The 115,343-nt window shown below is 68.4% G+C and carries 59 protein-coding genes and 5 tRNA genes (2 of these 64 running past the window's edge); 25 read left to right on the plus strand and 39 right to left on the minus strand.

Annotated features, from left to right (window positions below; all coding sequences use genetic code 11):
- The 11 genes from AB0H76_RS33060 to AB0H76_RS33110 form a co-directional block, all read right to left on the minus strand.
- Positions 1–333: the 5' end (the start) of a siderophore-interacting protein gene (locus AB0H76_RS33060; protein ID WP_357330999.1), read on the minus strand. 429 nt of this gene lie to the left of the window's left edge; only the first 333 of its 762 coding nucleotides appear in the window; it begins with the start codon at positions 331–333; its stop codon lies off the left edge, out of view.
- Positions 334–426: 93 nt separating this feature from the next.
- A complete protein-coding gene (locus AB0H76_RS33065; protein WP_357331000.1) occupies positions 427–1,701 on the minus strand; it encodes a GAF domain-containing protein in 1,275 nt (424 codons plus the stop codon).
- Between the two features lie 126 nt (positions 1,702–1,827).
- Positions 1,828–1,980 (minus strand): rubredoxin, encoded by a 153-nt coding sequence (locus tag AB0H76_RS33070; protein WP_357331458.1) that lies wholly within the window; start codon positions 1,978–1,980, stop codon positions 1,828–1,830.
- Between the two features lie 31 nt (positions 1,981–2,011).
- A complete protein-coding gene (locus tag AB0H76_RS33075; protein ID WP_357331001.1) occupies positions 2,012–2,812 on the minus strand; it encodes an alpha/beta hydrolase in 801 nt (266 codons plus the stop codon).
- Complete coding sequence (locus AB0H76_RS33080) at positions 2,809–3,894, minus strand: fatty acid desaturase (RefSeq protein ID WP_357331002.1); 1,086 nt, start codon at positions 3,892–3,894, stop codon at positions 2,809–2,811. Before AB0H76_RS33080 ends, AB0H76_RS33075 begins: the two co-directional genes overlap by 4 nt.
- A gap of 13 nt (positions 3,895–3,907) precedes the next feature.
- On the minus strand, positions 3,908–4,192 hold the full coding sequence (locus AB0H76_RS33085) for an acyl carrier protein (RefSeq protein WP_357331003.1): 285 nt from the start codon (positions 4,190–4,192) through the stop codon (positions 3,908–3,910).
- Positions 4,193–4,213: 21 nt separating this feature from the next.
- Positions 4,214–5,200, minus strand: a complete 987-nt coding sequence (locus AB0H76_RS33090; RefSeq protein WP_357331004.1) for a fatty acid desaturase — start codon at positions 5,198–5,200, stop codon at positions 4,214–4,216.
- A gap of 9 nt (positions 5,201–5,209) precedes the next feature.
- Entirely contained in the window at positions 5,210–6,103 is an 894-nt protein-coding gene (locus AB0H76_RS33095) for an acyl-CoA desaturase (RefSeq protein WP_357331005.1), read from the minus strand.
- On the minus strand, positions 6,100–7,773 hold the full coding sequence (locus AB0H76_RS33100) for a fatty acyl-AMP ligase (protein ID WP_357331006.1): 1,674 nt from the start codon (positions 7,771–7,773) through the stop codon (positions 6,100–6,102). The genes AB0H76_RS33095 and AB0H76_RS33100 overlap by 4 nt, the downstream gene beginning before the upstream one ends.
- A gap of 40 nt (positions 7,774–7,813) precedes the next feature.
- Positions 7,814–8,596 (minus strand): thioesterase family protein, encoded by a 783-nt coding sequence (locus tag AB0H76_RS33105; RefSeq protein ID WP_357331007.1) that lies wholly within the window; start codon positions 8,594–8,596, stop codon positions 7,814–7,816.
- The gene (locus tag AB0H76_RS33110; RefSeq protein WP_357331008.1) at positions 8,593–9,828 is read right to left on the minus strand and encodes a cytochrome P450; all 1,236 of its coding nucleotides are present in this window, start codon (positions 9,826–9,828) and stop codon (positions 8,593–8,595) included. Before AB0H76_RS33110 ends, AB0H76_RS33105 begins: the two co-directional genes overlap by 4 nt.
- Before the next feature lie 56 nt (positions 9,829–9,884).
- On the opposite strand from AB0H76_RS33110, the gene AB0H76_RS33115 reads away from it, so the two are divergent.
- A complete protein-coding gene (locus AB0H76_RS33115) occupies positions 9,885–10,427 on the plus strand; it encodes a helix-turn-helix domain-containing protein (protein ID WP_357331009.1) in 543 nt (180 codons plus the stop codon).
- Positions 10,428–10,442: 15 nt separating this feature from the next.
- Here the strand turns inward: AB0H76_RS33115 and AB0H76_RS33120 are convergent, their stop codons facing one another.
- Both AB0H76_RS33120 and AB0H76_RS33125 read right to left on the minus strand, forming a co-directional pair.
- A complete protein-coding gene (locus AB0H76_RS33120; RefSeq protein ID WP_357331010.1) occupies positions 10,443–11,453 on the minus strand; it encodes a methyltransferase in 1,011 nt (336 codons plus the stop codon).
- A gap of 30 nt (positions 11,454–11,483) precedes the next feature.
- The gene (locus AB0H76_RS33125) at positions 11,484–12,635 is read right to left on the minus strand and encodes a steroid 3-ketoacyl-CoA thiolase (RefSeq protein WP_357331011.1); all 1,152 of its coding nucleotides are present in this window, start codon (positions 12,633–12,635) and stop codon (positions 11,484–11,486) included.
- Between the two features lie 247 nt (positions 12,636–12,882).
- Between AB0H76_RS33125 and AB0H76_RS33130 the strand changes: the two genes are divergently transcribed.
- Complete coding sequence (locus AB0H76_RS33130; protein ID WP_357331012.1) at positions 12,883–14,040, plus strand: acetyl-CoA C-acetyltransferase; 1,158 nt, start codon at positions 12,883–12,885, stop codon at positions 14,038–14,040.
- Here the strand turns inward: AB0H76_RS33130 and AB0H76_RS33135 are convergent.
- Together AB0H76_RS33135 and AB0H76_RS33140 are read right to left on the minus strand one after the other, a co-directional pair.
- Positions 14,037–14,927 (minus strand): hypothetical protein, encoded by an 891-nt coding sequence (locus AB0H76_RS33135; protein ID WP_357331013.1) that lies wholly within the window; start codon positions 14,925–14,927, stop codon positions 14,037–14,039. The two genes, AB0H76_RS33130 and AB0H76_RS33135, sit on opposite strands and share 4 nt — an antisense overlap.
- Before the next feature lies 1 nt (position 14,928).
- Entirely contained in the window at positions 14,929–15,801 is an 873-nt protein-coding gene (locus AB0H76_RS33140; RefSeq protein ID WP_357331014.1) for a 3-hydroxyacyl-CoA dehydrogenase family protein, read from the minus strand.
- 329 nt (positions 15,802–16,130) lie between these two features.
- On the opposite strand from AB0H76_RS33140, the gene AB0H76_RS33145 reads away from it, so the two are divergent.
- Positions 16,131–16,412 (plus strand): hypothetical protein, encoded by a 282-nt coding sequence (locus AB0H76_RS33145; protein WP_357331015.1) that lies wholly within the window; start codon positions 16,131–16,133, stop codon positions 16,410–16,412.
- 142 nt (positions 16,413–16,554) lie between these two features.
- Here the strand turns inward: AB0H76_RS33145 and AB0H76_RS33150 are convergent.
- From AB0H76_RS33150 to AB0H76_RS33160, 3 genes are all read right to left on the minus strand, one after another.
- A tRNA-Lys gene (locus AB0H76_RS33150) sits at positions 16,555–16,627 on the minus strand.
- Positions 16,628–16,713: 86 nt separating this feature from the next.
- Positions 16,714–17,541 (minus strand): DUF4344 domain-containing metallopeptidase, encoded by an 828-nt coding sequence (locus tag AB0H76_RS33155; protein WP_357331016.1) that lies wholly within the window; start codon positions 17,539–17,541, stop codon positions 16,714–16,716.
- A 373-nt stretch (positions 17,542–17,914) separates the two neighbouring features.
- Positions 17,915–18,553: a TetR/AcrR family transcriptional regulator gene (locus tag AB0H76_RS33160; protein WP_357331017.1), complete on the minus strand. Its 639-nt coding sequence runs from the start codon at positions 18,551–18,553 to the stop codon at positions 17,915–17,917.
- 118 nt (positions 18,554–18,671) lie between these two features.
- On the opposite strand from AB0H76_RS33160, the gene AB0H76_RS33165 reads away from it, so the two are divergent.
- Positions 18,672–19,031 carry a hypothetical protein gene (locus tag AB0H76_RS33165; RefSeq protein ID WP_357331018.1) on the plus strand — a complete coding sequence of 120 codons (360 nt, stop codon included), beginning with the start codon at positions 18,672–18,674 and terminating at the stop codon, positions 19,029–19,031.
- Positions 19,032–19,045: 14 nt separating this feature from the next.
- On the opposite strand, the gene AB0H76_RS33170 is transcribed toward AB0H76_RS33165, so the two are convergent.
- Positions 19,046–19,324 carry a hypothetical protein gene (locus tag AB0H76_RS33170; RefSeq protein WP_357331459.1) on the minus strand — a complete coding sequence of 93 codons (279 nt, stop codon included), beginning with the start codon at positions 19,322–19,324 and terminating at the stop codon, positions 19,046–19,048.
- Positions 19,325–19,539: 215 nt separating this feature from the next.
- Here AB0H76_RS33170 and AB0H76_RS33175 point away from each other — a divergent pair, with 215 nt between their 5' ends.
- From AB0H76_RS33175 to AB0H76_RS33190, 4 genes are all read left to right on the plus strand, one after another.
- Positions 19,540–20,940 (plus strand): NAD-dependent succinate-semialdehyde dehydrogenase, encoded by a 1,401-nt coding sequence (locus AB0H76_RS33175; protein WP_357331019.1) that lies wholly within the window; start codon positions 19,540–19,542, stop codon positions 20,938–20,940.
- Positions 20,941–20,977: 37 nt separating this feature from the next.
- Entirely contained in the window at positions 20,978–21,922 is a 945-nt protein-coding gene (locus tag AB0H76_RS33180) for a zinc-binding dehydrogenase (protein WP_357331020.1), read from the plus strand.
- A gap of 207 nt (positions 21,923–22,129) precedes the next feature.
- On the plus strand, positions 22,130–22,693 hold the full coding sequence (locus AB0H76_RS33185; protein ID WP_357331021.1) for a maleylpyruvate isomerase family mycothiol-dependent enzyme: 564 nt from the start codon (positions 22,130–22,132) through the stop codon (positions 22,691–22,693).
- A gap of 80 nt (positions 22,694–22,773) precedes the next feature.
- Positions 22,774–23,001, plus strand: coding sequence for a hypothetical protein (locus AB0H76_RS33190; RefSeq protein ID WP_357331022.1), 228 nt, complete (start codon positions 22,774–22,776; stop codon positions 22,999–23,001).
- 150 nt (positions 23,002–23,151) lie between these two features.
- Here the strand turns inward: AB0H76_RS33190 and AB0H76_RS33195 are convergent, their stop codons facing one another.
- Positions 23,152–23,970, minus strand: a complete 819-nt coding sequence (locus AB0H76_RS33195; RefSeq protein WP_357331023.1) for an MBL fold metallo-hydrolase — start codon at positions 23,968–23,970, stop codon at positions 23,152–23,154.
- 111 nt (positions 23,971–24,081) lie between these two features.
- Here AB0H76_RS33195 and AB0H76_RS33200 point away from each other — a divergent pair, with 111 nt between their 5' ends.
- A complete protein-coding gene (locus AB0H76_RS33200; RefSeq protein ID WP_357331024.1) occupies positions 24,082–24,690 on the plus strand; it encodes an XRE family transcriptional regulator in 609 nt (202 codons plus the stop codon).
- Between the two features lie 181 nt (positions 24,691–24,871).
- On the opposite strand, the gene AB0H76_RS33205 is transcribed toward AB0H76_RS33200, so the two are convergent.
- Both AB0H76_RS33205 and AB0H76_RS33210 read right to left on the minus strand, forming a co-directional pair.
- The gene (locus AB0H76_RS33205) at positions 24,872–25,837 is read right to left on the minus strand and encodes a DUF1152 domain-containing protein (RefSeq protein WP_357331025.1); all 966 of its coding nucleotides are present in this window, start codon (positions 25,835–25,837) and stop codon (positions 24,872–24,874) included.
- 42 nt (positions 25,838–25,879) lie between these two features.
- The gene (locus AB0H76_RS33210; RefSeq protein ID WP_357331026.1) at positions 25,880–26,374 is read right to left on the minus strand and encodes a phosphoribosyltransferase; all 495 of its coding nucleotides are present in this window, start codon (positions 26,372–26,374) and stop codon (positions 25,880–25,882) included.
- 104 nt (positions 26,375–26,478) lie between these two features.
- Here AB0H76_RS33210 and AB0H76_RS33215 point away from each other — a divergent pair, with 104 nt between their 5' ends.
- Positions 26,479–26,862, plus strand: a complete 384-nt coding sequence (locus AB0H76_RS33215) for a hypothetical protein (RefSeq protein ID WP_357331027.1) — start codon at positions 26,479–26,481, stop codon at positions 26,860–26,862.
- A 2-nt stretch (positions 26,863–26,864) separates the two neighbouring features.
- A complete protein-coding gene (locus tag AB0H76_RS33220) occupies positions 26,865–27,200 on the plus strand; it encodes a helix-turn-helix domain-containing protein (protein ID WP_357331028.1) in 336 nt (111 codons plus the stop codon).
- Position 27,201: 1 nt separating this feature from the next.
- Here the strand turns inward: AB0H76_RS33220 and AB0H76_RS33225 are convergent, their stop codons facing one another.
- The gene (locus AB0H76_RS33225; RefSeq protein ID WP_357331029.1) at positions 27,202–28,110 is read right to left on the minus strand and encodes a LysR family transcriptional regulator; all 909 of its coding nucleotides are present in this window, start codon (positions 28,108–28,110) and stop codon (positions 27,202–27,204) included.
- Positions 28,111–28,181: 71 nt separating this feature from the next.
- On the opposite strand from AB0H76_RS33225, the gene AB0H76_RS33230 reads away from it, so the two are divergent.
- On the plus strand, positions 28,182–28,589 hold the full coding sequence (locus tag AB0H76_RS33230; RefSeq protein WP_357331030.1) for a nuclear transport factor 2 family protein: 408 nt from the start codon (positions 28,182–28,184) through the stop codon (positions 28,587–28,589).
- A 14-nt stretch (positions 28,590–28,603) separates the two neighbouring features.
- On the opposite strand, the gene AB0H76_RS33235 is transcribed toward AB0H76_RS33230, so the two are convergent.
- The 5 genes from AB0H76_RS33235 to AB0H76_RS33255 all read right to left on the minus strand — a co-directional run bounded on the left by AB0H76_RS33235 (position 28,604) and on the right by AB0H76_RS33255 (position 60,213).
- Positions 28,604–54,202 (minus strand): non-ribosomal peptide synthase/polyketide synthase, encoded by a 25,599-nt coding sequence (locus AB0H76_RS33235; RefSeq protein ID WP_357331031.1) that lies wholly within the window; start codon positions 54,200–54,202, stop codon positions 28,604–28,606.
- A gap of 23 nt (positions 54,203–54,225) precedes the next feature.
- The gene (locus AB0H76_RS33240) at positions 54,226–55,512 is read right to left on the minus strand and encodes a MupA/Atu3671 family FMN-dependent luciferase-like monooxygenase (RefSeq protein WP_357331032.1); all 1,287 of its coding nucleotides are present in this window, start codon (positions 55,510–55,512) and stop codon (positions 54,226–54,228) included.
- Complete coding sequence (locus AB0H76_RS33245; RefSeq protein ID WP_357331033.1) at positions 55,509–57,311, minus strand: fatty acyl-AMP ligase; 1,803 nt, start codon at positions 57,309–57,311, stop codon at positions 55,509–55,511. Before AB0H76_RS33245 ends, AB0H76_RS33240 begins: the two co-directional genes overlap by 4 nt.
- 301 nt (positions 57,312–57,612) lie before the next feature.
- Positions 57,613–59,586, minus strand: a complete 1,974-nt coding sequence (locus AB0H76_RS33250) for a S9 family peptidase (RefSeq protein WP_357331034.1) — start codon at positions 59,584–59,586, stop codon at positions 57,613–57,615.
- Between the two features lie 42 nt (positions 59,587–59,628).
- On the minus strand, positions 59,629–60,213 hold the full coding sequence (locus AB0H76_RS33255; RefSeq protein ID WP_357331035.1) for a PadR family transcriptional regulator: 585 nt from the start codon (positions 60,211–60,213) through the stop codon (positions 59,629–59,631).
- A 126-nt stretch (positions 60,214–60,339) separates the two neighbouring features.
- Here AB0H76_RS33255 and AB0H76_RS33260 point away from each other — a divergent pair, with 126 nt between their 5' ends.
- Positions 60,340–62,175, plus strand: a complete 1,836-nt coding sequence (locus AB0H76_RS33260; protein WP_357331036.1) for an acyl-CoA dehydrogenase — start codon at positions 60,340–60,342, stop codon at positions 62,173–62,175.
- 158 nt (positions 62,176–62,333) lie between these two features.
- Positions 62,334–62,549 (plus strand): hypothetical protein, encoded by a 216-nt coding sequence (locus AB0H76_RS33265; RefSeq protein WP_357331037.1) that lies wholly within the window; start codon positions 62,334–62,336, stop codon positions 62,547–62,549.
- Between the two features lie 19 nt (positions 62,550–62,568).
- Here the strand turns inward: AB0H76_RS33265 and AB0H76_RS33270 are convergent, their stop codons facing one another.
- Complete coding sequence (locus AB0H76_RS33270; RefSeq protein ID WP_357331038.1) at positions 62,569–62,871, minus strand: hypothetical protein; 303 nt, start codon at positions 62,869–62,871, stop codon at positions 62,569–62,571.
- A gap of 64 nt (positions 62,872–62,935) precedes the next feature.
- Between AB0H76_RS33270 and AB0H76_RS33275 the strand changes: the two genes are divergently transcribed.
- Entirely contained in the window at positions 62,936–63,607 is a 672-nt protein-coding gene (locus AB0H76_RS33275) for a helix-turn-helix domain-containing protein (RefSeq protein WP_357331039.1), read from the plus strand.
- 9 nt (positions 63,608–63,616) lie between these two features.
- On the opposite strand, the gene AB0H76_RS33280 is transcribed toward AB0H76_RS33275, so the two are convergent.
- Positions 63,617–64,234, minus strand: coding sequence for a helix-turn-helix domain-containing protein (locus tag AB0H76_RS33280; RefSeq protein WP_357331040.1), 618 nt, complete (start codon positions 64,232–64,234; stop codon positions 63,617–63,619).
- A gap of 48 nt (positions 64,235–64,282) precedes the next feature.
- Here AB0H76_RS33280 and AB0H76_RS33285 point away from each other — a divergent pair, with 48 nt between their 5' ends.
- The gene (locus AB0H76_RS33285) at positions 64,283–65,050 is read left to right on the plus strand and encodes an SDR family NAD(P)-dependent oxidoreductase (protein WP_357331041.1); all 768 of its coding nucleotides are present in this window, start codon (positions 64,283–64,285) and stop codon (positions 65,048–65,050) included.
- Positions 65,051–65,094: 44 nt separating this feature from the next.
- Here the strand turns inward: AB0H76_RS33285 and AB0H76_RS33290 are convergent, their stop codons facing one another.
- Positions 65,095–65,529, minus strand: a complete 435-nt coding sequence (locus AB0H76_RS33290; RefSeq protein ID WP_357331042.1) for a MarR family transcriptional regulator — start codon at positions 65,527–65,529, stop codon at positions 65,095–65,097.
- 92 nt (positions 65,530–65,621) lie between these two features.
- Between AB0H76_RS33290 and AB0H76_RS33295 the strand changes: the two genes are divergently transcribed.
- Together AB0H76_RS33295 and mug are read left to right on the plus strand one after the other, a co-directional pair.
- Positions 65,622–65,972 (plus strand): DoxX family protein, encoded by a 351-nt coding sequence (locus AB0H76_RS33295; RefSeq protein ID WP_357331043.1) that lies wholly within the window; start codon positions 65,622–65,624, stop codon positions 65,970–65,972.
- A gap of 42 nt (positions 65,973–66,014) precedes the next feature.
- A complete protein-coding gene (gene mug, locus AB0H76_RS33300) occupies positions 66,015–66,578 on the plus strand; it encodes a G/U mismatch-specific DNA glycosylase (RefSeq protein WP_357331044.1) in 564 nt (187 codons plus the stop codon).
- A 12-nt stretch (positions 66,579–66,590) separates the two neighbouring features.
- Here mug and AB0H76_RS33305 read toward each other — a convergent pair.
- From AB0H76_RS33305 to AB0H76_RS33335, 7 genes are all read right to left on the minus strand, one after another.
- Positions 66,591–66,663 (minus strand) — tRNA-Lys (locus AB0H76_RS33305).
- Between the two features lie 4 nt (positions 66,664–66,667).
- Positions 66,668–66,738: transfer RNA gene (locus AB0H76_RS33310), tRNA-Val, on the minus strand.
- Between the two features lies 1 nt (position 66,739).
- Positions 66,740–66,814: transfer RNA gene (locus AB0H76_RS33315), tRNA-Glu, on the minus strand.
- 25 nt (positions 66,815–66,839) lie between these two features.
- A tRNA-Tyr gene (locus AB0H76_RS33320) sits at positions 66,840–66,918 on the minus strand.
- A 1,696-nt stretch (positions 66,919–68,614) separates the two neighbouring features.
- Positions 68,615–69,079, minus strand: a complete 465-nt coding sequence (locus tag AB0H76_RS33325) for a hypothetical protein (RefSeq protein ID WP_357331045.1) — start codon at positions 69,077–69,079, stop codon at positions 68,615–68,617.
- 485 nt (positions 69,080–69,564) lie between these two features.
- The gene (locus AB0H76_RS33330) at positions 69,565–70,104 is read right to left on the minus strand and encodes a hypothetical protein (protein WP_357331046.1); all 540 of its coding nucleotides are present in this window, start codon (positions 70,102–70,104) and stop codon (positions 69,565–69,567) included.
- 47 nt (positions 70,105–70,151) lie between these two features.
- Positions 70,152–70,694: a hypothetical protein gene (locus tag AB0H76_RS33335; RefSeq protein WP_357331047.1), complete on the minus strand. Its 543-nt coding sequence runs from the start codon at positions 70,692–70,694 to the stop codon at positions 70,152–70,154.
- Positions 70,695–71,404: 710 nt separating this feature from the next.
- On the opposite strand from AB0H76_RS33335, the gene AB0H76_RS33340 reads away from it, so the two are divergent.
- Positions 71,405–71,599: a hypothetical protein gene (locus AB0H76_RS33340; RefSeq protein WP_357331048.1), complete on the plus strand. Its 195-nt coding sequence runs from the start codon at positions 71,405–71,407 to the stop codon at positions 71,597–71,599.
- Positions 71,596–72,132 carry a hypothetical protein gene (locus AB0H76_RS33345; protein ID WP_357331049.1) on the plus strand — a complete coding sequence of 179 codons (537 nt, stop codon included), beginning with the start codon at positions 71,596–71,598 and terminating at the stop codon, positions 72,130–72,132. The genes AB0H76_RS33340 and AB0H76_RS33345 overlap by 4 nt, the downstream gene beginning before the upstream one ends.
- Positions 72,133–72,165: 33 nt before the next feature.
- Here AB0H76_RS33345 and AB0H76_RS33350 read toward each other — a convergent pair whose 3' ends face one another.
- Entirely contained in the window at positions 72,166–73,755 is a 1,590-nt protein-coding gene (locus AB0H76_RS33350) for a phospholipid carrier-dependent glycosyltransferase (RefSeq protein ID WP_357331460.1), read from the minus strand.
- 505 nt (positions 73,756–74,260) lie between these two features.
- On the opposite strand from AB0H76_RS33350, the gene AB0H76_RS33355 reads away from it, so the two are divergent.
- From AB0H76_RS33355 to AB0H76_RS33375, 5 genes are all read left to right on the plus strand, one after another.
- Positions 74,261–74,929, plus strand: coding sequence for an alpha/beta fold hydrolase (locus AB0H76_RS33355; RefSeq protein ID WP_357331461.1), 669 nt, complete (start codon positions 74,261–74,263; stop codon positions 74,927–74,929).
- Positions 74,926–75,750, plus strand: a complete 825-nt coding sequence (locus AB0H76_RS33360) for an SDR family oxidoreductase (protein ID WP_357331050.1) — start codon at positions 74,926–74,928, stop codon at positions 75,748–75,750. Before AB0H76_RS33355 ends, AB0H76_RS33360 begins: the two co-directional genes overlap by 4 nt.
- Before the next feature lie 989 nt (positions 75,751–76,739).
- The gene (locus AB0H76_RS33365; protein WP_357331462.1) at positions 76,740–78,575 is read left to right on the plus strand and encodes a non-ribosomal peptide synthetase; all 1,836 of its coding nucleotides are present in this window, start codon (positions 76,740–76,742) and stop codon (positions 78,573–78,575) included.
- Positions 78,576–78,583: 8 nt separating this feature from the next.
- The gene (locus AB0H76_RS33370) at positions 78,584–91,000 is read left to right on the plus strand and encodes an amino acid adenylation domain-containing protein (RefSeq protein WP_357331051.1); all 12,417 of its coding nucleotides are present in this window, start codon (positions 78,584–78,586) and stop codon (positions 90,998–91,000) included.
- A protein-coding gene (locus AB0H76_RS33375; RefSeq protein ID WP_357331052.1) for a non-ribosomal peptide synthase/polyketide synthase crosses the window boundary here: on the plus strand, positions 90,997–115,343 show its 5' portion. 637 nt of this gene lie beyond the right edge of the window; only the first 24,347 of its 24,984 coding nucleotides appear in the window; its start codon is at positions 90,997–90,999; its stop codon lies off the right edge, out of view. The genes AB0H76_RS33370 and AB0H76_RS33375 overlap by 4 nt, the downstream gene beginning before the upstream one ends.

Raw genomic sequence — 115,343 nt, forward strand, 5'->3', positions numbered from 1 at the left:
GGCGTCGGGGCGGGGGGAGTAGGCGCCGCCGGGACCCATGAGTTCGATGGCGTCGCCGGGCTGCGCGGCGGCGGCCCACGGCCCCGCGACACCTTCGTCACCGTGGTAGACGAAGTCGATAGCGATCTCCTGCGCGGCCTGGTCGATCGATCGCACGGTGTAGGTGCGCACGGTTTCACCGTCGGGGCCGGGGAAGGCCAGCTTGACGTAGGCGTCGGTGAACCCGTTGGGCTGGAACGACGCGAAGCCCGGGCCGCCCAGATGCACCCGGATCAGGTGATCGGTCAGGCGAATCGTGCTCTGGACGATGAGGGTGGTGCGAGGGCGAGCCAACAGAATGCCTCCATTATTAGGGTTACCTAACAGAGAGTACTGAATCCTCGATAGCTCGTCGACATACCCATGATATGGCGGGGGTCACTCAGGTCAGCGGTTGACGTAGGCGGCCAACCCGCCGAGTTCCTCACTGGCGATGAACACCGACCGCACGTTGAGCAGCGCCTCCTCGACGTGGTTGGCACAGCCCCAGGCCGCGTCGCCCCACGAGTCGGCGATCTTGATCTCGGCCGGCGCGGTGCAGCCCTCGGGCCCGCCGAGCTGGCAGCGCTCCGGGTGCGGGGCGTCGGCCTGCGCGGCGGCGGCGCTGCGCATCCGGGTGGCGAGTTCGGCGGCGGCTTCGGCCCGCTGCTCGGCTTCGGCCCGCAACTTGTGCTCGGCGCGCAAGGCCTCGGCCAGTTCCGTGCGGGCGGCCTCGGCCCGCGCCTCGGCGGCCGCCTTCGCCTGTTCGATGTGGTGGCGTTCGATGGCCAGCGACGCGGTGCCCGCGAAGATCCGGGCGAGCGCCAGATCGCTGTCCTGCGGGACGCGCGGGGTGGGGTGGTACATCGCGAAGGTGCCCAGCAGGCTCCCGTCGCGGGCCAGGATCGGCGTCGACCAACAGGCAGCGAGCTCCGCCCGCTGCGCGAGGTCGCGGAAGTCGTCCCAGAACGGGTCGGTGCCGATATCGGTGACGATGACGGGTTCGCGCCGATGCGCGGCGGTCCCGCAGGAACCGATTCCTTCACCGGTGGCGATGCCGTCGATGGCCGCGTTGTAGAAGTCGGGCAGGCTCGGCGCGGCGCCGTGCCGCAGGTGCAGGCCGTCGAGGTCGGCGAGCAGCACCGAGACCAGAACCTGCTGGGGCGTGAGGTTTTCGATGCAGCGCGCCATCCCGTCCAGCACCTCGGCCAGCGGCGCCTGCCGCGCGATCTGCTCGACCAGTACCCGCTGCTCGGCCATCAGCCGCTGCGCGTGCTTGACCTGGGTGGTCTCCACCCCGATCATCCGGACCCCGGTGATCGCGTCGCCGTCGGCGCGGCGCGGTTCGAAGGTGAAGTCGAAGAAGGCTTCTCGCACGTGCGCCCCGGTCCCGAGCTGCACCGGGACATCCCGGGCGGTGTGCGGCTCGCCCGTGCGATAAACCTGATCCAGCACCCCGATGACACTGTGCTCGGGCAGCAGTTCCGCGAGTGTGACTCCGAGGCGGGCCGGTTCGTCACCGAGCGCGGCGAAGAACGCCGGGTTGGCCGACTCCACCCGGTGCTCCGGACCCGTGAGCGCCGCGATGACGGCGACGGATTCCCCGATCAGCGCCCGCAGATCCTGCTCGGCCGTGTCACCGATTCGGTCTCGGGCCGCCCGTGCACCTGGTGTCGCCGTCATCTCGCGCCTCGTCTCGTCCTCGTGGATACGTGGAATGTTCACCCGGGACATCGACGAGGCACCACGGAGGCAAACGCTACCGCGTCGAGGACCCGCGTGGGTGCACGGGGCCCAGCGCCGCGGGACTTACAGCTCGGTCATCACGAAGTCTTCCTTCGTCGCACCGCAGTCCGGGCACACCCAGGTGTCGGGAATGTCGTGCCACCGGGTGCCGGGGGCGATGCCTTCCTCGGGGCAGCCCAGCGATTCGTAGTAGATCCAGCCGCAGACCAGGCACATCCACGCCTTGGTGGCGGTCTCGGTTCCCCGTTCACGCACCGGTGGCCTCCTGATCCGCCGGTGCCCGCACACACCTCGACAATGCCTCCCGGGCCGGGGGACACCCGAGGATGCCGTGGTGCCCGACACCCGCGACCTCCCGCAGGCTCGCCCGGGGTGCCGCCGCGGCGATGGCGCGGGATTCGGCGATGGGTGTCCAGTCGTCGGCCGGATCGTGCAGCATCCGCACCTCGACCGAATCCGGCAGTCCCAGGGTCCGGATGTCCCAGTGCGACACCGGAACTCCGTTGCGGCGGTGCAACTCCCGGTACATGGCCGCGATCGGGCGGCGGGAGAGCCCGCGTTCGGTGGCCCACCGCTCCAGCACGCCGCCCAGGGTGCAGGCCGGGGCGAGCATGAGGATCGTGCGGACCGCCGGCGGATCGACGGCCGCGACCGCGGCCACCGCCGCGATGGCGCCCAGCGAATGCGTCACCACGGTGTGCACGCCCGGATTGCGGCGCAGCACCGCCGCGGCCGCCGTCGAGTACTCCATCAGGGTCGCCTGCGAACCGGGGGAGACGCCGTGCCCGGGCGCGTCGAAACACACGGTGGCCGCGCCATCGGCGCGCGCCTGCGCGGCGAGCCCGTGCATCGCCGAGCTATCGCTGCCCCAGCCGTGCAGCGCCAGCACCCCGGGCTCGCCGTCGCCCCAGACGTAGGCGGCGTTGACCCGCGCGACGTCGGTGAGCGCGATCCGGCGGGCGCCGAGCGGGCAGACGTCCTGCGGGATCCGGCCCAGCCGGCGGGTGGTGCTGAATCGCGAGGTGTGGAAATGGCCGACGATGTTCATGTTCGCGCTCGTTCGTCGGCGGCCACCCGCTCCATCGGCGTCGTCGCGTACAGCCCCGAAATCGGGTCGTAGAAGCGGCATTTGCGCACGATCTCCACCACTTTGCCGACCGTCGCCCGTTCCTCGCGGACCATGCCGGGGTAGGCGGTCTTGAGCGCCTCCTGCGCCTTGGGCAGGTTGTAGAAGGGCACCACGGGCGCCACGTGGTGCGCGGTGTGCACGGAGATATTGTGGGTCAGGAACAGCAGCCACTTCGGATACATGTAGTCGGTGGTGACCAGCAGCCGGCTGGCGTTGCGGGTCCAATGCTCCTGCGGCAGATAGGGCACGTCGGCCGCGCTGTGATGCATCAGGGTGGTGAGGCTGAACCAGGCGTGCGTGGCCAGCCACGGCGCCACGAAGTAGAGCAGCACGCCCTGCCAGCCGGTGAACCAGGTCAGCACCGCCAGATAGGGGATCAGCACCCCGGCCACCACCCAGATGGAGCGCCGCACATCGCGGCGCATGTCCTTCTTCGGGAAATAGCCGGGCCGGAACCCGGAATCGACCCAGTAGCTGATCGTCCCGGCCCAGGCCGCCCAGGTTCGAGTGCTCAGGTAGACCAGTCGATCCCGGATCGACATCCGCCGGTAGACGGCTTCGGGAATCGGCCGCCAGTCGGTGTCGAGTTCCAGACTGTTGGTGTGACCGTGGTGCAGATTGTGCACGTGCCACCAGGCGTGGAACGGATAGGCCAGCGGCAGCAGCGCGATATGGCCGATGACGAAGTTCAGGCGCCGGTTGCGCGAGAACGAGCCGTGCCCGCAGTCGTGGGCGATGCAGTGCAGGCCCCAGCCGCCCAGGCCGGCGATCACCAGCAGCAGCGGGGTCAGATACCAGTTGCCGAACAACGCGATGGCGACGACGGACCCCGCGTACAGCGCCCAGCTCATCGCGAAACCCGCTACCCCGCGCCATAATTGCGGCTCCAGGTAGTCCCGGGGGATCGCGGCGGCCAGCCGCTCGCCTTCGATGGCTTTGCTCTTCGCCATGAAATCGACGAACCGCGGGTCCGGATTGGTGGGAATCGATGGTGTTGTCATGGCCCGGCTCCCGTCACACGGTGATTCTCAGCTCGCCGACCAGATAGTCGGTGAGATCGTCGATGGTGCTGTGCTCGAACAGGATTCCGGGCGAGAGCCGGCGTTCCACGACCTTCTCCAGGGCCCCGGAGACCTGCACCGCGGACCGCGAGTCCAGGCCGTAGGACTCAAAGGATTTCGCGGTGTCGATCTCCGATGCCGCGATCGCGGTGCGGCGCGCCAGCTCGGTGATCAGCCAGCCGCGCAACGAATCCCGGGTCAGTTCCGCCTGCGGAACCGCGCGTTTGCGTTTGAACATGGGTCGTCCCTTCATGGTGATTCAGTGCACCGGCGCTTCGGCGTTCTTGCGCAGCCGGTTGTCGATGGTGCTGCGATCGGGCATGCGCAGCTCGCGCACGACGCCGAGGCGTCCCAGCGCGGTCAGCACCCACCCGCTTAGATCCGGTTCCCACCAGCGCATTCCGTGCTTGTAGGCGCCGGGGAAGGCGTGGTGGTTGTTCTGCAATCCCTCACCGAAGGTGACGATCGCGACGGGCCAGTTGTTGACGCTGTCGTCGTCGTTGACGAAGGGCCGCGAGCCGATCATGTGACTGATCGAACCCACGCACCAGGCCGCCTGATTCGCGATGAACACGCGGGCCAGGCCGCCGAAGATCAAGCCGGACAAGGCCGCTTCGGCCGTGCCGTAGTAGGCGAACTCGATCAGTGCGGGCAGTCCCAGGCTCAGCAGCGCCCAGATCGGGTAGCTGCGGCTGTAGTTGAACAGGGTGCGGTCGCGCAGGATGTCCGGCGCGAAGACCTCGACCCGGGATTCCTGGTCGCTGAACATCCATGGGATGTGGGCGTACCAGAGTCCGCGCAGCCGCCCGCGCCAGCCGGATCCGCTGAGGTTGGGGGAGTGCGGATCGCCGAGGTCGTCGGCGAATCGGTGATGGCGCCGGTGGGTGATCACCCAGAACAGCAGCGGCCCTTCCAACGCCATCGATCCGGAGACCATGAGTACACCCTCGAACCAGCGCGAGGTCTTGAACGACTTGTGCGCGGCGTACCGGTGGAATCCCACCGTGATGCCGAACATCTGAATCGCGTAGAACACCGCGAACAGCACGTAGTCCAGGGGCCGGGTCGCGCCGGTCAGGATCAGATACAGCGCGGCGACCGTGCCCAGCCCGGGGATGCCGATGGTGACCAGGGCGACGATCCGTTTGACGCGGGCGCTCTTGGGGTTGAGCTGGACGATCGCCCGCGCCACCGATTCCTTCTTCTCCGCCGGCGGGACCGTTCTTCGGCCGGTGCGTGTGGACATCGGATTCTCCTACCGTGCGGGTTCGGATTCGGCGTCGACGTAGCGGACGTTGCTGGCCAGGCCGAGCTGTTCCAGGATTCGGATGAAGCGGCCCGCGATATCGAATTGCCACCAGTGCCTGCGGGTTTGGGCCAGTGACGGGCGGGCGTGGTGATTGTTGTGCCAGGAGCCGCCGACCGTGGCCGGCGCCAGCAAGCCGATATTGCGGCTCTCGTCGCGGGTCCGGAATTCGCGGAAGCCGATGGTGTGGCCCAGCGAGTTGACCGCCCAGGTCGCGTGATCCAGCGCGAAGATGCGGGCGAAACCACCCCAGAGGATGCCGCCGATCACCCCGTGCCAGGTCCAGCTCACCAGTCCGCCGATCAGGCCCGGCGCCACGATGCCCGCCAGCACCACCCAGAAGTAGTGCTGGTTGACCCGCATTACCGCGCGATCGGACAGCCAGTCCCGGCAGTGCCGGTTCCATTCGGTTTTACGAACCTCGAACAGCCAGCCCAGGTGCCCGTGCCAGAGCCCGGCCAGCCGGCCCCGCAGCCCCGGGCCGCGCGGCTGCGGCGAGTGCGGGTCGCGGTCGGTGTCGGCGTAGGCGTGGTGCAACCGGTGATTGGCCACCCAGAACACGATCGGCCCCTGCGCCGCCATCGAGCCGGCGACGGCGAGCCCGACCTTGACCGGCGCCGCCGCGGCGAACGAGCGGTGGGTGAAGTAGCGGTGCATGCCCGCCTCGACACCGAGGGCGGTGAGCAGATACATCACCGCGAAGAGCGTGAGGTCGAGCGCGGTCAGGCCGTCGGCGTAGGCGTAGGCGATGGCCGCGGCGGTGCCCAGGGTGGGCAGGCCGACGGTGAGATAGGCGAGCCGGCCGGCGAGGACATCCCGCTCCGGCGCTGCGGTGTCACTCATACCGCGATTCCTTCACTTGTCGGATCGAAGGCCGGGAGCCGGCCGGTCAGCAGCAGGCCTCGGGTCGCGGCCCGGCGCACCTTGCCGCTGGTGGTGGTGGGAACGGTGCGGCGTGGGCCGATGTGGATCACCGCGGGCGCGACCCCGAATTCCGCGATGATTTCGGCCCGCAGGCGTTCGGTCAGCTCGGTGTGATCGCGCGGTGTGAGCGCCGCCCGCTGGGACTCGATCACCACCGCCAGCCCCTCGGTGCCGGCCCCGGGGACGGCGAACGCGGCGGCCTTGCGGAACGACGGATCGCTTTGCAGTGCGCGGAATTCCACGTCCTGCGGGTAGATATTGCGGGCGTTGACGATGATCAGATCCTTGATCCGGCCGGTGACGAACAGTTCGTCTCCCCGCAGGAACCCCAGATCGCCGGTGCGCAGGTAGCGCCCGTCCGCGCCCGCGATCCGCGCGCCGAAGACCGCTCCGGTGCGTGGTTCGTCGCGGAAGTAGCCCGCCGCGACGCTGGGCCCGGCGACCCAGATCTCCCCGATCTGCCCGTCGGGCAGCGGGTTCGCCGTGTCCGGGTCGACAATGCGCACGCTGTGCCCGGCGTCGACGACACCGCAGCTGACGATCGCGGCCGTGTCGTCCGCCGAGGTCCCGGTGCGCCAGGTGTCGCCCGCCGCCTTGCCCGCGATGAACAGCGTCGCCTCGGCCATGCCGTAGCAGGGGATCAGGGCTCGGACGTCGAATCCGCACGGCGCGAATCGGCGCGCGAACGCGGTGATGGTGTCGGCGCGGATAGGCTCCGCGCCGCAATAGAATTCGGTGAGCGTGGACAGATCCAGCGGGGCGACCTCGGCGTCGGTGAGCTCGGTGGTGCACAGCTCCAGCGCGAAGTTGGGCCCCACGGTGATGGTGACGCCGAAGTCGGTCACGGCCTCGAGCCAGCGGGCGGGCTGCTGGATGAAATGCACCGGCGACATCAGCACCAGGGGCCAGCCGTGGTAGAGCGCGAGCACGATCGTGCCCATCAGGCCCATATCGTGGTAGGGCGGTAGCCAGGACAGCCCGATCCGGCCGGGATCGTGCCCCATGCTGCGGTCCAGCGCCGCGCAGTTGCTCACCAGATTCCCGTGCGTGATGCACACGCCTTTGGGGTGCCCGGTGGAGCCGGAGGTGTACTGGATGAGCGCGAGATCGCTTGCGACACAGGGCGTCGGCTGCTCGAACCGTCCGCCGGTCTCGGCGGGCCCGCCCGGGTGCAGCGGCTCGCGGCAGGCGTCCAGGCCGCGGGCGGCCAGCTCGTCGAGGCGGGGCCGGTACATCTCGTCGATGAGTACCAGCACCGGTTCGGCGTCGCGGAGCACGGCCGCGAAACGGTCGAGCTCCTTGGCTCGCAGCGGCGGGAAACACGGCACGGCGACCGCACCCAGCCACAGGATTCCGTACAGTGCCGCCACATAGTCGAGTCCGGGATTGATCGCGAGCACGACGCGATCACCCCGTCCGACGCCGCGGGCGGCCAGCCGGGCCGCCCACCTGCCCGCCTCGGCGAAGACGGTGAAGAAACTCCATTCCTGTGCGCTGCCGCTGGTGCCGTCGGCCAGGAAGATCAGGGCGCGGTCATCGGACCCGGAGCGTTGCCAGAGCATGTCGGTGACGCTGATGATTTCGGGCATGGCAAATACAACTCCCCACAACTGAACTGAAAGGTCCTGGTCAGCGGACCAGGCGCAACTGCCTGGCGCTCGCCAGATGCACACCGCTCTCGGACCAGAGATCGATCGTCTCGTCGACCCAGCCGGCCTCGTCGGCGGCCTCGGTGCGTGCGCGAATCAGCACCCAGTCGAACTCGGTCGCCGCGGCCTGATCGGAAATCCGGATCGACAGTTCCACCGTCGGCACGATGGTCAGGGTCGTCAGGATCGCGGTGTAGGAGGGCGCGAGCGCGTCGGCGAGGATGACCAGCCGTTCGGCGGGGTCGGGCACCTCGTCGGTGAGCCGCACCCAGGCGCACAACTCCGGGCGGCGCGAGCCGGAGTAGGGCAGTTCCGGGGTCGCCGGGCGGATCTGCATCTTCTGCGCGATCGGCACGAACTCCGGCGGGATCAGGAAGGGCTGGGCCTGCTCCAGTGCGGTCAACTCCGACGGCATCCGTGGCGCGAAGGTTTGCAGGCCCCGCGGCGTGCGCTTCCCGAAGAGGGCCTCCGCCAGCACATTCGGTACCCCGTCGGCCGACAGCGCGGCCGCGACCAGCGTGGTCGCGGACCCGGAGCGCACGGTATCGGCCTTGACGGCCACCGGTCCGCCGACCGGTTTGACGAAGCGCGCCCCGAGCGAGAGCAGTTCCTGATCCGGCGGCACGCCCGCGCGCATGCGCCGTACCATCAGCGCCGCCGCGAGCCCGCCGTGTAATCCCTTGAACCCGTGGAACGGTCGCAGTTCCGTGGCTTCGAGGCCGTCGTCGGCCGCGAGCAGATCGGCGATCTGTGTCTGGCTCATCCCAGCACCACCGGAAGCTCGGCGTGGCCACGCTGCACGATCTGATCGCGGAAGGTCCCCGGCCCGGCGAGCGTCATGCCGGGAAACCGCCGCAGCAGTTCCGGCAGCACCGCGGTCACCGACATACGCGCCAGCGCGGCGCCGAGGCAGTAGTGACTGCCCGCGCTCATGGTCAGCGGCTGGTTCTCCGCGCGGGCCGGATCGAAGACCAGGGGATCGGGAAAGCGCGCCGGATCCCGATTGGCGGCCGCGATCAGCAGGGTCAACGGCGTGCCCGCGGTGACCGCGCGGCCGAAGAACTCGAAATCCGTGGCGGCCACCCGATTCAGGACCTGCACGGCGGGATCGAATCGGTAGGACTCCTCGAGGAACCCGGCGACGAATTCCGGGTCCGCGCGCAGTCGATCGTGCAGGTGCGGATGCTCCAGCGCGAGCCGCACGGTGTTGCTGAGCAGGTCTTGCGGCGCCTCGGTCGCCGCGACCAGCAGCAGCATCAGGTTGGCGACGAGATCCTCGTCGGTCACGTCCCCGGATTCGTCGGCGGCCTTGATCCAGGCACTGGTCATATCCGGACCGGGCTCGGCGCGCAGCCGCGCCAGCAGGGCGTGGAAGTACTCGGCCAGGCGCGACATCGCGGCGTCGCCCGGCGCCAGCACCGCCGGATCGCCGATCGGTTCCAGTGCCAGGGTGATGTCGCCGATCGCGGACCGCATGCCCGGCTGGTCCGCCGCCGGCACCCCGAGCAGCCCGCCGATGATCCCGATCGCGTAGCGATAGGAGAACTCGGCCACCAGGTCCACCGGCGCGCCGTCCGCGCCGGCCGCCGCCAGATGGTCGAGTACCGCTTCGGCCTGGTGTTCGACCAGCCCGCGCATGGCCTGGACCCGCTGCGCCGAGAACGCGTTGCCGAAGAACCGGCGCAACCGGGCGTGCTGAGGGTCGTTGCTGAACAACATGTTCCGGGTGAGCCAGACCCAGGACGCGTGCTCGCGCCAGCCGGGCAGGCGCAGGTCCTGCACGCCGGCGTCGGTGGAGAGTAGAACGTCGGAAGCTCTTAGGGCCCAAGCGCATTCGGCATATCCGGTGACGAAGAAGTGCGCGCCGGCCACATCGGCCACGGGCCCGTGCACGCGCATCTGCTCATACAGCGGGTAGGGATCCTGTTTGCCTTCGAAGGACAGGAGGTGACCGATGATATCGAGCGGTTCACGCAGGACGGATACCTGACTCATGTGTTCTCCAGGGGTGTAGCAACCGTCAGTTTGAAATCCAAACTGACGCAATTTTAATGTTAGTGAGTTGGATATGGCAACCTAGAGGGATGGCTGCAAAATCGTCGACAACGTTGTCTCCCGCACGCCGTTCCGCCGCCGAGGTGCCGGGGCGTCCGTGCTCGATCGCCACGTCGCTGTCCATCATCGGAGAGCGGTGGACGCTGCTGGTGGTGCGCGAAATCGGTCTCGGTAATACGCGTTTCAGTCAGATCGCGTCCGCCACCGGCGCCCCCCGCGACATCCTCACCGCGCGGCTGCGCGGCATGGAGGCGAACAACATCGTTTTCCGGAAGCGCTACTCCGAGCATCCGCCGCGGTACGAATATCGCCTCACCGACGCCGGCGAGGACCTGTTCCCGCTGCTCGCCATGATGCGAGCCTGGGGTGACCGGTGGCTCGTCGACGAACCACCGGTGGCTTTCACCCACACCTGTGGGCATGAGATCGCGGTTGTCCCCCGGTGCCCCCATTGCGAAACCGATGTCGACCTCACCGACCGCGCGGCGGTGGCGGCGACGACCGAGAATGCCGAGTGGCTCAGTCACAATCGCAGCTGAGCGCCTCGGCCTCGGTCAGGCCGGCGTGGCGACCAGCCGGGTGAAACCGAGGTGGCCCAGCGGGCCGGTGGCCGATTCCAGCTCGAACCCGGTGGCGGCGAACAGTTCCCGGTACTCGGGGACGGTGCGTTCCCGGCCGCCGGTGAGTACCAGCATCAGCAGGTCCGACAGCAGTGCGCGATGGTGGTCGGGCACGATCAGCTCCGGGATCGCGCGCTCGAAGACGATCAGCTTGCCGGTCGGCTCGATCACCTTGCGGATATTGCGCAGGATCAGCAGCGACTTCTCGTCGTTCCAGTCGTGCAGGATGTACTTCATCACGTAGGCGTCCCCGCCCGCGGGCACCGATTCGAAGAAGTCGCCCCCGATCGTGACCACCCGGTCGGCGACGCCGGCCGCCTCCAGCTTCGCCTGCGCGGCCGATACCCCGCTGGGCGTATCGAAGACGATGCCCTTCGAATCCGGTGCGGTGCCGAGGATCTCGGCCATCAGGGTCCCGTTGCCGCCGCCCACGTCGACCACCGTCGGGAACGCCGAGAAGTCGTAGTCGGCGACGATTCCGGTGCCCGTCTCGCGGGTCATCTGACTCATCGCGGCATTGAATTTCGCCGCCTCGGCCGGATGCTTCGCCAGGTAGTCGAAGCCCGGCATTCCGTGGATGTGATCGAAGGCCGGATCGCCGGTGCGCAGGCTGTGCAGGATCCCGCCGAAGGACGCCCACACCCACGGCGAGCACAGGTACCGCACCACGTCGCGGATGGTGTCGGGCGCGTCCTTGCGCAGGTGGTTGCCCAGCTCGGTGAGCTCGAAGCGATCCGGCTCGGACTGGGCCAGCACGCCCAGCGCGACCAGCGCGCGCAGCAGTCGTAACAGCGAGGACGAATGGGTCGAGGTGGCGGCGGCCAGCTCGGCGCTGGAGCGCGGGCCGTCCGCGAGCAGGTCGGCGATCTCCAATTCCGCTGCGGCATGGATGATCTGGGAGGACATGTAACCGTTGGCCACATCGGCCAGGGGGGATCTCGTCATCGACGGTCCTTTCACGAGAGACAGCGAGCGTCAGATCCGCTCGATGATGGTTCCGGTGGCGAGCGCGCCACCGCAGCACATGGCGACCAGGGCGGTGGTCGCGTCGCGGCGCTCCAATTCGTGCAGCGCCGTGGTGATCAGCCGGGCGCCGGAGCTGCCCACCGGATGCCCGAGGGAGATGCCGCCGCCGTTGACGTTGACCCGGTCCCAGTCCGCGCCGGAGACCTGCTGCCAGGACAGGACCACCGAGGCGAACGCCTCGTTGATCTCGAACAGGTCGATGTCGCCGAGTGCCATCGAGGCCCGGGCCAGGACTCGCTCCGTCGCCGCGGGCGGGCCGTCCAAGTGGTAGTAGGGCTCGGCCCCGACCAGCGCCTGCGCCACGATTCGTGCACGCGGGGTCAGGCCGAGGGCGGTCGCGCGGTCGGAGTCCATCAGCAGGATCGCGGCCGCGCCGTCGGAGATCTGCGCGGAGCTGCCGGCGGTGTGCAGGCCGCCGTCGAGGACGGGGGTGAGGCGCGCGAGGCCTTCCGGAGTGCTCTCGCGCGGCCCTTGGTCGCGGGTGACCAGTTCCGCCACGCCGGTGGCCACCACCGGAGCCTTGAGCGGCACTACTTCTCGGTCGAAGCGGCCCTCGGCCCAGGCCTGCAGCGCCCGCTGCTGGGAGCGCAGCCCGAAGGCGTCGGTGTCCGCGCGAGTCAGGTTGCGGCGCTGTGCGATTCGCTCCGCAGCCTCGAATTGACTCGGCATGTCGATGGTCCAGGCGTCGGGCCGGGCGGTGCCGAATTCCGGGTTGGCCCGGTTGGCGCCCAACGGAACTCGGCTCATCGCCTCCACGCCGCACGCCACACCGACCTCGATCGCGCCGGCCGTGATCAGGCTCGACACCAGCCCGGTGGCCTGCTGCGCGGACCCGCATTGCGAGTCGATGGTGGTGGCCCCGGTCGTCTGCGCGAGGCCCGCGTGCAACCAGGCGGTGCGCGTGATGTTGCCGGCCTGCTCGCCCGCCTGGGTGACATTCCCGCCGATCACCTGCTCGACCAGCGCCGGCTCGAGCCCGGCGCGATCGAGCAGCGCCGTCACGGTCATGCCCAGGGTTTCGGCCGGATGCAGGCCGGACAGCACGCCGCCGCGCTTACCGATCGGGCTGCGCACGGCTTCCACGATGACAGGGGTGCCCATACTCATCTCCTAAGCGATAGAGGTGGCCGAATCGGCCGTGAACTGACCCTTCTTTGGAAGCTATAACAGGTTCTAGTCAATCGCAATATAAGTCTCGAAAGATGCTGTCTTGCTTGTAAATTCACTTGTGAGACAAGCTAGAACTGGTTGCAGTACTGTGGGTAGACGGTTTGCACTTCCAACCGTCACTTCCTAGTATTCGTCACAACAGTTTGAAGTTCAAACCGTGGGGAAGTTGGAGGGCGACATGACATCTCGGGCCTACGTGCTGGATGCCGTGCGCACGCCGGTGGGGCGGCGCGGCGGCGGGCTCGCCGGTGTGCACGCGGCCGATCTGGGCGCGCACATCCTGGGTGCGCTGGTCACCCGGTCCGGCGTCGACCCCGCCCTGGTCGAGGACGTGATCATGGGATGCTGCGACACCATCGGCTCGCAGTCGGGCAATATCGGCCGCACCAGCTGGCTGGCCGCGGGCCTGCCCGACCACGTGCCCGGGGTCACCGTGGATCGCCAGTGCGGATCCAGCCAGCAGGCCATCCATTTCGCGGCGCAGGCGGTGCTGTCGGACACGGCGGACCTCGTCGTCGCCGCCGGCCTGCAGACCATGAGCGACATCCCGATGAGCGCCGCCATGCTCGCCGGGCGGCAGTACGGTTTCGACGACCCGTTCTCCGGCTCGGCGGGCTGGCGTGCGCGCTACGGCGAGACCGAGATCTCGCAGTTCCGCAGCGCGGACATGATCGCCCGCAAATGGGACCTGTCCCGCGCCGCGATGGAGGAGTTCGCCCTCGGCAGCAACGAAAAAGCCTGCGAGGCTATCGATTCCGGCCGCTTCGCCACGGAGATAGTCCCGCTGGCCGACGTCGCCACCGACGAATGCCCCCGTCGCGGCACGACATCGGCGAAAATGGCCGCACTGCCTGCCCTGCAACCGGATTCACGCATCACCGCGGCGCTGGCCAGCCAGAACGGCGACGGCGCGGCGGCCACCCTGATCGCCTCCGAACGTTTCGTCGCCGAGCACGGCCTGCGCCCGCGCGCCCTGATCCGCCACCTCTCGGTCTACGCCGACGACCCGGTATGGATGCTCACCGGTCCCATCGAAGCCACCCGCCGCGCCCTGCACCGCTCCGGCCTGACCCTGTCCGACATCGATCTCTTCGAGGTCAACGAGGCCTTCGCCAGCGTCGCCATGGCCTGGCTGATCGAAACCGGCGCCGACCCCGCCCGCGTCAACGTCAACGGCGGCGGCATCGCCCTGGGCCACCCTCTCGGCGCCACCGGCGCCAAACTCTTCACCACCCTGCTGCACGAACTCGAACGCCGCGACGCCCGCTACGGCCTGCAAACCATGTGCGAAGGTGGCGGCACCGCCAACGTCCTCATCCTGGAACGCCTCGACTAGGTAAGCTCGGCCAGCGCCAAACCGGTCAGCGGGCCGCCGGGCCGTGCGATGACCCGGTCGATGCCGGCGGACAGGTCGACCAGGCGGATCGATCCGCCCAGATCGCTGACGTAGAAACGGGATTCGCCGGCGGCGGCCAGGCCGATCGCCTCGCGGTAGCCGCTCGACAGGATCTCCACCAGGCCCGGCTCGGGTTCGAGGGTGGCCCGGTTGAGGGTGTTGCCCTCGGGCGGCTCGCCGCGGTCGGTCCAGACCAGCGTGCCGTCGTCGAGCAGTTCCAGATCGATGGGTTCGGGCAGGTCGCGCCAGAGCAGTTCGATGTCGTCGCGATCGCGCGGCGAGGAGCCCGCGGGCAGGTCCAGCGGTGCGCGGAAGATCCTGCCGTCACCGGCTTTCGGTGCGCCCTTCTGCGTCCAGTAGAGGAACCCGCGTCGCGGGTCGACGCAGATGCCGACCGGCCAGTTGCGTACCACCTGGGCGTCTTCGCCGGTGCTCACCAGCGCGCGCAGATCGTTCCCGTCGAGATCGCAGGTCAGTACCTGCATCCCCTCCCGGTCGCACCAGTAGAGCCGGCCCGCCGTGAAGTCCGCGGCGATCTGCTTACCGGTGGTGAACGCGCCCGCGGCGACGATCGTGGTGCGATTCCGGCCGTCGAAGTCCACCCGCTCGAGCTTGCCGTTGCGCTGGAAGAACGGCGGCTCGCTGCCCCGCTCGGGGCGCACGTCGGGCGCTCCCATACTGGTCCAGTAGATGTGGCCGCGTTGCTGATCGACGACGATCCCGTCGGGCATCGCGTCGAGACCGTCCACCAGGGTCCGCACCTCGCTGCCGTCCAGGGCGACCGCGTGTATCGCGCCCTTCAGATCCAGTGCGAGCAACTCGGTCATGTCAGCTCGGCTTCGGGTAGTCGTCGTAGAACCCTGCGCCCGACTTCACGCCGAGTTTGCCGTCGGCGATGTATTCGCGCAGCAGGATCCGCGGCCCCTCGGGCAGTTGCGGGTTCTCCTGGGCGTAGTGCTCCTCGATGTCGAGCACCACGTCGAGGCCGACCTGGTCCATCATCCGGAACGGCCCGGCCTTGGTGCCGAAGTTCATCGAGAACATCGCGTCGACGTCCTCCGGAACGGAAACACCCGCGTAGACCACCTCGAGCGATTCCCGTTTCAGCGCCGCCCAGATTCGGTTGAAGATGAAACCCGTGCTCTCCTTGCGGCAGTGGAAGGGCCGCAGCCCGTACTCGGGAAAGGTCCGCAGCACGAAGTCGATGACCTCGGGCGCGGTGTGCCCGTCGGACATGACGTCGAGCGTGATCGCCGCGGGCGGCATGTAGAAGTGCGTATTGAGCATCCGGTCGTTGGTCCGCAGATCCTCGGTGAACAGCCGGCTCGCATAGGAGGAGGAGTTGGAGGAGATGATCGCATCGGCCGGGCAGTCCTGCTCCAGCTGCGCGAAGATCTGCTTCTTCAGCTCCAGCTTCTCCGGCACGGCTTCGACCACCAGCCAGGCGTCCTGCACGGCTTCGGCCTGATCCCGCACATAACCCACCGTGCCCGCCGTGCCCCCGTCTACCCGCGCGGCGACCGCAGGCAGCTCACCCATCGCGTAGACAACCCCCTGTTCGCCCTGCTCCGCGTTCGGATCGGTGATATTGACCTGCCCACCCCGGGTGGCGAACATCAGCGCGATCCGCCGTCCGAGCGTGCCCGCGCCCACCACGGCGACCGGGCGATTGCGGTAATCCTGGGGGATCGCGGTCACCATCGACTCCTTCGGTTCGGAAGAACAGCGGGCCGGAATGATCTCCGCGAGTCTATTTCGCTCCGCACACCCCTGAACCAACAGTTACCGAACCGCAAACTCTGTAGCCTCGACGCAACCCGTCACGCCACACCGACCGGTCTCCCCGGTATCGCCTGAGACCTTTGGTTGCGGAAGCCTTCTGGCATCGTAAATGCCCACTTCCCAACATGTTTCAGCCACCGCCGCGGCAACCATGCCAAGCGTGCTCGGGGTCCGCTCGACCGTGGATTATGCGGCCGATTGCCCCGACTTCCGCACGATTCCAAGAATTGGGACTACCGTGGCCGGGTATGGCGACCAGGGAAATCACGGTGACCGTGTCCATGGACGACGACCAATGGCACAGCATCGCCGAAGCGGCCGAATGCGCGGGCATGACCTTGGAGGCCTACCTGTCCTGGGGCGTCCGACTCCTGTCCGCCCAATCCCGCCCCGGCAAAAACCTCGCCGGCGCCCCCCGCACCCACCCCACCCGCAAACGCGCCAAAGTCGCCGAAGAGCCGGAATCCGCCTGGACCGAAACCTTCGCCGAACGCCTCTCCCACCGCGCGGAGCAATACCGCGAGGTGTGACCCGCGGGATCTCGAGGAAGGCCGACCTTCCAGATTTCTTGCGCGGAAAGACGAGGGCACGATCCCCTGGGTGCGGACACCCCGATTCGCTTAGCAAGCGATCCCAGACCCCGTCTGGTTGACTTTCCCGGTCGCCGATTTGTGCCCCCAGTAGGACTCGAACCCACAACCCGCTGATTAAAAGTCAGCTGCTCTACCCGTTGAGCTATAGAGGCGAATCGGTCATCGACACGCTGTTTCGAGTACTGATACTAGGGAAGCGCCGATGACCGGCGCGACCTATTTAATGCGTCGCTCGCCGTCAGTCGGCCGGTCCACCGATCTCACCCTTGACGTGCGGCGCGAGCAGCGTGTTCCACGCCTCTTTCATCTTCTGGTATTCGAGCGGGCAGCCGCTGGCGCGTTCGCTGGGCAGCGGTCCGGCCGGTGCGACGATCGCCGGATAAGCGCTGGGGTCGGATCCGTACACCCAGCACAGCAGGTTGAAACCGCGCACCTCATCGAGGGAGTGGCTGTCGCCGAAACGACGGGAATCGAGGTCGGCCGGGTCGCCCGCGGAAGACCGCCAGAATTCCGCCGCGGCAACGGCATCGGCCCCGCCCGAGTGGTCCGGCGTGCTCAGCAGAACGAGGGTCGCGAGCTGGTCGGCGGAGTCCTCCTCCCGCCCCGTGGCCGGCAGCGAATACAGACTGATCGCCATGTGACCGGTCTCGTGATAGAAGATCATGCTCGACACGGCAGTGAACAGCCGCGTCCGTTCCGCCTCGGAACCACCGGAATGCGCCGCCGCGAATTCATCGATGTGGTCCAGCATTTCGTAGCAGAACTGGATCTGCCCGGCCTGCGGATCCCAATACGCGTTGGCCTCGTCGCATTGCCGGCCGACGATCGGGACGTCCTGCGGCAGGAGGAAGAAGTTGTCCGCCTCCTGGGCGAATCCCTCCAGCGTGTGATGCCGGACCGCGAGCTGTTTTCCGCGTTCGGCGGCGGGGGAGGCCGCCGGACCGAATTCGGTCAGGAATCGCCCGGTGCTCGCCTGGCTGGTTCCGGCTGCGCAGCCGCTCAGCGCCGCCGCGAGCAGCGCGGTGCTCAGTACCGTGGTGCACAACCGCATGGACAGCCCGCGCATAGGTCGACCCTTTCGGTGAATCGGAAAGATCACTGCACCGCAGCTGTTATATCCCGAATACCGGAACACATCGCGGATGTCCGCTCGGCGGGGCCCGGCGTCGGCCGGACCGATGGCGTCCGATGTGCGCCGTCACCCCTGGCCCGTCACCAGAGTGTGACAAGTCCAGTCGGCACCGGAAATCCGCTGGTAGGGCGGTAACTTCCCGTCATAGTTCTGATCGACGGAAAGCGGGACGACATGCTGATTACCGAGTTGGTCGTGATAGCGATCGTCGTGGCATTACTGACCAGCGCCGCCGTCGCCATGAATTGGGACCCCCACAAGAACCGGCGCGCTCGACGTCGGCAGCACTGGCATTGAACCCGCCGGCTCACGAAGCTCCGGCAGCCTGACCGGCTTCGCTCTCGATCCAGGTGCCGATCATCCGCCCGGTCATCTCGACTGTTTCCGCCCGGAAGTCCTCGTCGATCTCGGTGGCGGAGGCGCGCACCACCGCCGCGAAGATCGTATTGATGATCACGAAAGTCATAGTGTCGTAGTCGAATTCGCGGGTCGCGCCGGGCCCGAGAACCTTGACCAAGACCGCCCTGGTCGACAGATGCAACCGGGGTTCGAACTGCGGAATGGCGGTGTTGTAAAAGTGCACGCCGCCCACCAGCGCACGCACCAGCCCCGCGTTCGCCGCCATCTCCTCGAAGATCACATCGACGATGGTGCTGTAGCGCTCCCGGATGGACATGTCGTCCGTATCGTCCGCCAACTCGGTAACCCGCTGTTCGATCCCTTCGAGCAACCGCGTCAGCAACTCCTCGACGATGACCGCGCGATCGGTGAAGTATCGATAGAGCGTGCCGATGCTGACCTGCGCTTCGGCGGCGATCCGATTGGTCGAGGTCCCCGAAACCCCGCGCTCGCCGAACAGCCGTGCGGCCGTGTCCAGGATGTGTTCCCGAGTGGCCTTCGCCCGCCGCTGAGTCGGACTGCGACGGCGATCGGCAGCTTTCGGCATACACACTCCTGCGGAGACCGGATACGGTCGGTTAACTCATCCTTAGCTCACTCTAGAGGGCGGCCATGAAAAACCTACCGGCACCGCGAATACGTTTGCGCCACAGCGGATCCATCCGATGGCTGTGATCGAGGATGTCAGCCCACTGGGCGCGGAGTTGGACCGCTCATACCGCGTCTACGTGCGCGGCAGACTGAAGTTCCGCGTCAACCAGATCGTCTACGTCGCATTTTCCCTCGACGAAACCGTCATGGGCTTCGCATTCCCCAAGGAGGAGCGCGCAGCCCTCGTCGCAAGCCGGCCCCGCGCATTCCACCTCCCCGCCCAATCGGACCTCCGCTTCAACTGGATCAACGCCGACCTCGCGGCCCTGGACCGGACCGAGGCCCGCGAACTCGTCGTCGACGCCTGGCGCATGGTCGTCCCCAAGAAACTCTCCCGCGCCTACGACCTCACCCACCCCCACGGGCCGGTGTGAGGGCACGCTCGGCGCTAGACCACCGCGTTCATGATGCTGCCCGCGCTGGTGGCGACCGCACCGCCGGTCATCGCGCCCGCGATCATCTTCGGGGACTGCAGGCCGCCGCCATTCCACTTCTCCCAGGCAAAGCGGCCGCCGCCGTAGGTGATAGCCGTGATGCCGGACAGTTGGACCAGCCAGGTGAAGTAGCGGCCCATCTGCATCAGCTTGTCGGCCAGCGGCGGCGCCTCGGGGGCCGGATTGCCGACGACCTGGGTGAGAACGCTGTCCTGTAGCGCGCAGAGAATCATGCTCACTGTCATGCTCCTTAATGGATGCCGAAGTGATGAATGACGCCGAGGTGAATCCAGCGGCAGCAGCGCTGCGCCTATTACCCAGTGTGCAACCTGGATCGGTGGAAAGCGCTGCCCTCATCGGGGTACACCCTGGACAGCGTCTGCGTGTTTGCCATGGGTCGCACGGGCTATAGCGGTCGGAGCCGCCAACCCGTCGAAAGGAATGATTCATGGCAATAGCGACGATCAACCCGGCCGACAACACCACGGTCGAGGAGTTCGACGAGTTCAGCGACCAGCAGGTCGACCAAGCCGTCGATGCCGCCGACACGGCGTTCTCGTCCTGGCGCGCCAAGACGAAATCCGAGCGCGCTGCCGTCCTCGCTCGGGCCGCGCAGCTCATGGCCGATCGCGCCGACGAGCTTGCGCCGCTACTGACCCTGGAGATGGGCAAGCTGATCGGCGAGAGCAAAGGCGAGGTCGCGCTGGCCTCGGCGATTCTGCAGTACTACGCGGACAACAGCGAGGCCATGACCGCGGATGAGACCATCGAGGTCGAAGACGGCACGGCGATCGTGCGCACCGTGCCGATCGGCACGCTGCTCGGCGTGATGCCGTGGAATTTCCCGCTGTATCAGGTGGTCCGTTTCGCCGCCCCGAATCTCGCACTCGGCAATACGGTGCTGATCAAACACGCCAGCAATTGCCCGCAATCGGCGCTGGCGCTGGAAAAGCTGTTTGCCGATGCCGGCGCCCCGAAGGGCGTGTACACGAATCTGTTCGTCTCCGGCTCGAAGATCGCGCGCATCATCGGCAATCCCACAATCAAGGGTGTCTCGCTCACCGGCAGCGAGGCCGCCGGCGCGAGTGTGGGCGAACACGCGGGCAAGAACCTCAAGAAATCGGTGCTCGAACTCGGCGGCAGCGACCCGTTCATCGTCCTCGACGACGGCGGTGACTTCGATCGGCTGATCGAAGGCGCGGTCACCGGGCGCATGGCCAACACCGGCCAGAGCTGCGTGGCCTCGAAGCGATTCTTCGTCGCGCGCAGCCTCCACGACCGTTTCGTCGAAGGGATGGTCCAGGCCTTCGGGATCCTGAAGGCGGGGGACCCGCAGGACGCGGCGACCACGCTGGGCCCGCTGTCCTCCGAGCAGGCCGTCGCGGATCTCGCGGAGATCGTGCAGGACGCACTCGATCGAGGCGCGACGGCCGCGGTCGGCGGGCATCGAGTCGATCGGCCGGGCGCCTACTTCGAGGCCACGGTGCTCACCGGAGTCACCGCGGACATGCGCGCGTTCAGCGAGGAACTGTTCGGCCCGGTCGCCGTCGTGCACGCGGTCGACGATGCCGACGACGCGGTCGAGCAGGCCAACGCGTCGAGCTTCGGACTGGGAGCCACCATCTTCTCGGGCGATGCCGAGGCCGCCCAATCGGTCGCGGACCGGCTCGACAGCGGCATGGTGTGGATCAACCATCCCACCGGAACCGCCCCCGAGCTCCCGTTCGGTGGCGTCAAGCGCTCGGGTTTCGGCCGCGAACTCTCGCACTACGGAATGGGAGAGTTCGCCAACCACAAGCTGATTCGTACCGTTCCACAGGAGTCGGACATCGCCGGTGCGGGCGGCTGATACCCATCACGATCTTGCCGAGAGAGGTGGTGCAGTTATGCGTGCAGCGATGATCGAGAAATTCGGTGGACCCGACGCGCTCGCGGTCCAGGAGGTGGACACGCCGCGCCCCGGACCGGGCGAAGTACTGGTGCGGGTGCACGCCTCGAGTGCGAACCCGGTGGACGCACTCGTGCGCGAAGGCGCGGTGAACCCCGAGTTGCCGTTGCCGGCGGTACTGGGCAGTGACGTCGCCGGCGTCGTAACCGAAATCGGCCCGGGCGTCAGCAATTTCGCGGTCGGGGACGAGGTGTACTACACCTCGGAACTCGCCGACGGCGGCGGCGCCTACGCCGAATACCACGTCGCCTCCGCAACGATCGTCGCCCCGAAACCCTCGGCGCTGTCGTTCACCGAGGCGGCGGCGATCCCGTTGGCCGGCGGGACCGCGTGGGAGGCGATCGTCCGGCGGCTCGCGGTCCGACCGGGACAGGTCGTGCTGGTGCACGGCGGGTCGGGCGGCGTGGGATCGTTCGCCATCCAATTCGCCCGTGCGACAGGGGCTTCGGTGCTGGCCACCGCCGGCCCCGACAACCTGGAGCTGGTGCGCGAACTGGGCGCGACGCCGATCGACTACAAGTCGCAGGACTTCGTCGAAGTGGCTCGCGACCACACCGGCGGCCGCGGCGTCGATGCCGTTCTGGACACCGTCGGCGGCGAAAACGTCGCACGCAGCCTCACCGCCGCCCGTGACGGCGGCCGGGTAGCGACAATCCTCGCCCCGGATACCGCGCTCGACTCGCTGTACCAGCGCAACCAGACCCTCTACGGCATCTTCCTCACCCGAGAGCGGGCACGACTCTCCGAAATGACCCCGGTCTTCGAACGCGGACTGGCACACCCACGCATCAGGAAGGTGCTCGGTCTCGACGAGATAGTCCAAGCCCATCGCCTTCTCGACGCCGGGCACAACGGCGGCAAGATCGTCATCGAAGTCGGCTGACGCCGCGGCGGAGCAAACGGCCACTCCGGCGCGAGCGCCGATGAGTCTGCGCGGCTGCCGTCGTCTGCACTACAGAACGACGAAGCGGCCCCGTGCGGCCATGTTCTTTTGGAGGTCCCTGGTGTCGGATGCCTTGACTCTCTGGGCGATGGCCCACGCCGAACGCGCCGCCCTGGCCGACGATCTCGCCGACCTGGACGACCAGCAGTGGGCCGGCCGTCGCTGTGCGGGGCGTGGGTGGTCGAGGAGGTCGTCGCGCACCTCACCGCGGCGGCGAGCGTCGGACGGCTGCGCTGGCTGTCCAGCGTTCTGGGCGCCCGCTTCGACTTCGACGAGCACAACAACCGGCGGCTCGCCGAGCACCGCGGGAAAACTCCGGCCGAAACCCTCGAACGGTTCCGGGCAATCGTCACCAGCACCACGGCGGCCCCGGGCCCCACGGTCGCCTGGCTCGGTGAGGTCGTCGTCCACGCACAAGACATCCGGCAGCCTCTCGGGCTGCTCCGCACGCCGTCGACGGAGGCCGCCACCGCGGTCGCGCGTTTCTACGCCGGACGCGACTTCACCGTCACCAGCCGCAGCAATGCCGAGGGCCTGCGCTTGGCGGCGACCGACGGATCGTTTGCCGTCGGCACCGGCCCGTTGGTCAGCGGAACCACGATCGCGCTGACCATGGCGATGGCCGGCAGGCCCGCATACTGCGATGATCTCACCGGACCCGGCGTCCCGACGCTGCGCGACCGCGTGACCGCTCGATCCGGCACCAGCTGATGCGAACGCCCAAGAGCCACTGCCGCTCAGAACGCCCTGCCCGCTGAGCTTTACGTGAATTGCGCCAGTACGCTTCCGAGGTGATCGCCAGCTCCACCTATACCTGCTCTCGCTGCACCCAACCGCACGACGGCCCGCCGGTCAGCTACGCCGCGCCCGCCCCCGCGTACTGGAACGCCGAGTGCGCGGATCAGCTCGACAGCGTGCTCGCCGACGAACAGTGTGTCCCGGCCCGGGTTCAGTGGATCGCCGAGCAGATCTCGCACCCGAACCCGCCAGCCGAAATGCCGGACGGGCAACACCGATGACCGACCTGTGGGCAGGCGGTGCGCTGACCGCAGTGCTGTGCAACCCGGCCTTTTGGATGAGCATGCTCGCCACCGCGGCGATCATGGTGATCCTGCTGTTCCGAGATTAGGGCGAGGGCTTTTCACCTGCGGGGCGAGCCTGGTACGGGATCACCCGATCGGTGGTGCGAGATATTCCAGCGCGTAACCATCGCCGGCGGGGGTTACGCGGGCGATACCGGGTGAGTCCAGATGAGCACCGGCTACGAAATGGCCTGGCCGGGTAAGTTGTTCGAGGAGAGCCGTGCGTGCGGCCCGGGCCTGGGACTGATTGCCGTCGAGCTCCCAGGACACGTTCGGCCGATCGAATTGGAGCGTCGGAACGTGCACGGTGTCGCCCCAGGCGAGAAGATGGCCGGCGCTGCTCCTGACGTCGTAGACGGTGTGTCCAGGTGTGTGGCCCGGTGTCGGGATCGCGCTGATCCAGTCGTGGATCGCGACCTGCTCCGAGACGGGCACGACCCGGTCGCGGATCGGTTCGAGCCGCCCCGCGAACACCGAGATGTCTCCCGCGCCGATCCACACGCGCTCGAGTTCGGTGAACGCCTCGGAACCGTCGGGCGCGATGAGCCCGCTGACATGGTCTTCGTGCCTGTGAGTGATGGCCACATCGGTGATATCCGCGCGGTCGATTCCTGCTTCTTCGAGCGCCTCGTAGATCAATCCCATGGTGGGGTCGTGCCAGGCGTTGGACGCGCCGGTGTCGATGAGGACCGACTGCGTGCCGTCGGTGACGTAGAAAGCGTTGACCGACAGCCGCAAGTTGTCGCCGGCCAGCGGCACGGCAGCCGGCAACTCGGCGAGCGCGCACCCGTCCTCATCGCGGAGTCGTGTCGGCGGCATGTCGATGTACCCGTCTCGCAACGAGATCACCCGCAGATCGCCGAATTCGAACGTGGCGTGGTGCCGGCCACTCGAGATCAAACGCATGAAACCTCCCTCAGGTCGGCGCGCTCATCGCGCGTCTCCGATAGAAGACTATATCTTCTTTAGAAGATCTCTACACTGTGACGGCGAGGTACTCATCGATCGAGGAGCAGGGTGGTCGAGCAAGACTCAAACGCGGTCGAACCAGCGCACGGTGACGACCTGGCCGGGGCATTCGGCGGCAACGTGCGGCGACGTCGCGAGGACGCCGGCCTGACGCTGGAACAGCTGTCCTTCCAGTCGGCGGTCAGCCGGGCGATGCTGTCCAAAGTCGAACGCGGCGAGAAGAGTCCGACGATCGGCGTCGCGTCCAAGATCGCCCACGCGCTCGACACGTCGCTTTCGGACCTGATCGGCGGGCCGGCCGCTGCCGTATCCGGTGTGGCCGTTGTCATGCGCAAGCACGAACGCCCCGTCTTCCGCGACCCGGAAACCGGCTTCGAACGGCACATGGTGTCGGCGGCCCCGGGTGCCGGGGGTGGCGAGATGGTCGTCCACCACCTTCCCGCACACGTCTCCACCGGGCTGCTCCCGGCCTATCCACCGGGCACGGAGAAACAACTCGTAGTCCTCGACGGCACCCTGACCGTCGCGATCGGCGGAATCAGCGAGACTCTGAATACCGGCGACTCCGTGTTCTTCCAGGCCGACGCGGACCACGGCTTCGCCAACCGAACGAACGCTCCGTGCGAATACATCATGGTCATCTCACGTAGGACTTGAACTACCTAGGTGCGAAAGAGTCGACTGCGTTCCCGGTTTGGCATGGATGGCGGGTTTGTCCGCTGAATTGCGCCGCCGTGGAATCGATTTGGGTTCAGCCGACTCGATAGTCGGCACCTCGGCGGGGGCGGTGGTCGGGGCCGCGCTGATCGGGGGACGTGATAGGTGCCTGCCACCGCGATCAGTGGGGAATGAGCCTGGACGGACGGGGCCCGGGCCGCGAGGTCAGATGGGCTTCGATCACCTGCGCCACCTGATACGCGTGATCGGTCGGTTCGAGGTAGGGCAGGTATTCGACCGTGCGTGCCAGTGCCGGGAGGTCCACGGTCGAATACATTGCCATGAGGGGGTTTACGAAGAGCTCGGTGCCGCCGGTGCGGTCGGTGGCTTGGACGTCGCCGAATTCCCCGCGCAGCGCGCCGGCGATCTGGGAGTGGACGATGCTCGGGCGCAACGGGGTTTCGGCCAGCGAGTGGGTGACCGCGCCGAGATAGGCCGCGCCTTCGGCGCTGTCGCGCGGGATGGAGAGCACTCCGAGGAACGCGTTCTCCCGTTGCAGCGCAGCGAGATTCTCGAGCACATGGGCGTGGCAGACGCCGTGGTAGGCGTCGACGCCGAAACCGATGGACACCACCAGGCGGGTGATGTCGTCCAGCCCGGCCACGGCCGCGAGACTCGTCATGTCCTCTTGCGGTGTGCCCAAACCGGTTTCGTCGCCGCGCAACAGAATGTCGGTGCCGCCGTCGACCAGCACGAGGGCGTCGGCGCCGAGCTGCTCGACCAGCGCGGTGTAGGCCGCGCGCAGAGGCCGTACACCGGATTTGGGGAACGCGTACACGACCGGCTCACGGCCGGTGCTCGCCAGCCAGCGCGCCAGACTGCGTTCGGGGAAGTAATCGTAGTTGCCGGCGGTATCGGGACGAACAGCGGCGACTCCCGGCGCCGCCCAATCCTCGAGTGGGGTCCGGCGCAGATTGCTGAACGACAGGTTCGCCAGATACACCTTTTTGCCGAGCCCTTCCAACGCCACGGCCAGCGGCAGCCCGCCGTACACATCGAATCCGCCACCCGCCCCGGCGATCAGCACCCGCGAGGCGTCCCGCAGGCGAGTGAACAGCGGTGGCTCGGCCAAACGAAAGGAAGTCACCTCGCCATCATGGCGACGGCGACACGAGCGCGCCAGAATCCCTCAGGCGTCGAGGACCTGGGCGGCGCGGGTGACGACGGGCGGCTGGACCGACCAGGGGAAGTTGATCCAGCGGTCGGTGCGCTTCCAGACGTATTCGCAGTCGACCTCCGAGTGCGGCTTCTGATAGATCACCGCGCAGCGGACCTCGGCGACCTTGTCGGCGCAGAAGTCGCGGACGAGCTTCAGGGTCGCGCCGGTGTCGGCGACGTCGTCGGCGACCAGGACGCGCGCGCCGGCCAGGTCGACCGCCTGCGGGACGGGCGGCAGCATGACGGGCAGGTCCAGGCGCTGGTCGACGCCGGTGTAGAACTCGACGTTCATGACGTGCAGGTTCTTGACGTCGAGGGCGTAGCCGAGCGCGCCCGCGACGAACAGCCCACCGCGGGCGATGGACAGGACGAGGTCCGGCTCGAACCCGTCCTCGGCGATCTGTTCGGCGAGGGTGCGGCTCGCGGAGCCGAACAGGTCCCAGGTGAGTTCTTCCCGATCCGACATCTGCGGCTCCTTCGGTGCTGGTGGAAAAGAATTTAGACCACGACCCGAGCGGGCTGTTGTCCGCCACTCCTTGCCTTCCGCGCGCTTGCCTCTAAAATAGAGGCATGGTCGATGGTGTGGTGCTTCCCTTCTGGCAGAGCGGCGATACGGCGGCGCTGACGAACCGCCTGGCCGCCGACGCGGTCTTCTCCAGCCCCGTCGCCGACTATCCGGGGCGCGCGCAAACGGCGCACATGCTCACGCTCATCGCGACGGTCATCGAGCGGGTCGACCGGACCGGCCACTGGTCCAGCGATCGAGAAGAACTGTGCGCCTTCACCGCTCGGGTCGACGATCACGAGCTGCAGGGCATGGTGCGCGAGGAATACGCACCGGACGGCAGCCTCGAACACGTCACGCTGTACCTGCGCCCGTATCGGTCGCTGCGCGCGGCGATGGCGAAAATGGCGCAGCGGATGGAAGATTCGCCGCTGCCCGGGCAGTCGTAGTCGTGGACGCGCGGGAACCGCTCCCGGGCAAGCCCGTTCGCGGATCGCGCACCGGCCGCCCGATCATGGCGTTGTTCGACTTGATCGGACGACGCTGGACCCTGCGGGTGATCTGGGAACTCGACCGGGCCGAGCAACCCCTGACCTTCCGGGAACTCCGCGCCGCGTGCGGCGACATCTCCTCGAGCGTTTTGACCACGCGGCTACGTGAACTCGTCCAGGCGCGGCTGGTGGAGAACGTCACCGGCTACGTGCTGACACCGATCGGCCGCGAGCTCGTCGGGAACCTCGAGCCGGTCACGGTGTGGGCCGAAGTCTGGGCACAGCACCAGCAGTGAGTCACCCGCGCAGCCGCTGCCGGGCGTCCGCGGCGAGCTCGGCGGCGCAGTCACGCAGGGCCTCGGCAAGCGGATGCGCACCATCGGCCACGTCGCGAAAGGCCAGGATCGTCGGCCGAACCGCACGCGGGTCGTCCACCCGGACGATCGAGATCGTCGCGGGCAGGGTGCTGACGGCCAGGCCGGGGAGCACCGTGATGCCGAGACCGGCGGCGACCAGGCCGAGCTTGGTCACCCAGTCGCGGGCGACGTAGGCGATATCCGGTTCCCAGTCCGCGTCGGTCCAAGCGCCGAGCAGGGTGCTGCGCTGATCGGCGCTCCCGGCGATCCAGCGTTCCGGCCGCAGCAGGGACACCGGCACGCTGTCGCGGCCCGCGAGCGGGTGCGCGCGGTGCACGGCGACGAACAGCGCGTCGTCGAGCAGGGGAGCGGAGTGCACACCCTCGGGCAGGTCGGGTGCGCCGGAGAGCACGGCCAGATCGATCCGGCGGCGCGTGAGCGCGGTGAGCAACGCCGGACTGGTCCCTTCGCGCAGGCCGACCTCCAGCCCTGGATAGCGGTGGGACACAGCCGCTATGGCGCGCGGCACCAGCGCGGCGGTCGCGGTGGCGAACGCGCCCACGCGAATCCGGCCGGGGCGCTGCCGCAGGTCGTGCAGTTCGTCACGGGCGGCATCCAGGGCGTCGAGCACGGCGTCGGCGCGGCGCAGCACGATCCGCCCGGCCGCGGTCGGCCGCACACCGCGCGGGAGTCGTTCGAACAGCGGACGTCCCGCGACCTGCTCCATCAGCAGGATCTGCCGTGAGACCGCCGACTGCGTGTAGTCCAGCCGCCGCGCCGCCCGCGAGAACGAGCCGGCGCGTGCCGCCTCCCGCACCACCCGCAGCCCGATCACCGTGAATTCACCCATGCGTCAACGTGATACCAGCTATGCCGGACTCGCGCTGGTCGCATGGCGGTGCCGGGCCTAGCGTCGAGATCATGAGCACCGAGAGCAACAGAGAATCCGTCCGGGCGATCTTCGATCAACTGGCGCAAGGGAATACGCGCGCCCTCGGCGACGCGCTCGCCGACGACTGCCGCTGGATCTTCCCCGGCAACTGGTCGTGGTCCGCGCGGTGGGAGCCGAAGACCGAGGTCGTGCAGGGGCTGCTACGCCCGCTGATGGCGCAGTTCGGCAACGTCTACCGGATGGAAGCCGACCTGATCCTGGCCGACGGCGATCGCGTCGTCGTGCAGGCCCGCGGGTACGGGACCACTACGCGTGGCGAGCCCTACCACCAGACCTACTGTTTCCTCTTCCGGTTGGCGCGGGGCCGCATTGCCGAGGTCGTCGAGCATTGCGACACCGCGCTGGTCGAGCGAGTACTGGACCCGGTCGGGCCGTAGCGGGACCGTGCCCGCTACTGCCCGCCGTCCCGGAGCAGCGTGTTCAGGATCGGGCCGATGGCGCCGGCCCCCTGCGGATTCATCATCCCCGTATGCCATTCGTCGATCGGGATCTCGTGAACGGCCCCGGTGATGTGCCCGCGCCAGGTTCCGGCGATCTGGTCTCGATAGGACTCCTTGGCGGCGATGAACAGGACGGCGTCGCCGTCGTAACGGGGCGGGGTATGCGACACCGGGGTGGTGAAGCACTCGGTGACCCGGTCCACCTGTTGCGGGGTGAGGATGCCCTCGGCGCTGAGGCGCTCCGCGATCAGGGGGAGCAGTTCGGCGGGGTCGTCGATCTGCTGGTCGTCGGTCATGCCGAGGAATTCGCGCCAGCCGCGGAGGAACTCGGTCAGCGCGCGGTCGGCCCGCACGCCATCGGGTTCCGGTGCCGGGGTGAGGTTCTCGGCGATACCCGCGTCGACGAGGGCGAGCAGCCCGACCGGGTGACCCAGCTGTTGCAGGCGTGCCGCCATGGCGTGCGCGATCTTCCCGCCCAGTGACCAGCCGAGCAGGTGATAGGTGGTGTCGGGGAAGGCCGTCAGGAGTTCCTCGACGTATCGCTCGGCGTAGTCCTCCACCGACTCGATCCGAGGCCCGTTCTCGACGATGTAGGGATCCTGGAGGCCGTAGACGGGGCGGTCCGGGTCCAGGTGCCCGGCGAGCGCGCCGTAGACCCAGGCGAGACCGCCACCGGGATGGACGCAGAACAGGGGAGCCTTGTCGCCGGTCGAACGCAGCGGTGCCAGGACGCCGAGCGAGACGCCCATCTCGGACTGCGGAGCTGCCAGGTACCGCGCGAGTGACGCCGGTGTCGAATCGGCGAAGAGCAGCCGGTAGGGAACGACTGTGTCGGTGCGTGCGCGAAGCTGCGAGACCAACTGCATCGCGACCACCGAAGTGCCGCCCAGGGTGAAGAAGTCGTCGTCGACGCCCACCCGCTCTACTCCCAGCACCTCCGCGAACACCGAGACCACGACTTCCTCGAGCGGCGTCGAGGGCGCCCGATAGGACGCGGTCACGCCCTCCGGTGCGGGCAGCGCCCGTCGATCGACCTTCCCGTTCACGGTCAGCGGCAAGGCGTCGAGCACGGTGATCGTGTCGGGCACCATGAACGAGGGCAGCCGTCGCGCCACCGCCCGGCGGATCACCGCCGGATCGAGGCGGCAGGCAGGCGAAGGAGTGACGTAGGCGGCCAACCGCGCGTCCGCCGAGCCGGGGGAGTGGACGGTCACCACCGCTTGCAGTACCTCGGCCGAATCCGCCAGCGCCGCTTCGATTTCGCCGAGTTCGAGGCGTTGACCTCGGAGCTTGACCTGGAAGTCGGCGCGACCCACGAACATCAGCACCGCGTCGTCGCCGCCGGATGCCCACCGCACCAGGTCTCCGGTGCGATACATCCGCGACCCGGCCGGCCCGAAGGGATCGGCCACGAACGCGGCCGCGGACAACCCCGGCCGGCGCAGATATCCGCGCGCCACACTCGGACCGGCCGCATACAACTCGCCGACCGCACCCGCAGCGACCGGCCGCAACGACGAATCCAGCACCACCAAGCGAACATCCGGAATCGGACCGCCCAGCGACACCGGGTGACCGGTGTCCAGCAGTGTGCCGGAGATCCACATCGTGCACTCGCTGGGTCCGTACACGTTGAGCAGCACACGCTCACCGGCGGCGTCCGTGCCGGCCCACCGCCGCACCAGCTCCGGCGTGCAGGCCTCACCACCGCTCACGATGGCCCGCAGGTCGTCCAGCCCGGCGGGATCGACCGAGAGGCCGACCGCCGGCGACAGGAAGGCGTGCGTGATGCGCTCGCCGCGCAGCAACTCCGCGAGCGGATCCCCGGCGAAGATATCGTCCGGGGCGACAACCAGGGCCGCACCGACCGGTATCGCCAACAGCAATTCGATCACGGCGGCGTCGAAAGTGCGTGCGACACCGGCCAATACGCGGGAGTCGTGGCTCGGGCGGCAGCGCGCGTGCTGGACGGCGGTGACGGCGGCCAATCCCGTATGGGTGACGGCCACGCCCTTGGGTGTGCCGGTCGATCCGGAGGTGTAGATGACATAGGCGGTGTTCTCCGGGCGCACCGAGCCGCCCCGGTCGACGTCGCCGACTCGTGCGGCGCTGTACCCGCCGAGGTCGAGGCCGCCCAGATCGATTCCAGCGCTGCCCAACTCGGCAGCCTCCGAACCGGCTACCCGCGAAGCGATTTCACCGTTGGTGAGCACGACGTCGGCCGCGCAGTCGGTGAGGATGAACCGATTCCGCTCGGCCGGGTGGGCGGGATCGATGGACACGAACGCGGCACCGGTCTTGACGACCGCCCACACCGCGCGCACCCACTCTCCCGATCGCGGAATAGCAACCGCGACAACCGATTCCCGTCCGATGCCGGCCTCGAGCAGCAGGCGCGCGCACCGATTGGACCACTGATCGAGCTCCCGATAGGTCCACTCGCGCCCGGCATCCACGACCGCGAGCCGATCCGCGTGCTCGCTCGCGGCGCGCTCCAGCACCTCGGTGAAGGTGGCCGGCTCCGGCCCGGAGCCGCCATCACCCCACTGCGACAACAACGCTCGCTCGTTCGCGTCGAGGACCTCGATATCGCGCAACCCCACCGCGGGATCGGCGACCACGGCCTCGATGATTCGTCGCAGCCGCCGGGTCAACGCGGTGATCGTCGATCGATCGAACAGATCGAGGGCGAAGCTCACCCCGATGATCAGCCCACCGGCGGTATCCGGGGTATCGGAAACGGTGACGGTGAGATCGAATCGTTCGACCCCGCTGCCGAGGTCGATCGGCGTGCACCGCACGCCCGGCAACTGCGCGTCCGCCGGATCGAGGTCCAGATTCTGGAACGCCAGCATCACCTGGAACAGCGGGTGATACGCCTGGGTGCGCGGCGGATCGATCACTTCGACCACCCGCTCGAACGGAATGTCGGCGTGCGCGAACGCCTCCAGATCGACCCGGCGGCACTGCTCGAGCAGCTCGCTGAAGGTGACGGCCGCATCGACGTGAGTTCGCAACACCAACGTGTTGACGAACATGCCGATCAGCCCGTCCAGTGCCGCGGCCCCGCGCCCCGCGATCGGCGTGCCCACCGCGATATCGCTACTGCCCGACATCCGCGACAGCGTGACCGCCAACGCCGCGTGCAGCACCATGAACACCGTCGCGTGGTGTGCCCGCGCGATCCGGTGCAGCCCGGCGGCCGTTTCCGGGTGCACCGCAAACGAATACGTGTCCCCGCGATGCGAGGCCACCGCGGGCCGCGTCCGGTCGGCGGGCAACTCCAGCCGGTCCGGCACGCCCGCCAGCTGCCCGGCCCAGTACTCGACCTGACGCGCCGACACGCTGCCCGGGTCGGATTCCGCGCCCAGCACCTCACGCTGCCACAGCGTGTAATCCGCGTACTGCACCGGCAACGGCCCGGCCCACTCCGGCGCCCGCCCGGTCCGCCGCGCGGAATAGGCGAGCGCCAGATCCTGCGCCAACGGTGCCAGCGACCAGCCGTCCGCCGCGATGTGATGCATGACCAGCACGAGTACGTACTCGCCGGACCCGCTGTCCAGCAAAGTAACCCGCAACGGCGGCGCACTCGGCAGATCGAACCCGCGCCGCACCAGCGGCAGCACCACCTGTTCGATGTCGGCCGCGTCGACGGCCCGCACCTCGACGGGCACGGTGGCCTCGGCGACCGGCAGGATCCGCTGGTACGGGTTTCCGTCCCGGTCCGGGAACACCGTGCGCAGCGTTTCGTGGCGGGCCACCACATCACCGAGGGCCGCGGTCAGGGCCTCGACATCCAACTCGCCGGTGAACCGCAGCACGAGCGGAATGTTGTAGGCCGGTGAGTCCGGTTCGAGCCGGTTGATGAACCACATTCGCCACTGCGCGAACGAGAGCGGCAGATACTCCGGCCGCTCGCGCACCACCAGCCGGGACCGCGCCGGGTCGGCGCCGGTCGAGCGCTCGGCGAGCACCAGCGCCAGTCCAGCCGCGGTCGGCGCGTCGAACAGATCCCGCACGCCCAGCTCGATACCGGCCGCCGCGGCCACCCGGGCGGCCACCCGCGTCGCCGACAACGAATGCCCGCCGAGCGCGAAGAAGTCGTCGTCCACCCCGACCCGGTCCACGCCGAGTACCTCGGCGAAGGCCGACACCACGATCTCCTCGAACGGTGTCGAGGGCGCGCGATAGGCCACCGTCACCCACTCCGGGACGGGCAACGCGCGCCGATCGACCTTGCCGGTCGAGGTCAGCGGCAGCTCCGCCAGCACCGTGACGGTGTCGGGGACCATGTAGGACGGCAGCCGTTGCGCGACCGCCTGCCGGACGCCGACCGGGTCGGGCAGGTGATCGGGCGCCGCGGTGATGTAAGCCGCCAGTCGCACGGTCGCGCTCGGTTCGTGGCTATGGGTGATGACCACCGCGCGCGCGACCTCGTCCAGCTGGGTCAGCATGTTCTCGATCTCGCCGAGTTCGAGGCGCTGGGCGCGGATCTTGATCTGCCGGTCGGCGCGTCCGGCGAACTGCAACCTCGGACGCGCACCGTCCGGCAGCCACCGCACCAGGTCTCCGGTGCGATACATCCGCGACCCGGCCGGACCGGCCGGATCGGCGACGAACGACCCGGCCGTCAACCCCGCCCGCCCGAGATATCCGCGCGCCACACCGGGACCGGCGGCATACAACTCGCCGACCACACCCGCCGGTACCGGCCGCAGCGACGCGTCCAGCACCGCCAACCGGACGCCCGGAATCGGCCCGCCCAGTGAAACCGGTTCGTCTACCAGCAATTCGGCTGCGGTAACCCAGATCGTGGACTCGCTGGGCCCGTACAGGTTGTACAGCTCACGAGCACCGGGCGCGTCGGTACCGGACCATTGCCGCACCAGCGCCGACGGGCACGCCTCGCCCGCGACCATCAATACCCGCAGCTGGTTCAGCGACTCGGCATCCATGGTCGCCGCCACCGCCGGAGTCAAACAGGCGTGCGTGACGCCCTCGGCGCGGATCAACTCCGCCAGCGGCGCACCGGCGAAGACGTCGGCCGCGGCGACCACCAGCGCCGCACCGGCCGAAACCGCCGACAGCACCTCGAAGACCGCCGCGTCGAAAGTACGTGCCGCGACCGCCAATACGCGGGAATCGGCGCGCAGACCGAACTGCTCGCACTGCGCGGCCGTGACAGCGGTCAACCCGGCGTGGGTGACGGCGACGCCCTTCGGCGTGCCGGTCGTGCCGGAGGTGTACACGACGTAGGCGGTATTGCCCGGCCGCACGGCACCGCGCCGATCGTCCTCGGTCACCGAGGTATCGCTGTAGCCGAGGAGATCGACCAGGTCCGGATCGATGACCGGAATCCCGGCATCGTTCAACTCGCCGGCCTCGGCGAGCACGATCGTCGCGGCGGCGTCCGCGAGGACGAAGCGGTTGCGCTCCGGCAGCTGGGCCGGATCGAGGGACACGAAGGCGGCGCCGGTCTTCGCGACCGCCCAGACCGCCCACACCCAGGCCGCCGACCGTGGAAGCGCCACCGCCACTACGGTTTCCGGACCGGCACCCTGTTCGATCAGCATCCGCGCGCACCGATTCGACCAGCGATCCAGTTCCTGATAGGTCAGGTGCTGCATCGCGTCGGTGACCGCGAGCTGATCCGGGAACCGCGCGGCCACCCGGGAGAGCAGCTCGGTGAGCGGGATCGGGGCCGGTGCCGCGCCGCCGTCACCCCACTCCCGCAACGACTGCCGCTCGCTCGCCTCGAGTATCTCCAGAGCGCGCAATCCGGCCGCGGCAGCGGTCACCGCCGCGAACAGGATCCGCTCCAGCCGGCGAGCCATCTGTGTGACGGTCGATCGATCGAACAGATCCGTGGCGTAGCCGATGGTGATTGGGATGTCGCCCGTCGCGTCGGGGATGTCGGCGACGGTGATCGACAGATCGAAGCGTTCGACGCCGGTATCCAGGGTCATGGGCGTGACCCGAATCCCGGGCAGGTCCGCGGAGTCGGGATCCAGGTCGAGATTCTGGAATGCCAGCATTACTTGGAACAGTGGATGATGCGCCTGCGTGCGAGGCAGATCGATGGCCTCCACCACCCGCTCGAACGGGATATCGGCATGGGCGAAGGCATCGAGATCCACCTGCCGAACGTGACCGAGCAGATCGGTGAACGAACCGGCCTCGTCGACCCGCGTCCGCAGCACCAGGGTGTTGACGAACATGCCGACCAGATCGTCCAGCGCCGCCGCCCCGCGCCCCGCGATCGGCGTTCCGACGGCGATGTCCCCGGTGCCCGACAGCCGCGACAGCAACAGCGCCACCGCCGAGTGCACGACCATGAAGACCGTCACCCCCTGAGCGGCGGCCAGTTCGCCGATCCTGGCGAACAACCCGCCGTCCAAGGCGAATGAATAGCTGCCGCCCGCGTGCGAGGCGACCATCGGCCGCGGCCGATCCGCGGGCAACTCCAGCCGATCCGGCAGCTCCGCCAAATGTGCTGTCCAGTAGGCGAGCTGACGCGCCGAAGCCGACTCGGGGTCGTCCTGGTCACCCAACTCCGTACGTTGCCAGAGTGCGTAGTCCGCGTACTGGATCGGCAACGGCACCCATTCCGGCGGCCGGCCCGCTTGCCGCGCCGCGTAGGCGGTCGACAGGTCCCGTGCGAGCGGCGCGATCGACCACCCGTCGGCGGCGATGTGATGAATCACCAGCGCCAAGATGTGGTCACCGGAACCGCTGTCCAGCAACGTGGCTCGCAGGGGAAGCTCGGTCGCCAGGTCGAACCCGTGCCGAATCGACGCGGCGACGGCGGCGTCGAGCTGTGCCGGAGTCACCGACCGCACCTCGACGGGTACCGCGGTCCGGTCGGGGGGCAGCACCCGCTGGAACGGCGTCCCCTGCTCGTCGGGGAATACCGTGCGCAGGCTTTCGTGCCGCGCCACCACATCGCCGAGCGCCGCGATCAGGGCGCCGGTGTCCAGTTCGCCGGTCAACCGCAGCACCAGCGGAATCGTGTATGCCGCTGACGCCCCGTGGAATTGGTTGATGAACCACATGCGCAGCTGCGCGAACGACAACGGCACCCGGTCGGGCCGCTCCCGGACGACCAGCGCCGATTCCACCGCACCACCGACGCCGGCATCCAGCACCCGCGCCAGCCGCGCGGGAGTCGGGGCCTCGAACACATCCCGCACGCCGAGATGCACACCCGCGACCGCCGATACCCGCGAGGTCACTCGCATCGCGGAGAGCGAATGCCCGCCCAGCGCGAAGAAGTCGTCGTCCGCGCCGACCCGATCGAGTCCGAGCAGTTCGGCGAACACCTCCGCTACCAGCTGCTCGGCCGGCGTCGACGGCGCGCGGTAGGCCCGCGTGAGGGTTTCCGGTTCCGGCAGGGCCGCGCGATCCAATTTGCCGCTCACCGTGAGCGGCAGCTCGGGCAGGACCGCGCAGGCGTCGGGCACCATGTGTGCCGGCAGCCGCTGCCGGGCCGCGGCCAATACCCGCTCCGCGTCGAGGCCGGTGCCGACGAGGTAGCCGATGAGTCGATGGGATCGCGCGTGCTGCACCACGACCGCCCGCGTCACCCCGGGTTGGTCGGACAGCACCGCCTCGATCTCGCCCAGCTCGACCCGCTGTCCGCGAACCTTCACCTGGAAGTCGTTGCGTCCCAGGAACTCCAAGGTGCCCTGCGCGTTCCAGCACACCTGGTCGCCGGTGCGGTACAGGCGGGAACCGCTGCGGCCGAACGGATTCGCGACGAAGGCCGCGGCGGTCAGGGCCGGCCGGTTCGAGTATTCCAGGGCCTGCTGGATGCCGCCGAGGTACAGCTCACCCCGCACTCCGACCGGAACGGGCCGGAGCGACGCGTCCAAGACGACCGCCTCGATGCCGCGGATCGGACCGCCGAGAGTTACCGGCGCCTCGGGTGTCATCGGCTCGCTGAGCGTGGTGACGATGACGGTCTCGGTCGGCCCGTACGCGATGTACAGCTCCCGATCCGGCGCCCAAGCCGCCACCAGCTCCGCGGGTACCCGCTCGCCACCGGTGACGAGCACTCGCAGCGCATCGAGTCCGGCGGGCGACATGGTCGCCAGCACACTCGTCGTCACGAACGCATGCGAAACCCCGTGCTGCCGAATGATGTCCGCGAGGGGCGCGCCGCCGAAGGTGTCCGGTGGCGAGACCACCAGCGCGGCCCCGTTCGGGTGTGCCATCAGCAGTTCCATCATCACCGCGTCGAAACCCGTGGCCGACACCGCCAATACGCGGGAGCGGGTGTCCACGCGGTAGCGTTCGCGCTGCTCGGCGGTGAAGTTCGCCAGGCCGTCATGGCTGACCACAACACCCTTCGGGGTGCCCGTCGAGCCGGAGGTGTAGACCACGTAGGCGGCGTGTCCCGGGTGCAGGGGCCGAATCCGGACGGCGTCGGTCACCGCAGCCGCGGAGAACTCCGCGAGGTCCGGCGCGTCGAGCATTATCCGGTCGATCGAGTCCGGCACCGTGTGCACCGTGTCGGCGACCGACAGGGCAAGGCGCACTTCGGAATCGGCGATCATGCCGATGACCCGGTCCAGCGGATGGCGTGGGTCGATCGGTACGAAGGCCGCACCGGCCTTGGTCACCGCCCACAATCCGAGCAGGAATTCGATGCCCCGGGGCATCGCCAGCGCGACCGCGTCGCCCGGCCCGATACCGCGGTCGATCAGCAACCGTGCCAAGCGATTCGAAGCGTCGTCCAGTGCCCCGAAGCTCAGCGTCACCGCACCCGATATCACCGCGGGTGCGGCCGGATCGAGAGCGGCTCCCGCGACGAGCAGATCCGCCAGCGGTCGCGCCGGCTGTGCCGGGCGGCCCCGCACCGGTGCGAGCCGAGCTCGTTCGGCGGGGGACAGGAGATCGATCGACTCCGCGGCGACCTCCGTATCCGCCGTCATCGCGTCGAGTACGCGCGTGAGCCGATCGGCACAGGCCTGAACCCACTCATGCGCGAATACACCCGGCTGGTACTGCAACTGCGCCCGGAACGGTTCGCCCTTCACGACCACCAGCGCCAGCGGATAGTGCGCGGCATCGTCGGACCGCAGCTCCTCGACCCGCATGTCCTCGATCGCCGCGGCCTGGGCCGCGAGCGCGGCCTCGTCGACGGGATAGGACTCGAAGACCAGCACCGTGTCGAACAGTGTCGAAACATCCAGTGCGGCATGGATATCGGACAGGCCGATGTGGTGATGGCCCAGCAGTTCGGACTGTTCCGCCTGCACGCGGTGCAGCACCGCGGCGATCGGTTCGCCGGGGCGCCGGCGCACCCGCACCGGGATGGTGTTGATGAACAGGCCCGCCGCGGACTCGATACCGGGCAGATCCGCGGGCCGTCCGGACACCGTCGCGCCGAAGACGACATCGTCGCGCCCGGTCAGGTACCCCGCGACGATCGCCCACGCCACCTGGAACACGGTGTTCACCGTGACCCCGGCGGACGACGCGGCGGCGACCAGCCGGTCGGAGAGCCCATGGTCGAAATCGAGTGCGACAGAGTCCATTCGCTCCATCGACTCCGGAGCTCGCGGAGCCAGAAGCGTCGCTTCGGCGTCATCGAGCGCGTGCCGCCACACTCGCAGCGAGTCCGCCGGATCCTGCCGGCCGAGCCAGTCGAGATAGGACCGATAAGACCCCGCCGGGTTCGCGCCGATCGTGTCGTCCGGCGTCGCGTACGCCGCGAGCAGCGTCCGCAGCAGCGAGGGCATCGACCACCCGTCGAACAGCACGTGGTGGTAGGAGAGCAAGAGCGTGTACCGGCCCTCGGCGACGGTGACCAGGGTGAACCGCATCAGCGGGGCCGTTTCGATGTCGAACGGCTCGGCCTTGTCCCGCTCCAGCACCTCGGCCAGTGTGGCGCCGGAATCCGCGCGCAGGTCGATCTCGCGCCACAGCATCACCACGTCCTCGGAGACGATCTGCACGCCGTCGCCCGCCGCGGTGGTACCGAACGCCACCCCGAGATTCGGGTAGCGCTCCAGCAGCTGCCCGGCCGCGTGGCGCAGGCGTGCGGCGTCCACCACGCCGGTCAGCGTGATCGCGAGCTGGACCGCGTACACGTCCACCCGCGACTCGGCCAGCCGGGCGTGGAACAGCAGCCCGGACTGCAACGGCGACAACGGCCAGACGTCGGCCAGGCCCGGGTAGCGCGCCTCCCAGGTCGTGATGTCGGATTGGGTGGCCCGCACCAGCGGGAAGTCCGACGGCGTGTGCCCGCCGGTGTGCGGGTGGCGCAGCCGGGCGACGACGGCGTGCAGCGCGTCGACCCAGAGCCGGGCCAGCTCATCGACTTCCGTCGCGTCCAGGATGTCGTCGAGGTAGCCGAAGGTGGCCGACAAGCGCCCCTCGGTGACGGCCGCCGTGATATCGACGACCGCTGTCGCCAGGACGTGCAGGTCCTTGTCGGCGATCGGCGCGCCGAGGGCATCGGTGACGGCGAACGCGGTGGGGGTTGTCCCGCCGGGCGACAGCTGGCCGAGGTAGTTGAAGGCGATCTGCGCGGGCGGCGCGGCGGGCAAGGCCGGTGCCGTGTCCGGGTTGAGGTAGCGCAGCAGCCCGTAGCCGAGGCCGTGGTCCGGGATCGCGCGCAGGTGCTCCTTCGTGTTCTTGACCACCGTCTCGATCGCCGGACCACCGGCGTAGGCGTCGTCCGGATCGATTCCGGCCAGCGGGATCCGGACCGGGTACATGGTCGTGAACCAGCCGACCGTCGAGGTCAGGTCCGCACCCGGGAGGGCTTGTTCCTCGCGTCCGTGCCCTTCCAATCGCAGCAGCGTCGAGGACTCCGCGCCGCCCCGCCAGCGCCGCACGGCCAGGGCCAGCGCGGCGACCAGCGTGTCCTGTACGTCACCGTGGAAAGCCGCGGGCACCCGGGTCAGCAGGGCCTCGGTGACTTCCGCCGAAACCTCCACTCGCCGTACCCGTATGGCGCTTCCGGTATCGCGAGCAGGGTCCAGTGCGCGTGAGCCGAGCAGCGGATCCGGTCCGTCCAGGATCGCCTGCCACAGCGGCAGTTCCGCCACCCGCTCAGGCGATTGCGCCGTCTCGGCCATCCCGTGTGCCCACCGCCGCATCGACGTCCCCACCGGCGGCATCGACACCGCACCGCCGGTGCGGTACTGCTGCCACGCCGACATCAGGTCGGGCAGGATGATGCGCCACGAAACACCGTCCACCACAAGGTGATGCGCGAGGAAAATCAGCTGACCCGGCTGCGCCGCGTCGGTGGGTGCGAACCAGAGCACTTGCAAGACAACGCCGTTGGCCGGATCGAGCCGCTCGAGCGCCGCGTCGACCTCCGCCGTGACCAGACGATGGCGCTGCTGCTCGACCACGTGCACCAGCGGCTCGACGTCCACCGCGTCCCGGGGCCGCGTCTCGAGCTGCCAGTCCCGGCCGTCGTGCCACAGCCGGGCCCGCAGCATGTCGTGCCGGTCGAGCAACGCGCTCACGATCGCCGTCAAACCGGCCCGATCCAAACCGGCCGGCGCGGTGAGCACCAGGGTCTGATTCAACCGCCCGAACCCGCCCTGCTCGGCCATCCACCGGGCGATCGGGGTCAGCGGCATAGCGCCGACACCGCCGCCGGGCAACTCCGCCAGCACCGGTGCGGGCTCGACCGATTCGGCCACCCGCGCCAACGCGGCGACCGTCCGCGCCTCGAAGACCTGCCGCGGGGTGAACACCACACCGCGATCCTTCGCCCGGGCGACCAGCTGGATCGAGACGATGCTGTCGCCGCCCAGGGCGAAGAAGTCGTCGTCGGCTCCCACCTGGTCGAGGCCGAGGACCTGCGCGAAGACCGCGGCCACGACTTCCTCGGTGCCGGTGGCGGGCGCGCGATACGTCGTGGCCACCCACTCCGGTTCCGGCAGCGCGCGCAGGTCCACCTTTCCGGTCGGGGTCAGCGGCAGCTCGTCCAAGACGGTGATGGTGTCGGGGACCATGTAGGAGGGCAGTCGCCGCGCCGCGGCCGCGCGGAGGGCGACCGGGTCCGGGACATGGCCCGTCGCCGGGGTCAGATAGGCGGCCAGTCGTGCACCGTGCCGGACGACGGCCCGCTCCACCTCGTCGAGTTCGGTCAATACGGCTTCGATCTCGCCGAGTTCCAGGCGCTGACCGCGAATCTTGATCTGGGAATCGGCGCGTCCGACGACCTCCAGCGCCCCGCTCCCGGGCAGCCACCGCACCAGATCGCCGGTGCGGTACATGCGAGATCCAGCAGGGCCGAACGGATCGGCCACGAATGCGGCGGCAGTCGTGCCGAGCCGATCGAGGTAGCCGCGGGCCACGCCGGGACCGGCTACGTACAGCTCGCCGACCACGCCCGGTGGCACCACATTCAGCCAGGCGTCCAAGACCACCGATCGGACACCGGGAATCGGAGTGCCGATCGATACCGGTTCGCGCACCACCGATTTCGTGCCCGTTACCCAGATCGTGGCCTCGCTGGGCCCGTACAGGTTGTGCACAGCGGCCTGGCTACCCGCCCAGTGCCGCACCAGCGCGGGCGGGCACGCCTCGCCCGCGAGCATCAGCACGCGCAAACCCTGGAGCTGCCTAGCATCGAGGGTGGCCGCGACGGCTGGCGTCATACACGCGTGCGTCACCCCCGCGGTGCGCATCAGCTCCGTCAGCGGCGGTCCGGCGAAAACCTCCTCGGGCGCGACGATCATCGCCCCGCCGACCGGCACCGCGAGGAGCAGTTCGAAGATCGCCGCGTCGAAAGTGCGCGCGGCGACCGCCAATACCCGCGATTCGCTGTTCGTGTCGAGGTCGCGGCGCTGTGCCGCGGTGATCGCGGAGAGCCCGGCGTGGGTGACCGCCACCCCCTTCGGCGTGCCGGTCGATCCCGAGGTGTAGACGATGTAAGCGGTGTTATCCGGCCGGACCGAGCCGAGCCGGTCAGCGGCATGGAGCGGGCCGTCGCTCCAGGCGGCGGGGTCGAACCCGTCCAGATCGACGACGCCGATTTCCCATTCTCCGGCGGTACCGCCGCCGGTGAGCAGGATGGTGGCCGCGCAATCGGCGAGGATGCCGCGATTACGCTCCCGTGGTTGCGCCGGATCGAGGGAGACGAAGGCGGCCCCGGTCTTCGCGACCGCCCACACCGCGCGCACCCAGGCGGCCGACCGGGGAAGAGCGATCGCGATGACGGTTTCCGGGCCGGCCCGCTGCGCGATCAGCGCCCGCGCCAAGCGATTCGACCATTCGTCGAGATCCTGATACGTCCATTCGCGCTCCGCGTCCACGACCGCCGGTCGGGCCGGGAATTCCGCCGCGGCGCGGGCGAGCAGCCCGGCCAGCGTGTCCGGCTCCGGAACGGGACCGCCATCGCCCCACTGGCGCAACGACACTCGCTCGTCCGGCGCCAGCAGATCCAGACCTCGAAGGGAGATCGCCGGATCGGCGACCACCGCCCGCACGGTGCGCTGGAGCCGATGCGCGAATTCGACGATCGTCGGCCGATCGAACAGGTCGAGCGCGAAGCTGACCGTGATCGGCACACCGCCGCCGCCGGACGCGCTGTCCGGGATATCGGCGACGGTAAGGGTGAGATCGAATCGTTCGACCCCGATATCGAGACTGCGCAGCGGCTCGACCGCGAGCCCGGGCAGCCGCGCCAGCGCCGGGTCCAGATCGAGGTTCTGGAAGGCCAGCAGCACCTGGAACAACGGGTGATGGGCCTGGCTGCGGGGTGGGTCGATGGCCTCGACGACCCGTTCGAACGGCATGTCGGCGTGTGCGAACGCGGCCAGGTCCACCTGACGGCAGTGCTCGAGCAGGTCGGCGAACGACCCGGTCTCGTCGACCCGGGTCCGCAGCACCAGCGTATTGACGAACATGCCGACCACGCCGTCCAGCGCCGCCGCGCCACGACCCGCGATCGGCGTGCCCACCGCGATATCGGCGCTGCCCGACAGCCGCGACAGCAGCACCGCCAGCGCCGCGTGCACCACCATGAACACCGTCACCCGATGAGTTCGTGCCACCGTGCCCAGCCCGGCCACGGTCGCGGCATCCAGGGTGAAGGTATAGGTGCCGCCACGCTGGGACGCGACCACCGGCCGCGGCCGATCGGAGGGCAGTTCCAGCCGGTCCGGCAGCCCCGCCAAATGCTCTGTCCAATAGGCGATCTGGCGGGCGGCCAGGGTTTCCGGATCGGATTCCGCGCCGAGCACCTCGCGCTGCCACAACGTGTAGTCGGCGTACTGCACCGGCAACGGCGGCCAGGGCGGCGGTGCGCCCGCCCGGCGCGCGGTGTAGGCCAGCGCCAGATCGCGCACCAGCGGCGCGATCGACCACCCGTCGGCGACGATGTGGTGCAGCACCACGACCAGCAGATGATCCTCGGATCCACTGCGCAGCAGCGTGACTCGCCACGGTGGCCGCGCGGACACGTCGAACCCCTGCCGCACGATGCTCGTCACCCGGTGGGTGATCTCGTTCGGCTCGACAGGTTCGATCTCGACGGCCGCGGTGTCCTCGAGCGGCAGAATCCGCTGGCTCGGAATCCCCTTCTCATCGGGAAACACCGTGCGCAAACTCTCGTGCCGCGCCGCGACATCCCCGAACGCCGCGGACAGCGCCGCCGTGTCCAGCGGCCCGCGCAGCCGCAGCACCATGGCGATGTTGTAGGCGGGGGAGTCCGGTTCGAAGCGGTTGATGAACCACATGCGAGACTGCGCGAACGACAGCGGTATTCGCGCCGGCCGTTCCCTCGGCGCCAGCGGCACGCCCGGCTGTTCCGCGATCTCGGGGGAGCGCACGGCCAAGACCGCCGCCAGCCGGGCCGCGGTCGGCGCGTCGAACACATCACGCACCTCGACCGGCAGACCCGTGGCCGTCGCCACCCGGGACGCCACCCGCGTCGCCGACAGCGAATGCCCGCCCAGCGCGAAGAAATCGTCCTCGACCCCGACCCGGTCGACGCCGAGTACTTCCGCGAACACCGAGACGACGATCTCTTCCAACCCCGTAGACGGAGCCCGATAGGCCGAGGTGAGCAGCTGCGGGGCGGGCAACGCGCGCCGGTCCACCTTGCCGCTGGGCAGCAGGGGCAGCTCGTCCAGGATGACGATCGCGGCCGGTATCATGAACTCCGGCAGTCGATCTGCCGCGAAGTGCCGGATCTCGGCCACCAGATCGCCGATACCGGGATCGTTCACATACGTGCCCAGCGAATCCAGCGGGCCCGCGGTCGCATACAGGTCGTCGAAGACCGTGTCCTCGTCCGCGTCGCGGACGAGGACGGCGTCCATCAGACCGGCCACGGGTGACCAGGTGACGGCGACCGTGTGGCCCAATGCCGCGCCGAGCGCACGAATCTCGTGCGGCAGCACCGCTGGGGCCGGGGTGCCCAGGTCCAGATCGGCGACCGCCGCATCCGCATCCGCGGTGTCGACGATTCGAGTGGTTGCCACATCCAGAATCGTTCCGGCCTGCGGTATTCCGGTGATTCGCAGGCCTTCGGCCCGCTCGGCGGCGAGCTGTGCGTGCAGTCCCCGCAGATCGCCGAATTCGGCCCAGGCCCGCTGCGGCAAATCGGCCAGCGATCGCACCCGTGCCGGAGCTTTGCGGAGGACCACGTCGTAGCGGTAGCGGGTCAACTCGTTGTCGACCGGCGCGTACTTCAACTCGATGTCCACCGCGGCGATGCCGGCGACCTTGTCCCGCAGGGCGAGGAAGAACTCCGGGGCGACCAGCAGTTCCTGCTCCGCGGTCAGCGCGCGGCGCGCGCGTTCGCGCACCGCGGCCACCGTGTCCTGTTCGCCGCCACCGGCCAGCTGGGTACCCGTGGCGAATTCCCGCAGCAGCGTCAGGTTGCGGATATCGCCGAGGAACAGCGCACCGCCGGGCGCCAGCAGACCCATGACCTTGTCGATCACATCGATCAGATAGGCGGCGTTCGGGAAGTACTGCGCCACCGAGTTCACCACCACCACGTCGAACCGGTCCGGCGGCAGGTCCGAGACGTCGTCGGCGGACTGCACCCGCAAACTCACCCGGTCCGCCCAGTCCACCCCCGATTCGAGCAGGCGCGATTCCAGATTGGCGATCGTCGCCGCCGAGAAATCGGTGCACCAGTACTCGACGCACTCCGCGGCCAGCCGCGACATCAGCAATCCGGATCCGACACCGATTTCCAGGACGTGCGCGGGCCGCAAGCCGAGCACCCGGTCCACCACCGCGTCCCGCCACTCCCGCATCTGCCCCACGGGAATGGGTTCTCCGGTGTAGCTGCTGTTCCAGCCGCCGAAATCGGCGTCCAGCGCCATCGGCTCGGCGAATTCCCGGCCGTTGCCGAGATAGCTCTCCTTGCCGGCGTACAGGTTGTCGTAGACCAGTCGCCAATGGTCGACCAGCTCGGCTGCCCGGTCGCTGTCGTCGCCGACCGCCGCTTCGCGGTCGCGGACGACGTAGGCGACCAGCTGCTTGTCGAGCACCGTCGCGGCGTCGTCGGAGGCGAGGGCCCGAGCGACGACCACCGCGCGCGACACGGCCGGATGCGATACCAGCGCCGCCTCGACCTCGCCGGGCTCGATCCGATACCCGCGCACCTTGACCTGATCGTCGGCCCGGCCCGCGAATTCGAGCACCCCGTCGCGGGTCCACCGCACCACGTCCCCGGTCCGGTACATCCGCTCGGCGATACCGAACGGGCACGCCACGAACCGCTGCGCGGTCAACCCGAGCCGCCCCGCGTAGCCGCGCGCCAATTGCGCTCCGGCCACATACAATTCGCCCGCCACACCCACCGGGACCGGCCGCAACCGCGAATCCAGGATGAACACCCGCACATTCGGCACCGGAGCGCCGATCGGCACCCGCGCCCCGGCCGCCCACGGTTGTGACCCGGGGATCTGCTGGGTCGACACGCACACCGTGTTCTCGGTCGGCCCATAGGCATTGGCGATGTCGATACCCGGCCAGCGCTCCCGGAATTGCGCTACCGCCGCCGCGCTCAGGGCGTCGCCTCCGGTGACGACCTGGCGTACCGGATCGGCGTCGAGGTCGGGTTCCGCGGTCGCGAGCACCTCGAAGAGGGCGGTGGCCGCGAATATCGTCGTCACGCGATGCCGGGATACCGTGCGCATCAGCGCGGCGAGATCGAGCCGATCGGGTGGGGCGATGACGATCGTCGAGCCCGCCAGCAGCGCGGGCCACAGCTCGTAGGCCGAGGCGTCGAAGGCCATCGACGAATGCAGCAGCACCCGCTCGCCGGGCCCGCCCGGCCATCCGTAGGCCGCCATATTCATTACGCCGAGGTGTTCGACCACCACGCCTTTCGGGCGTCCTGTCGAGCCGGACGTATAGATCACGTACGCGGCGTCGGCCGGTGCCAGCGCCGGCAATTCGGTATCGACTACTTCGAGATCGGCGACATCCAAACACAACGAGGTTCGCGCACCCAGCGGCAGCTCCGCCCCGACGGAGACCGTCGTCAACACGAGCAACGGATCGGCGTCGCCGAGGATGAATTCGATCCGGCTGGTGGGATATTCGGGATCGATCGGCAGATACGCGCCACCGGCTATCACCACCGCCAAGACCGCGGTCACCAGATCCGCCGACCGCGGCATCGCCACCGCCACCACCGAACCGCGGCCGACGCCTCGATCCACCAGCATCCGCGCCAGAACATCGACCCGCGTAGCCAATTCGCGATAGGTGATGTCACCGTCCGCGTGTGCGACGGCAACAGCCTGCGGCGTGGTCGCCACCTGCCGAGCGAACAGGTGCGCGATCGAGGACGCGTCCGGCGCGGGCGCCGCCGTGTCGTTCCAGATCCGCAGCACCCGGTCGCGTTCGTCCGGCGCGAGAACATCCATCCGGCCGAGCGACATTCCCGGATCGGCGGTGACGGTCGCCAGCAGGCGCAGATAGCGGGCGGCGAGGTCCGTCACGGTGCTGCGATCGAACAGATCGGTGGCGTATTCGATGCGGCCCGACAGCACGGGGGCCGCGGCGCTGTCGGCCGGATTCACTCGTTCGACCACATCGACGTGCAGGTCGAATTTGGCGGTACCGGTAATCGCGGGAACGATCTCGACCGCCAGCTCCGGCAACCGCAGATCGGGCAAGAGATTGTTCTGGAGCGCGAACGACACCTGGAACAGCGAGTGATACGCCGGAGAACGGGTGGGTTGCAGCAATTCGACCAGGCGCTCGAACGGGGCATCCTGATTCTCGTACGCGGTCAAGGCTTTACGGCGGACCTGGTCGAGCACCTGCTCGAAACGCGGGTTCCCGGACAGATCCACCCGCAGCACCCAGGTATTGACGAAGAAGCCGATCAGATCGTGCGTCGCCTCCTGGGCACGCCCGGCGACCGGACCGCCGATGCTGATGTCCTCGCCGGCGCCGACCTGGGACAGCAGCACCGCCAGCGTCGACTGCAACAGCATCGACACCGTCACCTGGCGATCGTGGGCGAGTCGATACAGCGCCTCGCACAGCGCGGGCTCGAAGGCGAACTCGATCACCGCGCCGCGATTGCCCGCGACCGGCGGCCGCGGGCGGTCCACCGGCAGCGCTATCGGCTGCGGCGCGTCCGCCAATTCGTCTTCCCAATAACGGAATTGGGTTGCCAGCACGCTGTCCGGATCGGACTCCGCGCCCAGCGTCTCCCGCTGCCACAGCGCGAAGTCCGCGTACTGCACCGGCATCGGCGTCCACTGCGGCGCCTGTCCCTCTCGGCGCGCGGTGTACGCGGCCGTCAGGTCGCGCACGAACGGCGCGATCGACCAGCCGTCCGCGGCGATGTGGTGCAGGACCAGCACCACGGTGTGGTCGTCGGAACCATTGCGCAGCAACGTCACTCGCAGCGGCAGCTCGGTCGCGACATCGAATCCCCGGCGAACGAGAACCGCCAGGGTCTGCTCGAGCTCGCCGGAGCCGACCGTCCTCGTCTCGATCGTGGTCGCGGCCTGCTCGATCGGCAGGATCCGCTGGTACGGCACCCCGTCCTCATCGGGGAACACGGTGCGCAGGCTCTCGTGTCGCGCCACCACGTCGGTCAACGCCGCGGCCAGCGCGTCCTGATCCAGCGGTCCGCGCAAGCGCAGGACCATCGGGATGTTGTAGGCGGGGGAGTCCGGCTCGAATCGGTTGATGAACCACAGTCGGGACTGCGCGAACGACAACGGGATGCGCTCCGGGCGTTCCCGCACCGTCAATTCCGGCCGGGCCGGTGCGAGGTCCGCTCCGCGTGCGGTCAGCGCCTGCGCCAGCCGGGCGGGGGTGGGGGACTCGAAGACATCCCGGACGCCCACCTCGGTGCCGAGCGTCGCGGTCATCCGGGACGCCACCCGCATCGCGGAGAGCGAATGCCCGCCGAGCGCGAAGAAGTCGTCGTCGACGCCGACCCGGTCCACGCCGAGGACCTCGGCGAACACGGTGACGACGCTCTCCTCGGCGGGGGTCAGCGCGGCGCGATAGTCGGCGACCGCGAAGGTCGGCGCGGGCAATGCGCGCCGATCGACCTTCCCATTGGGTGTCAGCGGCAGGCTGTCGAGGACGACGAGCGCGGAGGGAACCATGTACTCCGGCAGGCGGTCCGCGACGAAGCGCCGCAGCTCGCCGACGAGGTCGGCCGCCTCCGCCACGTCATCGAGGACGACATACCCGACCAGCCGCTTATCCACCGAATCCGCGGTGCCGGAATCGATCTCCCGGGCGATCACCACCGACTGCGCGACCAGCGGGTGCGCGGTCAAAGCGGACTCGACCTCACCCGGCTCGATCCGGTACCCGCGCACCTTGACCTGCTCATCGGCGCGGGTGACGAACTCCAGCACCCCGGCGGGAGTCCACCGCACCACGTCCCCGGTCCGGTACATGCGCTCACCCGCCCCGAACGGGCAGGCCGAGAACCGCTTGGCGGTCAGGCCCGGTCGATTCCGGTACCCGCGCGCCAGCTGCACGCCGGCCACATACAGTTCGCCCGGAACCCCCGCCGGAACCGGCCGCAACCGCGAATCCAGCACGAAGACACGCATATTCCCGACGGGGCCGCCGATCGGAACGCTGCCCCCGCTCATCCACTCCCGCGTATCGGGGACCTCATAGGTCGAGACGCACACCGTGTTCTCGGTCGGCCCATAGGCATTGACCACGCCGATGCCCGGCCACCTGTCGCGGAAGCGGGCGACCGCGACCGACCGCAACGCGTCACCGGCGGTGACCACTCGGCGCACCGAATCGAGTGTCAGCTGCGGCCCCGAGCTCGCCAGGATCTCGAACAGCGGGGTTGTCACGTACAACGCCGTCACGTCGTGCCGGGATATCGTCCGGCTCAGCTCCGCGAGGTCCGATCGGCCGGGCGGGGCGATGACGATCGTCGAGCCCGCCAGCAGTGCGGGCCACAACTCGTAGGCCGAGGCGTCGAAGGCCATCGACGAGTGCAGCAGCACTCGGTCACCGGGCCCGCCCGGCCACCCGTGGGCCGCCATGTTGACCACGCCACGATGTTCGACCACAACACCTTTCGGGCGTCCCGTCGAACCCGACGTGTAGATCACATACGCCGCGTCGGCCGGTGACAGTGACGGCAAATCGGTGTCGAAACCTTCGAGGTCGGCGACATCCAGGCACAGCGAAGCCCGTTCACCCAACGGCAAGTCCGCCGCGGTCGAAGTGGTCGTCAACACCAGCAAGGGATCGGCGTCACCGAGAATGAATTCGATGCGGCCGGAGGGATATTCGGGATCGATCGGCAGATACGCGCCACCGGAGAGGACCACCGCCAAAACGGCGGTCACCAGGTCCGCCGACCGCGGCAATGCCACCGCCACCACGGCACCCGGGCCGACGCCCCGGCCCACCAGTGCCCGCGCCAGAACATCGACCCGTACTGCCAATTCCGCGTAGGTCAGCGCCTCGTCACCGAACCGCAGGGCGACCGCGTCCGGCGCCGAATCGACGCGGCGGCGGAACGCCGCCGCGATCGTGGTCTCCGGCGTCGTGGTCTCGAGCCGCGAACTCCCCTGCGTCAGCAGCCGATCGCGCTCCGCGTCCGCCAGCAGGCCGATATCGGCGATCACCTCCGCCGGGTCGGCGCTCACCGCGCGCAGGACACGCAGATAGCGGTCGGCGATACCGGTCACCGTGGCGCGGTCGAACAGATCGGTCGCGTATTCGATCCGGCCGACCAGCACCGCGGGAGTCTCGGCGGTGCCGAGGGTTTCGATCAGATCGAAATGCAAGTCGTTCTTGGCGCTTCCGGTGGCGAAGGCGAGGAATTCGGCCGCCAGCCCGGGCAGTTCCAGTGCGGGCAGGCCGCCGTTCTGGAACTCGAGCGAGACCTGGAACAGCGGGTTGTAGGCCGTCGACCGGGTTGGATTGATCAGCTCCACCAGCCGCTCGAACGGTGCGTCCTGATTCTCGTAGGCGGTCAGGGCTTTACCGCGGACCTGGTCGAGCACCTGCTCGAAACGCGGGTTCCCGGACAGGTCGACCCGCAGCACCCAGGTATTGACGAAGAAGCCGACGAGCTCGCGCAGCGCCGCTTCGGTGCGCCCGGCGACCGGGCCGCCGATCGAGACATCCGGTCCCGCTCCCAACCGGGAGAGCAGCACCGCCAACGCCGCTTGCAAGACCATGGACGCGCTGACCCGGCGCTCGCGGGCGAGCCGATACAGCGCCTCGCGCAGCGGTGCGTCGATGACGAATTCGACGGCGTCGCCGCGGTTGCTCGTCAGCGGCGGGCGCGGCCGATCGGCCGGCAGCGCTATCGGCTGCGGGGCACCGGCCAATTCCTGTTCCCAGTACTGACATTGCGCCGCGAAGGCACTCGCGGCATCGGACTCCGCACCGAGCAGTTCCCGCTGCCATAGCGCGAAATCCGGGTACTGCACCGGCAGCGGGGTCCACTCCGGCTCCCGGCCCGCCGCGGCGGCCGCGTACGCCGTCGACAGGTCCCGCAGCAGCGGCGCCATCGACAGACCGTCCGCGGCGATGTGATGCACGACCAGCACCATGACGTGCTCGAACCGGCCGCAGCGCAACACCGTTGCGCGCAGGGGCAGATCCGTGCGCAGGTCGAAACCGCGCCGGACGCGCTCGGCCACCGCGTCGTTCACCTGCGCCGGATCGAGGTCGGTCAGCTCCAGCGGGGCCGCCGCGTTCGCGACAACGTCCTGATAGGGCACCCCGTCCAGCTCGGGATACCGGGTCCGCAGTACTTCATGCCGAGCGACCACCGTGGCGAGCGCCGCGGCGACGGCCTCGGTATCGAGCGCTCCGGCCAGCCGGAACACCAGCGGGATGTTGTAGGTCGGCGAGGCGGGTTCGAACCGGTTGATGAACCACATGCGTAACTGCGCGAACGACAACGGGATTCGTTCGGGCCGCTCCCGGACGACCAGCTTCGACCGCGCCGGGCCCGTGCTGATCTCCCGCTCGGTGAGCACCCGGGCCAATCCGGCGGCGGTGGGCGCGTCGAAGATGTCACGGACGCCGACCGCGCGATCGGTCACCTCGGCCAGTCGCGCCGCCACCCGCGTCGCCGAGATCGAATGTCCGCCGCGGGCGAAGAAGTCGTCGTCGACACCGACGCGATCCGCGCCGAGCGCCTCGGCGAACGCGGCGGCGATGATCTCCTCGACCGGGGACGAGGCGGCCCGGTAGCCCGCCACCGCGCGCCGCGGCGCGGGCAGCGCGCGACGATCCACCTTCCCGGTCGGGGTCATCGGCAATGCGTCGAGCACCGTGATGGTCTCGGGGACCATGTAGGACGGCAGCCGCCGCCCCACCGCCTGCCGGACCGCGTCGACATCGAGGGAATGTCCCGGCGCCGCCGTGAGATAGGCCGCCACCCACGCGGCATCGGCGGCCGTGACGATGGCGTGCTGTACCTCGTCCAGCCCGGTCAGCGCGGCTTCGATCTCGCCGAGTTCGAGGCGCTGGCCGCGAATCTTGATCTGGGAGTCGGTGCGGCCGACGAAACTCAGCGTCGCCCCGCCGCTGCCGGTCTCCCAGCGCACCACGTCGCCGGTGCGGTACATCCGCGCGCCCGCCGGACCATACGGGTCGGCGACAAACGATGCGGCGCTCGAACCGGACCGGCCGAGATAGCCGCGGGCCACACCGGGACCGGTCAAATACAACTCGCCCGCCGCCCCGGCGGGTGCCGGTCGCAGCCACGCGTCGAGGACCGTCAGCCGGACGCCCGGTATCGGAGCGCCCAGCGACACCGCGTCACCGGGCCGCAGCGCCGCGCTCGTCACCCAGATTGTGGCCTCGCTCGGCCCGTACAGGTTGTACAACACGCGAGCACCGGCCGCGTCGCTTCCCGACCACTGCCGCACCAGCGCGGGCGGGCAGGCTTCGCCGGCGACCATCAGCACGCGCAGGTCGTCGAGTCGCCGCGGATCGAGCGTGGCGGCGACGGCTGGAGTCAAACACGCATGTGTCACACCATGGGCATGCATCAACTCCTGCAGGGGCGGGCCGGCGAACGCGTCGCCGGGCGCGACGATCAGTGCCGCACCGACCGGAGCCGCCGCGAGCAGTTCGAAGACCGCCGCGTCGAAAGTGCGGGCGGAGACCGCCAATACGCGAGAGTCGCTGTCCAGCCGATAGTGCCGGGCGAGGGTGTCGGCGACTCCGGACAGTCCGGCATGGGTGACGGCGACACCCTTCGGGGTGCCCGTCGAGCCCGAGGTGTAGACGATGTAGGCGGTAGTGCCGATCCGTACCGTGGCACGTCGATCCGCGTCGGTGATCGGAGCGGCGCCGCACCCGGCCGGTTCGAGCCGATCGATATCGATCACCCGAACTCCGGGCTCTTCCAATCCGGCTGCTTCCGAAGTGGATTCACTGCTTGTGAGCACGATGGCGGTGGAGCAATCGGCGAGAATGAACCGATTGCGTTCGACCGGCTGGCTGAGGTCTACGGTCACGAAAGCCGCGCCGGTCTTGGCGACCGCCCAGGCCGCGCGCACCCACGCCGCCGAGCGTGGAACAGCAATGGCCACAGTCGTTTCCGGCCCCGCGCCGCCCTCGATCAGCGTTCGCGCACACCGATTCGACCACTCGTCGAGCTCGCGGTAGGTCCAGGTGTGTTCCGCGTCGCGGACCGCGAGCCGATCCGGGTGCGTCGCCGCCGCCCGGGACAGCATGGCGGGCAACGTGATCGGTTCGGGCCCCGGCGCACCGGCGCCGGACTCCTGCAACACCCGGTGCTCGTCGGGCCCGAGCAAGGCCACCGCACGCACGGGCGTCTCGGAATCCGCGATCACGCAGTGCAGGAAGCTGTCCAGGAACCGCGCGAACCGCCGGTGGTGCTCGGTGACCTGGTCCAGGGTGTAGACGCTGGGATTGGCGAAGAAATCGACCCGGGTACTCTCGCCGCCGACGGCCGGATAGACGTTCACCGAGAGATCGGGAACCAGCCCCGGAGTCAACACTTGCAACCGGCCGGTGATCTCGCCGAGCACGATCTTGGTATCGAGAATCATCAGGTCGACCATCGGGCCGGCCGCCTGCGGAAGATGGCGGGCGGCAACGGATTCCGAATCCTGGAGCATGTCCTCGTGCCGGTAGCGCTGCCCGCGAAGGGCCCCCATCAGCGTGCGCTGGGTCTCCTCGAGCAGGGTGCCGACGGTGTGCCCGGGCGTGACGGTGATCCGGAACGGCACGATATTGGCCGTCATCCCGCCGGAGCGGCCCATGGCCGCCGTGACCCGCGCGGACACCGGCAGGCTCAGCACCACGTCGTCGGAGCCGGTCATCCGCGCCAGATACAGGCCGAACGCGGCGAGGACGAAAACGGCCTGCCCGGCCGATCGGGTGGCCAGGGCGGTCCGGAAGGCGCGGTCGGTCTCGGGGGACAGCAGCGCGCTCACCGCGAGCGGATGCTCCTCGGCGAGTGCGACCCGATCGGTCAGCGTGACCGGCACGGGGAGCTCCGCGACGTACTTCGACCAGAACATCCGGTCGTCGTGGAAGCGCGGCGAGGCCCGATACTGCTCGTCGGCGGTGACGATCTCGCTCAGCGACCGAATCGTCTGGCCCGCGGGCTCGGCGCCCGCCAGCGCGGCGGTGTAGAGCTGCGCGCTTCGAGTGAGGATGTTCAGTGCGGCGATACCGTCCATCGCGATGTGATGGGCGCGCAGGTACCAGAGCCACCGCTGCTCGCCGACCCGCGCTACCGCGCCCAGCACCACCGGGCCGTGTTCCAGGTCGATGGGGGCACGGTAGTCCGCGTGCATCCAATCCAGTGCCGCGGCAACAGGATCGGGCGCCGAGGTGTAGTCCAGCTGCCGGACCGCGCCGTTGGCGGTGTCGTCCACCACCTGCCGGGGCTGGCCGTCCACCTCGACCACGCGCACCCGGCTGACCTCGAACTCGTCGAGCGCCCGCCCGAACGAGGCGATCAGCAGCGCGGTGTCGAGGTCACCGGCGAGCTCGAGGTACAGCGCGTTCGACACCGGTGTCGCGCCCGCCAACTGTTGCAGTAATCCGATCGCACGCTGTGCCGCGGTCAACGGATAAGACTGAGGGTCGCGCATCCCGCCTCCTGAAGATCCGAAACTCAAAGAGAACGTGCTTTGTCCGCGAGGGTGGCCAGCGATTGGAGACCGTCGAGCACGGTCGGGGTGGCCACCCCGAAGTCGATCAGGCAGGCGATCTCGCCGGCGCCCGCGCGGTGCAGGCTTTCGACCATCGGCAGCGCCGAATCCGGGGTGCCGAAGAGTCCGTTGCTGCGGTAGTACCGCTCGAAGGCGAAGTCCAGCACCTTGTTTCGCGACCGATCGTCCAAGGTGTCGAGGGCCTCCGCGCCCCGGCGCCACAGATCGACCGAATCCGCGAGGTAGCTCTTGAACGGTCCCCGCACCGTCTGCCGCACCGCGGCCTCGTCGGCGCCGACGAAGGTGTGCAGCATGACCGTGACCTTCCCGGCGCCGGGGTCGTGACCGTGGTTCTCCCGCGCCTTGCGATAGGCGGTGATCTTGTCCGCGAGTTCGTCCACGCTCTGGAAGAGCAGGGCGGTCAGCACATTCGCGCCGAGTTCACCGGCCATCTCGAAGCGCTCGATGCCACCGCTACAGGTCACCCAGGTGGCCAGGTCGGGCTGGATCGGGGCAGGGAAGATGCGCACCGACCGCGCTTCGCCCACACCGTTCGGCAGCGAGACCGACTCACCGCGCCACAGCTGCTGCACACTGGCCATCCCGGCTCGTGTGACGTCGACCCGGGATTGGTAATTGTCCGGCGCCAGCACGAAGTCATCCGGGTTCCAGCCGGTGGCGAACGCGACGTCCACGCGGCCGTCCGACAGATTGTCGACCACCGACCAGTCCTCGGCGACCCGCACGGGGTTGTGCAGCGGCAGCACCACACTGCCCGCCCGGATCCGCACCCGCTGCGTGATCGCGGCCAGGCCCGCCGCCAGCACCGCGGGATTCGGATACAGGCCGCCGAACTTGTGGAAATGGCGTTCCGGCAGCCAGATCGAGCTGAAGCCGTGCGCGTCGGCGAAGCGGGCGCTGTCGAACAGCAGCCGGTAGCGCTGCGACTCGGCGTGCTGCGCGTCGCTGGCGAAGAAGAACAGGCCGAACTCGAGACTGGTACCGGGGTCGCGGTGCCCGGCGACCGCCTCGACCAGATCGGCGACGCAGATGCCGGCGTAGATGTCCTCGGCGGAGAGTTCGATGCCGTACCGGTCTTCGAGCAGGGTCAGCAGCTCGGCGGCCTTGACCGAGTCCAGGCCGAGCGCGGTGAGCGGGGTGCGCGGGTCGACGGACTCGAGTCCCAGCCGCTGCTTCGCCCATTCCAGAAAGAGGGTCGTGGTCTCGGCATGGTGCTGCGACTCGCTCATATGGCCCTCGATTCGAATTCGTTGGCGTACAAGTGACGGAGGTGCGATCGGCGGATCTTGCCGCTGGTCGTTTTCAGCACCTGGCCCCGGCCGACGAATATCACCCGATACAGGGCCACGGCATGGTCGCGACTGATGGCGGACCGGATCGATTCCTCCAGCGCGGCACTGTCTTCGGTATTGTCCGCATCGAGCTCCTGCACGACGACCAGACGTTCTTCGCCGGCTATCTCGATCGACAACGCGGCACAACCGCCGCGGCGCAGAGTGGGATGCGTGGATTCGATGGTCCATTCGACATCCTGCGGGAACAGATTGCGCCCATTGATGATCATGACTTCTTTGAGACGCCCGCAAATGAAGAGATGATCGTCCACCGTGAATCCGAGATCGCCGGTCCGCAGATAGGAGGTACCGCTCTCCGCCGCGATCTCCGCCGCGAAAGTTCGCGTGCTCTCCTCGGGCTTGTTCCAATAACCCGAAGCGATACTCGCTCCGCTGAGCCAGATTTCGCCGACCCGCCCGGGTTCCACGCGCCGCATGGTCGCGGGATCGACGATCGCCGCGGCCCCCGCCTGAACCGGACCGTAATCGACCAGTTCCCGGCCATCCGGCTTTTCCACGACGAGGCCCGTTTCCAGATCCGCGCTCGAGAACGAACAGGTGCGCAGCCCCGAGCCGGCGGGTCCGCCACTCACATACAACGTGGCTTCGGCGAGCCCGTAACCCGGAAAGAAGCTCTCCCGGCGAAATCCGCTGGCGGCGAATTTCTCGGCAAACGTTTCCAGGACAGTCGGATTGACCGGTTCGGCCCCGACGAACGCGACGTTCCATTGCGACAGATCCAGCTGTTCGGCCTCGGCGGCCGATACCCGCTCGGCGCAAATGCCGTAGGCCAGATTCGGCCCGCCCGCAGTGGTATTCGTGTGCTGCGAGATCTCGCGCAACCAGAGCAGCGGTTTACGCAGGAACGTCTCCGGCGCCATGAGCGTCACCGGGTACCCGACGAACAACGGCGAGAGAATGCCCAGGATCAGGCCCATGTCGTGCGACGGCGGCAGCCAATGGATGGCCGAGGTGCTTTCGCTGTGCCCGAGGGCGCGCCGCAGGCACTCGAGGTTGTCCATGATGTTGCGGTGGCGCACCACCACACCCTTCGGGGAGCCGGTCGAACCCGAGGTGTACTGCAGGTGGGCTATGTCGTCGGCCTGGGGGAGCGCCTCGTCGAGCAGTGGCGAGGACGCACCGCGTTCGGTGTCCGCGCTGTCGATGATCTGCTCGTCCGACCAGCCGAGCAGGTCGCGCGCCACCGCCGCGGCCGATCGCGGCGCGATGACGGCCACGGCGCCGCTGTCGCGGGTGATCGCCGCCACGGTCTCGGAATGTCGTTGCGAGGTCGGCACATACAAGGGCACGGCGACGCGCCGGGTCAGCAGACAGGCGAAGAAGGCGTGCACCATATCCAGGCTCGGGGGACAGAGCAGCAGGATTCGATCACCCGGCGCGCTGATTTCCCGCACTCGAGCCGCCAATCCGGCCACCCGCTCCAGTAGGCGTGCGTAATCCTCGAATTCGCGGTCACCGTGACCGTCGATGAACGTGTAACCCGCCTGCCCGGGTTGTTCGGCAGCGCGGCGCACCAAGATATCCGCCAGCGTCGACGGACGCTCCGATAATTGTTCGTAACTCATCGACCTTCGACCTCCCGAATCAGCTCTAGCCACACTGGACGAACGACATTCAGGCCTGCGAAAAAAGGCACCCGGCAGCGGATGCGGACACGCGCCGCGGCAGGGCATCCTCGCATGCTGGGACCGACCGAGCGGCGCTCGGAGCCCGGCATGTCGAGGGACTCGGCGATCACAACCGCGGCGATATGGTGTTACACCATTGCGGGGTACACGCGCCTCGTGCTCGACTCCTTCAAGTCGAGAGTCTCGGAAGACAATTCGTCAGCGGCCCGATGGGACCGTATGACCTACCAACTGATGCGTGTACCCGTGCTCCTTTCGCGGTGGAGCACAACGGTAGTGGCCGAGGGTCGCGCTGGTTCGTCGGCGCGCCGAAGGGAGGGGAGAATCGCCCGGCGGCGCAATCCGGTCAGTTCGAGAGGTTCTCGACGGTGACCGTCTCGATGCCTTCGGCCGCCGGCAGGCCGAATCCGAATATCTGCGCGTAGAAGCTCAATTCGGAGTCCAATGCCCGGCGGATGTTCTCGGCCCGCCGGAAACCGTGCTGTTCGCCTTCGAAGAGGAGGTAGGCGACCGGGATCCCGCGCTTACGCAACGCGTCCACGATCATCTGTGATTGGTTCGGCGGCACCACGGCGTCTTCACTGCCCTGCAAGACGATCAGCGGACTGCGGAACTGCTCGACCCGGTGGATCGGTGACCGCTGCCGGTAGAGCTCGCGCTCGGCGGGGTAGGCGCCGATGAGGCCGTCCAGGTAGCGGCTCTCGAACTTGTGGGTTTCGGCGGCGAGGGCCTCGAGGTCGGCGACGCCGTAGTGGTCGGCGCCCGCCGAGAACGGTGAATCGGTGCGGGCCAGCGCGGCCAGGGTGGTGTAACCGCCCGCCGAGCCGCCGCGGATGGCGAGCCGGCGCGGATCGGCGCGCTCGTTGTCCGCCAGCCAACGGGCGGCCGCGATGCAGTCGGCCACGTCGACCACACCCCAGGCATCTTGCAGGAGTTCACGATAGGCGCGGCCGTAACCGGTGGAGCCACCGTAATTGACGTCCACGACGGCGAACCCGCGACTGGTCCAGTACTGGGTACTCGAGGCGAGCAGCGGCAGCGCCTGGGCGGTAGGACCGCCGTGGATCATGACCAGCAGTGGCGGCAGTTCGCCCGCGGGCCCGCGGTATCGACTGCTCGCGGGCGGGTAGAACAGCGCGTGTCCGGTGCGGGGTGCGCCCGCGCGATCGGTCGAGGGGAACGAGATCGGCTCCGGGATCGAGATATCGGTGGTCTCGAGACCGAGATCGCGTGGCGCACGCAGGGTTTCGACCTCGACGTCGGTGTCCGCGAAGGTGAGGCGATAGACCCCGAGTTCCGCGGTGGGTGTGCCCGCCACCACGACTACCGCGTTCTCGCCTGCCCGTTCGACCGCGGTGACGGCGGAGTAGGGCAGGTCCAGTTCGGTCACCGACCCGTCCGGGCGGCGCACCGCGAGACCGTCGTAGCCGTCGCGCCACCGGGCGAACACGATGCTGTCGTCGGCGAGCACGGCGTAGCGCGCCGAACCCAGTTGCCATGCGGGCATACCGATTTCGGCTTCGATCTCGATGACCGCCGCGACCGGCCCTCCGGGGGACCACTTGTAGAGGTTCCACCACCCGTTGCGGTCGGACAGGAACAGCAGCGAGCCGTCGTCCTGCCACCGCGGTTCCTGTACCGACTCACCCGGGCCGCCGGCCACGACGGTGTCGGCGCCGGTCGCCAGGTCGCGCACGCGCAGCACGGTGTCGTCCCACGGCATGGACGGGTGGTCCCAGGTGACGACGGCGAGCAGCGCGCCGTCCGGGCTCAATCGCGGTGCGACGACGAAATCGGGGCCGCTGACCAGGACCTCCGGCTGTGCCGGACGATCGGCCGACAGCCGCACGATCTCGTTGCGCACATCGACCGCGCCGCGCCCGCCGGCCGGATGGTGCTCCCGGATCGCCACGACGGTCGCACCGTCCGGACCGAAAGCGCCGTCGCCGTAGCGATCACCGCGTGCCACAGCCGGCTCGGGAGTCAAGGCGATCGACTCCCCGTCGCGCCCGATCCGGTACAGCCGCTGATCGTCCCAATTGACCACGAAGAGCACCCCGTCGCGCACCCACCACGCGGCGCCGCCGTATTCGTGCACCGCCGTCCGGGCGTTGATGCCCTCGGGCAGCAGATCGGTACGCGTTCCGTCGGGTGCGCAACGCACGATCTGCGTCCGGCCGCCCTCGGTGGGACGACCCTCCGACCAGTAGACCTCGGTACCGTCCACCCGCACCTCGCCGAGGCGCACCGCGGCGCTGACGACGCTCTCGGAGGTGATCGAGGTCGGCCAGGAACCGAAGGGCAGCACAGTGATCGTCACTCCGACAGGGTAGCTACCGCCGGCGGCGCCGCTCGGATGCTGTCATCCGGACTGGTTACCGCCCTCGGCGCGGGCGGCGGCATGCCGGTCGATGGCCGCGAGCGCGAAGTCGCTCCAGCGGAGATTCTCCTGCTCGAAGGCGATGCCGCGCAGCAGCGTGAGATACGGGCCGATCCGCTCCGCCTCGGCCAGGTAGGCCGGTTCGCTGCGCCCGTCCAGGAGCCGGGAGCGCAGGCGTTCGTAGCGGGCCAGTTTCGCCTTCGACCATTTCATCCGCTCGGTGATCGCCGCCCGGGCGGCGGGACCGTCCGCGCGGCTCATGCCCTGCACCTTCACCATCATCTCGTCGCGGATGGCGGTCGGCTTGACCGGCTCGGCGATGAACTCGTGCAGTGCGGCGTGCCCGGCCGCGGTGAGGGCGTGCAGGCGCTTGTTGGGGCGGCGCTCCTGTTCGACCACCCGGGTCTCGATGAGCCCGTCGGCGGCCATCTTCTCGAGTTCCTTGTACAGCTGCTGCGGCGTGGACATCCAGAAGTTGGCCACCGAGGCATCGAAGTCCTTGGCCAGGTCGTATCCGGACGCCTCCCCTTCCAGGAGCGCGGCCAGCACCGCGTTGCGTAGCGACATCCACGGAGGATAACACGCAGGTTGTCTAATCAAATTATTGTTTATGGTCAATATCGACAGCTGGTGATTGCCTGGCTAAGGTGCCAATTGATACTCAACTATTTGTCTATACAGCGAGAGGTCCCCATGGGTCACTACAGAAGCAACGTCCGCGATCTCGAGTTCAACCTGTTCGAGGTGCTCGGCCTCGAGGCGATCCTCGGTTCCGGTGACTTCGGGGGCCTGGACGCCGGCACCGTGCGCGCCATGCTCGCCGAAGCGGCGCGCCAGGCCGAAGGGCCGGTGGCCGAATCGTTCGCCGACGCGGACCGCCATCCGCCGATCTTCGACCCGGCCACCCACTCGGTCGCGATACCGGACAGCTTCAAGAAGTCGGTGCGGGTCTGGCAGGACTCGGAGTGGTTCCTGCTGGGAATGCACGAGAAACTCGGTGGCACCGCGGCCCCGTGGCCGGTGACCTGGGCGCTCAACGAACTGCTGCTCGGCGCCAACCCCGGCGTCTTCTTCTACATGCTGGGGCCGGTGATGGCCGACGTGCTCTACCGCGTCGGCAACGACGAGCAGAAGCGGTGGGCCGAGCTCGCGGTCGAGCGTCGCTGGGGTGCGACGATGGTGCTCACCGAACCGGACGCGGGTTCCGACGTCGGCGCCGGCCGCACGACGGCGCGCCGGCAGGAAGACGGCAGCTGGCATATCGACGGCGTCAAGCGCTTCATCACCGGCGCCGAGTCGGATGACCTGGCGGAGAACATCTTTCACCTCGTGCTCGCCCGCCCCGAGGGCGCCGGGCCGGGCACCAAGGGACTGAGCCTGTTCTTCGTGCCGAAGTTCCATTTCGACCCGGCCACCGGAGCTCTCGGCGACCGCAACGGCGTGTTCGTCACCAACGTCGAGCACAAGATGGGGCTCAAGGTTTCCGCGACCTGCGAGCTGACCTTCGGCGGGCACGGCTGCCCCGCCAAGGGCTGGCTGGTCGGTGACGTGCACAGCGGAATCGCCCAGATGTTCAAGGTGATCGAGAACGCGCGCATGTCCGTCGGCACGAAAGCGATCTCGACGCTGTCCACCGGATACCTCAACGCGCTGGACTACGCGAAGACCCGCGTCCAGGGCCCGGATCTGACCCGGATGGCCGACAAGAGCGCGCCGCGGGTGGCGATCATCCGCCATCCCGATGTGCGCCGCAGCTTGATGGTGCAGAAGGCCTACGCCGAGGGACTGCGCGCGCTCTACCTCTACACCGCCGCGCACCAGGATCCGGTCAGCGCCGCCCAGGTCTCCGGCGCGGACCCGGAATTGGCTCGGCGCGTCAACGATCTGCTGCTTCCGGTGGTGAAGGGCGTCGGCTCCGAGCGGGCCTACCAGTACCTGACCGAGTCGCTGCAGATCTTCGGCGGCTCCGGGTTCCTCCAGGACTATCCGATCGAGCAGTACATTCGCGACTCGAAGATCGACTCCCTCTACGAGGGCACGACCGCGATCCAATCCATGGACTTCTTCTTCCGCAAGATCGCCCGCGACCAGGGCGTCGCCCTGGCCCACCTCCAGGCCAAGATCTCGGACTTCCTGGAATCCGACACCGCGGACCCGCGGCTGGCGGAGCTGCGGATCGGTCTGGCGACGGCACTCGGACATGTCCAAGCGATGACCGAAAGTCTCTTCACCTATCTCATGGCCGCCCAGGCGCGGCAGGAAGAGCTGTACAAAGTCGGCCTCGGGTCGGTGCGATTCCTGATGGCGTTCGGCGATCTGCTCATCGGGTGGCGATTGCTCGAGCAGGCCGAGATCGCCCTCGCGGCCCTGGATGGCGAGCCCGCCGACGCCGAGCGCGAATTCTATGCGGGCAAGCTCGCCGTGGCCGACTTCTTCGTGACCACCGTGCTGCCGGACCTCGCCGCCGCCAGGCAGGTGGTGGCCTCGGTGCGAGCCGATCTGATGGAGCTTTCCGACGGGGCGTTCTGATTGCCGCGTGGACGTGGTCCATAATTCGCGGAAAGATTGCGGACTCCAAACACATTGAGGTGGATGGCGTGGCTCATCTGTACCTGATCGGTGCGTGGTTGTTCTATCCCGGTGTTGTGGTGATGGTTGCGTCCCGGCTGCTCAGACGGTACAGATCCGTGGTCTTTCAAACAGCCGCGCTGTCCTGGGCGGTCGGGTCGGCGCTGCTGGCGGCGTCGGTATCCGGGATCGCGGTCTCGCCCTGGGAGCAGCGGTTCTACGTCGCGGTGCTGGCCGGGTGCGCGGTGGGTGGTGTTCTGGCAGCCGGGGTTTCGCGCCGCAACGCCGGCCGGCAGCGGTGGGAGGCCGACCCGGATCAGGACTGCACGCCGTAGCCGCCCACGGGGTTGCTCGTCAGGCGTTCGGCGCGGCGATGAGCGTGCCGGTCGCGTGCACGACATCCAGATGCTCGACCGTCGGTTCGCCGGGGCGCGCGCCGGCGAACGCGGTGTCGACGGCGGGGTGGATGCGTTCTTCGAAGGCGCGGGCGCAGTGCGCCTCGGATTCCCAGACATCGATGTAGCGCAGCCCGCCGTCGGGACGGCGCACGCACAGATGCAGGAGCGAGCCCGCGAGTGGTTCCGGACCGAGCTCGTCGATGATCCGCTGGTAGAGCTCCTCGCCGATCGGGACGTCTTGAATGTAGGCGTAGACCATGGCCGTATCCCTTCAGAATTGATCCGAGTCGAGTTCGGATCAATATTGGGTAGGGTAGGCCTCGATGAACGACAACGTCAAGGACGGAAAGCGCCGCTACCACGCGCCGCAGCGCGCCGCGCAGGCGGCACACACGCGTCATGCGATCCTCGACGCCGCCCGGAGCCTGTTCGTGCGCAACGGCTACACCGCCACGACCGTGAGCGAGATCGCCAGGGACGCAGGCGTTTCCGTCGATACCGTCTACGCTTCGATCGGGCGCAAGCCGGTCCTGCTGCGAGAGCTGGTCGAGACCGCGCTCTCCGGCACGGATCAGGTGATTCCGGCCCAGCAGCGGGATTATGTGCGCGCGATCGGCGAGGCGCCGCGAGCCGAGGACAAGATCGCGATCTATGTCCACGCGCTGGCCGCGATCCAGCAGCGGCTGGCCCCGATCTTCCTGGCCTTGCGCGATGCCGCGGCGACCGACGCGTCCTGCGCCCGCGTCTGGGCCGAGATCGGTGATCGACGCGCTCGCAATATGCGGGAGTTCGCGGCGGATCTGCGCGGTACGGGGCAGTTGCGCGCGGATCTGTCCGATGACGAAGTCGCCGACATTCTCTGGAGCATGAACGCGACCGAATACTGGGTCTTACTCGTCGGTGAACGGGGTTGGACGCCGGAGCGCTTCCGGGACTGGGTCATCGAGGCCTGGACCCGCTCGCTGTTGATCGGTCCCGGGCCGAGCCGCGAGTAGCGTCTTCGCTCAGGTGTGTTCGGAGCTGGTCGACGGGTCGGCGCGCAGGCCGGGGAGCAGGTAGCGGCGCACATACCGCACGACCGCCGTGTGATCGTCCACATCGAGGGTGTCACCGGGTGTGGTGCCGAGGCTGATTTGCACGCGCGCAACCCATTCGGCGACCTCGGCGCGATCGTGACCGGGATGCACCTCACCCGCGGTCGCGGCCGCCTCGACATAGGGCCGCCAGAAGGCGGCCAGGTAGGGGACGAGGCCGCTGACTCCCGCTCCGGTACACAGCGCGAATTCCTCGGGCTCGTCCATCCGCAGTCGCAATGCCAGTGCGCCCGGGTCCGCGTACGCGCCGCGGCCGATCCGGACACCGGCCGCGAACTGCTCGGCGAACGTGGTGAGCTCGTCGAGCTCGGCGCGTGCTCCGTGCCAGAACGCGTCGTCGAGCCGGACGATCGCCGCGCCGAGCAGTGCGGTCTTGTCGGGGAAGTGGCGATAGAGCCACGCGCGCGAAACACCGGCCGCCGCGGCGATCTCGATCATCGTCGTCGCCCGGATTCCCTTGCGCGCCAGCAGCTCATGGGCAGCGAGGAGCAATCGGTCGGTGACGGTGGGTGCGTCCGTCTCACTCATCGGGCTCGCTTTCCAAGCGCTGTAGACATACTTCAGAATGTGTCTACCATGAGCGGCATGACTACAGCGCGCACCGCCCTGGTGATCGGCGGGGCATCGGGCATCGGCCTGGCCACCGCGCATGCCCTCGCCGCCGACGACTTCCGCGTCGTCATCGCCGACATCAACGAGACCGCCGCCGCCGCGGCCGCGGCCGCCCTCGGTGCGAGCGCCTCGAGTATCGCGATGGACGTCACCGACGAAGCCTCGGTCGCGGCCGGATTCGCCGGCGTGGAGAATCTGCACGCCGTGGTGAGTTGCGCGGGCCTGTCCATGATCGGCCCCCTCACCGACCTGGAACTCGCGAACTGGCAGCTCACCATCGACGTCTGCCTGACCGGCACCTTCCTGGTCCTCAAGCACGCCGGTCAGCGAATCGCCGACGGCGGCAGCATCACCTGCATCGCCTCGCTGAACGGGCGGCAGCCCGGCACCGGCATGGGCGCCTACTGCGCGGCCAAGGCGGGCGTGCTCAAGCTCGTCGAGGTCGCCGCACTGGAACTGGCCGAACGCCAGGTGCGCGTCAACGCCATCTCCCCGGGCCTGGTCGACACTCCGCTCGTCGCCGGTATCGCACTCGTCCCCGGCCTCACCGAGGACTACCTGGCCAACACCCCGCTGGGCCGCAGCGGACGACCCGAGGAAGTAGCCGACATGGCGGCATTCCTGGCCTCCGGCAAGGCGGCCTGGATGACCGGCTCCACCGTAGACCTCAACGGTGGCGCGCACCTGCGCAGCTACCCCGACGTCCTGGGCCACGTACGGGCCATGATGTAGCCCACCTACCGGGCGCTGAATCCGCTGATCGATTCAGTTTCTACTCAGTGCTCGCCGGCGCAGGCGGAGCCGGGGACTCGGACGCGGGCGAGTAGGCCGTAGAGGACGGTGATTTCGTCCGCGGTGAGGTCGGCGAAGAGTTCGGCCTCGACCTCGGCGACGGCCCGGTCCATCGCGGCGACGAAATCGGTGCCGCCGGAAGTGATCTCGACGATGTGGCGGCGGCGGTCGGCCGGGTTGCGGCGGCGCTCGGCCAGGCCCTCGGACTCCAGGTCGTTCAGGATCGCGACCAGGACGCTGGGATCGGTGCCGATGACCTCCAGGATTGCCTGCTGGCTCATCGCCCCGTTTTCGGCGAGCAGGGTCAGCACGTGGCCGTGGGCGGGTTTGAGGCTGTAGGCCGCCAGCGCCTTTTTGATCATCGTGCCGGCGGTCTGGCCGGACAGCGCCAGCGCCCATCCGGGGCGCTCCTCCATCATGGCCTCGACTGTAGCAGGATGCGGATAGTTGAAGATATTCAACGATCTGCTACCGTCCACGATGATAAATCGCCAAAGATTGGAATTCTCGCGTGTTCATCGCCTATGCCGTCGTCGGTATTCTGCTGTCCCTGATGCTCGTCGCCTCGGCGCGCGCCAAGCTCGTCCGTGATCCGAAGATCGTCGAGGGCATGGGGACCCTCGGCGTCTCCGCCCGCGCGCTCCCACTGCTCGCTGCCGCCGAGATCGCCGGCGCGGCCGGGCTGCTGATCGGCCTGTGGTTGGCGCCGCTGGGTGTGGCGGCGGCCATCGGTGTCGTTGCCTACTTCGTCGGCGCGGTCGCGGCGCACCTTCGGGTCGCCGACTACAAGAACACCCTTCCGGCGGCCGTCGGCTTGATCGTCGCGATCGCCGTCCTGGGCCTGCGCGTCGCCTCGATGTAACCCTGGGGCAGGGGCCCGCCGCGCAACCGGCAGACTGAGGGAATGGGTTCTGGTTCGTCAGCTCGGCCGTCGCCCGCGGATCTGGCCGCGGCGCAGGACGCGAGTATCGCCGATGTGATCGGGCCCGGCTTGCAGGTGCTGTTCTGCGGAATCAATCCGGGCCTGTGGTCCGGAGCCACCGGACATCACTTCGCTCGCCCGGGTAACCGGTTCTGGCCGGCATTGCACCGATCCGGCTTCACGCCACGCCTGCTACGGCCCGACGAGCAGCGCGAACTGCTCGGGCTGGGCATGGGAATCACGAACGTGGCCGCGCGCACGACCGCCAAAGCCGATCAACTGACCGCCGACGAACTGCGCGCCGGCGGACGTGCCCTGGTCGATCGGGTCGAGCAGTACAAACCCCGAGTGCTGGCCGTACTCGGTATCGGCGCCTACCGCACGGCTTTCGGTCGTCCACGCACCACTGTCGGCCCGCAACCCGAGCGGATCGGTGACACCGCGATATGGGTTCTGCCCAATCCGAGCGGGCTCAACGCCCACTACACACTCGACGCCCTCGCCGCGGAATTCCGCGCGCTGCGCGAAATCGTCGAAAACGGTTGAGCTATAAAAGCGTGCGCCCGGCAGGGTTCGAACCTGCGACATCCGGTTTAAGAGACCGGAGCTCTGCCAACTGAGCTACAAGCGCGTAGTACCCGCTGAGAGACTCGAACTCCCGTCTCCTCTTTGTAAGAGAGGCATTCTCCCCTTGAACTAAGCAGGCGTGACGCAGATCGGAATCGAACCGACGACCTCCTGAGTGAAAGTCAGGATGCCCATACCATCAGAGCAACTGCGCCAGAGGCGAATCGGATGATCCGCCAGTGGGGGCGGCAGGGATCGAACCTGCCATGCGTGAGCACCTGGTTTACAGCCAGGCCGAGCCACCAGACTCATCGCCCCCTGGGCAGAGCGACGGGACTCGAACCCGCTAGGACCAGCGACAAGTTCCACGATTTCGCGGGATGTCCCGCCCCGCCCCTCCTGGTCCTCGCCAGCCCCAAACGCGCTGCCTGAGTACAGATTCTAGGGAGCATCCCGTTCCCGGCGCGACCCATTTTGTCCCCGCCCGTCCCGGCCCAAAACTTGGTGATGCCTTGGAAAGGGTCAAGTCGGATGTCCCGGTGTGTCCCGGCGTGTCCCGCCGGGACACACCGGGCTGTTTCGCGGCGTAGCAATCGATCAGCAACCGTGTCTGTGCCGTAAGCGATTGAAGGTTTGACGCGGGGGAGTGCTGCCCGAGGTCACTCGACGCGAATACCGCTGGTGCGTTCCGGGCCCGGCACTGCGGCAACTGCGCACCGTCGCGAACAGTGCTGACCCTCGTCCGCCGGCCGGTGTTCGGCTTCGGTATTGCTCCGCTGTCGGAAGCGCTGGGCCAGAGAGGTTTCGGCCCATGCAGTCGTGAGCGGCAAGTCCGGGGCATCCGCAGCCTACTTCCGACGGCCTCGCCGCGCCCCCGGTCGGAGACTTAAGCTGATAACCGCTCAAACTCGCCTTCAGCGATCGGCAAGCCGACAGTATTTGAACTCGCGACCACCTGACCCCCAGGACTGATCATTAACTGTTCTCGCACGTCACACCCGATTTCTCTGTACCATCTCGGTGCGGCTGACCTGGGGACGTTCGCAGCCGCGCATCGCGTGTGGTCCCCATATGGTCCCCGAAAATCAGGATTGAGTACTGGGGTCGCTAGGTTGGCCCGGCGACGTCGTTCGGACTGAAGCCAGAAATCTGCGGAATATCAGAACCGGTGATTCCATCAAGAACCTCTGGTCCGTCAAGCTTTTTGGTGTAATTCCCTTGCTTAGCAAGGAATTACATTACTTCGGGACGATTCGAGACAACTTGAACATAACGAGAATGCCGCCGGAATTTTAGACCATATTCCGGTTGTCTAAATCCGTGCGCTGTGTCATCAATACCTGAGGAAGGTGGACCGTATGGTCGGTGACTGTTCTCCGAGGTTAAGAGGATTCAGGTCGATGCCGAGCTGTCTTTAGCGCCTGAAATACGCCCCTTGGAAAGGCTGCGTGCTCTTGTAGCAGTCTGGCTGCGAGGCCGCATTCGCTCCTCCACGCCAACCCGCGACTGCGCTTCCATTCCCGCTGCGAACGCTTCTCCGGTCGCGATCTCGACATCGTGGTTAACGCAGCGACCGGCGTACAGGTGTGCGAACGGAAATAGATGGCTATGTAGGTACTCTGGGAGAAAAGACCGATGAACAAAATCGATTGCTGTAATATCTCCTTTTTCGCGCCCAGTCTGACTCAGGCCCGCGGGTGGCTCATGGCGCCAAAGGCGAGGCCAGGGTTTGAAGGTCGCTGAGGAATTTCCGTTGTCGTACGCTGGGCAGGAGACCTGACCCGAGAACCGCTGCGCCGCAGCAACTCCTGTGACGGGCGTAACATTACGGATGGGCATTTGGGGTTGGCTGGCGAGATTCAACAAGCGACCTGAAGCAAGACCTAGGGACGGACCCGACGGGCTCGGCCCGTATAGCGAGCAGGTCGCGCGTGATCCCGCACCCCCGCTCGAATACGGAACACCCCCACCCCCAGACCCGGCGTACGGTCACCCACTCTTCGTAGAGGACACCACTAGATACGATGTGCATCTCGGAAGTCGAAATCGACTGCCGACCAACTGTATTCGGCAATAGGGCGCAGATGATCGGCGATGACGCGGAGAATGGTAGTACGGACTCCGCGGTCGTTCTGCCGGTACTCGATATGTTCTTCTGTCTCGCCGCGTACGCACCCGTGGTCCATGCGAGGCGTTTTGATGACGAATTTGGTGCGGCCGCTGGTGCCGTGTTCGGCGTCGTAGGGCAGACGGAGGTATCCGCACAGCACGTCGATGCATTGCTGGCGGCGTGATCCGTCGGATTCATCGGCGACGCCGGCCATGGCGTAGACCCCGGCGATGCGGACCGCGACGTCGGTGGCGCCGAGTTGGGCGGTGGCGGCGCCGAAGCGTTCGACGAACCGGGACTGTTCGAGGTCGCGTTGGCGTCGGTAGGCGATGACCAGGGCCACGACGCCGGCGCCGCCGGTCAACGCCACCTTGGTGATGTCGATCTCGGCGGCGGCTTTGCTCGCGTCGACCGGGTGATCCAGCGTAGGAACCCGTAGGCCGCGGCCGCGACGGTGAGTCCGGCCAGCAGTGCGAGCGTGACCGCGGGGAGCAGTCGTATTCGTCCTGCGCGGAGTCCGAGCGCCGCACGGGAATCCTTACTCAGTCGCGCGCGCAGTGCGCTGGTTCTCGTATGTGCTTGTACGCCAGTGGCGCTCACCCTCCCGGACACCGCACCGATGCTGCTCGCCGCGGTCTACCCGACAGGCTGAAAGCGCGGAAACTCGACGATTCTCGACACCTCGTGCAGGAGGCTATGAAACTGGTAGATGAGCAGGAACTTGATCTGATCCGGCGCACGACGCCACGCTGGCTTGGTGGCTCTGAACTTCTCTGATATGCAACAGAAGCGGGCCGGGGCGGATCAACCGCTCCGGCCCGCTTCGAGAGGACCTACCTCTTCATGAGGTTATAGTCAGCAGGAAGGGGAGGGCCTGCCTGCCACCGCGACGGCCGCGCACGCCCATTTCTTGTCGATCTTCCAGACGCCGTCTTCTGCCACGAACGGGACGTCGGCCTTCTGGGGGTTCTCGACGCCCTTGAGACTCACCGCGGTGATGGCGGTGACCTGCTTATCGGTGGCGCCGGCCTTGACCTCCAGGACCCGGTAGGTGAATCGTGGCGCGTCGGGCCGGTTGGCCAGGTTCGGGTCGGCGAGCTGAGGATCGGCTTCGCCTTCGACCAGGCCACGCTTCTGGACTTGGGGTATGGAGGGGTCCATCACCTTCGCCAGCACGCCTTCGAGCACGGCAGCGCTGGGCCGCTCGAGCGCTGGCCCTGGCTGCTGGTCTGTCGGGTCGACCGGTGCGGGTGTCGGTGTCTGGCTGGACGTGGGGTCGGCACCGGCGAGGTTGGTGGTCGCGATGCCGGCGCCTACGGCGACAACGGCCAGGCAGGCCGCGGCCGCGATTGCTGTGCGCCGCTTGGTCTTCGCTGAAATTCTGGTCTCTGTCATGACAGATGGTGTCCTTCTAGTGCTCGATGTCGCGATGCGCGGGGCTGCTACACGCAGGTGTAGTCGGTGACGGGGAATCCCTGACTGGCCACGATGCGTCCGCATTCGAAGTCCTGCCAGAAGAACCAGTAACCGTCTTTGAACTCGGCGAATTCATCGGTGCGCGGATAGCGCCAGATGCTGCGTTCATAGCCCGCGTTCCCCCAGTACCAGGCGATGGTGCCCCAGATGGGGTGTGCGCCGGTGTAGTTGCGCCAGTAGATGTGGCCGCGGTCGCCGAAGTGCTGGCGTCGCCCGTCGACGTCGGGGTTCACGAGCTCGTCCGATGTAGGGCAGCCCAGTGGTCCGCCCAGTCCACCCTTCTCGTTCCATTTGCCTTCGATCGCTCCACCTATCGAGTGGCCGCATACGAAGGCGGCCGAGGCCGTGGGCGCTTGTACTACCGCGCCTCCGGCGGCCACAAGCGTCATGACCGCTCCCATTACGATACGCGCGGCCCGCTGTCCGGGCCTGCGGACGGATCTGCCGCGGACGGCACCGATGGCCGATGTACCGTGGTGGGTAGATCTACCGGAATTATCCATTGGCATACTCCAAATGCATTGCAGGGGAATGCATTCCCCCAATTGCCCAACCCCCGCAAACCGCGATGGGTTGCTCCACACGGCGTATCCCAGGCAAGCAGGCCTAAACCGACCAGTTCCTCTAATCCGATGTTCGTCATATGACCGTCATGAGGGGCGGGGTAGGCCTGCGGCGGTGCGACTTGCCCTCAGTCGGCGTATGCGCCCTGGTGAGGCCGTAGATCCGGTCGGTGACTGGATCGCGCTGTGGCACAGGGGTGCTGGATCATTCCTTTCAGATCTTTCAAGGTCGCTGTGAGGTCGTGTATCGGGACGTCGGCGTTACGGGTGCTGGTGGGCAGCTGGGGGACGGTGAAATTCTCCGTTGGGTATCCCGAACGCCTCGTCGGGCGGAAATGGCGACTGGACGTACTCGGGGCAGCGTTCGGCGAGTGATCGTTTGACGAATGCGTTCCCGCGTCTGAACTATTGGGTGGGGTGAACGTTGCCACTCGATGTCGTCGTTGTAGATCATCCCGTTCAGGTTCGCGTCCGCCAGAGTGACATGCCTGCGGCAGTGTCCCGGTAGCCACACATTATGGGCCGACTTCGGGTTTGAGCCTCTGTGATGCGCTGCGGACATGAGCAGGTAAGTGCGCCAACAGGATTCGGTGAACTGCCGTGTTGGCGTCACTGTTACTCTGCCATAGCATGCTTGATCAACTGGAGGGATAACTATGGGTGAGTACTTCGCTACAGCTCTAGCGCACCTCAGCGGTCTGGGAACCATGGTCATGGCGTTGTCGATGGCAATGGCGCAGGTCGCCGGTCCTGACGCGCCACTGCAACTAAGTGCCCTCACGCAAGGTCTTGCCGGCGGCGCCGTTACTTGGGTTGAGGAGAACCAGGCTGCGGAAAGTTGGTTCGAATGACCAAGTTGGGAATTGTCCGTGCGATCGCATGCATCGGGGTCTGCCTGCTACCGATAGCGATCCTGAGGGGATGTTCGTTGTTACCGGATCCAGTCAAAGACTGGAGGTCGATCGGTCTGTGCGGGTTGGTCGATCACAGACAACTCGGGACACTCGTAGAAAATCCGGGCACGCTCACTGCAGAGCCCTTGATCAATGCCGATACCCCAGGAGATCGCTACATCGGATGCAAATTTAAGGGTGAATCGGAGACGGTGCGGCTGAGCATTGTTTTGCGGGAGGCATCGGAAGGTGGGATCCACCCTGAATTCACCGATCGTGAATTTCAAGTCGCCAATAAGAAGGTTGTCGCCACGTATGAACGGGACGGGGATTGTAATCTCGCCATCCTGTTGCAAGATAAAACCCTGACTATGACGTTCGTGCCCGAATTCAGCAAGCGAGCCGTTGCGGTCGGTGATACCTCATCGGCAAGTTGTGACGCGCAGAAACCGGTAGTCGAGTCTGTTATCGAACGGGTCGGAATGCATTGAAGTGTGTCAGCTGTGTATGCATCCTGCATGGTCTTAACGCCAGCTGGGCAACCACAGATGCGTCTCCCAGTTGCTGAGGGTGATCGGCATGCCGGTGAGGATCGGCCAGAGCCAAACGAAGTTGGCTATCACGAGCCCGAGATACAGGCATACCAGCAGAAGATTGAGGCTCTGCCGCTCTCCGGATGGCGGGAGCCGGTACCGGTAGGCCGTCCGAGGAGAGGGTAGCGAGCCGAGGATGTTTCCTAGGACCAGTGCGATTCCCATGATCAGGAACGGTGCCATCGGGATTGCGTAGAAGTAGTACATCTGCCGGTCCAGGTTCAGGAACCAGGGCAGGATCCCGGCGCAATAGCCGACCAACACGGCCGCGTAACGCCAGTCCCGGCGGGTCGTGGTGCGCCACAGTGCCCACGCCAGCATGGGTAGCGATACCCACCAGAGGGCGGGTGTGCCGATCAGCATGATGGCCTTGACGCACTTGACTTGGCCACAGCCGCTGCCGGTGTCGGCGTAGTGATACAGCATCGGCCGCAGGCTCATCGGCCATGACCACGGTTTGGATTCCCATGGGTGGTGATTACCTGCCGAATTCGTCAGCTCCTTATGGAAACTCAGCGATTCTCCATGGTTGTGCCACAGCGAACGCAAAGCGTCCGGCACCCACATCCACAGGCCGCCGGTACCTATCGGATCCTTACCGGCTTGGGGATTTCCCACCGAGTACCGGTCGTAGCCGATCTCACTGGCGAACCAGAAGCCATAGCTCGCCAAATAGACCAGTAGGGGAATAAGAACCAAGGCGTAGAGGGCGGGGCCGAGGTCGCGGACGGCAGTGCCCGACCACGGTCGACGCACCGCGTAGGCACGGCGTGCGGCGAGGTCAAAACAAACCGACAGCACCCCGAACGCGGCCACGAAGTATAGGCCGGACCACTTTGTGCCGCACGCCAATCCGAGCAGCACGCCCGCACCGAAACGCCACCAGCGCACGCCTAGGCGCGGGCCGAACTCGCTGACCGCGATGCGCGCTTGGACGTCGGCATGCGCCAACCGGGCGCGAACTTCGTCGCGGTCCACGATGAGACAGCCGAATGCGGCGGTGACGAACAGGGTTTGGAAGATGTCGAGCATCCCGATGCGCGAGGAGACGAAGGTGGCGCCGTCACAGATCAGCAGAACGCCCGCGATTGCGCCGATCAGCGTGGACCGCGTCAGTCTGCGCGTAATCCGAATGACCAACAGCACCAGCACAGTTCCGAAGACCGCTGCGGTGAAACGCCAGCCCAGCGGCGTGTAGCCGAAGATCGCCTCCCCCAGTGCGATCATCTGCTTGCCGACCGGCGGGTGCACGATGACTCCGTAGGCGGGGTTGTCCTCGGTACCTCCCCCGTTGAGCATCTCCCAGGCGTGGTGCGCGTAATACTTCTCGTCGAACGTGGGTGTCCCGCCGTCGGTGGGATAACTCAGAGACACGAACCGTGTAATTGCCGCGATCACGGTGAGGAACGCTGTGACGAGCCATCCTCGCATCCGGTCGGTGGGACCGAAGTCCGGAGAAGGGCGCAGCGGCGCCGGACTGGTGTATACCCGTCCCACACTGCTCGCCGGTTGCTCGATCATCTGAGTCACAGATCTAACCTAGACGAGCAAGTCCGAAGTCTCGGTGACCCCCGCACGTCCTCTTCACCTTCGACAGTATCGCCCCGCGTGGGAGGAGGGCTCCGAAGTCATTGTGTGACAAATGACTTGGAAGCCCTTTGCCGGGCATCCGGTTGCTGTGACGGACGGCACACCAGGGCTGTCGTGGCCGTGGCCGGCTGCCGCGCCGGTCGTATGGCATCGCGGTGGAAAACAGGTGATCAGTGTGGTGCGAGCGAGTAGTTCGCGGGCTCGGCCAGCTCGGATCAGGAGTGGTAAATCATGCTGGCGGACAGTCGATTTGGGACTCTCGGTTGGCGGGCCGACGTTGACAGGCGTACCACTTCGAGCAATCATGGGATGAAGTAGTCCAGCGCCTGGCAATGAGGGAGTTGTTGCCGCAAATTTGTGCTGGGGGCCGGCAATGAGGGAGTTATTGCCGCAGGTGTGTGTTTGAGGAGGGACCTCGTTGTCGACTGCTACTCTCGTGTGCCTGCCTTTTGCGGGCGGAGGCGCTTCATTTTTCACCCAATGGCGTGAGCACACCAGTGATTTCGATATTCTCCCAGTCCTACTGCCCGGGCGCGAGCGGCGCATCGACGACGCACCGTATCGGAACGTACAGCGCGCGGCCAATGGCGTGCTGCCGGAAATTCTCGAGCAGGTCGATCGCAAGCGGCCCGTGGTGTTATTCGGGCACAGTCTCGGCGCGGTACTCGCCTACGAAATAACCCAGCGCCTGGTGAATTACACCGATCTGACGGTATCGAGATTGATCGTCAGTGGATCGCCCGGCCCGGCGACGCAGCGCGAAAAGCGCGCCACTGGACTCTCGGACGACGATTTCATCACGCGAGTCCGGGAATTCGCCGGATTCTCCGACGCGGCCATGGCAGCGCCACAGATTCGGTCGATGATCCTGCCCGCCCTGCGGGCCGATGTCGAGATGCACGAGAATTACCGGCCTAGTTCGCGCACGCCCCTGCCGGTGCCGATCACCTCGATTCGCGGCGGCTCCGACGACCTGGTCAGTGACGCGCAAGCGCGGGAGTGGCAGGCCGAGACCAGCGTCGACTTCACGTTCGTCGAACCGAGCGGCGGGCACATGTATCTGGTCGACAGCCCGGATGCCGTCCTGCAATCGGCCCGGCCATGAGCCTGGCGGGCAAGGTCGCGATCGTCACGGGGGCGGCGCGCGGCGCGGGCCGAGCCTGCGCGGTGGCGCTGGCGCGGGCGGGAGCCGATGTACTGCTCCTCGATATCGGTCATGACCTGGCGGGGGTCCCGTATCCGCTGGGCTCGGAAAGCCAGCTGGCGCTGACGGCCGAACTCTGCCGGGAGTTCGGGCATCTAGTACTGAGCGAGCTGGCCGATATGCGGGATTCGGCGGCGGTGGGCGCGGCCGTCGAGACCGCCCTCGACCGATTCGGCCGAATCGACGTGCTGGTCAACAATGCCGGCATCGCGGCGCCGTCAGGGAAGGTCGTGCACGGTATCACCGAAGACGAGTGGGCGCTGATGATCGATGTCGATCTCTCCGGCGCCTGGCGCGCGATCCGGGCAGTCGCGCCGACCATGGTCCGGCAGCGATCCGGTTCCATTGTCAATATCGCCTCGACCGCAGGCATGGTGGGATACCGGAATTTCGCCGGATATGTCACGGCCAAACATGGATTGGTCGGATTGACCAAAGCTGCGGCATTGGACTATGCGCCATTCCAGATCAGGGTGAACGCGGTGTGCCCGGGCAACATTCGGGATGCGCACTGGGTGGAGGGACGAATGCTGTCCGAGGTCGCGCGGTCGCTCGGAGTTTCCACCGACGATCACGAAACGTTGTTCACCCGGGACCAGCCGATGAATATCCTGGTCGAACCCGACGATGTTGCATCTGCCACCGTCTGGCTGGCATCCGCGGAATCGAGCCGGGTGACCGGCTCGATTCTCACAGTCGATGGTGGATTCACCGCCCATTAGCCGCACGGGAACGCAGGGGAGGGGCACGAAACTTGGCCACGAATCAGAGAAGGGCCTTCAGCGATAACAGCGCAGCAGGTGGAGAATTGCTGCACGGTTTTCGAATTCGAGTTCCCGGCGATGTCGATCCGGTCGTCCTCGTCGAACGCTTCCATGCCGCGCAGGACCTGCGGGCGCGGCTGGGCATCACGCCTCGAATCTGGTCGGATCAGGTGGCGGCCGTAGCGGCTGATCGGTACTGGCGGAAGGAGTTGACCCGCGCGGTGTCCGCGCGACGCGGACTGCGGGCCGTGGTGCTGAGTTATGTGGAGGGTGGGGCGGATCTCCTGTTGATCGCGCGTCGCGACCGGCTGGACCGTCGAACGCTTGCACTGCTGGCCGAACAGCTGACGCTCGGCGGCGTTTTCGCGCTCGCGGATCAGGATTTGCCGGTGCCGCCGAACGAGGCGCCGATCGTTCCCGCGTGGGGCGCGGGTGAGTCGCTGCAGGCGGGCGGCTTCGGCGAGTACGAACTGTCGATCGATGGCGCGCCCACGATCGACGCAATGCTGGTCTGGATGGCCGCGCTCGGCATCGTCCTGTCCCGCTACGACAACACCGACACTCCGGCGATCGGGTTCCGCTCGCTGCCCGGCGCCGAGGGCGCGGAGCGAGGCGGTGTGGTGTCGCTACCGATCGTGGCGACACCGGTACAGCTCATCGCCGGACTGCGCGCCGCCGTAACGGACCCGGGTCAACCATCCGGGCAGGTCAGCGTCGGCATCGTTCTAGACCCCGCTGGCACGCGAATGGACTATGTGCCGTATCCGATTCCGGTCTTCCCACTGACGCTGAGCGCGGAGCGCAATGCCGTGGGCGACTACAGCCTGCGCTGGCGCTATCGATCGAACAGCTTCGGTGCCGAGCGGGTGCGCCAGTTGGCCGGCCATGTCGCGACCGTCCACAACCTGATCCTGCGTCATCCCGGGCGGGATGTGCGCGAGATCGACATGCTCACAGAAGCGGAACAGCGGCGGATCATCGGCGCAGGTCGTGGCGCACCTGCTGTGGTGCGAGGGCACCGTCGGATCGACGCAGTGTTCCGGGCCCGCGTGCGAGAAAACCCCGACGCTGTGGCGGTGTCGATGAACGGACAGGAACTGACCTACCAGGAATTGGATTCCCGGTCGGATCGGCTGGCTCGGGCGCTGGCGGCCGCCGGTGTCGGCGCTGGCGATCACGTCGGCGTGTGCCTGGAACGTTCGCTTGATCTGGTGCTGTGCCTGCTGGCGGTGGTGAAGGCGGGAGCTGCCTATGTCCCGTTGGACCCGGACTATCCTGCCGGACGGCTGACCTACATCGCGGACAATGCCGATCTGGCCGTTGCCGTGGCCGACGCCGACGTTGCGGACATCTTCGCGCGGGTACTGACACTCGACGAACTCGAGGCGGCGGCAACGGATTCAAGCTCCACGCTGGAATCGGTGAGCACCGAGGCCACCGATACCGCGTACATCATCTATACCTCCGGTTCCACCGGACGTCCCAAGGGTGTCGCGGTTTCGCACGCGAACGTCGTCGGCCTGATCGACGCGACGGCCGACGACTTCGGTCTCCGCGCCACCGATACCTGGACGATGTTCCACTCGGCCGCGTTCGATTTCTCCGTGTGGGAGATCTGGGGGTGCCTGCTCACCGGTGCGCGCCTGGTCGTGGTGCCGTACTGGGTGTCGCGGTCGCCGGTGGAATTCCTGGGCCTGCTGGAGAAGAACCGGGTGAGTGTTCTCAGTCAGACGCCCTCGGCCTTTGCGCAGCTGATCAACGCGGCTGCGGAGCGCTCGACCGCCTTGTCGACCAGGTTGGTGATCCTCGGCGGAGAGCCGCTAGACACGCGAATGGTGCTGCGCTGGTTCGATATTCGACCGGAGACGACGTGCCGTGTGGTGAATATGTACGGCATCACCGAGACCACGGTGCACGTGACCGCGCACACGGTGACGCGGCGCGCGGCGGTGGCGGGCTCCCGATCGGTCGGCCGGCCGCTGCCGGGGTGGCACGTCTATGTCATGGATCGGGCGGGCCGGCCGCTGCCGTTCGATGTTCCGGGCGAGATCTGGGTCGGCGGGGTCGGGGTGTCGAAAGGCTATGTCAACGCCACCGGCGACGAGGGCGCGCGATTCGCCGCCGACCCGTTCGCCGACGGTGTCGTCTACCGCAGCGGTGACTGGGGACAGCTGACGGCCGACGGGCAGCTCGTGCATCGCGGGCGGATCGACAGCCAGGTCAAGGTACGCGGCTTCCGAATCGAGCTGGAGGAGATAAGGTCCGTGCTGCTGGCCGATCCCGTGGTGCGCGCGGCGGCAGTCGTGGTGCGGCACAACGATATCGAGGATGCAGCGACCGCGCGCATCGATGCCTACGCGGTGCTGCGCGGTGCCGGTGATGCGGGGACCCTGCGCCGGAATCTGTCCGAGCGCCTTCCGACATACATGATGCCCGCCACGATCAGCGTGCTGGACGAACTGCCGCTGACGGTTAACGGCAAGGTCGATACGGCCCGGCTACCGGCTCCCCGGTTGTCGAGCACGCGGGCGTCGGAAGCCCCTCGCCCCCAGTTGGATTCGTCGATGATCGCCCGACTCGCAGAGCTGTGGTCGGAGATGTTCGGGGCTCCCGTGGCACCGGACGACGACTTCTTCGAGTTGGGGGGCAACTCACTGCTCGCGGTCCGGCTGCTCGCCGATCTGGGCGAGGCGACGCTCACCGTCGCGGATCTTTACCGGCATCCGACGATTCGCCGACTGGCCGGGCTGCTGGACGCCGCGGCTGTGGCACCGACTGGATAGGGATACAGATGTTCTGTTCGTCGGTTCCGGAGTTGTTCGCGCGGTGTGTGACTGGTGCGCCGGACGCGGTGGCGCTGGTGTTCGGCGCCCGGTCGTGGACCTATCGCGAGCTCGATATGGCAGCAGGCCGCCTGGCCGGGCTGCTGCTCGAATCCGGTGTGTCCGTGGGGGATCGGGTGGCACTGCTGTTGCCGCGCGGTGCGGACGCCGTGATCGCGATCATCGCCGTGCTGAAAACTGGTGCGGCGTATGTGCCGGTCGACCCCGGCTATCCGGACGAGCGGATCCGGTTCGTGCTCGGGGATGTGCGTCCGGCGATGGTACTGGCCGACGGTGCGACACTGGCTCGCGCACAGTCGATCGGTGCGGAATCGGGTTGGGACAGTGCCGTTCTCGATGTGTCCGACCCCGGTGTCGATACCCGGACCCCGGTCGAGCCGTTGTACCCGAATCCAAGCTCGACCGCGTATCTGATCTATACCTCGGGTACCACGGGGACGCCAAAAGGCGTCGCGGTGACGCACGCCAACGTGGCGGGACTGTTCGCGGGCCTGCGTGACCGGTTCGACTTCGGCGCGATCGACGGGCGGCAGCGGGTGTGGTCGCTGTTCCACGCACTCGCCTTCGACTTCTCGGTCTGGGAGCTCTGGGGCGCGCTGCTGCACGGGGGCCGCCTGGTCGTGGTGCCAGAGCCGTCCGTTCGCTCGCCGGGCGCGTTTCGTGAGTTGCTGCGTGCCGAACGCGTCGACGTGCTCAGTCAGACGCCGTCGGCCTTGGCGACGCTTTCGCCGGAGGGCCTGGAATCAGTGACGGCGCTGGTGCTTTCGGCGGAGCCGTGTACGGCGGAGCTGGTGGGCCGGTGGTCGCCAGGTCGGATGATGGTCAATGCCTACGGTCCCACCGAGGCGACGGTCTTCGCGGCGTTCAACGGCCCGCTGGTGGCCGGTGTGCCCACGATCGGTCCGCCGGTGACGGGTGTGACGGTGTACGTCCTCGACGAAAACCTCGCCGAGGTCCCGGCAGATGGTGTGGGCGAGCTGTACATCGGCGGTCGCGGTGTCGCGCAGGGCTATTGGGCCCGCGCCGAGCTGACCTCGGCACGCTTCGTAGCCGACCCGTTCGGGGCCGCGGGCAGCCGATTGTACCGGACCGGAGACCTGGTCCGGCACACCGCGGCCGGGGAGCTCGCGTATGTCGGGCGCGTGGATCACCAGGTGAAGATTCGCGGATTCCGCGTCGAACCGGGCGAGATCGAGGCGGTGCTGTCCGCGCATCCGGGCGTCGAGCGCGCGGCTGTGATCGCCCGCGAAGACCGGCCCGGTGACCGCCGCCTGGTCGCCTATGTCACGGCCGCCGACTCGACCGTGCCGGACTCCGGCGAGCTGGTCGGCCAGTGGCGCCGGGTATACGACGAGCTGTATTCCGCGCCACTATCCAAGGCCGGGCTCGGCGCGGATTTCAGCGGGTGGACCAGCAGCTACACCGGTTCGGCCATCCCGGTCGAACAGATGCGGGAGTGGCAGGCCGCGACCGTGGAGCGCATCCGGGCGTTGAATCCCACCCGGGTCCTCGAGCTCGGCGTCGGCTCCGGCCTGCTGCTGGCACAGGTGGCCCCCGAATGTGAACAGTACTGGGCCACAGACGTTTCCCCGGTGACGATCGCGCGGCTCACCGATCAGCTGACTGCCGTGGACTGGGCCGACCGGGTGTGTCTGCGGGTCGCGGAGGCTGCCGATCTCGCCGGGCTGCCCGGCGCCCATTTCGACACGGTGATCATCAACTCAGTGGCACAGTACTTTCCAGGCCACGCCTATCTGCGCGCGGTGCTGGAACAGGCGCTGGCTCTGCTCGCGCCCGGCGGCGCGGTGTTCCTCGGCGATATCCGCAACCGGGCATTGCTCGAGGAATTCGCCACCGGCGTCCAACTCGCGCGCGCCCCGCTGGCCGCTCCGGCCCTGATTCGGGATCGGGTGCGGCGGGCGGTCGCCACCGAGCAGGAATTGCTGGTTGCTCCTGAGTATTTCGTGGTACTGGCGCGTGAGCTGCGCGAACTCGGTGGCATCGACATCCAGCTCGAGCGCGGCGCGGCCGCGAATGAGCTCACGAACTACCGCTATGACGTCGTGCTGTACCAGCGGGACCGGCCGACCAGGTCCGCGGCCGGGCTGCCGCGCATCGAATTCGAGGAGGGGGCGTCCGGCGACTGGCTGGAGCAGGCGGTGCAGGCGCACAGCGGCGAGCTCCGGGTCACCGGTATTCCCCACAGCGGACTGCTCGCTGATGTTGCCGCCGCTGCCGATATTCGGGCCGGCCAGCACCCGCGGGCCCCTCGGGGCGCAGGGATGCGCCCCGAGGACGTGCATGCGGTCGCCGCCCGCCTCGGCGCGGTCGCGGCCGTGACGTGGTCGGCGCGAGCCGGTCGAATGGACGCTGTCTTCGTCGCGCCGGACGCGCTCGACGGCGCGGCACTGACCGATGTGTTCGAACCGGCCGGACCGCTGGAGTCTCCAGGGCGATATGCCAATAACCCGCGGGCGGTCGCTCTGCACGCCGAGATCCGGCGCTTCGCGAGTGAGCAATTGCCCGTGTACATGGTGCCCGCGGCGGTGTTGGTGCTCGACCGGTTCCCGATGACCGAGAACCGCAAGCTGGATCGCGCCGCCCTCCCCGCACCGGAATTGCTGTCGGAGAACTCCTTTCGCGCGCCAAGCACCCCGGCCGAGGAAGTCCTGTCGGATATCTTCGCGCGGGTACTCGGACTGGAGCGGGTCGGCGTCGACGACGACTTCTTCGAGCTCGGCGGCCATTCCCTGCTCGCTATGCGGGCGGTCGCCGGTGTCCATCGTGCGTTCGGGGTGGATATCGAGGTGCAGCAGGTCTTCGGCGCGCCCACGGTGGCCGCCTTGGCGCGGGTGATTTCCGATGAGGGCACGACCAGCCGCCGACCTGCGCTGCATCCGTGTCCTCGTCCCGAAACGGTGCCGCTGTCGTTCGCGCAGCGCGGCCTGTGGTTCCAGCACCGGCTGGACGGCGGCTCGGCGACCTACAACATTCCCCTGGTGCTGCGCCTTTCCGGCCGGGTGGATGAAGCCGCACTGCACCACGCGGTCCTCGATGTCCTGGATCGGCACGAGGTGCTGCGGACCGTCTATCCCGACGACGACGGCGTCCCGTACCAGCGAATCGTGCCGATCCAGGACTGCGGGCCGGTGTGGGAGTCCATCGATGCGAGCGGGTGGTCGGCGGAGGACCTCGAGCGCCGGGTGAGCGCGGCGACGCGCTACGAATTCGATCTCGCCGAGACAGTTCCGCTGCGTATCAGCCTCTTACGCACGGGGATCGACGAAGCCACGCTGGTGCTGCTGGTGCATCACATCGCGGCCGATGGCTGGTCGCTGGCGCCGCTGGCGCACGATCTGTCGACGGCGTACGAGGCTCGGTCGACGGATACCGCCCCGGCTTGGGCGCCGCTGCGGGTGCAGTACGTGGATTACACGCTGTGGCAGCGGGATTGGCTCGGCGCGGCGGTCGATCCCGGCAGCGAGCTCAGCGCTCAGCTCGAGTACTGGCGGAACGCGTTGGCCGGAATGCCGCAAGAGGTAGCCCTTCCGCTGGATCGGCCGTATCCGGCGGTGGCGGACTATCACGGTGCGCAGGTTCAGCTACGGTGGCCCGCCGATCTGCAGCGGGGACTGCACGAGCTGGCCCGCGCGCACGGCGCGACCGTCTTCATGGTGGTCCATGCCGCTGTCGCGGTGGTGCTGGCCCGGCTCGGCGACAGTACAGACGTGGCCGTGGGCGTGCCGGTGGCGGGACGGCCGGACGAGGCGCTCGACGCGGCGGTTGGCTACTTCGTCAATACCCTCGTATTGCGCACTCGGATATCCGGTTCCGAGACCGCCACCCAGTTGCTATCCCAGGTTCGGTCGGCTGCCATGGAAGCCTATGCGCACCAGAATGTTCCGTTCGAGGTGCTGGTGGAGCAGCTCGGCGTGCGGCGATCGCTGGCCCGCCATCCGCTGGTGCAGGTCCTGCTGGCGTGGCAGAACAATCTCGCGGCCGACTACCGGCTGCCCGGCCTCGAAACCCAGGCCGTGCCGGTCGACACCGGTGTCGCACGTGTCGATCTGACACTTGAACTGGTCGAAAATTACTCGGCGACCGGAGAGTTCGACGGCATCAACGGCATCGCCGAATACCGCTGCGATGTCTTCGACGCGACCACCATCGAGCGTCTGCTGGACCGGGTTCTTCGCGTCTTGGCCCGCATGATCGCTGATCCGAATGCGGTCGTCGGAGCCGTCGAGCTGCTCGACGACTCAGAGCGCGCGCAGCTCGCGGTATTCGAAAGCCGAATAGACCAAGCGGTTCTCGCGAAACGACTGCCCGAGGGCGACCTGACGCTGCGTGTGCTCGACGGCCGGTTGCAACGGGTACCCGTCGGTGTCGCGGGCGAGTTGTATGTGGGCGGCACGGATGTCGCCGCCGCATTCCACGACGATCCCGCTCTGGCGGTGGATCCGGCGGGCGGCCTGCTGCACGGGACCGGACAGCGGGTGCGCTGGAACCGATCCGGTGCGCTGGAACCTGTCGGCCACCCCACCGACGAGCGGTCCGCCGGGGCGCGCCCGGGTGCACGCAAGCCCTATCGCGCGCCATCGACGCGCGCCGAGCAGGTTGTCGCCGAGGTTCTGGCCCGGGTGCTCGGTCTGCCCGGCGTCGGCGCCGAGGACGACTTCTTCGACTTGGGTGGTCATTCGCTGTCGGCCATGCGGGTGGTGGCGGGCATCCACCGCACGCTAGGTGTGGACGTCACCGTGCAAGAGCTGTTCGGTGCGCCGACGGTGGCAGGGTTGGCCGCCGTGATCGGGAACGGCGCCGGGGCGAGTCGACGGCCGGTGCTGGAGCGGTTGCCGCGCCCGGCAATGGTGCCGCTGTCGTTCGCCCAGAACCGGCTGTGGTTCCTGCATCGCCTGGAGGGACTGTCGGCGACCTACAACATGCCGCTGGTGCTGTGGGTGGACGGCCCGCTGGACGTAACTGCGCTGGGCGCGGCGGTATTCGACGTGCTGGGACGGCACGAGGCGTTGCGAACGGTGTTCCCGGATGCGGAAGGCGTGCCGTTCCAACGGGTTGTCGAAGTCGGGGAGTGCGGGTCGGCGTGGGGCGTGGTCGAGACGGCGGACGAGCTGGAGGCGGCGATCGTCGCAACCGCCCGGCATCGGTTCGCGCTCGCCACCGAGGTGCCGCTGCGGATTCGGCTGTTCCGCCAGGATGCCGCGCGGCAGGTCCTGGTGCTGGTGGTGCACCACATTGCGGGCGACGGCTGGTCGTGGGCGCCGCTGCTGCGTGATCTGTCCACTGCGTACGCCGCACGATCGGCGGGTAGTGCACCGCTGTGGTCGCCGCTGCCCGTTCAATATGCGGATTATGCGCTGTGGCAACGTGATTGGCTCGGTTCCGCGGCCGACGCGGGCAGCGAGATCGCCGGGCAGCTCGCTTACTGGCGCGCGGAACTGGTGGGTCTGCCGGAGCGGATCGACCTGCCGACCGCCCGCCCGCGCCCCGCGGTGGCCAGCTACGGCGGCGCCACCACGACCTTCACGGTCGCCGCCGACCTGCGGTCCGCCGTCGAGGCCGCGGCGCGGCGGGCGGGTGCGACGGCGTCGATGGTGCTCCAGACAGCGCTGGCGGTCCTGCTGCACCGTTTGGGCGCGGGTACGGATATCGCGCTGGGGTCTCCGGTCGCGGGCCGGGCCGACCAGGCCCTCGACGAGGTAGTCGGCTTCTTCGTCAACTCGTGGGTGCTGCGGGTTGCCGTGCGACCGGACGCCTCGTTCACCGAGCTGCTGGCGGGCGTGAAGGACAAGGCTCTGGCGGCGTACGCCCATCAGGATCTGCCGTTCGAGGTGCTGGTGGAGCAGCTGGCGCCGGAACGCTCGGCCGGGCATCATCCGCTGTTCCAGGTGCTGCTGGCCTTTCAGAACAACACCCGTCCCGAGATCGACCTCGGTGCGGTTTCGGTGACGCCGGCCCACGCTTGGACCGCGACCTCGCGGTTCGACCTGTTCTTCGATATCGCTGACAGCCCTTCCGGGTCGGACTGGGCGGGGTTCGTCGAATATGCGACGGATCTGTACGACCGCGACACAGTGGACGTCATGGTGTGCCGGCTGCTCACCTTGCTGCGCTGCCTCGTCGAGTCGCCGGAGACACCGGTGGGCGCGGTGGATCTGCTGGCCGATGACGAGGTTCGACAGCTCGACCGATTCGGCAACCGGGCGATTCTCCAAGCCGGGAGCCTGCCGGGGTCGATCCCGGAATTGTTCGCGGCCAGGGTGAGCGCGGCGCCCGGCGCGGTGGCGCTGGTGTCCGGGGATCGGTCGTGGACCTACGGTGAGCTCGATGCCGCCTCCTGCCGATTGGCCGGGAGGCTGGTGGAATCCGGTGTGGCGGTAGGGGATCGGGTGGCACTGCTACTGCCGCGCGACGGGGACGCGATCGTCGCGATCCTGGCGGTACTGACAGCCGGTGCGGTATATGTGCCGATCGATCCTGGGTATCCGGATGAGCGAATTCGATTCATCCTGGCCGATGCCGCACCTGCGATCGTACTCACCTCGGCCGAATACCTGGGTAGAGCAAAGCCACTGGTCGCCGACACGGCACGGGTGACCTTCCTCGATGTCGCGGATCAGCGAGTCGAGGCGATCTCGGCACCGCCGCCGGTGGGTCCGAACCCAGGTGATCTGGCTTACTTGATCTACACCTCGGGGACGACGGGCACGCCCAAGGGCGTCGCGGTGACCCACGCGAATGTCGTCGGCCTGTTCGACGGTCTGCGCGCTCGATTCGACTTCGGCACGGCCGATGTACGACAGCGGGTGTGGTCGCAATTCCATTCGCTGGCTTTCGATTTCTCGGTTTGGGAGATCTGGGGCGCGTTATTGCACGGTGGGCGGTTGGTCGTGGCCGACGACGCGACCGTGCGCGCCCCGGGTCGCTTTCGTGATCTGCTGGCGTCGCAGGGGGTCGATGTCGTCAGCCAAACGCCGTCGTCGCTGGGGATGCTGTCCCCGGAGGGGTTGTCGACGGTGACGTCGCTGATCGTGGCGGCAGAGCCGTGTCCGGCGGAGCTGGTGGATCGGTGGACGGCGGGCCGAACGGTGGTCAATGCCTACGGTCCGACCGAGGCGACGGTCTACTCGACGTTCACGGCGCCGCTGCGGAGCGGCGGGGGTGCACCGCCGATCGGTGCGGCGGTGCCGGGCGCGGCTCTGTTCGTGCTCGATACCCGGCTGGGGCGGGTACCGGTCGGGGTCGCAGGCGAGCTGTTTGTGGGTGGTCGCGGTGTGACAGAAGGGTATTGGGGCCGCCCCGGGCTGACCGCATCGCGGTTCGTCGCGAACCCATTCGGCGGTGCGGGCGGCCGGCTGTATCGCACCGGCGATGTCGTGCGCTGGAATCGGCGCGGCGAGCTGGAGTTCGTCGGCCGGGTCGACGATCAGGTGAAGATTCGTGGCTACCGCATCGAACTCGGGGAGATCGAGGGCGCGGTCACCGCGCACCCAGCGGTGGCGCGGGCGGTGGTCCTGGCTCGCGAGGACCGCCCGGGTGACCGGCGGCTGGTCGCCTACGTGGTGCCCGACGACACGGTCGATACCAGCGAGCTGGTGGGGCAGTGGCGGAGTATGTACGACGATCTGTACTCCGGGGCGGAGTTCGTCGACGCCGCCCAGATGGGCGGCCTCGGAGCCGATTTCAGCGGCTGGAACAGCAGCTACACCGGTGCGGCCATTCCGGTGGTCGAAATGCGCGAGTGGCAGGCCGCGACTGTCGAGCGCATTCGGGCGTTGCGGCCCGCCCGGGTCCTGGAGATCGGCGTCGGGTCCGGACTGCTGCTGTCCCAGCTGGCGCCGGAGTGCGAGCAGTACTGGGCGACAGACTTCTCGCCGGTCACCATCGCCGGGTTGCGCGACCGGCTCGACGGCTCCGGCGCGGATTGGGCCGACCGGGTGCGCCTGATCACAGCCGAGGCGGTCGATGGGGCCGAACTGCCCGAGGGCCATTTCGACACGGTGATCATCAATTCGGTGGTGCAGTACTTCCCGGATCACGGCTATCTGCGACGGGTGCTCGACCAGGCGCTGATCAGGCTGGCTCCAGGTGGCGCGGTCTTCCTGGGCGATATTCGCAATCTTGCTCTCCTGGAAGAGTTCTCGATCGAGGTGCAGCTGGCACGCGACCCCGCGGCGGAGGCCGAGGTGATTCGGGAACGGGCCCGCCGCGCGATGGCGGCCGAACAAGAACTGCTGCTGGCCCCGGAGTACTTCGTGGCCACGGCGCGGGAGCTGGCGCTCGTCGGCGCGGTGGACATCCAGCTGAAGCGCGGCCGGGCGGTCAACGAGCTGACCCGCTACCGCTACGACGTGGTCCTGCACCGATCCCCGGTGCGGGCCCGATCGCTGGCCGACCCGCCACGGGTCGAATTCCCCCGCAGCACAGGTGAACTGGAGTCGATCGTGCGCGCGCAGGCCGGAGCACCGGTCCGCGTGACCGGGATACCGCACCGCGGGTTGGACGGTGCGTCCGCCACCGTGCTCCTCCCGGAGGACGTGCACGACCTGGCCCGGCGTCTGGGGCTGGCCGCCGCCGTGACCTGGTCGGCCGAGCCGGGTTGCCTGGACGCGGTGTTCTTCGACCCGTCCGGCGACGAGGCCCGTGCGGTGCTCACGGATGTCTTCGAAACGTGCGGGCCGATCGAACCGGCGGCCCGCTACGCGAACTATCCGCAGGCATCGGCACTGGCCGCGGACGTCCGGCGGTTCGCAGCGGGGCGGCTGCCGCGGTTCATGGTGCCCGCCGCGGTCGTGGTGGTGGACCGATTCCCGTTGACGGTCAACGGCAAACTCGACCGCGCGGCGCTGCCCGCGCCGGACTTCGGCGCCGACCGCGGGTATCGCGCGCCGACCACCGCCGCGCAGCAGGTGCTGGCCGGGATCTTCGCCCAGGTGCTCGGCCTGGAGCGGGTCGGCGTCGAGGACAACTTCTTCGACCTGGGCGGGCATTCGCTGCTGGTAATGCGCCTGATCGCGGGCATCCACCGGGCGCTGGACATCGACGTGTCGGTGGCGACGGTGTTCGAGTCGCCCACCGTGGCCGGACTGGCCGACGCGATCGCGTCGCACGGCGCGGCGAGCCGGCGCCCGCGCCTGGTACCTGCCGTGCGACCGGAGGTGCTTCCGCTGTCGTTCGCGCAGAACCGACTGTGGTTCCTGCATCGGTTGGAGGGTGCGTCAGCGACCTACAACATGCCGGTGGTGCTGCGCCTGTCCGGGCCGGTCGACGCGGGCGCCCTCGGGCGCGCGGTCACCGATCTGCTCGGTCGCCACGAGGCCCTGCGCACAGTGTTCCCCGATCGTGATGGCACCCCCTACCAGAGGATCGTTCCGCTCGCCGACTGTGGTTCGGGCTGGGCGGTGCTCGATGCGACAGGCTGGTCGCCAGATCGGCTCGACGTCGAGATCGCCGCGCAGGCACGTCATGCGTTCGATCTGGCGGCCGAAATTCCGGTGCGTGCCAGGCTGTTCCAGCGTGCGGACGGGGCCGTGCTCGTGCTGCTGGTGCACCACATCGCGGGGGACGGTTGGTCGTGGGCGCCGCTGCTGAAGGACCTGGCGGATGCCTATCGGGCCCGGGTCGCCGGCACCGCGCCGGACTGGCCGGCGCTGCCGGTGCAGTACGCGGATTACACCCTGTGGCAACGTAACTGGCTGGGCGAGCCGTCCGATGAGGACAGCGAGCTCGGTCGTCAGCTGACCTACTGGCGGACCGAACTGGCCGGACTGCCACCGCGGATCGAACTGCCGGTCGACCACCCCCATCCCGCGGTGGCCAGCCATCGCGGCAGCGTCGTGACCTTCCGGATCGAGCCCGAATTCCGCAGGGCCACCGAAAGATTGGCGCACGACACGGGTGCGACGGTGTCGATGGTGCTGCACGCGGCGTTGGCCGTAGTCCTGGCCCGGTCCAGCGGCAGCGATGACGTGGCGATCGGCGCGCCGGTCGCCGGTCGGGCCGATGCCGCGCTCGACGACCTGGTTGGCTTCTTCGTCAACACTCTGGTGCTGCGCACCCGGGTAGCCGCCTCGGCGACGGGGGCCGAGCTGATCGCGCAGGTGAAAAACACTGCGCTACAGGCATATCAGCACCAAGATGTGCCGTTCGAGGTGCTGGTGGAGCAGCTCGCCCCCGCACGTACCGCCGCGCACCATCCGTTGTTCCAGGTCGGCTTTGCCTTTCAGAACGCCACCCGATCGGCGCCCGATTTCGGCCCGCTCGCAGTGACACCGGTCCGGACCTGGACCGACGGCGCCCGGTTCGACCTGTACTTCGATATCGCCGACGGACCGGCGGGCACGGCCTGGGAAGGCTTCGTCGAATACGCCAGCGATCCGTACGACCGGGCCACGGTGGAGGCGATGATCGGCCGCCTGCTGCTGGTGCTGGCTGCGCTGGTCGATGATCCCGCCACACCGGTGGGTTCGATCGATCTGTTGGACCAGTCGCAGCGACAGCGGCTCGACACCCTCGGCAATCGTGAAATCAGCTGTCCTGCAGCTGGTTCCACAGCATCGATTCCTGAACTGTTCGCCCGCCGGGTCGCGGCCGCACCGGATGCCGTTGCCGTGGTGTCCGGCGCGCGGGCGTGGACGTATCGCGAACTGGACGAGACCGCGGCGCGGGTGGCCGCGGTCCTGCTCGCGTCCGGCGCCGGGCCCGGCCGGCGGGTGGCGCTGCTGCTGCCACGTGGCATCGACGCTGTGCTCGCGATCATCGCGGTGCTGAAAACTGGTGCCGCGTATGTGCCGATCGATCCCACCTATCCGGATGAGCGGATTCGGTTCATCCTGGCCGATGCGCGTCCGTCGGCGGTTCTCACCAGCGGTGCCACCGTCGATCCGGCCTTCGCGCACGCGCGTATCGACCTGGCCGATCCGTACAGCACGGCGGCCGAGCCCGCCGTGCTGCCGTTCCCGAACGCGGCGGAGGCGGCCTACCTGATCTACACCTCGGGCACCACCGGCCGGCCCAAGGGCGTCACGGTGACGCACGCGAACGTGGTCCAGCTGTTCGAGGCGGCCGCCGAGCAGCTCGATCTCGATGCGGCACAGGTGTGGTCGCTGTTCCACTCCTACGCCTTCGACGTTTCGGTGTGGGAGATGTGGGGTGCGTTGCTGCACGGTGGCCGGCTGGTGATCGTGCCGGAGGACGTGGTGCGCGCGCCAGAGGAGTTCGCCGCCCTGCTGCGCGCGGAGCGGGTCACCATCCTGAGTCAGACGCCGTCCGCGTTCGACGCACTGGCCGCGGTCACCGATGGTGCGGAATCGAGTGTGGCGACCGTGGTATTCGCGGGTGAGGCGCTCGAGCCGCGGCGGTTGAGGTCATGGCTGGGCGCGGGCGCGCCGCGCCTGGTGAACATGTACGGGACGACCGAGACGACGGTGCACGCTTCGTTCCGGGAGCTGACCACCGCGGACGCCGTGACCGCGGTCAGTCCGGTCGGTGCACCCCTGTCGACCTCGGCGTTCTTCGTGCTGGACCGGCGGATGGGCCGGGTGCCGATCGGAGTGGTCGGGGAACTGTACGTGGGAGGGCGCGGACTTGCCCGAGGGTACTGGGGCCGGGCCGGGTTGACGGCGTCCCGGTTCGTCGCGAATCCGTTCGGCGCGCCTGGCGACCGGCTCTACCGGACCGGCGACCTGGTGCGCTGGAATCGCCTGGGCGATCTGGAGTTCATGGGCAGAGGCGATGATCAGGTGAAGATTCGCGGCTTCCGGATCGAACCGGGTGAGGTCGAGGCCGCCCTGGCCGCGCATCCGGACGTGGAGCGCGCGGTGGTGATCGTGCGCGATGAGGGGCCCGGCGGCAGACGACTGATCGGTTACGTGATTCCGGCGTCGCTCGGCATCGACGCTGCCGCGTTCCCGCACGAGGTGCGCCGCTTCGCCGCCACACGATTGCCGAAGTTCATGGTGCCCAGCGCGGTGGGCGTGGTCGAGTCGTTCCCGCTCACGGTCAACGGCAAGCTCGACCGCGCGGCGCTGCCGGAGCCGGAGTCGCTGTCCGACAACGACTATCGCGCCCCGAACACGCCCGAGGAGCAGCTCGTGGCGGCTGCCTTCGCTCGCGTGCTCGGGCTGGAGCGAGTCGGGGCCGACGACGACTTCTTCGAGCTGGGCGGGCATTCGATGCTGGTGACGCGGCTGGTGACCCAGCTGCGGGGCGAGCTCGAGGTGAGCGTGCAGGCAGTCTTCGACACCCCGACCGTCGCGGCGCTGGCGCGCGCCCGCCGAGCCGGACCCGCCGACGCGCCCCGGGCCCGACCGGCACTCGTCAGGTATTCACGAGAGGACCTTCCATGATCCCGTTGTCGTTCGCGCAGAGTCGACTGTGGTTCCTGTACCGACTCGAGGGTGCGTCGGCGACCTACAACCTGCCGCTGGCGCTACGGCTGACCGGCGCGGTGGACCGGAAGGCATTGGCCGCGGCGGTGTTCGACGTGCTGGAGCGGCACGAAGCGTTGCGGACCGTGTTCCCGCACGCCGACGGCGTGCCGTACCAGCGCATCGCCGCGGTCGCGGACTGCCGCTCGGCGTGGGATGTCCTCGATGTGCCGGAACGGGATCTGGACGAGCACGTCCGCCGAGCGGTACGCCACGAGTTCGACCTGGCCACCGAGGCGCCGGTGCGGGTCCGCTTGTTCGCCTGTGGCCCAGCGGATTCGGTGCTCGTGGTGCTGGTCCACCACATCGCCGGTGACGGCTGGTCCTGGGCGCCTTTGCTGCGGGATCTGTCTCTCGCCTATGCCGCGAGGTGCACCGGTACGACGCCCGCCTGGCGGTCGCTGCCGGTGCAGTACGTGGATTACACACTGTGGCAGCGTGATTGGCTCGGCACAGTGGATGACCCGGGCAGCGAGACGAGTCGTCAGCTGGCTTACTGGCGCGCCGAACTGGCCGGGATGCCGCACCGGACCGCGCTGCCCGTGGATCGGCCGTATCCCGCGGTGGCCGATTTCCGGGGCGCGCAACTGCCGCTCGCGATCGAACCGGAATCGCACCGGGGCATCGACGAACTCGCTCGCGCGCACGGCGCCTCGGTCTTCATGGTTGTCCACGCCGCCCTCGCCGTGGTGCTGGCCCGGCTCGGCGGCACGGCCGATGTGGCCGTGGGGATTCCGACGGCGGGCCGCCCCGAGGCCGAGCTGGACGAGCTGGTCGGGTCCTTCGTCAATACCGTCGTCCTGCGCACCCGGGTCTCGGCGGCAGAGACGGTGTCGCAGCTGCTGAACCGCGCCAAGGCTACGGCGGCCGCGGCCTACGCCCATCAGGATCTGCCGTTCGACATTCTGGTGGATCAGCTGGGGGTGCAGCGCTCGCTGGCCCATGCCCCGCTGGTACAGGTCATGCTCGCCTGGCAGAACAATGTCACGCCACCGCACTACCGGATCGCCGACGTGGAAACCTCGGTGCTGCACGTCGATACCGGCGTCGCCCGGATGGATCTGACCTTCAACCTGGCCGAGAAGATCGGCGATACCGGGCAGTTCGGTGGCATCGAAGGCATCGCCGAATACCGCACCGATGTGTTCGACGCGCACACGATCGCGGCCCTGTTCGAACGGGTGCGCCGTGTGCTGCGCCAGATGGTCGCCGACTCCGATACCCGCGTCGGGGCACTCGACCTACTGGACGAGCCGGAACTCGCCCGCCTCGACACCCTCGGCAATGTGGGCGTTCCGGGCCTGCCGGAACCCGGGGCGTCGGTTCCGGAGCTGTTCGCGGCCAGGGTCGCGGCGGCGCCGGAGACCACGGCCCTGACCTTCGAGGGCCGGTCCTGGACCTACGCCGCGCTAGACGCGGCCGCCGGGCGCTCGGCCGCGCTGCTGATCGAATCCGGTGTGTCCGTGGGTGATCGGGTGGGACTGGTGCTGCCGCGCGGCGCGGAAGCGGTGATCGCGATCATCGCGGTGCTGAAAACCGGTGCGGCGTATGTGCCGATCGATCCGGCCTACCCGGACGAGCGGATCGGGTTCGTGCTGGCCGACGCGCGTCCGTCGGTCGTGCTCACGACGGGTGCGCTGCTGGACCGGGTGCGCGGCTGCACCGAGAGCCCGGTGCGCTGCCACGATTTCGCCGAGTCGCTCGCTCCGGCGGCGCCCGCGTTCCTGCCGCCGCCGGATTCGCGGCGCCCGGCCTATCTCATCTACACCTCGGGGACGACCGGGACACCCAAGGGCGTGGTGGTGACGCACGCGAACGTGGTCGGTCTGCTTGCCGGGCTGCGTGACGAGTTCCCCTTCGATGCGAACAGAGCTGGGGGACAGCAGGTCTGGTCGCTGTTCCACTCGTTCGCCTTCGACTTCTCGGTGTGGGAGATGTGGGGCGCGCTGCTGCACGGCGGCCGGCTGGTGGTGGCGCCCGAGCAGGTGGTGCGTTCCCCGCGTGAATTCCACGAACTGCTGGTGTCCGAGCGGGTCACCGTCCTGAGCCAGACGCCGTCCGCGTTCGAGGCGCTGGCTACCGTGGCGGCGGGGGACCCGGACTCGAATCTGGAGATCGTGGTGTTCGGTGGCGAGGCCCTGGACCCGCGCCGGCTGCGATCCTGGCGGACGGCCGCCGAGGGCGGCCCGCGGCTGCTCAATATGTACGGCATCACCGAGCTGACGGTGCACGCGTCGCTGCGGGAGCTGACCCCGGCCGATCTGGCCGCGGGGGCGAGCCCAATCGGCACGCCGCTGCCGTCGCTGTCGTTCGCCGTTCTCGACGCCCGCCTGGCGCGGGTGCCGGTCGGTGTCGTCGGTGAGCTCTATGTCAGCGGTCACGGTGTGGCACAGCACTATTGGCGGCGCGCGGGTCTGACCGCGGCGCGGTTCGTCGCCGATCCCTTCGGCCCGGCGGGCGGCCGGCTGTACCGGACCGGCGATCTGGTGCGCTGGAGCAATTCCGGGGATCTGGAGTACGTCGGCCGCGCCGACGACCAGGTGAAGCTGCGCGGCTACCGCATCGAGCTCGGCGAGATCGAGGCCGTGCTGTCCGAGCTGCCGGGTGTCGCCCGCGCGGCGGTGCTGGTGCGCGAGGACCAGCCGGAGGACAAGCGCCTGGTCGCCTATGTCGTGGCGGCCGATCCCGCCACCGGCGCGACGCTCGCCGCCGAGGTGCGCCGGCAGGTAGGCCAGCGCCTGCCCGCGTTCATGGTGCCAACCGTGGTCGTGGTCGAGCGGTTCGCCATGACCGCGCACGGGAAGCTGGACCGAGCGGCGCTCCCGGCGCCCGAGGCGGACGCCGGTACCGCGCACCGGAGTCCGTCGACGCCGGTCGAGGAGTTGATCGCGGGCATCTTCGCTCGGGTGCTCGGCGTCGAACGGGTCGGCATCGACGACGACTTCTTCGGGCTCGGCGGTCATTCGCTGCTGGCGACCCGCGCGATCGCGGGCGTGCATCGCGCACTCGGTGTCGACGTGCCCGTGCGGGAGTTCTTCACCGCGCCGACGGTGGCGGGTGTCGCCCGGGTGGTCGCCACCGGCGGGAACACCAGTGTGCGCCCGGCGTTGCGCCCGCTGCCGCGTCCGGCCGTGGTGCCCCTGTCCTTCGCGCAGAATCGGCTGTGGTTCCTGCACCGGCTGGAGGGCTTGTCGGCGACCTACAACATGCCGCTGATGCTGCGGCTGACGGGCCGGGTGGACGAGGCGGCGCTGGCGACGGCCGTGGGCGATGTGCTGGCCCGGCACGAGGCGCTGCGGACGGTGTTCCCGGATGCCGACGGTGTCCCGTTCCAGCGCGCCGTGCCGGTCGAGGAGTGCGGGTCGGTCTGGACGCGAGTCGATGCCACCGGCTGGCCACAATCCCGGCTGGACGCGGAAACCGTTGCGGCGACTCGGCATACCTTTGATCTGGCTGCCGAGATTCCGGTCCGGGTGCGGCTGTTCCGTTGCGGTCCAGCGGATTCGGTACTGGTGCTGCTGGTGCATCACATCGCCGGTGACGGCTGGTCCTGGGCGCCACTGCTGAAGGATCTGTCCGCCGCCTACGCGGCGCGCTGCGCGGGCACGGCGCCCAGCTGGCGGCCGCTGCCCGTGCAGTACGCGGATTACACACTGTGGCAGCGTGCTTGGCTCGGCTCGACCGAGGATTCGGACAGCGAGATCGCCCGCCAGCTCGGCTACTGGCGTGACGAGCTCGCGCAGGCGCCCGAATGGATCGAACTGCCGACCGATCGGCCCCGCCCCGCGGTCGCCAGTTACGCGGGCGACACCCTGACCTTCCGTATCGAGCCCGAATTACGTTCCGGGGTAGAGGCATTGGCGCGTCGGTCGGGTGCGACCGTGTCCATGGTGCTCCAGGCGGCGCTGGTGGTGCTGCTGCACCGGCTGGGCGCGGGTACCGACATAGTGCTCGGCGCGCCGGTCGCGGGCCGGTCGGACCAGGCGCTGGACGAGGTGGTCGGGTTCTTCGTGAACTCGTGGGTCCTGCGGGTGCCGGTCCGCTCCGGGTCCTCGTTCCTCGAGGTGCTCACGGGGGTCAAGGACAAAGCGCTGGGCGCGTACGCGCATCAGGACGTGCCGTTCGAGACCGTGGTCGAACATCTGGCGCCCCAGCGTTCGACGGCGTACCACCCGCTGTTCCAGGTGGTGCTGGCCTTCCAGAACACGGCGCGGCTCGAGTTCGAGCTCGGCGCGCTCGCGGTGACGCCGATCCAGACCTGGACGCCCACCGCGCGATTCGATCTCTTCTTCGCGGTCGCCGACGACCCGGACGGTACCGACTGGCGGGGATCGGTCGAATACTCGACCGATCTCTATGACGCCGCCACCGTCGAAACCCTCGTCGAGCGGCTGGTCCGGGTACTGGCGGCGGCGGTCGCCGACCCGGCGGCGACGGTCGGGTCCACCGAGCTGATCGATGCGGACGAGCGCCGGCTACTGCGCGCCAATGGTAGAGGGCGCGCACTCGACTCGGCGCCGCCGATGGTCTCGCTGCCGGAGCTGTTCGCGGCGCGGGTCGCGGCGGCCCCGGCCGCCGAGGCGTTGCGTTTCCAGGGCCGGTCCTGGACCTACGGCGCGCTCGACGCGGCCGCCGGACGGTTGGCGGCAGTGCTGCGCGAATCGAAGGTGGCACAGGGTGATCGGGTGCTGCTGACGCTGCCGCGTGGCGCCGACGCGGTGATCGCGATTCTCGCGGTGCTGAAGCTCGGCGCCGTGTACGTCCCGGTCGATCCGGCGTATCCGGACGAGCGCATCGAATTCGTGCTGGCCGACGCGCGGCCGGTAGCAGTGCTCGGCACCGGCGAGGCGCTGACCCGTGCGGCGGCGCTGGCGCCCGAGCGGGACCTCGCGTTCATCGATATCGCCGATCCCGTTGCGGTGACCAGTGTTCCGCCGGACCTGCTGTATCCGGACGGGCGCGCCATCGCCTACCTGATCTACACCTCCGGCACGACGGGCCGGCCCAAGGGCGTGGCGGCCACGCACGCGAACGTGGCCGCGCTGTTCGACGGCCTCGGTACGCGCTTTCCGTCCGGTGTCGCCGAAGCCGTTGGGCCGCAGCGGGTGTGGTCGCTGACGCACTCCTTGTCGTTCGACTTCTCGGTGTGGGAGATGTGGGGCGCGCTGCTGCACGGCGGTCGGCTGGTGGTGGTGCCCGACGCGGTCGTGCGGTCACCGCGGGAGTTCCGTGAACTGCTGGTCGCCGAACATGTCGATGTGCTGTGCCAGACGCCGTCCGCGCTGGCGCTGCTCGCCCCCGAAGGCTTGGAATCCGTGACCTCCCTGGTCATGGGGGCCGAGGCCTGCCCGGCGGAGCTGGTGGACCGGTGGGCGCCGGGCCGGACCATGACCAACCTGTACGGGCCCACCGAGGTCACGGTGTCGTGCACGCATACGGGTCCGCTGGTGGCCGGTACGGGCGTGCCGTCCATCGGCGTGCCGGTGCCGCGGGCCGCACTGTTCGTCCTCGACGAGCGAATGGCGTCGGTTCCGGTCGGCGTCGCCGGTGAGCTGTATGTGGGCGGTGATGGTGTGGCGCAAGGCTACTGGGGTCGCGCCGGCCTCACGGCTTCGCGGTTCGTCGCCGACCCGTTCGGTGCCGCGGGTGGCCGCCTGTACCGGACCGGTGACCGCGTGCGGTGGAATCGCTCCGGCGAGTTGGAGTTCGTGGGCCGGGTCGACGATCAGGTGAAGATCCGCGGATATCGGATCGAACCCGGCGAGATCGAGTCGGCGCTGGTTCGGCATCCCCGAGTGGAACGGGCGGTGGTGGTCGCGCGGGCGGATCGGCCCGGGGACCGTCGGTTGATCGGGTACGTGGTGCCTGCCGAATCCGCGCCCGCCGCTGTCGATTCCGATGCGGACGAGCTCGTGGCGCAGTGGCGCCGGGTGTACGACGACCTGTACGCCGCTGGGGACAATTCGTGCGCCGCACTGGGTTCGGACTTCAGTGGATGGAACAGCAGCGACACCGACACGCCTATTCCGCTGGCGGACATGCGGGAATGGCGGGCGTGCACTGTCGACCGGATCCGGGAACTCGGCCCGCAGCGCGTGCTGGAGATCGGTGTGGGCTCCGGTCTGCTGCTCGCCGAGCTGGCGCCTGAATCCGAGGAGTACTGGGCGACCGACCTTTCCCCGGTGACGATCGCGAGGCTGCGGGATGGGCTGGCGAATTCGGGAGCGGACTGGGCAGATCGGGTGCGTCTGCGGGCCGCCGAGGCCATCGACAGCACCGGCCTGCCCCGCGGCGCCTTCGATACGATCGTCATCAATTCGGTGGTGCAGTACTTTCCGGACCAGGGATACCTGCGCCGGGTGTTGGAGCAGGCGCTGGAGCTGCTCGCCCCGGGCGGATCGGTCTTCGTCGGCGATGTGCGGAACCTGGCGCTGCTAGAGGAGTTCACCGCCGCCGTGCAGCTCGCGCGTGATCCCGCCGCAGCAGCGGCGACGATCCGCGGCCGGGTGCGGCGCGCCGTCGCGACGGAACGCGAATTGCTGCTCGCCCCCGAGTATTTCGTGGCGCTGGCCGAGGAGCTGGCCGACCTCGGTGGGGTGGATATCCAGTTGAAGCGTGGTTTCGCGGTCAACGAGCTGACCCGGTACCGCTACGACGTGGTGCTGCACAAGGCACGGCCCGCTCGGTCGCTGGCGGTGGTCGCGCACGTGGACCTCTCGGACGTCGCGCCCGCGAACCTCGAGGCCGAACTCGAACACGCCGTCCGTACCGCCGACGGCACGGAACTCCGCGTGACTGGTATCCCGCACCGCGGGCTGATCAGCGAAGTTGCTGCCGCGCAGCGTATTCGGACCGGGCGGAGCATTTCCGCGGATGAGTCTGCGGGGCTGCTGCCCGAAAACATCCATCGGCTGGCGGTCGCGTGGGGCCGGGCCGCGGCGGTGACCTGGTCCGCGCGTCCCGGCTATCTGGAGGCGGTGTTCCTCGACGCCACGGCTGGATCCGGTGCGCTCACCGACGTCTTCCGGCCCGCGGCTCCGCTGGAGGGTTCGGCCCGGTACGCGAACTTTCCGCGCGCCACGGAATTCGCTGCCGAGGTACGGAATTTCGTGGCCGACCGACTACCGGCGTTCCTGGTGCCCGCTGCGGTCGTGGTCATCGACCGGCTGCCGCTGACCGTCAACGGCAAGCTGGACCGCGCGGCCCTGCCACGCCCGGAATACCTGTCCGACGATGGATACCGACCGCCGTCGACTCCGCTCGAAGAGGCGCTGGCCGCGCTGTTCGCCGAGGTCCTCGGCATCGAACGAGTCGGGGTGGCGGACAACTTCTTCCACCTCGGCGGCCACTCGCTGCTCGCCATGCGGGTGGTGGCGGGTATCCGCCGCGTGCTCGGGCTGGACCTGACGGTCGAGAAGATCTTCGCGGCGCCGACGGTCACCGGCCTGGCCGAACATCTGGCCGGCAATGGCGACGGGCCGGTACGGCCGCCGCTCGTGCCGCAGGCGCGGCCGGAGGTGGTGCCGCTGTCCTATGCGCAGCAGAGCCTGTGGTTCCTGCACCGGCTGGAGGGACCGTCGGCCACCTACAATATGCCACTGGTGCTGCGGCTCCACGGTGACGTAGACGAGCGGGCGTTCGGTGCGGCGGTCCAGGACGTGCTGACCCGGCACGAAGCGCTGCGGACGATCTTCACCGAGGTCGACGGTGTGCCGCGGCAGCGGATTCGGCCCGCGGGAGAGTCGAACGACGCCTGGGACGTCGTGCCCGCCGAGGGCTGGACGGCCGTGGAGCTGGAGGAGCGGGTCTTCGCGGCGGCCCGCTATCCGTTCGACCTGGGCGCCGAGATTCCCGTTCGGGCCCGGCTATTCCGCTGCGGCCCAGTGGATTCGGTGCTGGTACTGCTGCTGCATCACATTGCGTGCGACGGCTGGTCGTGGCCGCCGCTGCTGCGGGATCTGTCGACGGCGTACGCGGCCCGGGTCGCCGGTGCTGCGCCCGAGTGGCCGCCGCTTCCTGTGCAGTACGCGGATTACGCTCTGTGGCAACGGAATTGGCTGGGTGAGGTCGGTGATCCGGCCGGGGTGCTGGCGGGTCAACTGGACTACTGGCGGGACGCGCTCGCTGGTCTGCCGCAGCGGATCGCGCTGCCGGCCGATCGGCCGCATCCGCCGGTGGCCAGCCACCGGGGCGACACGACCGTATTCACCCTGGAGCCCGAACTGCGTTCGGCGATCGAACAATTGGCCCGCGACTCGGACCTCACCGTCCCCATGGTGCTGCACGCTGCGCTGGCCGTCGTCTTGGCCCGGATGAGCGGCGACCGCGACGTGGCCATGGGGGTTCCGGTCGCCGGCCGTTCGGACGCTGCCCTGGACGACCTGGTCGGTTTCTTCGTCAACACGATCGTGCTGCGCGTCGATGCCGGACCTGAGCAGACGGTGGCGCAGCTGTTCACGCGGGTGCGCGACACGGCGCTGGCGGCCTACGCGCATCAGGACGTGCCCTTCGGGGTGCTGGTGGACCAGCTGGACCCGGTGCGCACGGCGGCCCACCACCCGCTGTTCCAGGTTTCGCTGACCTTCCAGCACGAGGCCCACGTCGAGGTCGACCTGGGCGGTCTGCGCGCCTCGCAATGGGAGATCTGGACGGCCACCGCACGATTCGACCTGGCCTTCGCCATTGCTGACGCGGCCGACGGTGCGGCCTGGCGCGGATCGATCGAATACGCCACCGACCTCTTCGATCGAGAGACGGTGGACGCGCTCGCGGCCCGGTTGATCCTGGCGCTGCGGCGGATGGTCGCCGACCCGGCCGCGCAGGTGGGCGCGCTCGACCTGCTCGAGGCCGACGAGCGCCGGCGGCTCGATGTGATCGGCAATCACGCCGACCGCCCCGCCGACGCCGCGGCCGTGTCGATCCCGGAGTTGTTCGCCAGCAGTGCCCACGCATACCCGAATGCCGTCGCCCTGGTATCCGGCGCGGAGGCCTGGACCTACTCGGAGCTGGACGAGGCGTCGGATCGAGTGGCCGCGATGCTGGTGGCCGCGGGCGTAGCCCCGGCGGCACGGGTGGCCCTGGTGTTGCCGCGCGGCGGCGCCGCGATCATCGCGATCGTCGCGGTGCTGAAAACCGGTGCGGCGTATGTGCCGATCGATCCGGCCTACCCGGACGATCGGATCGGCTTCCTGCTCGGGGATGCGCGACCCGCGGTGGTGCTCACCAGCGGTGGGCACCTCGATCGACTACGGACCTGGGCGGGGTCGGCCGCACTGCTCGATGTCGCCGACGCCGCGGCCGAGCGCGCGGCCGCCCTGCCGTATCCGCACGCCGAAAGCATGGCGTATCTGATCTACACCTCTGGCACCACGGGCACGCCGAAGGGTGTGGCTGTCACGCACGCGAACGTGGCCGGGATGCTCGCCGCCGTGCGGGGACAACTGACGCTTGCTCATGCCGAGCGGCAACATGTCTGGTCGATGTTCCACTCCTATGCCTTCGACTTCTCGGTGTGGGAGATCTGGGGCGCTCTGCTGCACGGTGGACGACTGGTCGTCGTCGGTGACGACGTGCTGCGGTCACCGCACGCCTTCCTGGATCTGCTGGCAGCGGAACAGGTGACGGTGCTGAGCCAGACACCCTCGGCGTTCGAGGCGCTGGCCGCCGCGGCCGTCGGCCGGCGGGCTGAGCTGGACGGGCTGGAAGCAGTGGTCTTCGGCGGTGAGGCCTTGGCGCCGAGCCGAATTCGGGACTGGCTGGCGGACGGCTCCGGCCCGCGGCTGATCAATATGTATGGCATCACCGAAACGACCGTGCACGCATCGTTCCGCGAACTGGTGGCCGCCGACGCCGACTGTGAGGTCAGCCCGATCGGGACGCCGCTGTCGTCGCTGGCGTTCTCCGTTCTGGACGAGCGCCTTGCCCGGGTACCGGTGGGTGTTCCGGGTGAGCTGTACATCAGTGGCCGTGGTGTCGCGCAAAGCTACTGGGGCCGAGCGGGTTTGACCGCGTCCCGGTTCGTCGCCGACCCGTTCGGCGGTGGGCGACTGTACCGGACCGGTGATCTGGTGCGCTGGAACCGATCCGGTGAACTGGAGTTCCTCGGCCGGGTCGACGAGCAGGTGAAGGTGCGTGGCTATCGGATCGAACCGGGCGAGGTCGCGGCCGTGCTCGCCACCCACCCGGACGTCGGGCGCGCGGTGGTCGTCGCCCGAACCGATCAGCCCGGTGACACCAGGCTGATCGGCTATGTCGTTGCGGCCCAGCCGGATACCGCCGCCATACGCACGGCGGACGTCCGCCGATTCGCGAGCGCCCGCCTGCCCGATTTCATGGTGCCCGCCGCCGTGATCGAGGTCGGTGACTTCCCGCGCACGGCCAATGGCAAGCTGGACCGTGCGGGACTGCCCGCGCCGGAATTTCACTCCGGCAAAGGTTTCCGTGCGCCCGCCACCGCGCGCGAGGGCGCACTCGCCGGAATATTCGCCGAGGTGCTCGGCGTGCCGACGGTCGGACTCGACGACGACTTCTTCGACCTCGGCGGCAACTCGCTCTCCGCCATGCGGCTGATCGCCCGGATCCGGCAGGTACTCTGCACCGAGATCGCGGTGCAGACGGTGTTCAGCGCACCGACCGTGGCAGGCTTGCTCGCGGCCGGGGAGACGGGGGCGCGGCGTCCGGACCTGCGCCGGTGGTCGCGTCCGGCGGTGGTGCCGCTGTCCTTCGCCCAGAACCGCCTGTGGTTCTTGCATCGGCTGGAGGGCCGGTCGGCGACCTACAATATGCCGCTGGTACTGCGATTGAACGGCATATTGGACCTGCCCGCGCTCGAGGCGGCCATCTTCGACGTGGTGGCACGGCACGAGGCGCTGCGCACGGTGTTCCCGGATGTCGACGGGGTGCCCTACCAGCGCGTTGCCGGCATGGACGAGTGCGAGTCCGCGTGGGCGGTGATCGATGCGTCCGGGTGGACACCGGCCCGACTCGACGAGCAGCTCACCGCGGCCGCTCGGTACCGTTTCGACCTGGTCGCCGAGAGCCCGGTGCGCGCAAGGCTTTTCGAGCGCGGTCCCGCGGAGTCGGTGCTGGTGCTCCTGGTGCACCACATCGCCGGCGACGGGTGGTCCTGGGCGCCCCTGCTTAAAGACCTGGCCACGGCGTATGCGGCCAGGTCGGCCGGTAGCGCGCCCGGCTGGCTGCCGCTCCCCGTGCAGTACGTGGATTACACGCTCTGGCAACGGGATTGGCTCGGCTCCCTGGAGCAGTCCGACAGCGAGATCAGCCGCCAGTTGAACTACTGGCGCGGTGAACTGGCCGACCTGCCCGAGCTCGTCGACCTCCCGGCCGATCGCCCGCGGCCCACGGTGGCCAGCTACACCGGCGACATCACGACATTTACGATTTCGGCCGAATTGCGCTCTGCCGCAGAGTCTTTGGCCCGCCGAACCGGTGCGACGGCGGCCATGGTGTTACAGGCGGCGCTGGCGGTGCTGCTGCACCGGCTCGGCGCGGGTCCGGAGGTGGCGCTGGGCTCGCCAGTGGCGGGTCGCTCGGACCAGGCCCTCGATGACCTGGTTGGATTCTTCGTCAACTCTTGGGTGCTACGGGTGGCGCTGCGACCGGACGCGTCTTTCGCCGAGGTGCTCACGAGCGTGCGGACGAAAGCGCTGGCGGCCTACGCCCATCAGGATGTGCCGTTCGAGGTGCTGGTCGAGCAGTTGGCGCCGGAACGTTCGGCCGGGCACCATCCCCTGTTCCAGATCGCGCTGGCCTTCCAGAACAACACGCGTCCCGAGATCGAACTCGGATCCCTGACCGTGACACCGGCCGAGACCTGGACCGCCACCGCACGATTCGACCTGTTCTTCAATATCTCGGACGGTCCCGAGGGAGCCGGCTGGGACGGCTTCGTCGAGTACGCCACCGACCTGTACGATCGGGAAACCGTCGATGCCATGGCCGCCCGGCTCGTCACGGTGCTCACCCACGTCGTGTCCGCTCCCGAACTGCCGATCGGCCGGGTGCGCCTGCTCGACGCGCAGGAGCTCGACCGGCTCGACGAGTTCGGTGGCCGGACAGCGGATTCCGACACCGCACGGAGATCGGCTGCGGAATTGTTCGCCCGTCGGGTCGCGGTGAACCCTGAGGCGACCGCGCTGGTCTTCGACGCACGGGAACTGACCTATCGGGAACTCGATGACGCCTCGGGCCGTCTCGCGACCGCCCTGTGCGAGGCCGGCGTGCGTGGCGGCGACCGGGTCGCCCTGCTGCTGCCGCGCGGAATCGACGCGGTGGTCGCGATCCTGGCCGTGGTGAAAACCGGTGCGGCGTACGTGCCGATCGATCCGGCCTACCCGGAGGAACGCGTCGCGTTCCTGCTCGCCGACGCGCGCCCGAGGGCGGTGCTCGCGACGGGTGCGGACCTGGACCGGGTCCGCCGCATCGCCGCGCCGCGGCTCGCCGTCCTCGATCCCGAGGATCCCACGATCGCGGAGCGGACGCCGGCGCGCCTGCCGTATCCCGACCTGCGGTCGGTGGCGTACCTGATCTACACCTCCGGGACCACCGGGACACCCAAGGGCGTCGCGGTCACCCACACCGGACTCGCCGATCTGGTCGCCACGCCCGCGCACCGCCTGTCGGTGGGGCCCGGAAGCCGAATTCTCCAGTTCGCTCCGCTGACCTTCGACGCCTCGGTGAAGAATCTCTGGACCGCCCTGGCGCACGGCGCGGTCGCTATCGTGCCGACCGATGCGGAGGCGATGCCCGGCGCCGCCTTGACGGCATTGGTCGCGCGCCAGCGGGTCTCCTATGCCGATGTGACGCCCGCGGTCCTGGCGATGCTGAGCCCAGACGGCTGGGCATCGGTGCGCACGCTGGTGGTCGCCGGCGACTCCTGCTCGGCGGCGGTGGTCGATCGGTGGGCGCCCGGCCGCACGCTGGTCAATGCCTACGGCCCCACCGAAGCTACGGTCGACGCGGCCATGACCGCGGCCCTGACGCCGGGTTCGGGTGCGCCGCCGATCGGCTCGCCGGTCTCGGGGGCGGTGCTGTTCGTCCTGGACGAGCGGCTGGTCCGGACGCCGATCGGTGCGGTCGGCGAGCTGTATATCGCGGGTTCCGGTGTGGCGCGAGGCTATTGGGATCAGCCCGAGGCGACGGCCGTGCGGTTCGTCGCGAACCCGTTCGGTTCGGGCGAGCGGCTGTACCGCACCGGTGACCTGGTCCGCTGGCGCAACTCGGGCGACCTGGAGTTCCTCGGCCGGGCCGACGATCAGGTGAAGGTGCGCGGCTACCGGATCGAACCCGCCGAGATCGCGGCCCTGATCGGCGCGCATCCCGAGGTGCGGCACGCCGTGGTCGTCGCGCGTGACGACCTCCCCGGCGGCCGGCACCTGGTCGGGTATGTGGTCCCGGATGACTCCGAGATCTCGGGTTCCAGTTCGGGCGAGCTGGTCGAGCAGTGGCGGCGGGTGTACGACGACCTGCACGCCGAGCCGAAGACGGTTGCGGAGGCGGAGCCGCTCGACGCGGACTTCGGCGGCTGGAACAGCAGCTACACCGGCACGGCGATTCCGGTCGAGGAGATGCGGGAGTGGCAGGCGGCGACGGTGGCCCGGATCCTGGAGTTGAATCCCGGTCGCGTCCTGGAGATCGGAGTGGGGTCGGGATTGCTGCTGACCCAGCTGGCCGCGGCCTGCTCGGAGTACTGGGCGACCGACTTCTCGTCCGCGACGGTCTCGAAACTTGCTGCCCGGCTGGCTGATTCGGGTGTCGACTGGGCCGATCGGGTGCGGTTGGGGGTGGCCGAGGCCACCGAGGTGGCCGGTCTGCCGGAGGCCTATTTCGACACGGTGATCATCAACTCCGTGGTTCAGTACTTCCCGGGAAACGGCTATCTGCGGAGCGTGCTCGAGCGCGCATTGCGGTTGCTGGTTCCGGGCGGTTCGGTGTTCGTCGGTGATGTTCGGAATCTGGCTCTGCTGACGGATTTCGCGTCCGGGGTGCAGCAGGCGTTGGATCCGTCGGCGGATGCGGAAGTGATCGCGGATCGGGTGCGTCGCGTCGTGGCGACCGAGCAGGAATTGCTGCTGGCTCCGGAGTATTTCGTGGCGTTGGCCGGTGAGCTGGGTATCGGCGGTGTGGATATCCAGTTGAAGCGTGGTTTCGCGGTCAACGAGCTGACGCGGTATCGCTACGACGTGGTGCTGCACAAGTCGCCCACCCGGGCACGGTCGCTGGCCGATCTCGACCGCATCGCCTTCGACAGCGTGGACGGGCTCGCGAAGATCCCGCACGACCACCCCTACCGGGTGACCGGCATACCGCACCGTGGCCTTTCCACGGCGGCGAATGCCGTGCTTCCCGAGGACGTGCACCGGCTGGCCGAACAGTCCGGCCGGGTGGCGGCGGTGACCTGGTCGGCGTCGCCGGGACAGATGGACGCCGTCTTCCATCTCGCCGGACCGGTGACGGACGTCTTCGAACCCGAGGGCCCGGTGCTGCCCGCCGCCCGGTACGCAAATTATCCGCGGGCCGCCACCCTGGCCGGTGCTGTCCGGCGGTTCGTCGGCGAACGGCTGCCCCGGTTCATGGTGCCCAGCATCATGGTGGTCGACCGAATTCCGTTGACCGGCAACGGCAAACTGGACTACGCCGCGCTACCGGACCCGGAGCTGATCTCGGACACCGGATACCGTGCCCCGCGCACCTCGACCGAGCAGACCCTCGCCGGGATCTTCGCCCGGGTGCTCGGCATCGAACGGGTCGGCCTCGATGACAACTTCTTCGACCTCGGCGGGCACTCATTGCTGGCCATGCGGGTGATCGCGGGTATCCGCGGCACACTCGGCGTAGAGATCACCGTGCAGCGGATCTTCGAGGCGCCCACCGTCGCCACACTCGCGGGTGCCGTCGACACCGAGCCGGGGACCAGGCGCCGCCCGGACCTGGTGTCCATGGCGCGCCCCGAGCTCATCCCGCTGTCCTTCGCGCAGCGTCGCCTCTGGTTCCTGAGCCGGCTGGAGGGACAGTCGGCGACCTACAACATGCCGATGGTGTTGCGCCTCAACGGAATTCCGGACGAGGCGGCGCTCGGCGCGGCCGTCGGGGACCTGCTCGACCGGCACGAAGTGCTGCGCACGGTGCTCCCCGACCGCGAGGGCACGCCCGAGCAGCGGATCCTCGCCGCGGCGGACTGCCGGGACGTCTGGCAGGTCGTCGATGCCGCCGAGTGGTCGCCACAACGGCTCGACGCCGAGATCGACGCCGCGGCCGGGTATCACTTCGATCTGGCCGTCGACGTGCCCATCCGAGTGCGGCTGTTCCGCTGCGGGACAGCGGATTCGGTTCTGGTGCTGCTCGTGCATCACATCGCGGGCGACGGCTGGTCCTGGGCGCCGCTGCTCGAGGACCTGGCGGCCGCCTATGCCGCGCGTCGGGCCGGCGCGCGGCCGCGCCGGCTGCCACTGCCGGTGCAGTACGCGGATTACGCACTGTGGCAGCGGGATTGGCTGGGTGAACCAGAGTCGCCGGACGGTGCGTTGAGCACCCAGCTGGCCTACTGGCGTGGCGAGCTCGCGGGGCTGCCGCAGCGCATCGATCTACCGGTCGACCGGCCGTATCCGGCGGTGGCAGACTACGCCGGGGACCGAGTCGAGATCGCCTGGCCCGCCGATCTGCAGCAGCGTCTGCACGAGGCGGCCCGTCGCCACGACCTGTCGGCGTTCATGGTGGTGCAGGCCGCGCTCGCGCTGGCGCTGTCTCGGCTGAGCGGCAATCGTGCGGTGGCGGTGGGTGTTCCGGTCGCGGGTCGGTCGGACACCGCGCTGGATCGGGTGGTCGGCTTCTTCGTCAATACCGTGGTCCTGCGCACGGACGTGTCCGACGCGGACACGGTGACGCAGCTGCTGAGCCAGGTGAAGACGAAGGCACTGGCGGCCTTCGCGCACCAGGACGTGCCGTTCGAGACCCTGGTGGAGCATCTGGCGGTGCCGCGCTCGCTCACCCACCACCCGCTGGTGCAGGTCATGCTGGCCTGGCACAACAACGCCGACCCGCAGTTCGAGCTGCCGGGTCTCGAGGTCGACGTGCTCCCGGTTCGCGTGGATGCCGCCCGCCTCGACCTCTCGATCAACCTGCTGGAGCGGTTCGACCACAGCGGAAAGCCCGCGGGGATAGCGGGTTTCGTAGAGTTCCGGACCGATGTCTACGACGCGTCGACCGTGCGGCAGCTGGTCGACCGGCTGCGGCAGGCGCTGGCCCGAATCGTCGCGGAACCCGACCGCCGGGTCGCGGCGATCGACCTGCTGGAGCCATCCGAGCTGGACCAGCTCGACGCCTTCGGTATGCGGGACAGCGTCGGGGCGCGGTCGATTCCGGCTCTTTTCGCCGAGCGGGTGGCCGCCGCGCCGGAGCGCATCGCGGTTGTCGCCGGTGCGCGCACCTGGACCTACCGAGACCTGGACGACGCATCGGCCCGGCTGGCGAGTGTGCTGATCGACCGAGGTGTCCGCACCGGCGACGCCGTGGCCCTGCTCGCGCCGCGCGGCGCGGACACGGTGATCGCGATGCTGGCGGTGCTGAAAGCCGGTGCGGCCTATGTGCCGCTGGATCCGGGCCAACCCGGCGCGCGGCTGGCGTTCGTGCTCGGGGAGATCCGACCGGCGGCGATCCTGACCGGCTCCGCGGGATTCGACCGGGCGCTGATCCCCGCAGGGGTCGACCTGATCGAGATCGCCGACCCGGGCGCCGTCCCGGTTCGGCCGCTGCCGCATCCGGATCCACGTCTCCCGGCGTACCTCATCTACACCTCCGGGACCACCGGGACGCCGAAGGGTGTCACCGTCACGCATATGGGCATCGCCGATCTCGTTGCGGCTCTGGTGGACCGGGTCGGCATCACCCCCGAGAGCCGAGTTCTGCAATTCGCGCCGGTGGCGTTCGACGCAGCCGTGGCGAACCTGTGGTGTGCGCTGCTCACCGGGGCCGCCGCCGTGATACCCACGGACGAGCAGGCCATGCCCGGCGCCGCCCTGATCGAGCTGATTCGCGCGCGGGGCGTCACCCATCTCCCGATGACGCCCTCGGCCCTCGCCGAACTCGACCCCACGGCGGTCGGCCCGGTCGCGGTGCTGGTGGGCGGCGAAGCCTGCACCGCGGATCTGGTGCGGCAGTGGGCACCAGGCCGAGTCATGGTGAACGTGTACGGCCCAGCCGAGGCCACCGTCGACGTCACGATCAGCGCGCCGCTCGTAGCCGGCTACGGGGCGCCGATCGGCTACCCGGTGCCGGGCGCCTCGCTGTTCGTGCTGGACGAGCGCCTGGCGCGGGTGCCGATCGGTGTGGTCGGCGAGTTGTACATCGGCGGAAACGGTGTCGCCCAGGGATATTGGCGACGACCCGGGGAGACTGCCGCGCGATTCATCGCGAATCCGACGGGCGCCGTGGGCGATCGGTTGTATCGAAGCGGGGACCTGGTGCGGTGGAACCGCGCCGGTGCGCTGGAGTTCGTGGGCCGGGTCGACGACCAGGTGCAGATCCGCGGCGTCCGAGTCGAACCCGGTGAGGTCGCGGCCGTGCTGGCCGGTCATCCGGGCGTCGAGCGGGCTGCCGTCCTCGCGCGCGCCGACCAGGGCGATGACCCACGCCTGGTCGGGTACGTGATCGCCGCGGACGGCGTGGCGAGCGAGGAGATCCGCCGCTACGCCGCCGATCGGCTACCCGCACACCTGATCCCCGCCGCGGTGGTGGCGGTCGACCGGTTCCCCGTGACGCCCAACGGCAAGCTGGATCACGCGGCCCTGCCGGTCCCGGAGTTCAGTTCCGGCATCGGATTTCGGGCGCCCGCCGCGCCGGTCGAGGAGGTCGTGGCGGGCATCTTCGCTCGCGCGCTGGACCGTGAACCCATCGGCGCCGATGACGACTTCTTCGCACTGGGCGGCCATTCGCTGCTGGCCATGCGGGTGCTCGCCGGAATCCACCGTGCGTTCGGCGTCGACATCACGGTGCGCGAGTTCTTCCAGGTACCCACCGTGGCCGGTGCGGCCGCACTGGTCGCAGGGGGAGCGGCGAGTCGGCGCCCCCGGCTGGAACGGCTGCCGCATCCGGAGCGACCGCCACTGTCCTTCGCCCAGACGCGCCTGTGGTTCCTGCACCGGCTGGAAGGTAGCTCCGCTACCTACAACATGCCGTTGGCGCTGCGGCTGGGTGGCGCGCTGAACGTGGCCGCGCTCGACGCGGCAGTCACCGATGTGCTGTACCGGCATCCGGCGCTGCGGACGGTCTTCCCGGATCTCGACGGGGTGCCGTATCAGCGGGTCGTGCCGGTCGAGGACTGCGGGTCGGTGTGGACGGTAATGGATGCGAGCGGCTGGACCGGCGCGGACCTCGAGGCCGCCGTGACCGCGGCCGCCCGGCACGAGTTCGACCTCGAGCTCGAGGTGCCGCTGCGGGTGCGGCTGTTCCGCAGTGGGGTAGTGGATTCGGTGCTGGTCCTGTTGGTGCACCACATCGCCGCCGACGGCTGGTCCTGGGCGCCGCTGCTGCGCGAGTTGTCGATGGCCTACGGTGCGCGGTGCGCGGGCCAGGAACCGAACTTCCCGCCGGCTTCGGTCGACTACGTGGATTACACGCTATGGCAGCGGAATTGGCTCGGCGAGCTGGACGATCCGGACAGCGAGATCTCGGCGCAACTCGCCTACTGGCGCGCCGAACTCGACGGCTTGCCGGCGCGAGTGCAGCTGCCTGTCGATCGGCCGTATCCGGTGGTGGCCGACTACGTGGGCGAACTCCAGCAGATCACCTGGCCGCCGGCGGCCACGCGCGATCTGCGCGCGGCGGCGCGCGCACTCGACGTGACGCCGTTCATGCTGGTCCAGACCGCGATCGCGGTCGTGCTCGCCCGGGTCGGCGGCCACGGCGATATCGCCGTCGGCACGCCGGTCGCGGGCCGTCCGGATGTGGCGTCGCACGACCTGGTGGGCTCCTTCGTCAATACGCTGGTATTGCGCACCCGGGTGTCGGACGCGGAGACGGTGGCGCAGCTGCTGGCCCGGGTAAAGACCGTCGCCCTGAGTGCCTATGCGCACCAGGACATTCCGTTCGAGGTGCTGGTGGAGCAACTGGCGGCGGCCCGTTCGCTGACCCACCATCCGCTGGTTCAGGTCATGGTGGCATGGCAGAACCCGATCGCGGTGACCGCACACGACCTGCCCGGCATCGACTCGGAGTCGCTGGCGGTGGATACCGGCGCGGCGCGACTGGACCTGACCTTCAACATCGTCGAAAAAGTCACCGAGAATGGTGATTTCGAGGGGATCGCGGGCACCGTCGAATACCGCACCGACGTGTTCGACGCCGCGACGGTGCGGCGGCTCGCGGACGAGGTACGGCATGTGCTCGAGCGCATGATCGCCGACCCGGACACACTCGTCGGCTCGATCGGACTGCGCCACGACTGGGCGCGGCCCACGCTGCCGGTGGCCGAACCGGAATCGCGTACCGGCGCGGCCTACCGCGCGCCGTCGACGCGTGCCGAACACACGCTGGCCGACATCTTCGCGCGCGTCCTCGGTGCCGAGCGGGTGGGTGTCGACGACGATTTCTTCGACCTCGGCGGACATTCGCTGCTGGCCATGCGGGTCATCGCGGCCGTGCACCGCGCCCTCGGGGTCACGGTGACGGTCCGCGCCCTGTTCGGCGCACCCACGGTCGCCCGCCTGGCGGTCGAGCTCGAATCCGCCGACTTGGCGCAACGACCTCCGCTGCATCCCCTTTCGCGTCCGGACCGGCTGCCGCTGTCCTACGCGCAGAACCGGCTGTGGTTCCTGCACCGGCTGGAAGGATTGTCGGCGACGTACAACATGCCGCTGGCCCTGGGGCTGGCCGGCGCGGTCGACCAAGCCGCCCTGCGGGCCGCGTTCCGCGATCTGTTGTCGCGACACGAGGCGCTGCGCACGGTGTTCCCGGACCGCGACGGTGTGCCGTATCAACGGATCGTCCCGGTCGAGGACTGTGCCGAGGTGTGGCAGGTGGTACCCGCCGCCGACTGGTCCGAGCAGCGTCTCGACGCCGAGGTGACCGCCGCCGCACGCCACACCTTCGACCTGGGTTCCGAAATCCCGGTCCGGGCAACGCTGTTCGACCGCGGGCCGACCGAAGCGATGCTGGTGCTGCTGGTGCACCACATCGCAGGTGATGGCTGGTCCTGGGCGCCGCTGCTCGGTGATCTGTCCGCCGCGTATACGGCGCGGTCGACCGGGCAGGCACCTCAGTGGTCTCCGCTCCCGGTGCAATACGCGGATTACACACTGTGGCAACGAGACTGGCTCGGTGAGCTGGACAACCCGGATAGTGAAATCAGCGCCCAGCTCGACTACTGGCGCGCGGAACTGGCTGGTCTGCCCCAGCGAATGCCTCTGCCGGTCGATCGACAGCCCGCGGCGGTGGCCAGCTTTCGCGGCGACATCGTCGACCTGGCGATCGGTGCCGAATTGCGCGGTGCGGTAGAGCGATTGGCGCGACGCGAGGCGGCAACCGTGTCGATGGTGCTGCACACCGCGCTGGCGCTGGCGCTGCATCGATCCGGTGCCGGACCGGACGTGGTGATCGGGTCGCCCATTGCTGGGCGGGCGGACGAGGCCCTCGACGAGCTGGTGGGATTCTTCGTCAACACCCTGGTGCTGCGCACGACCATTACCGGGACGCTGTCGGGTGCGGAACTGCTCAGCCAGGTCAAGGCCACCGCGCTCGGCGCGTACGCCCACCAGGATGTCCCGTTCGAGGTGCTGGTCGAGCAGTTGGATCCGGTCCGCTCGGCGGCCCACCATCCGCTGTTCCAGGTGGCGCTGGCCTTCCAGAACAATGCGCAGGCCGAGCTCGAACCCGGTGCGCTGCGGGTGACTCCGCGGTCGGCGTGGACGGCGACCGCGCGCTTCGACCTGTTCTTCAATATCGTCGACACCCCGGATGGTGCCGCTTGGGCGGGCTATGTCGAGTACGCGGTCGACCTGTTCGATCGGGCTACCGTCGCGGCCTTGGTCGACCGGGTGATTCGAGTGCTGGAACAGCTGGTCTCCGACCTCGGCGCGCCCGTCGGCGGTATCGACGTACTGGTCGATCAGGAACGCCGGTGGCTGGATACCGTCAGCAATCGAGGCGTCCGTGCCATCGCGCCTCGGTCGATTCCGGAACTGTTCGCGCGACAGGTCGAACGCACTCCGGACGCGGTAGCGCTGGTCCACGCGGGGCGGACTCGGACCTACCGCGAGCTCGACACGGAATCGGGTCGCCTGGCCGCGGTCCTGCTCGAGGCGGGCGTGGTACCGGGCTCTCGGGTGGCGCTGCTACTGCCGCGCGGGGCGGACGCGGTGATCGCCATCCTCGCGGTGCTGAAAACCGGTGCGGCATATGTGCCCATCGATCCGGCCTACCCCGATGACCGGATCCAGTTCGTGCTCGGTGATGCCCGGCCAACGGCGGTCGTCACCAGCGCGGCGACCATGGCGCGTGCCACGGCCGCGTGCCCGGTGGAGACGGTGGTCTTCCTCGATATCGCACAGGCTCGGTCGAGCGACGCGCCCCCGGTCGCGCTGCCGTCGCCGGATGCCCGGTCCACAGCCTATTTGATCTACACCTCTGGTACCACGGGGACACCCAAGGGTGTCGCGGTGCCGCACGCGAATGTCGCCGCGCTCTTCGCGGGTCTGGCCGACCGGGTCGACCTGACGCGGAGCCGGGACGGGCAGCAGGTGTGGTCGCTGTTCCACTCGTACGCGTTCGACTTCTCGGTGTGGGAGATCTGGGGTGCGCTGCTGCACGGCGGCCGGCTGGTCGTCCTCGACGACGAGGTGGTGCGGTCGGCGCGCGAATTCCACCGCCTGCTGATAGCGGAGCGTGTCACCGTGCTGAGTCAGACGCCCTCCGCGTTCGAGGCGTTGGCCGCGGTGACAGGCGACCGTGCCGAATTGAGTTTGGAGCTGGTGATATTCGGCGGCGAAGCTCTCGACCCGCGCAAGCTGGGTGGGTGGCTGACCGATGCCCGGACGGGCCCGCGCATGATCAATATGTATGGCATCACCGAGACCACGGTGCACGCCTCGTTCCGCGAGCTGACCTCCGCCGATGCCGCCAGCGGTGCCAGCCCGATCGGCGTGCCACTCGCGACGCTCGCGTTCGCCGTGCTCGACGACCGGTTGCGGCAGGTGCCGGCCGGCGTGGTCGGCGAGTTGTATGTGAGCGGTCACGGTGTAGCGCAGGGGTATTGGGGCCGTCCGGGGCTGACCGCGGCACGGTTCGTCGCCGGTCCGGACGGTGGCCGGAGGTATCGGACCGGCGATCTCGCCCGCTGGAACCGCGCCGGCCATCTGGAGTTCGCGGGACGAATCGATGACCAGGTGAAGATCCGTGGCTACCGGATCGAACCCGGTGAAATCGAGGCCGTGCTGTCGAGTCATTCCGGGGTGGCCCGGGCGGCGGTGATCGCCCGGGAGGATCGCCCGGGCGACACCCGATTGATCGGCTACCTCGTCCCCCTCGACACCGCGCCCGCACCGGAGGAGACCGGCGACGGCGCGCCGGAACATGTGGCGCAGTGGCGGCGGGTATACGACGACCTGTACTCGGGCGCCGAGTTCAGCGACGACGCCCAATGGGGCGGCCTGGGAGCGGATTTCAGCGGCTGGAACAGCAGCTACACCGGCGCCGCGATTCCGGTCGAGGAGATGCGGGAGTGGCAGGCGGCGACGGTCGCCCGGATCCGCGAGTTGCGGCCGCGGCGGGTCCTGGAGATCGGCGTGGGGTCGGGGCTGCTGCTGTCGCAGCTGGCCGATGCGTGCGAGGAGTATTGGGGGACAGATCTTTCGCCCGTCACTGTGTCGAACATGGCCGCGCGGCTGTCTGATTCGGGTGTCGATTGGGCCGACCGGGTTCGCCTGCGGGTAGCCGAGGCGATCGATGTGTCGGGGTTGCCCGAGGGCTATTTCGATACGGTCGTGGTGAATTCGGTGATCCAGTACTTCCCCGGCGCCGGCTACCTACGGCTGGTGCTGGAGCGCGTACTCGGCTTGCTGGCGCCGGGTGGTTCGGTGTTCGTCGGTGATGTTCGGAATCTGGCGCTGCTGGCGGATTTCGCGTCGGGTGTGCAGCGGGCGTTGGACCCGTCGGCGGGTGCCGAGGTGATCGCGGATCGGGTGCGCCGGGTCGTGGCGACGGAGCAAGAGCTACTACTGGCTCCGGAGTTCTTCGTGGCCTTGGCCGATGAGCTGCCCGGTATCGGTGGTGTGGACATTCAGTTGAAGCATGGTTTCGCGGTCAACGAGCTGACGCGGTATCGCTATGACGTCGTCCTGCACAAGTCGGCCGTGCGGCCCAGATCGGTGGCCGATCTGCCCGAATTCGTCGTGGCCGATTCGACTTCGATCGAGCAGCGGGTGGCGGAGCTCGTGCGCGACCATCGCCGCGGCATTCGCGTCGTCGGGATACCGCACCGCGGACTCCGGACCGACAGCGCAGTGCTGCGGGCCAACGGGCTCTTGCCCGAAGACCTGCATATCCTGGCCGAGCGTCTGGAATTGCGTGCCGCCGTGACCTGGTCGGCGCGACCGGGTGCCATGGACGCGGTATTCGTCGCCGCGAGCGAAAGCGCGCTCACGGAGGTATTCCGGCCGTCCGGTGCGCTGGACGACGCGGCGCGCTACGCGAATTATCCACAGGCGGCGACTTTGTCCGCCGAGGTCCGTGGCTTCGTCGCGGACCGGCTGCCCGCGTTCATGGTCCCGGCGGCACTCATGGTGGTGAACGAGCTTCCGCTGACCGTGCACGGAAAGCTGGACCGGGCCGCGCTGCCCACTCCAGAATTTCTGTCCGAGGCCGGATATCGGGCGCCGTCGACTCCGGTGGAGGAGACCCTGACCGGAATCTTCGCCGAGGTACTCGGCGTCGAGCGGGTCGGCGTCGATGATGATTTCTTCGAACTAGGCGGCCATTCCCTGCTGGCAATGCGGGTGATCGCCGCAGTGCATCGCTCGTTCGGTGTGGATATCTCGGTCCGCATCCTCTTCGAGGCGTCGACGGCGGCCGGATTGGCCCGGATGGTGGAAGCGAGCGCTGCGGGCGCAGAACTACCGGCGGTCGAACCGCTGGCCGTCATCCGCAATGGCGTCGGCATCCCGCTGTTTTGCGTGCATCCGGGCGGCGGAATGGGATGGCGATACCGTGACCTGGGCGATTATCTGAACTGCCCGATCGTTGCGATACGACAGGT

Source organism: Nocardia sp. NPDC050712 (assembly GCF_040654295.1).
Taxonomy (GTDB): domain Bacteria; phylum Actinomycetota; class Actinomycetes; order Mycobacteriales; family Mycobacteriaceae; genus Nocardia.

Excerpts from the sequence above, each read along its gene's own strand:
- AB0H76_RS33065 (WP_357331000.1), bottom strand. The coding sequence starts at position 1,701 with ATGACGGCGACACCAGGTGCACGGGCGGCCCGAGACCGAATCGGTGAC.
- AB0H76_RS33070 (WP_357331458.1), bottom strand. The coding sequence starts at position 1,980 with ATGTGCCTGGTCTGCGGCTGGATCTACTACGAATCGCTGGGCTGCCCC.
- AB0H76_RS33075 (WP_357331001.1), bottom strand. The coding sequence starts at position 2,812 with ATGAACATCGTCGGCCATTTCCACACCTCGCGATTCAGCACCACCCGC.
- AB0H76_RS33080 (WP_357331002.1), bottom strand. The coding sequence starts at position 3,894 with ATGACAACACCATCGATTCCCACCAATCCGGACCCGCGGTTCGTCGAT.
- AB0H76_RS33085 (WP_357331003.1), bottom strand. The coding sequence starts at position 4,192 with ATGTTCAAACGCAAACGCGCGGTTCCGCAGGCGGAACTGACCCGGGAT.
- AB0H76_RS33090 (WP_357331004.1), bottom strand. The coding sequence starts at position 5,200 with ATGTCCACACGCACCGGCCGAAGAACGGTCCCGCCGGCGGAGAAGAAG.
- AB0H76_RS33095 (WP_357331005.1), bottom strand. The coding sequence starts at position 6,103 with ATGAGTGACACCGCAGCGCCGGAGCGGGATGTCCTCGCCGGCCGGCTC.
- AB0H76_RS33100 (WP_357331006.1), bottom strand. The coding sequence starts at position 7,773 with ATGCCCGAAATCATCAGCGTCACCGACATGCTCTGGCAACGCTCCGGG.
- AB0H76_RS33105 (WP_357331007.1), bottom strand. The coding sequence starts at position 8,596 with ATGAGCCAGACACAGATCGCCGATCTGCTCGCGGCCGACGACGGCCTC.
- AB0H76_RS33110 (WP_357331008.1), bottom strand. The coding sequence starts at position 9,828 with ATGAGTCAGGTATCCGTCCTGCGTGAACCGCTCGATATCATCGGTCAC.
- AB0H76_RS33115 (WP_357331009.1), top strand. The coding sequence starts at position 9,885 with ATGTTAGTGAGTTGGATATGGCAACCTAGAGGGATGGCTGCAAAATCG.
- AB0H76_RS33120 (WP_357331010.1), bottom strand. The coding sequence starts at position 11,453 with ATGACGAGATCCCCCCTGGCCGATGTGGCCAACGGTTACATGTCCTCC.
- AB0H76_RS33125 (WP_357331011.1), bottom strand. The coding sequence starts at position 12,635 with ATGGGCACCCCTGTCATCGTGGAAGCCGTGCGCAGCCCGATCGGTAAG.
- AB0H76_RS33130 (WP_357331012.1), top strand. The coding sequence starts at position 12,883 with ATGACATCTCGGGCCTACGTGCTGGATGCCGTGCGCACGCCGGTGGGG.
- AB0H76_RS33135 (WP_357331013.1), bottom strand. The coding sequence starts at position 14,927 with ATGACCGAGTTGCTCGCACTGGATCTGAAGGGCGCGATACACGCGGTC.
- AB0H76_RS33140 (WP_357331014.1), bottom strand. The coding sequence starts at position 15,801 with ATGGTGACCGCGATCCCCCAGGATTACCGCAATCGCCCGGTCGCCGTG.
- AB0H76_RS33145 (WP_357331015.1), top strand. The coding sequence starts at position 16,131 with ATGGCGACCAGGGAAATCACGGTGACCGTGTCCATGGACGACGACCAA.
- AB0H76_RS33155 (WP_357331016.1), bottom strand. The coding sequence starts at position 17,541 with ATGCGCGGGCTGTCCATGCGGTTGTGCACCACGGTACTGAGCACCGCG.
- AB0H76_RS33160 (WP_357331017.1), bottom strand. The coding sequence starts at position 18,553 with ATGCCGAAAGCTGCCGATCGCCGTCGCAGTCCGACTCAGCGGCGGGCG.
- AB0H76_RS33165 (WP_357331018.1), top strand. The coding sequence starts at position 18,672 with ATGGCTGTGATCGAGGATGTCAGCCCACTGGGCGCGGAGTTGGACCGC.
- AB0H76_RS33170 (WP_357331459.1), bottom strand. The coding sequence starts at position 19,324 with ATGATTCTCTGCGCGCTACAGGACAGCGTTCTCACCCAGGTCGTCGGC.
- AB0H76_RS33175 (WP_357331019.1), top strand. The coding sequence starts at position 19,540 with ATGGCAATAGCGACGATCAACCCGGCCGACAACACCACGGTCGAGGAG.
- AB0H76_RS33180 (WP_357331020.1), top strand. The coding sequence starts at position 20,978 with ATGCGTGCAGCGATGATCGAGAAATTCGGTGGACCCGACGCGCTCGCG.
- AB0H76_RS33195 (WP_357331023.1), bottom strand. The coding sequence starts at position 23,970 with ATGCGTTTGATCTCGAGTGGCCGGCACCACGCCACGTTCGAATTCGGC.
- AB0H76_RS33210 (WP_357331026.1), bottom strand. The coding sequence starts at position 26,374 with ATGTCGGATCGGGAAGAACTCACCTGGGACCTGTTCGGCTCCGCGAGC.
- AB0H76_RS33215 (WP_357331027.1), top strand. The coding sequence starts at position 26,479 with ATGGTCGATGGTGTGGTGCTTCCCTTCTGGCAGAGCGGCGATACGGCG.
- AB0H76_RS33225 (WP_357331029.1), bottom strand. The coding sequence starts at position 28,110 with ATGGGTGAATTCACGGTGATCGGGCTGCGGGTGGTGCGGGAGGCGGCA.
- AB0H76_RS33230 (WP_357331030.1), top strand. The coding sequence starts at position 28,182 with ATGAGCACCGAGAGCAACAGAGAATCCGTCCGGGCGATCTTCGATCAA.
- AB0H76_RS33235 (WP_357331031.1), bottom strand. The coding sequence starts at position 54,202 with ATGCGCGACCCTCAGTCTTATCCGTTGACCGCGGCACAGCGTGCGATC.
- AB0H76_RS33240 (WP_357331032.1), bottom strand. The coding sequence starts at position 55,512 with ATGAGCGAGTCGCAGCACCATGCCGAGACCACGACCCTCTTTCTGGAA.
- AB0H76_RS33245 (WP_357331033.1), bottom strand. The coding sequence starts at position 57,311 with ATGCCCTGCCGCGGCGCGTGTCCGCATCCGCTGCCGGGTGCCTTTTTT.
- AB0H76_RS33255 (WP_357331035.1), bottom strand. The coding sequence starts at position 60,213 with ATGTCGCTACGCAACGCGGTGCTGGCCGCGCTCCTGGAAGGGGAGGCG.
- AB0H76_RS33260 (WP_357331036.1), top strand. The coding sequence starts at position 60,340 with ATGGGTCACTACAGAAGCAACGTCCGCGATCTCGAGTTCAACCTGTTC.
- AB0H76_RS33270 (WP_357331038.1), bottom strand. The coding sequence starts at position 62,871 with ATGGTCTACGCCTACATTCAAGACGTCCCGATCGGCGAGGAGCTCTAC.
- AB0H76_RS33275 (WP_357331039.1), top strand. The coding sequence starts at position 62,936 with ATGAACGACAACGTCAAGGACGGAAAGCGCCGCTACCACGCGCCGCAG.
- AB0H76_RS33280 (WP_357331040.1), bottom strand. The coding sequence starts at position 64,234 with ATGAGTGAGACGGACGCACCCACCGTCACCGACCGATTGCTCCTCGCT.
- AB0H76_RS33285 (WP_357331041.1), top strand. The coding sequence starts at position 64,283 with ATGAGCGGCATGACTACAGCGCGCACCGCCCTGGTGATCGGCGGGGCA.
- AB0H76_RS33290 (WP_357331042.1), bottom strand. The coding sequence starts at position 65,529 with ATGATGGAGGAGCGCCCCGGATGGGCGCTGGCGCTGTCCGGCCAGACC.
- mug (WP_357331044.1), top strand. The coding sequence starts at position 66,015 with ATGGGTTCTGGTTCGTCAGCTCGGCCGTCGCCCGCGGATCTGGCCGCG.
- AB0H76_RS33330 (WP_357331046.1), bottom strand. The coding sequence starts at position 70,104 with ATGACAGAGACCAGAATTTCAGCGAAGACCAAGCGGCGCACAGCAATC.
- AB0H76_RS33335 (WP_357331047.1), bottom strand. The coding sequence starts at position 70,694 with ATGCCAATGGATAATTCCGGTAGATCTACCCACCACGGTACATCGGCC.
- AB0H76_RS33340 (WP_357331048.1), top strand. The coding sequence starts at position 71,405 with ATGGGTGAGTACTTCGCTACAGCTCTAGCGCACCTCAGCGGTCTGGGA.
- AB0H76_RS33345 (WP_357331049.1), top strand. The coding sequence starts at position 71,596 with ATGACCAAGTTGGGAATTGTCCGTGCGATCGCATGCATCGGGGTCTGC.
- AB0H76_RS33350 (WP_357331460.1), bottom strand. The coding sequence starts at position 73,755 with ATGATCGAGCAACCGGCGAGCAGTGTGGGACGGGTATACACCAGTCCG.
- AB0H76_RS33360 (WP_357331050.1), top strand. The coding sequence starts at position 74,926 with ATGAGCCTGGCGGGCAAGGTCGCGATCGTCACGGGGGCGGCGCGCGGC.
- AB0H76_RS33365 (WP_357331462.1), top strand. The coding sequence starts at position 76,740 with ATGCTCACAGAAGCGGAACAGCGGCGGATCATCGGCGCAGGTCGTGGC.
- AB0H76_RS33370 (WP_357331051.1), top strand. The coding sequence starts at position 78,584 with ATGTTCTGTTCGTCGGTTCCGGAGTTGTTCGCGCGGTGTGTGACTGGT.